This is a genomic window from Amycolatopsis lurida (assembly GCF_900105055.1).
Taxonomy (GTDB): Bacteria; Actinomycetota; Actinomycetes; order Mycobacteriales; family Pseudonocardiaceae; genus Amycolatopsis; species Amycolatopsis lurida.
Genome location: NZ_FNTA01000004.1, coordinates 3,895,661 through 4,004,948 on the forward strand (window position 1 = coordinate 3,895,661; position 109,288 = coordinate 4,004,948).

The 109,288-nt window shown below is 68.8% G+C and carries 126 protein-coding genes and 1 tRNA gene (2 of these 127 cut by a window edge); 35 read left to right on the forward strand and 92 right to left on the reverse strand.

Annotated elements, in window-relative coordinates; translation table 11 throughout:
* Positions 1-98: the beginning of a DUF952 domain-containing protein gene (locus BLW75_RS23460; RefSeq protein WP_034309602.1), read on the reverse strand. The gene continues 256 nt to the left of window position 1, outside the view; 98 of the gene's 354 nt are visible here — the first part of the coding sequence; it begins with the start codon at positions 96-98; its stop codon lies beyond the left edge, outside the window.
* 72 nt (positions 99-170) lie between these two features.
* Complete coding sequence (locus BLW75_RS23465) at positions 171-1,052, reverse strand: DUF5926 family protein (protein WP_034309600.1); 882 nt, start codon at positions 1,050-1,052, stop codon at positions 171-173.
* Between the two features lie 285 nt (positions 1,053-1,337).
* Between BLW75_RS23465 and BLW75_RS23470 the strand changes: the two genes are divergently transcribed.
* Positions 1,338-1,550 (forward strand): hypothetical protein, encoded by a 213-nt coding sequence (locus tag BLW75_RS23470; protein ID WP_034309894.1) that lies wholly within the window; start codon positions 1,338-1,340, stop codon positions 1,548-1,550.
* A gap of 72 nt (positions 1,551-1,622) precedes the next feature.
* Positions 1,623-2,792 (forward strand): cytochrome P450, encoded by a 1,170-nt coding sequence (locus tag BLW75_RS23475; RefSeq protein ID WP_034309597.1) that lies wholly within the window; start codon positions 1,623-1,625, stop codon positions 2,790-2,792.
* On the opposite strand, the gene BLW75_RS23480 is transcribed toward BLW75_RS23475, so the two are convergent.
* The 13 genes from BLW75_RS23480 to BLW75_RS23540 form a co-directional block, all read right to left on the reverse strand.
* On the reverse strand, positions 2,789-3,097 hold the full coding sequence (locus BLW75_RS23480) for an antibiotic biosynthesis monooxygenase family protein (RefSeq protein WP_034309593.1): 309 nt from the start codon (positions 3,095-3,097) through the stop codon (positions 2,789-2,791). The two genes, BLW75_RS23475 and BLW75_RS23480, sit on opposite strands and share 4 nt — an antisense overlap.
* Positions 3,098-3,200: 103 nt before the next feature.
* On the reverse strand, positions 3,201-3,638 hold the full coding sequence (locus tag BLW75_RS23485; RefSeq protein WP_034309590.1) for a type II toxin-antitoxin system VapC family toxin: 438 nt from the start codon (positions 3,636-3,638) through the stop codon (positions 3,201-3,203).
* Between the two features lie 18 nt (positions 3,639-3,656).
* Entirely contained in the window at positions 3,657-3,959 is a 303-nt protein-coding gene (locus BLW75_RS23490) for a hypothetical protein (protein ID WP_034309588.1), read from the reverse strand.
* 75 nt (positions 3,960-4,034) lie between these two features.
* The gene (locus BLW75_RS23495; RefSeq protein WP_091598186.1) at positions 4,035-4,961 is read right to left on the reverse strand and encodes a DUF4328 domain-containing protein; all 927 of its coding nucleotides are present in this window, start codon (positions 4,959-4,961) and stop codon (positions 4,035-4,037) included.
* 36 nt (positions 4,962-4,997) lie between these two features.
* Positions 4,998-5,348: a rhodanese-like domain-containing protein gene (locus tag BLW75_RS23500; protein ID WP_034309582.1), complete on the reverse strand. Its 351-nt coding sequence runs from the start codon at positions 5,346-5,348 to the stop codon at positions 4,998-5,000.
* A 47-nt stretch (positions 5,349-5,395) separates the two neighbouring features.
* Positions 5,396-7,027 (reverse strand): solute symporter family protein, encoded by a 1,632-nt coding sequence (locus BLW75_RS23505; protein ID WP_034309580.1) that lies wholly within the window; start codon positions 7,025-7,027, stop codon positions 5,396-5,398.
* Positions 7,024-7,368 (reverse strand): DUF485 domain-containing protein, encoded by a 345-nt coding sequence (locus BLW75_RS23510; protein WP_034309578.1) that lies wholly within the window; start codon positions 7,366-7,368, stop codon positions 7,024-7,026. The genes BLW75_RS23505 and BLW75_RS23510 overlap by 4 nt, the downstream gene beginning before the upstream one ends.
* A 138-nt stretch (positions 7,369-7,506) precedes the next feature.
* Positions 7,507-9,315, reverse strand: a complete 1,809-nt coding sequence (locus BLW75_RS23515; protein WP_034309575.1) for a sodium/solute symporter — start codon at positions 9,313-9,315, stop codon at positions 7,507-7,509.
* A gap of 31 nt (positions 9,316-9,346) precedes the next feature.
* On the reverse strand, positions 9,347-9,865 hold the full coding sequence (locus BLW75_RS23520; protein WP_034309573.1) for a DUF485 domain-containing protein: 519 nt from the start codon (positions 9,863-9,865) through the stop codon (positions 9,347-9,349).
* Positions 9,862-10,698: a LytR/AlgR family response regulator transcription factor gene (locus tag BLW75_RS23525; RefSeq protein ID WP_034309893.1), complete on the reverse strand. Its 837-nt coding sequence runs from the start codon at positions 10,696-10,698 to the stop codon at positions 9,862-9,864. The genes BLW75_RS23520 and BLW75_RS23525 overlap by 4 nt, the downstream gene beginning before the upstream one ends.
* A 143-nt stretch (positions 10,699-10,841) precedes the next feature.
* Positions 10,842-12,245: a glycoside hydrolase family 16 protein gene (locus BLW75_RS23530; RefSeq protein WP_034309571.1), complete on the reverse strand. Its 1,404-nt coding sequence runs from the start codon at positions 12,243-12,245 to the stop codon at positions 10,842-10,844.
* Positions 12,246-12,419: 174 nt separating this feature from the next.
* The gene (locus BLW75_RS23535) at positions 12,420-13,265 is read right to left on the reverse strand and encodes a S49 family peptidase (protein ID WP_034309569.1); all 846 of its coding nucleotides are present in this window, start codon (positions 13,263-13,265) and stop codon (positions 12,420-12,422) included.
* A gap of 19 nt (positions 13,266-13,284) precedes the next feature.
* The gene (locus BLW75_RS23540; RefSeq protein WP_034309567.1) at positions 13,285-14,580 is read right to left on the reverse strand and encodes a histidine kinase; all 1,296 of its coding nucleotides are present in this window, start codon (positions 14,578-14,580) and stop codon (positions 13,285-13,287) included.
* A gap of 169 nt (positions 14,581-14,749) precedes the next feature.
* Between BLW75_RS23540 and BLW75_RS23545 the strand changes: the two genes are divergently transcribed.
* Positions 14,750-15,865, forward strand: a complete 1,116-nt coding sequence (locus BLW75_RS23545) for a serine hydrolase domain-containing protein (protein WP_034309565.1) — start codon at positions 14,750-14,752, stop codon at positions 15,863-15,865.
* Between the two features lie 47 nt (positions 15,866-15,912).
* Here BLW75_RS23545 and BLW75_RS23550 read toward each other — a convergent pair whose 3' ends face one another.
* From BLW75_RS23550 to BLW75_RS23560, 3 genes are all read right to left on the reverse strand, one after another.
* Entirely contained in the window at positions 15,913-16,776 is an 864-nt protein-coding gene (locus BLW75_RS23550) for an Fpg/Nei family DNA glycosylase (RefSeq protein WP_034309562.1), read from the reverse strand.
* Between the two features lie 32 nt (positions 16,777-16,808).
* Entirely contained in the window at positions 16,809-17,249 is a 441-nt protein-coding gene (locus BLW75_RS23555) for a hypothetical protein (RefSeq protein WP_034309559.1), read from the reverse strand.
* Positions 17,250-17,354: 105 nt separating this feature from the next.
* Positions 17,355-18,917, reverse strand: coding sequence for a sigma-70 family RNA polymerase sigma factor (locus BLW75_RS23560; protein ID WP_034309556.1), 1,563 nt, complete (start codon positions 18,915-18,917; stop codon positions 17,355-17,357).
* A gap of 198 nt (positions 18,918-19,115) precedes the next feature.
* On the opposite strand from BLW75_RS23560, the gene BLW75_RS23565 reads away from it, so the two are divergent.
* Positions 19,116-19,188 (forward strand) — tRNA-Gly (locus BLW75_RS23565).
* Positions 19,189-19,426: 238 nt separating this feature from the next.
* Here BLW75_RS23565 and BLW75_RS23570 read toward each other — a convergent pair.
* The 5 genes from BLW75_RS23570 to BLW75_RS23590 all read right to left on the reverse strand — a co-directional run bounded on the left by BLW75_RS23570 (position 19,427) and on the right by BLW75_RS23590 (position 22,124).
* Entirely contained in the window at positions 19,427-19,720 is a 294-nt protein-coding gene (locus BLW75_RS23570) for a YiaA/YiaB family inner membrane protein (RefSeq protein WP_034309553.1), read from the reverse strand.
* A 65-nt stretch (positions 19,721-19,785) separates the two neighbouring features.
* Entirely contained in the window at positions 19,786-20,187 is a 402-nt protein-coding gene (locus BLW75_RS23575; protein ID WP_034309550.1) for an immunity 7 family protein, read from the reverse strand.
* Between the two features lie 10 nt (positions 20,188-20,197).
* A complete protein-coding gene (locus BLW75_RS23580; RefSeq protein WP_034309547.1) occupies positions 20,198-20,746 on the reverse strand; it encodes a DUF2716 domain-containing protein in 549 nt (182 codons plus the stop codon).
* A 187-nt stretch (positions 20,747-20,933) separates the two neighbouring features.
* Entirely contained in the window at positions 20,934-21,542 is a 609-nt protein-coding gene (locus BLW75_RS23585; RefSeq protein WP_034309544.1) for a class I SAM-dependent methyltransferase, read from the reverse strand.
* A gap of 75 nt (positions 21,543-21,617) precedes the next feature.
* Positions 21,618-22,124 (reverse strand): hypothetical protein, encoded by a 507-nt coding sequence (locus BLW75_RS23590; protein ID WP_034309542.1) that lies wholly within the window; start codon positions 22,122-22,124, stop codon positions 21,618-21,620.
* A 210-nt stretch (positions 22,125-22,334) separates the two neighbouring features.
* On the opposite strand from BLW75_RS23590, the gene BLW75_RS23595 reads away from it, so the two are divergent.
* Positions 22,335-23,438, forward strand: coding sequence for a hypothetical protein (locus BLW75_RS23595; RefSeq protein WP_034309539.1), 1,104 nt, complete (start codon positions 22,335-22,337; stop codon positions 23,436-23,438).
* On the opposite strand, the gene BLW75_RS23600 is transcribed toward BLW75_RS23595, so the two are convergent.
* Entirely contained in the window at positions 23,439-26,642 is a 3,204-nt protein-coding gene (locus BLW75_RS23600) for a glycosyltransferase (protein WP_034309537.1), read from the reverse strand. It abuts the gene before it with no gap.
* A gap of 79 nt (positions 26,643-26,721) precedes the next feature.
* Between BLW75_RS23600 and BLW75_RS23605 the strand changes: the two genes are divergently transcribed.
* The 3 genes from BLW75_RS23605 to BLW75_RS42375 all read left to right on the forward strand — a co-directional run bounded on the left by BLW75_RS23605 (position 26,722) and on the right by BLW75_RS42375 (position 29,874).
* On the forward strand, positions 26,722-28,020 hold the full coding sequence (locus tag BLW75_RS23605) for an alginate O-acetyltransferase AlgX-related protein (RefSeq protein WP_241783475.1): 1,299 nt from the start codon (positions 26,722-26,724) through the stop codon (positions 28,018-28,020).
* Between the two features lie 161 nt (positions 28,021-28,181).
* Positions 28,182-29,420, forward strand: coding sequence for a hypothetical protein (locus tag BLW75_RS23610; protein ID WP_034309534.1), 1,239 nt, complete (start codon positions 28,182-28,184; stop codon positions 29,418-29,420).
* Positions 29,421-29,604: 184 nt separating this feature from the next.
* Positions 29,605-29,874 carry a hypothetical protein gene (locus BLW75_RS42375; RefSeq protein ID WP_143055349.1) on the forward strand — a complete coding sequence of 90 codons (270 nt, stop codon included), beginning with the start codon at positions 29,605-29,607 and terminating at the stop codon, positions 29,872-29,874.
* A gap of 2 nt (positions 29,875-29,876) precedes the next feature.
* Here BLW75_RS42375 and BLW75_RS23615 read toward each other — a convergent pair whose 3' ends face one another.
* A complete protein-coding gene (locus tag BLW75_RS23615; protein WP_034309531.1) occupies positions 29,877-30,545 on the reverse strand; it encodes a response regulator in 669 nt (222 codons plus the stop codon).
* Entirely contained in the window at positions 30,542-31,666 is a 1,125-nt protein-coding gene (locus tag BLW75_RS23620) for a sensor histidine kinase (protein ID WP_091598195.1), read from the reverse strand. The genes BLW75_RS23615 and BLW75_RS23620 overlap by 4 nt, the downstream gene beginning before the upstream one ends.
* Positions 31,667-31,814: 148 nt before the next feature.
* Between BLW75_RS23620 and BLW75_RS23625 the strand changes: the two genes are divergently transcribed.
* Both BLW75_RS23625 and BLW75_RS23630 read left to right on the forward strand, forming a co-directional pair.
* Positions 31,815-32,300, forward strand: a complete 486-nt coding sequence (locus BLW75_RS23625; protein ID WP_034309529.1) for a helix-turn-helix domain-containing protein — start codon at positions 31,815-31,817, stop codon at positions 32,298-32,300.
* A gap of 2 nt (positions 32,301-32,302) precedes the next feature.
* A complete protein-coding gene (locus tag BLW75_RS23630; protein WP_034309526.1) occupies positions 32,303-32,860 on the forward strand; it encodes a VapC50 family PIN domain-containing toxin in 558 nt (185 codons plus the stop codon).
* Here BLW75_RS23630 and BLW75_RS23635 read toward each other — a convergent pair.
* Together BLW75_RS23635 and BLW75_RS44285 are read right to left on the reverse strand one after the other, a co-directional pair.
* Positions 32,834-33,691, reverse strand: coding sequence for a hypothetical protein (locus tag BLW75_RS23635; protein WP_241783473.1), 858 nt, complete (start codon positions 33,689-33,691; stop codon positions 32,834-32,836). The two genes, BLW75_RS23630 and BLW75_RS23635, sit on opposite strands and share 27 nt — an antisense overlap.
* 64 nt (positions 33,692-33,755) lie before the next feature.
* A complete protein-coding gene (locus BLW75_RS44285; protein ID WP_449500953.1) occupies positions 33,756-34,109 on the reverse strand; it encodes an MmyB family transcriptional regulator in 354 nt (117 codons plus the stop codon).
* Positions 34,110-34,429: 320 nt separating this feature from the next.
* Between BLW75_RS44285 and BLW75_RS23645 the strand changes: the two genes are divergently transcribed.
* From BLW75_RS23645 to BLW75_RS23675, 5 genes are all read left to right on the forward strand, one after another.
* Positions 34,430-35,620 (forward strand): integral membrane protein, encoded by a 1,191-nt coding sequence (locus tag BLW75_RS23645; protein WP_034309521.1) that lies wholly within the window; start codon positions 34,430-34,432, stop codon positions 35,618-35,620.
* A gap of 134 nt (positions 35,621-35,754) precedes the next feature.
* Positions 35,755-36,981: a helix-turn-helix domain-containing protein gene (locus BLW75_RS23650; protein ID WP_034309887.1), complete on the forward strand. Its 1,227-nt coding sequence runs from the start codon at positions 35,755-35,757 to the stop codon at positions 36,979-36,981.
* Between the two features lie 293 nt (positions 36,982-37,274).
* Positions 37,275-37,523 (forward strand): hypothetical protein, encoded by a 249-nt coding sequence (locus BLW75_RS23660; protein WP_034309515.1) that lies wholly within the window; start codon positions 37,275-37,277, stop codon positions 37,521-37,523.
* Between the two features lie 342 nt (positions 37,524-37,865).
* A complete protein-coding gene (locus BLW75_RS23670; protein ID WP_034309510.1) occupies positions 37,866-38,117 on the forward strand; it encodes a hypothetical protein in 252 nt (83 codons plus the stop codon).
* Positions 38,114-38,374 carry a hypothetical protein gene (locus BLW75_RS23675; RefSeq protein ID WP_034309507.1) on the forward strand — a complete coding sequence of 87 codons (261 nt, stop codon included), beginning with the start codon at positions 38,114-38,116 and terminating at the stop codon, positions 38,372-38,374. Before BLW75_RS23670 ends, BLW75_RS23675 begins: the two co-directional genes overlap by 4 nt.
* A 640-nt stretch (positions 38,375-39,014) precedes the next feature.
* Here the strand turns inward: BLW75_RS23675 and BLW75_RS23680 are convergent.
* From BLW75_RS23680 to BLW75_RS23880, 42 genes are all read right to left on the reverse strand, one after another.
* Entirely contained in the window at positions 39,015-39,350 is a 336-nt protein-coding gene (locus BLW75_RS23680; RefSeq protein ID WP_034309504.1) for a hypothetical protein, read from the reverse strand.
* Complete coding sequence (locus tag BLW75_RS23685; RefSeq protein ID WP_091598198.1) at positions 39,347-40,108, reverse strand: hypothetical protein; 762 nt, start codon at positions 40,106-40,108, stop codon at positions 39,347-39,349. The genes BLW75_RS23680 and BLW75_RS23685 overlap by 4 nt, the downstream gene beginning before the upstream one ends.
* Positions 40,109-40,115: 7 nt before the next feature.
* The gene (locus BLW75_RS23690; protein WP_034309499.1) at positions 40,116-40,427 is read right to left on the reverse strand and encodes a hypothetical protein; all 312 of its coding nucleotides are present in this window, start codon (positions 40,425-40,427) and stop codon (positions 40,116-40,118) included.
* Between the two features lie 12 nt (positions 40,428-40,439).
* Positions 40,440-41,198 (reverse strand): hypothetical protein, encoded by a 759-nt coding sequence (locus tag BLW75_RS23695; RefSeq protein ID WP_034309496.1) that lies wholly within the window; start codon positions 41,196-41,198, stop codon positions 40,440-40,442.
* Between the two features lie 19 nt (positions 41,199-41,217).
* Positions 41,218-42,354 (reverse strand): hypothetical protein, encoded by a 1,137-nt coding sequence (locus BLW75_RS23700; protein WP_034309493.1) that lies wholly within the window; start codon positions 42,352-42,354, stop codon positions 41,218-41,220.
* Positions 42,354-42,734, reverse strand: coding sequence for a hypothetical protein (locus tag BLW75_RS23705; RefSeq protein ID WP_143055350.1), 381 nt, complete (start codon positions 42,732-42,734; stop codon positions 42,354-42,356). The genes BLW75_RS23700 and BLW75_RS23705 overlap by 1 nt, the downstream gene beginning before the upstream one ends.
* A 120-nt stretch (positions 42,735-42,854) precedes the next feature.
* Positions 42,855-43,592 (reverse strand): hypothetical protein, encoded by a 738-nt coding sequence (locus BLW75_RS23710; protein ID WP_143055351.1) that lies wholly within the window; start codon positions 43,590-43,592, stop codon positions 42,855-42,857.
* Positions 43,593-43,607: 15 nt separating this feature from the next.
* Entirely contained in the window at positions 43,608-44,495 is an 888-nt protein-coding gene (locus BLW75_RS23715) for a phage tail family protein (RefSeq protein ID WP_034309489.1), read from the reverse strand.
* On the reverse strand, positions 44,495-46,597 hold the full coding sequence (locus BLW75_RS23720; protein ID WP_241783470.1) for a phage tail protein: 2,103 nt from the start codon (positions 46,595-46,597) through the stop codon (positions 44,495-44,497). Before BLW75_RS23720 ends, BLW75_RS23715 begins: the two co-directional genes overlap by 1 nt.
* 182 nt (positions 46,598-46,779) lie before the next feature.
* Positions 46,780-47,232 carry a hypothetical protein gene (locus BLW75_RS23725; RefSeq protein WP_034309484.1) on the reverse strand — a complete coding sequence of 151 codons (453 nt, stop codon included), beginning with the start codon at positions 47,230-47,232 and terminating at the stop codon, positions 46,780-46,782.
* A 5-nt stretch (positions 47,233-47,237) separates the two neighbouring features.
* On the reverse strand, positions 47,238-47,729 hold the full coding sequence (locus tag BLW75_RS23730; protein WP_034309482.1) for a hypothetical protein: 492 nt from the start codon (positions 47,727-47,729) through the stop codon (positions 47,238-47,240).
* The gene (locus BLW75_RS23735) at positions 47,730-48,140 is read right to left on the reverse strand and encodes a hypothetical protein (RefSeq protein ID WP_034309480.1); all 411 of its coding nucleotides are present in this window, start codon (positions 48,138-48,140) and stop codon (positions 47,730-47,732) included.
* 20 nt (positions 48,141-48,160) lie between these two features.
* Complete coding sequence (locus tag BLW75_RS23740) at positions 48,161-48,931, reverse strand: hypothetical protein (protein ID WP_241783468.1); 771 nt, start codon at positions 48,929-48,931, stop codon at positions 48,161-48,163.
* Positions 48,898-49,308 (reverse strand): hypothetical protein, encoded by a 411-nt coding sequence (locus tag BLW75_RS23745; protein ID WP_241783466.1) that lies wholly within the window; start codon positions 49,306-49,308, stop codon positions 48,898-48,900. The genes BLW75_RS23740 and BLW75_RS23745 overlap by 34 nt, the downstream gene beginning before the upstream one ends.
* A gap of 8 nt (positions 49,309-49,316) precedes the next feature.
* Entirely contained in the window at positions 49,317-49,916 is a 600-nt protein-coding gene (locus BLW75_RS23750) for a head-tail connector protein (protein ID WP_034309475.1), read from the reverse strand.
* Between the two features lie 6 nt (positions 49,917-49,922).
* Positions 49,923-50,345, reverse strand: coding sequence for a hypothetical protein (locus BLW75_RS23755; RefSeq protein WP_091598203.1), 423 nt, complete (start codon positions 50,343-50,345; stop codon positions 49,923-49,925).
* 88 nt (positions 50,346-50,433) lie between these two features.
* A complete protein-coding gene (locus tag BLW75_RS23760) occupies positions 50,434-51,927 on the reverse strand; it encodes a phage major capsid protein (protein ID WP_091598206.1) in 1,494 nt (497 codons plus the stop codon).
* Positions 51,924-52,718 carry an HK97 family phage prohead protease gene (locus BLW75_RS23765; protein WP_034309471.1) on the reverse strand — a complete coding sequence of 265 codons (795 nt, stop codon included), beginning with the start codon at positions 52,716-52,718 and terminating at the stop codon, positions 51,924-51,926. The genes BLW75_RS23760 and BLW75_RS23765 overlap by 4 nt, the downstream gene beginning before the upstream one ends.
* Positions 52,715-53,911 (reverse strand): phage portal protein, encoded by a 1,197-nt coding sequence (locus tag BLW75_RS23770; protein WP_034309468.1) that lies wholly within the window; start codon positions 53,909-53,911, stop codon positions 52,715-52,717. Before BLW75_RS23770 ends, BLW75_RS23765 begins: the two co-directional genes overlap by 4 nt.
* On the reverse strand, positions 53,908-54,099 hold the full coding sequence (locus tag BLW75_RS23775) for a hypothetical protein (protein WP_034309466.1): 192 nt from the start codon (positions 54,097-54,099) through the stop codon (positions 53,908-53,910). Before BLW75_RS23775 ends, BLW75_RS23770 begins: the two co-directional genes overlap by 4 nt.
* Before the next feature lie 13 nt (positions 54,100-54,112).
* Positions 54,113-55,633 carry a terminase large subunit domain-containing protein gene (locus BLW75_RS23780; protein WP_091598212.1) on the reverse strand — a complete coding sequence of 507 codons (1,521 nt, stop codon included), beginning with the start codon at positions 55,631-55,633 and terminating at the stop codon, positions 54,113-54,115.
* A gap of 21 nt (positions 55,634-55,654) precedes the next feature.
* On the reverse strand, positions 55,655-56,236 hold the full coding sequence (locus BLW75_RS43230) for a helix-turn-helix domain-containing protein (RefSeq protein ID WP_198935703.1): 582 nt from the start codon (positions 56,234-56,236) through the stop codon (positions 55,655-55,657).
* A gap of 136 nt (positions 56,237-56,372) precedes the next feature.
* Positions 56,373-56,828, reverse strand: coding sequence for an AAA family ATPase (locus BLW75_RS23790; protein ID WP_034309464.1), 456 nt, complete (start codon positions 56,826-56,828; stop codon positions 56,373-56,375).
* 160 nt (positions 56,829-56,988) lie between these two features.
* Positions 56,989-57,264, reverse strand: coding sequence for an HNH endonuclease signature motif containing protein (locus tag BLW75_RS23795; protein WP_034309461.1), 276 nt, complete (start codon positions 57,262-57,264; stop codon positions 56,989-56,991).
* A 143-nt stretch (positions 57,265-57,407) separates the two neighbouring features.
* Positions 57,408-57,986, reverse strand: a complete 579-nt coding sequence (locus BLW75_RS23800; RefSeq protein ID WP_034309459.1) for a hypothetical protein — start codon at positions 57,984-57,986, stop codon at positions 57,408-57,410.
* A gap of 286 nt (positions 57,987-58,272) precedes the next feature.
* The gene (locus tag BLW75_RS42925) at positions 58,273-58,437 is read right to left on the reverse strand and encodes a hypothetical protein (protein ID WP_158005372.1); all 165 of its coding nucleotides are present in this window, start codon (positions 58,435-58,437) and stop codon (positions 58,273-58,275) included.
* Positions 58,434-59,201: a DUF7340 domain-containing protein gene (locus BLW75_RS23805; protein ID WP_034309456.1), complete on the reverse strand. Its 768-nt coding sequence runs from the start codon at positions 59,199-59,201 to the stop codon at positions 58,434-58,436. The genes BLW75_RS42925 and BLW75_RS23805 overlap by 4 nt, the downstream gene beginning before the upstream one ends.
* The gene (locus BLW75_RS23810) at positions 59,198-59,587 is read right to left on the reverse strand and encodes a hypothetical protein (RefSeq protein WP_034309453.1); all 390 of its coding nucleotides are present in this window, start codon (positions 59,585-59,587) and stop codon (positions 59,198-59,200) included. The genes BLW75_RS23805 and BLW75_RS23810 overlap by 4 nt, the downstream gene beginning before the upstream one ends.
* A complete protein-coding gene (locus BLW75_RS23815; RefSeq protein ID WP_091598215.1) occupies positions 59,584-59,811 on the reverse strand; it encodes a zinc finger domain-containing protein in 228 nt (75 codons plus the stop codon). The genes BLW75_RS23810 and BLW75_RS23815 overlap by 4 nt, the downstream gene beginning before the upstream one ends.
* Positions 59,808-60,818 (reverse strand): HNH endonuclease, encoded by a 1,011-nt coding sequence (locus BLW75_RS23820; RefSeq protein ID WP_091598218.1) that lies wholly within the window; start codon positions 60,816-60,818, stop codon positions 59,808-59,810. Before BLW75_RS23820 ends, BLW75_RS23815 begins: the two co-directional genes overlap by 4 nt.
* Positions 60,819-61,072: 254 nt before the next feature.
* A complete protein-coding gene (locus BLW75_RS23825) occupies positions 61,073-61,507 on the reverse strand; it encodes a hypothetical protein (RefSeq protein WP_034309448.1) in 435 nt (144 codons plus the stop codon).
* Complete coding sequence (locus tag BLW75_RS23830) at positions 61,504-61,737, reverse strand: hypothetical protein (RefSeq protein WP_034309446.1); 234 nt, start codon at positions 61,735-61,737, stop codon at positions 61,504-61,506. Before BLW75_RS23830 ends, BLW75_RS23825 begins: the two co-directional genes overlap by 4 nt.
* Positions 61,737-62,117 carry a hypothetical protein gene (locus tag BLW75_RS23835; protein ID WP_143055352.1) on the reverse strand — a complete coding sequence of 127 codons (381 nt, stop codon included), beginning with the start codon at positions 62,115-62,117 and terminating at the stop codon, positions 61,737-61,739. Before BLW75_RS23835 ends, BLW75_RS23830 begins: the two co-directional genes overlap by 1 nt.
* Positions 62,117-62,554 (reverse strand): hypothetical protein, encoded by a 438-nt coding sequence (locus BLW75_RS23840; RefSeq protein WP_034309441.1) that lies wholly within the window; start codon positions 62,552-62,554, stop codon positions 62,117-62,119. The genes BLW75_RS23835 and BLW75_RS23840 overlap by 1 nt, the downstream gene beginning before the upstream one ends.
* Positions 62,551-62,880: a hypothetical protein gene (locus BLW75_RS23845; protein ID WP_034309440.1), complete on the reverse strand. Its 330-nt coding sequence runs from the start codon at positions 62,878-62,880 to the stop codon at positions 62,551-62,553. Before BLW75_RS23845 ends, BLW75_RS23840 begins: the two co-directional genes overlap by 4 nt.
* On the reverse strand, positions 62,877-63,539 hold the full coding sequence (locus tag BLW75_RS23850; RefSeq protein WP_103746167.1) for a DNA translocase FtsK: 663 nt from the start codon (positions 63,537-63,539) through the stop codon (positions 62,877-62,879). The genes BLW75_RS23845 and BLW75_RS23850 overlap by 4 nt, the downstream gene beginning before the upstream one ends.
* Positions 63,536-63,997 carry a hypothetical protein gene (locus tag BLW75_RS23855; RefSeq protein WP_034309435.1) on the reverse strand — a complete coding sequence of 154 codons (462 nt, stop codon included), beginning with the start codon at positions 63,995-63,997 and terminating at the stop codon, positions 63,536-63,538. Before BLW75_RS23855 ends, BLW75_RS23850 begins: the two co-directional genes overlap by 4 nt.
* Entirely contained in the window at positions 63,994-64,440 is a 447-nt protein-coding gene (locus tag BLW75_RS23860) for an SsgA family sporulation/cell division regulator (protein WP_091598221.1), read from the reverse strand. The genes BLW75_RS23855 and BLW75_RS23860 overlap by 4 nt, the downstream gene beginning before the upstream one ends.
* Complete coding sequence (locus tag BLW75_RS23865; protein ID WP_034309433.1) at positions 64,437-64,691, reverse strand: hypothetical protein; 255 nt, start codon at positions 64,689-64,691, stop codon at positions 64,437-64,439. Before BLW75_RS23865 ends, BLW75_RS23860 begins: the two co-directional genes overlap by 4 nt.
* Entirely contained in the window at positions 64,688-65,122 is a 435-nt protein-coding gene (locus tag BLW75_RS23870; protein WP_034309431.1) for a hypothetical protein, read from the reverse strand. Before BLW75_RS23870 ends, BLW75_RS23865 begins: the two co-directional genes overlap by 4 nt.
* Before the next feature lie 87 nt (positions 65,123-65,209).
* A complete protein-coding gene (locus tag BLW75_RS23875) occupies positions 65,210-65,446 on the reverse strand; it encodes a MerR family transcriptional regulator (protein WP_034309429.1) in 237 nt (78 codons plus the stop codon).
* Positions 65,443-65,844, reverse strand: coding sequence for a hypothetical protein (locus tag BLW75_RS23880; RefSeq protein ID WP_034309426.1), 402 nt, complete (start codon positions 65,842-65,844; stop codon positions 65,443-65,445). The genes BLW75_RS23875 and BLW75_RS23880 overlap by 4 nt, the downstream gene beginning before the upstream one ends.
* A gap of 192 nt (positions 65,845-66,036) precedes the next feature.
* On the opposite strand from BLW75_RS23880, the gene BLW75_RS23885 reads away from it, so the two are divergent.
* The 6 genes from BLW75_RS23885 (at position 66,037) to BLW75_RS23905 (ending at position 70,057) form a co-directional block, all read left to right on the forward strand.
* Positions 66,037-66,555, forward strand: coding sequence for a hypothetical protein (locus tag BLW75_RS23885; protein WP_143055353.1), 519 nt, complete (start codon positions 66,037-66,039; stop codon positions 66,553-66,555).
* 207 nt (positions 66,556-66,762) lie between these two features.
* Positions 66,763-67,074: a hypothetical protein gene (locus tag BLW75_RS23890; protein ID WP_034309422.1), complete on the forward strand. Its 312-nt coding sequence runs from the start codon at positions 66,763-66,765 to the stop codon at positions 67,072-67,074.
* A gap of 78 nt (positions 67,075-67,152) precedes the next feature.
* Positions 67,153-67,527, forward strand: coding sequence for a hypothetical protein (locus BLW75_RS42380; protein WP_143055354.1), 375 nt, complete (start codon positions 67,153-67,155; stop codon positions 67,525-67,527).
* A 19-nt stretch (positions 67,528-67,546) separates the two neighbouring features.
* Positions 67,547-68,416 (forward strand): tyrosine-type recombinase/integrase, encoded by an 870-nt coding sequence (locus tag BLW75_RS23895; protein ID WP_091598230.1) that lies wholly within the window; start codon positions 67,547-67,549, stop codon positions 68,414-68,416.
* A 257-nt stretch (positions 68,417-68,673) separates the two neighbouring features.
* The gene (locus BLW75_RS23900) at positions 68,674-69,192 is read left to right on the forward strand and encodes an RNA polymerase sigma factor (RefSeq protein WP_034309873.1); all 519 of its coding nucleotides are present in this window, start codon (positions 68,674-68,676) and stop codon (positions 69,190-69,192) included.
* Positions 69,185-70,057 (forward strand): VOC family protein, encoded by an 873-nt coding sequence (locus BLW75_RS23905; protein WP_034309416.1) that lies wholly within the window; start codon positions 69,185-69,187, stop codon positions 70,055-70,057. Before BLW75_RS23900 ends, BLW75_RS23905 begins: the two co-directional genes overlap by 8 nt.
* 59 nt (positions 70,058-70,116) lie before the next feature.
* Here the strand turns inward: BLW75_RS23905 and BLW75_RS23910 are convergent, their stop codons facing one another.
* The 3 genes from BLW75_RS23910 to BLW75_RS23920 are packed head-to-tail and all read right to left on the reverse strand — an operon-like array spanning position 70,117 to position 73,526.
* Positions 70,117-71,880, reverse strand: a complete 1,764-nt coding sequence (locus tag BLW75_RS23910; protein ID WP_034309413.1) for a gamma-glutamyltransferase family protein — start codon at positions 71,878-71,880, stop codon at positions 70,117-70,119.
* A 32-nt stretch (positions 71,881-71,912) separates the two neighbouring features.
* Positions 71,913-72,320: a hypothetical protein gene (locus BLW75_RS23915; RefSeq protein ID WP_241783493.1), complete on the reverse strand. Its 408-nt coding sequence runs from the start codon at positions 72,318-72,320 to the stop codon at positions 71,913-71,915.
* A 12-nt stretch (positions 72,321-72,332) separates the two neighbouring features.
* Positions 72,333-73,526 (reverse strand): FAD-dependent monooxygenase, encoded by a 1,194-nt coding sequence (locus BLW75_RS23920; protein WP_034309407.1) that lies wholly within the window; start codon positions 73,524-73,526, stop codon positions 72,333-72,335.
* A gap of 113 nt (positions 73,527-73,639) precedes the next feature.
* Here BLW75_RS23920 and BLW75_RS23925 point away from each other — a divergent pair, with 113 nt between their 5' ends.
* Positions 73,640-74,218 carry a TetR/AcrR family transcriptional regulator gene (locus BLW75_RS23925; RefSeq protein WP_034309404.1) on the forward strand — a complete coding sequence of 193 codons (579 nt, stop codon included), beginning with the start codon at positions 73,640-73,642 and terminating at the stop codon, positions 74,216-74,218.
* A gap of 35 nt (positions 74,219-74,253) precedes the next feature.
* Here BLW75_RS23925 and BLW75_RS23930 read toward each other — a convergent pair whose 3' ends face one another.
* A complete protein-coding gene (locus BLW75_RS23930; RefSeq protein WP_091598234.1) occupies positions 74,254-75,564 on the reverse strand; it encodes a UDP-glucose dehydrogenase family protein in 1,311 nt (436 codons plus the stop codon).
* Between the two features lie 158 nt (positions 75,565-75,722).
* Here BLW75_RS23930 and BLW75_RS23935 point away from each other — a divergent pair, with 158 nt between their 5' ends.
* Positions 75,723-76,481, forward strand: coding sequence for an SDR family NAD(P)-dependent oxidoreductase (locus tag BLW75_RS23935; protein WP_034309400.1), 759 nt, complete (start codon positions 75,723-75,725; stop codon positions 76,479-76,481).
* 68 nt (positions 76,482-76,549) lie between these two features.
* Here BLW75_RS23935 and BLW75_RS23940 read toward each other — a convergent pair whose 3' ends face one another.
* From BLW75_RS23940 to BLW75_RS23950, 3 genes are all read right to left on the reverse strand, one after another.
* Positions 76,550-77,224, reverse strand: coding sequence for a class I SAM-dependent methyltransferase (locus tag BLW75_RS23940; protein ID WP_034309871.1), 675 nt, complete (start codon positions 77,222-77,224; stop codon positions 76,550-76,552).
* Positions 77,225-77,345: 121 nt separating this feature from the next.
* Positions 77,346-77,951 carry a PadR family transcriptional regulator gene (locus BLW75_RS23945; protein WP_091598237.1) on the reverse strand — a complete coding sequence of 202 codons (606 nt, stop codon included), beginning with the start codon at positions 77,949-77,951 and terminating at the stop codon, positions 77,346-77,348.
* A gap of 81 nt (positions 77,952-78,032) precedes the next feature.
* Positions 78,033-79,679, reverse strand: a complete 1,647-nt coding sequence (locus BLW75_RS23950) for a TM0106 family RecB-like putative nuclease (RefSeq protein WP_198935702.1) — start codon at positions 79,677-79,679, stop codon at positions 78,033-78,035.
* Between the two features lie 90 nt (positions 79,680-79,769).
* On the opposite strand from BLW75_RS23950, the gene BLW75_RS23955 reads away from it, so the two are divergent.
* The gene (locus BLW75_RS23955; RefSeq protein WP_034309393.1) at positions 79,770-80,234 is read left to right on the forward strand and encodes a DUF6474 family protein; all 465 of its coding nucleotides are present in this window, start codon (positions 79,770-79,772) and stop codon (positions 80,232-80,234) included.
* Between the two features lie 89 nt (positions 80,235-80,323).
* On the opposite strand, the gene BLW75_RS23960 is transcribed toward BLW75_RS23955, so the two are convergent.
* From BLW75_RS23960 to BLW75_RS23975, 4 genes are read right to left on the reverse strand one after another with little or no spacing between them, the layout of a single operon-like run.
* Entirely contained in the window at positions 80,324-81,286 is a 963-nt protein-coding gene (locus BLW75_RS23960; RefSeq protein ID WP_034309390.1) for a glycine betaine ABC transporter substrate-binding protein, read from the reverse strand.
* A 1-nt stretch (position 81,287) separates the two neighbouring features.
* Positions 81,288-82,067, reverse strand: coding sequence for an ABC transporter permease (locus tag BLW75_RS23965; protein ID WP_034309388.1), 780 nt, complete (start codon positions 82,065-82,067; stop codon positions 81,288-81,290).
* Positions 82,064-83,245: an ABC transporter ATP-binding protein gene (locus BLW75_RS23970; RefSeq protein ID WP_395766713.1), complete on the reverse strand. Its 1,182-nt coding sequence runs from the start codon at positions 83,243-83,245 to the stop codon at positions 82,064-82,066. Before BLW75_RS23970 ends, BLW75_RS23965 begins: the two co-directional genes overlap by 4 nt.
* A complete protein-coding gene (locus BLW75_RS23975; protein ID WP_007030477.1) occupies positions 83,232-83,879 on the reverse strand; it encodes an ABC transporter permease in 648 nt (215 codons plus the stop codon). Before BLW75_RS23975 ends, BLW75_RS23970 begins: the two co-directional genes overlap by 14 nt.
* Positions 83,880-84,170: 291 nt before the next feature.
* Here BLW75_RS23975 and BLW75_RS23980 point away from each other — a divergent pair, with 291 nt between their 5' ends.
* The 4 genes from BLW75_RS23980 to BLW75_RS23995 all read left to right on the forward strand — a co-directional run bounded on the left by BLW75_RS23980 (position 84,171) and on the right by BLW75_RS23995 (position 87,086).
* A complete protein-coding gene (locus BLW75_RS23980) occupies positions 84,171-84,662 on the forward strand; it encodes a hypothetical protein (protein ID WP_091599903.1) in 492 nt (163 codons plus the stop codon).
* A gap of 70 nt (positions 84,663-84,732) precedes the next feature.
* Positions 84,733-85,494, forward strand: a complete 762-nt coding sequence (locus tag BLW75_RS23985) for a YcnI family copper-binding membrane protein (protein WP_034309380.1) — start codon at positions 84,733-84,735, stop codon at positions 85,492-85,494.
* Complete coding sequence (locus tag BLW75_RS23990) at positions 85,495-86,058, forward strand: copper resistance CopC family protein (RefSeq protein ID WP_034309378.1); 564 nt, start codon at positions 85,495-85,497, stop codon at positions 86,056-86,058.
* Positions 86,055-87,086: a copper resistance D family protein gene (locus tag BLW75_RS23995; protein WP_034309375.1), complete on the forward strand. Its 1,032-nt coding sequence runs from the start codon at positions 86,055-86,057 to the stop codon at positions 87,084-87,086. Before BLW75_RS23990 ends, BLW75_RS23995 begins: the two co-directional genes overlap by 4 nt.
* Here the strand turns inward: BLW75_RS23995 and BLW75_RS24000 are convergent.
* A complete protein-coding gene (locus tag BLW75_RS24000; protein ID WP_034309373.1) occupies positions 87,083-87,649 on the reverse strand; it encodes a dihydrofolate reductase family protein in 567 nt (188 codons plus the stop codon). The two genes, BLW75_RS23995 and BLW75_RS24000, sit on opposite strands and share 4 nt — an antisense overlap.
* A 280-nt stretch (positions 87,650-87,929) precedes the next feature.
* On the opposite strand from BLW75_RS24000, the gene BLW75_RS24005 reads away from it, so the two are divergent.
* Positions 87,930-89,939 carry a tetratricopeptide repeat protein gene (locus BLW75_RS24005; RefSeq protein WP_241783463.1) on the forward strand — a complete coding sequence of 670 codons (2,010 nt, stop codon included), beginning with the start codon at positions 87,930-87,932 and terminating at the stop codon, positions 89,937-89,939.
* Between the two features lie 212 nt (positions 89,940-90,151).
* Here BLW75_RS24005 and BLW75_RS24010 read toward each other — a convergent pair whose 3' ends face one another.
* Positions 90,152-91,090 carry an aminoglycoside phosphotransferase family protein gene (locus BLW75_RS24010; protein WP_395766714.1) on the reverse strand — a complete coding sequence of 313 codons (939 nt, stop codon included), beginning with the start codon at positions 91,088-91,090 and terminating at the stop codon, positions 90,152-90,154.
* Positions 91,050-92,462 carry a helix-turn-helix transcriptional regulator gene (locus BLW75_RS24015; protein ID WP_034309368.1) on the reverse strand — a complete coding sequence of 471 codons (1,413 nt, stop codon included), beginning with the start codon at positions 92,460-92,462 and terminating at the stop codon, positions 91,050-91,052. The genes BLW75_RS24010 and BLW75_RS24015 overlap by 41 nt, the downstream gene beginning before the upstream one ends.
* A 318-nt stretch (positions 92,463-92,780) precedes the next feature.
* Here BLW75_RS24015 and BLW75_RS24020 point away from each other — a divergent pair, with 318 nt between their 5' ends.
* A complete protein-coding gene (locus BLW75_RS24020) occupies positions 92,781-93,155 on the forward strand; it encodes a hypothetical protein (RefSeq protein ID WP_034309365.1) in 375 nt (124 codons plus the stop codon).
* 13 nt (positions 93,156-93,168) lie between these two features.
* Entirely contained in the window at positions 93,169-93,582 is a 414-nt protein-coding gene (locus BLW75_RS24025) for a hypothetical protein (protein WP_034309363.1), read from the forward strand.
* 311 nt (positions 93,583-93,893) lie between these two features.
* Here BLW75_RS24025 and BLW75_RS24030 read toward each other — a convergent pair whose 3' ends face one another.
* Positions 93,894-95,150, reverse strand: a complete 1,257-nt coding sequence (locus tag BLW75_RS24030) for an MFS transporter (protein WP_034309361.1) — start codon at positions 95,148-95,150, stop codon at positions 93,894-93,896.
* Entirely contained in the window at positions 95,143-96,465 is a 1,323-nt protein-coding gene (locus tag BLW75_RS24035; protein ID WP_034309863.1) for a GH1 family beta-glucosidase, read from the reverse strand. Before BLW75_RS24035 ends, BLW75_RS24030 begins: the two co-directional genes overlap by 8 nt.
* A gap of 126 nt (positions 96,466-96,591) precedes the next feature.
* Here BLW75_RS24035 and BLW75_RS24040 point away from each other — a divergent pair, with 126 nt between their 5' ends.
* Complete coding sequence (locus tag BLW75_RS24040; protein ID WP_016330531.1) at positions 96,592-97,236, forward strand: TetR/AcrR family transcriptional regulator; 645 nt, start codon at positions 96,592-96,594, stop codon at positions 97,234-97,236.
* A gap of 482 nt (positions 97,237-97,718) precedes the next feature.
* Here BLW75_RS24040 and BLW75_RS24045 read toward each other — a convergent pair whose 3' ends face one another.
* A complete protein-coding gene (locus tag BLW75_RS24045; protein ID WP_034309359.1) occupies positions 97,719-98,903 on the reverse strand; it encodes an amino acid deaminase/aldolase in 1,185 nt (394 codons plus the stop codon).
* Positions 98,904-98,992: 89 nt separating this feature from the next.
* Between BLW75_RS24045 and BLW75_RS24050 the strand changes: the two genes are divergently transcribed.
* The gene (locus BLW75_RS24050; protein ID WP_034309357.1) at positions 98,993-100,297 is read left to right on the forward strand and encodes a D-arabinono-1,4-lactone oxidase; all 1,305 of its coding nucleotides are present in this window, start codon (positions 98,993-98,995) and stop codon (positions 100,295-100,297) included.
* Here BLW75_RS24050 and BLW75_RS24055 read toward each other — a convergent pair.
* The 5 genes from BLW75_RS24055 to BLW75_RS24075 form a co-directional block, all read right to left on the reverse strand.
* On the reverse strand, positions 100,294-101,241 hold the full coding sequence (locus BLW75_RS24055; RefSeq protein ID WP_034309354.1) for a ribose-phosphate diphosphokinase: 948 nt from the start codon (positions 101,239-101,241) through the stop codon (positions 100,294-100,296). The genes BLW75_RS24050 and BLW75_RS24055 overlap by 4 nt on opposite strands.
* A 50-nt stretch (positions 101,242-101,291) precedes the next feature.
* Positions 101,292-101,942: an NAD(P)H-binding protein gene (locus tag BLW75_RS24060; protein WP_034309350.1), complete on the reverse strand. Its 651-nt coding sequence runs from the start codon at positions 101,940-101,942 to the stop codon at positions 101,292-101,294.
* A 19-nt stretch (positions 101,943-101,961) separates the two neighbouring features.
* Entirely contained in the window at positions 101,962-102,612 is a 651-nt protein-coding gene (locus tag BLW75_RS24065; RefSeq protein ID WP_034309347.1) for a hypothetical protein, read from the reverse strand.
* 316 nt (positions 102,613-102,928) lie between these two features.
* Positions 102,929-105,199: a serine/threonine-protein kinase gene (locus BLW75_RS24070; protein WP_091598241.1), complete on the reverse strand. Its 2,271-nt coding sequence runs from the start codon at positions 105,197-105,199 to the stop codon at positions 102,929-102,931.
* A complete protein-coding gene (locus BLW75_RS24075; protein ID WP_034324283.1) occupies positions 105,190-107,403 on the reverse strand; it encodes a serine/threonine-protein kinase in 2,214 nt (737 codons plus the stop codon). Before BLW75_RS24075 ends, BLW75_RS24070 begins: the two co-directional genes overlap by 10 nt.
* A gap of 118 nt (positions 107,404-107,521) precedes the next feature.
* Between BLW75_RS24075 and BLW75_RS24080 the strand changes: the two genes are divergently transcribed.
* Together BLW75_RS24080 and BLW75_RS24085 are read left to right on the forward strand one after the other, a co-directional pair.
* A complete protein-coding gene (locus BLW75_RS24080; RefSeq protein WP_034324281.1) occupies positions 107,522-108,592 on the forward strand; it encodes an HpcH/HpaI aldolase/citrate lyase family protein in 1,071 nt (356 codons plus the stop codon).
* Positions 108,589-109,288, forward strand: the 5' portion of a protein-coding gene (locus BLW75_RS24085) for an HpcH/HpaI aldolase/citrate lyase family protein (protein WP_034324279.1). It continues 155 nt past the right edge of the window; 700 of the gene's 855 nt are visible here — the first part of the coding sequence; it begins with the start codon at positions 108,589-108,591; its stop codon lies off the right edge, out of view. The genes BLW75_RS24080 and BLW75_RS24085 overlap by 4 nt, the downstream gene beginning before the upstream one ends.

Below are 109,288 nucleotides of genomic sequence, written 5' to 3' on the forward strand. Positions count from 1 at the left end.
CAGTGGATGAAGCCGTCGGAGGTGAGCGACGCGGCGGTGTAGACGCCGCCTTCGGGCACCGCGGCCCAGTCGGCCTCGGGGCAGATATGGAGGATCACTCGCCCATCCTCGCGCATTTCGTCCTCTGGATGCGGAACCCGCATTCGGAGGACGAAATGCGCGGGAGGAGGTCAGCGGATGGTGAGCTGGCGGCCGATCAGGCCGTCGCGCGAGCGCCGCTCGGCGGCATTGAGCGGCTCGGTGTCGAGCGACTTCAGCGCGGCCTCGAGGCGGACGCCGAGCTGGTCCTTCGCGTCGGCCCATTCGCGGGCGTGGGCCTCGGGGTCGAGGTCCCACACCGGAACGAGCAGCCCGTGCGCGCGGAACGAACCGGCGTAGCGGGAGCCGTCGCCGAGGCTCAGCTCGCCGGCCGCGGACAGCCGCGCAAGCGCTTGCAGCAGCAGGTTCTCCGGTTCCGGGCGGACCCAGCGCAGGTGCGCCTTCTCGCCGGCGAGCACCCAGTACGCGCCTGCGCCGAGGCGTTCGGTCGGCATGATCGCCGCGTTCGCCCGCTCGAGCGAGAGCGCGACGTCGCCGCTCGCGTCGGCGTCTTCGGGGAGCCACCAGGCGAAGTCGTTGTAGAGCGTGACGTCGAGTTCGGCGTTCACGTCGAGCAGGTCCTGGAGACGGGCCTTCTCGTCGGCGGTGGGCGGCGTCGTGGTGTCCGGCACGGACAGCACGTCACCCTCCTTGGCGTCCAGGACCCACTGCAGCGCGCGGCCGAGGTCGCGGCTGATGTCCGAGGAGCGGGTCTGCACCTGCATCCCGACGTAGCGCTCGCCGTCGGACCGGACGAACGCGGCCGCCGCCATCGGCAGCACCGTGCCGAGGGTGACCTTCTCGCCGGAGCCCAGCGTGAGCGCCGCCGTCGCCGACGGGACGAACTCGCGCAGCGCGATCAGCTCGGTCTCCGCCGCGAGCCCCTCGAAGGGCTGGCCGACGAAGACGTCGCGCACCTTCGGCTTGCGGTCCGAGGTCGTCTTGGGACCCTTCTTGCGCGAACCCTTGCCCACGTCAGCCTCCTCAAAGCTCGGTTCGGAACGCTATCGCGGGAGGGCACGCGTCTCGTAAGGCCCCCGGGGTTGGTGACGAAGACAGCGCGACGACACCCGGCAGACCACCGGGCCGACCGGATCGGTGGGTTTCAGCGGCCATCCGGGTACCACGGAAACGTGACAGCGGAAGGCCGCCGCAATTCGGATGATCTAACCGCGGGTGACGACCCTGCCCTTTCCCCGTATTTCGGCGAATACTTGATCTTGGCGCTGATCGCGCCGAACCACGAGAAGGGATCAAAGATGAGCAACTCCAAGCGTCGGGCCGCGCTGGCGGCCTTGCCCGTGGCACTCGGACTGCTGGTGGCGGGCCCCACGGTGGGCATGGCTTCGGCCGCCGCGCCCCAGGCCGAGAAGAGCGACGAGGCACGCTGCCTGCTGCTCTGTTTCGGCCACTACCACCACCATCATTATTTCCATCACCACCACGGCCACCCGGGCTGGTGGCTGTATTGATGAGTCTGTGACCGCGTCGGGGTGGGCTCCCGGCGCGACACGGTCGCGGCGAGGCCGGGTTAAAGTCGGCGAGTGTTCGACCTCGCCGACCCGGCCTTCCTCGCGAATCCGTACCCGTATTTCGCCGACCTCCGCGAGCGCGGCGAAGTCCACCGCCACGACGGCCTCGGCATCGCCGTGGCGGTGTCGCACGCGGCGTCGGCCGCCGTCCTGCGGCATCGCGGACTCGGCCGGATCTGGCAGGACGCGCTGCCGGTGGAGCGGTTCGCTTCGTTCAACCTGCTGCACCGCAACTCGCTGCTGGAGAACGAGCCGCCCGCCCACACTCGGCTGCGGCGGGTGATCGCGGGCGCGTTCGGTCGGGGGCACGTCCAGCGGCTGCGGCCGATGGTCGCCGAACTGGCCGACGGCATGGTCGCCCGCCTCGCCGCCGAGATCGCCGAAACCGGCTCGGCCGACCTGCTGACGCATCTCGCGCAGCCGCTGCCGGTCGCGGTCATCGCGGAACTCCTCGGCGTCCCGGTCGAGGACGGCCCGCGCATGGTGACCCTTTCGAACCACATCGTGAAGATGTACGAATACGGGCTCGCCGAAGAGAAGCGTGACGCCGCCGAAGCCGCGGCTGCGGAGTTCGTCGACTACCTGCGTGGCGTCGCGAAGCACCGCGCGAACTCCCCCGGCGACGACATCGTCAGCGATCTCCTGCGCAGTGAGCTCACCGAAGACGAACTGGTCGCGACCGCCGTCCTGCTTCTGATGGCCGGGCACGAGGCGACGGTGAACGTCATCGGGAACGGCGTCAACGCCCTGCTGACCCACCGCGACCAGTGGGAGCGACTGGTGGCCTCGCCGGAACTGCTGGACCCGTGCGTCGAGGAGCTGATCCGCTTCGACGCACCGCTCCAGCTCTTCGAGCGGACGGCGACCGCGGACGTCGAGATCGCCGGGTTCCGGGTGGCCGAGGGCGAGAAGGTCGGCGCGCTCCTCGGCGCCGCCGCACGGGACCCGAAGGTCTTCGACCGGCCAGACACCCTGGACATCGGCCGCACGCCGAACGCGCACCTCGGCTTCGGCATGGGCATCCACTACTGCGTCGGCGCCCCGCTCGCGCGCGTGGAGATCGCGGCCGCGCTGAGCTCCCTCGCCGCGAAGCTGCCGGGACTGGAACTCGCCGAGACCCCGGAGCGGCGACCCGAATTCGTGATCCGGGGGCTGCGCTCGCTCCGGGTCACCACGCGCTAGGGGTACTCGACGACCACTTCGTAGAGCGCGGCGTTGGGCGTCGCGACCTCCGCGGCACGTTCGGTCGACGCCTGGAACACCTGGTTCTTCCCGGCCGCCTCCCATGCTTCCTTGCTGTCGTAGTGCGTGACGTTGACGAGCTGGAAGCGTGAATCCGGCAGCAGGGCCCGGTGGAGATTGGTGTCGCGGAAACCGGGCGCGTCCCGCATCAGCTTCGCGCGCTCTCGCCACGTCTCGACGAACTCGTCCACGCGGTCCGCGGGGATCTCGAAGACATTGATGAAGGTGACGCCGTCGTCGCTCATGATCAGCAGTCTGGAACCTCCAGCGAGCTGGAGGTCAACGGTGACCTGGCTCACCCCGGGTGGCCTGGGTGGCAGCAAAGGTCCCTTGCTCTCTTTCCGCAGGTCAGCGTGCAGCTTCGGGGTAAAGCGTGAAGTGGGAAACGTGCACCGGCTTGATGTGCTCGAAATGCCGACGGTCGACCGTCGCCACCTCGACCGTCTTCAACCGTTCCGCCGTGGCCACGACCGCGGCATCGGCCAGGCCGAGCGGCCAATCAGAGTACTGGCGCATCAGCACGGCCATCCGCCGGAAATCGTCGTCCATGGGGTGGTAGACAGCGAACTGAGGCGAGCGCATGAGTCCTTCGATGAACGCCGCTTCGGCCTCACCGCCGAGGTACTTCTCTATGTAGTGACATACCTCGGTCAACACCAACGACGGCACCAGCAGATCACGCGTGGCCGCGGTCTCCAGCCAGGACACCACCGCCTGATGATGATCGTCTTTTCGGCTGACCATGGCGATGAGCGGGCCGGCATCCACCACTATCGGGCGCGCCATCGGATCACCCGGTGCGTCTCAGGCGACATCTTGGCCGCGCACCACGGCCTTCACGCTCTCGGACGCATCCGCGGGAAGATCGAACATCCCCAAGAAGGACGGCGGCGAATACGGCGTCGACGGTTCGTCCGTGGCCGAGTCAGGCCTGCGGATTCCATGAGCGGTGAGGCCAGTTTTCCCGGCCGGTGAAAATCGGCCCGTGACGGGCCTGGTGATCCTCTTCGTCCTGACGGCGGACGGTTTGTAAAGACCGAACACAGCAGACCTCGCCCGGCCGGTCTCCCCGGGGGGCAGATCACACTCCTGCTGCTCGCTGCTCATACCTCCATGTTACAGACCGATCCGCTCCCGGCGGAGTGCGGAGATCCGCATTCAAACGTTCAGTGGAAAGTTGCGTCAGCGCACTGAAGAAGCCGGACGCTCCCGCCGGTCCGGATCCGGAGCCCCATCCACCTTCAGCACGCGAAGCAGCCGAAGGCGCTTCTCCGCCACAGGCGCGAGCAAGCCGGACATGCGCTTCACGAGCAGCGCCGTCACCACCGCGAGCCCGGCCGCGGCCAGATCGGTCAGCGCGACCAGGACGACCCCGTCGGCCAGCGCCTGGACGCCGTCACGGAATCGCCAGACGATGACGAGCCCGAGCAGCACCCAGTTGAGCGCCCAGACACCCCACCAGATCAGCACGAGCCGCGAGGGCTTCGGCCGGGTTTCCCGCGTCCGGCGCAGGACGGCATGTTCGAGTTCTGCGACCACCGGCAGCACCATGATCAGGTTCACCACCGGCACCAGCACGAACGCCAGGACGTGCCACTGCCGCCTCGGCGGCACCTCGCCGCACCTGTCCGCGACGGCGTGCCTGGCCACGAGCAGCCACCACACGGTGAGGCCCGACGGCAGCAGCGAAAGGATCGTCGTGAGCAGGCCGGCGGTGATCACGAAACTGTCGGAGACCGAGACGACGGACGTCGACAACGCGGAGTCGCGGCTCTGCACGAGCAGGACGTAGCGCCAGATTTCGGCGGACGCGGCGACGACGGCGAGCGCGGCGAAGGTCCACAGCACCGGCAGGAGGCTGCGTGTGATCACCCGCAGCCGTTCCCCCGCGGTGACCTCGCCGGAGGCCGTCCCGGGGACCGCGGTCGGCCGCCGCCAGACCAGATTCGGGAAGCCCCAACGCGGCGGGACCGGATAGGACGGCGGACCGGAGTAGCGTTCGGCCACGGGTTCGCGCCGCTGCGGCAAGGCGCCGGGCGGCGGCGACGCGACCCAGCGGACGCGATGACGCACCGGCTGCCGCATCGGCGTGGGGCGCACCGGCGGCACCGGCACTCTCGGCGGGTAGTGGCCTGGCTGCACGGGTTACAGCACTTCGGGTTCGGCGCCGGGATGCTCGCCGACCATCGGGCGTCCCTCCTGCTTCCAGGAACCCATCCCGCCGGCGACGTTCACCGCGTCCCAGCCGCTCGCGTTGAGCCACGCGGCGGCGCGCGCGGATCGGCCGCCGCTGCGGCAGATCACGTAGACCGGCTGGTCGTCGGGCAGGTCGTCGAGTTCGCCGACGCGCGCGGGCAGCTCACCCATCGGGATGTGCTTGGCACCCGGGGCGTGCCCGGCGGCCCACTCGTCGTCCTCACGGACGTCGAGCAGCGCGACACCGTCCTTCGGCAGGTCACGGACGGCGACGGTCGGGATGTCAGCAGGGCTCACCACACTCCCATCCTCGCATCCCGTCCCGTTGCGCGCGCGTGAAGAGGCACTCAGTGCCGGACGGCCTTTTCCGCCCCGGCACCGGTGAGCGAGCGGACCTCCATCTCCGCGTACTTCTTCTGGTTGTGCTCCTTGGACAGCACGGTGCCGAGCCAGCCGAGCAAGAACGCGACCGGGATCGAGACGATGCCCGGGTTGTCCAGCGGGAACCAATGGAAGTCGACGCCCTGGATCATCGAGGCGCTCTTCCCGGTCTTCGGGTCGACGGGCTTGCCCGAGACCGCCGGTGAGAAGACGATCAGGACGACGCACACGCTCAGCCCGCCGTAGATGCTCCACAACGCGCCCTGGGTGTTGAACCGCTTCCAGAACAGCGAGTACAGGATCGTCGGAAGGTTCGCCGACGCCGCCACCGCGAACGCGAGCGCCACGAGAAACGCCACGTTCTGGTTCTTCGCGAGGATCCCGCCGACGATCGCGACCGCCCCGATCACCAGCGCGGTGATCCGCGCGACGCGGACCTCGCTGTCCGGGGCGGTCTTGCCCTTCTTGATCACGTTGGCGTAGACGTCGTGCGCGAACGACGCCGACGCCGTGATCGTCAGGCCCGCGACCACCGCGAGGATCGTCGCGAAAGCCACCGCCGCGATGAACCCGAGCAGGATCGGGCCGCCCAGTTCGAGCGCCAGCAGCGGAGCCGCCGAGTTGGTCGTCCCCGGCGCCTTCGCGATCACGTCCGGGCCGACGAGCGCACCCGCGCCGTAGCCGAGCACCAGCGTGAACAGGTAGAAGACGCCGATCAGCGCGATCGCCCAGACCACCGAACGGCGCGCGTCCTTCGCGGTCGGCACCGTGTAGAAGCGCATCAGGACGTGCGGCAGCCCTGCGGTACCGAGGACCAGCGCGATGCCCAGCGACAGGAAGTCGAGCTTCGTCGTGCCGGTCTTGCCGTACTGCTTGCCCGGCCCGAGCAGCGCTTCCCCGGTCTGCCCGCCCTTGTCGACGGCGGCCTGGAACAGGCTGGACAGGTTGAAGCCGTACTTCCCGAGCACCCACAGCGTCATGGCGAACGTGCCCGCGATGAGCAGGACGGCCTTGATGATCTGGACCCAGGTGGTGCCCTTCATCCCGCCGATCAGCACGTACAGGATCATGATCACGCCGACGACGGCGATCACCAGGTCCTGGCCGAGATTCCCTTCGATGCCGAGCAGCAGGTTCACCAGGCCGCCCGCCCCCGCCATCTGCGCGAGCAGATAGAAGAACGACACGGCGAGGGTGGAGATCGCGGCCGCCGCGCGGACCGGGCGCTGCTTCATCCGGAACGCCAGCACGTCGCCCATGGTGAACTTGCCGGTGTTGCGCAGCAGTTCCGCGACCAGCAGCAACGCCACCAGCCAGGCGACGAGGAAACCGATCGAGTAGAGGAAACCGTCGTAGCCGTTGATCGCGATCGCACCGGCGATACCCAGGAACGATGCCGCGGACAGGTAGTCGCCCGAGATCGCGACGCCGTTCTGCGGACCGGTGAACGCGCGGCCCGCCGCGTAGTAGTCGGACGCGGTCTTCGTATTCCGGCTCGCCCGGAAAACGATCACGAGCGTGATCGCGACGAAGATCGCGAAAATGGTGATGTTGAGTGCCGGATTGCTCCCCTGTACGCCCGCTGCCAGCGTATTCACCGTTCGACCCCTTCGACCTCGTGCCGGATCTTGTCGGCGAGCGGATCGAGTTTCCGGTTCGCGTACCGGACGTAGAGGCCGGTGATCACGAAGGTGGACACGAACTGTAGCAGGCCGAAGACCAGGCCGACGGTGATGTTGCCGAAGAGCTTGGTGCTCATGAACCCGGTCGCGTAGTCGGCGAGGAGCACGTAGAGCAGATACCAGAGGAGGAACAGGGCCGAAACCGGGAAAACGAATACCCGCAGCCGTCTCCGCAGCTCGACGAATTCCGGGCTCGCCTGCACCTTTTCCCAGTCGGATTCCGGATCGGACCCGAGACCTTGATCGGTATCGCTCACGGCGGACCTCCCGTCTACGCGACCATTCGATGACTTCGTTGTCACGAAAGATCATGCCCCTCTTGGGGCGTGAGAGGAGCAATCCATTTGAGTGAACGGTACGACTGTGCGTAGACGTTCGCGACTCGAAAGAGTGAATTACTTCCGGTGGCGGCCTTTACCGGTCGACCGTGGCTTCTCGGTCTTCTCCGTCTTTTCTTCGGCCTGCCCGAACCGGGCGACCGCACGATCACGCATGAACCCGAGCGGATCGGGCGCGTGCAACCGCAGCATCACACCGTGGACGTCGTCCGGCCGCCCGTATCCGGTCGCACGGCTCACCACGTAGGTGGTCAGGAACGCCGCCGGCACGGTGATCAGCGCGGGCTGGCTCGAGAACCACGGCGCCCAGCCGCCGGTGTACTTGCTGACGATGTTGACCACCAGCGCGGTCAGCACCAGCCCGCCGCCGACGAGCATCCCGGCCAGCGCACCGGGCCAGCTGAGCTTGCGCCACCAGACCCCGAGCAGCAGCAGCGGGCTGAACGTCGACGCGGCCAGCGCGAACGACATCCCGACCGAAAGCGAGAGGTCCTCCGACGGCAGCAGGACCGCCAGCGCGAACGGGACGATCGCCACGATCGCCGTCGCCACCCGGAAATCCCGGACGCGACCGGGCAGGACGTCGGTGGACACGACCCCGGCGACACTCACCAGCAGGCCGGACGAACTGGACAGGAACGCGGCGAACGCGCCCGCCGCCGTGACCGCGCCGAGGATCTGGCCCCACAGCCCGGGCAGGACCGCGGACGGCAACAGGAGGATGGCGGCGTCGGTCTTCCCGGTCACCAGCAGTTCCGGGACGTACATCCGGGACAGCGCGCCCAGCAGCGTCGGGAACAGGTAGAACAGCCCGAGCAACAGCAGGACGTGCACCGTCGTGCGGCGCGCGGCCTTGCCGTCGGGGTTGGTGTAGAAGCGGACCAGGACGTGCGGCAGGCCCATGGTGCCGAGGAAGGTCGCGAGGATCAGGGAATAGACCTGCAGCAGATCGGTGAGGCCGCCCGACCCCGGCCGGAGCCAGTCGCTGTTGGAGGCGGGCGCCTCACTGACCACCGGGACGGGCGTGCCCGCGGTGAACTTCAGCGTCGTGCCCTTGGCGACCTTGTGCGCGGCTTCCGGGGCCCACACCGCGAAACCGTTGGCCCGCGCGCCTTCCACCTGGCCGTACGCCTCCAGCACGGTCACCGTGGTGACCTTCAGCGTGACGTCGGTCTGCACCGTGACGGTGGTGTTCTCGGTGAACGTCGGCGGAGCGGGCTGTCCCAGCGGGCGCGCGCTGCCCGGCCCGCCGGAGCCGAGGAACACGATGCACAGGATGAACGCAGGCACCGCGATGGCGAACAGCTTCAGCCAGTACTGGAAGGCCTGGACGACGGTGATGGCGCGCATCCCGCCCGCGATCACGTTGAAGCCGACCACGAAGGTGACCAGGAGCGCTCCGGCCCACACCGGCACCGGCAGGATCGTCGTCAGTGTCAGCCCGGCGCCCTGCAATTGCGGGACCATGTAAAGGATCCCGATGAACACCACGAACGCCGTCGAGAACCGGCGCAGCATCGTCGACCCCAGCCGCATCTCGACGAAGTCCGGCAGCGTGTACGCGCCGGACCGCCGCAGCGGCGCGGCGACGAACAGCATCAGCGCGAGATAGCCCGCGGTGAAACCGATCGGGAACCACAGGGCGTCCGCGCCGTCCTTGAGCACGATGCCGGCGACGCCCATGAACGACGCGGCGGAAAGGTACTCGCCGGAGATCGCGGCCGCGTTGCGCCGCGACCGCACGGTGCGCCGGGCGACGAGGAAATCGTGCGTGCTGACGGCCGACCTCGAGGAGCGATGTCCGAGGTAGAAGGTCAGGACCGCCACCAGCACGATGCCGGCCATGGCCCACGGATTCAGCTGCACGGTGTGGATCCTCGCATGTGCAGCTCCGCGATCAGTTTTCGATCATGTCGACGAAGTCGCGTTCGTGCCGTTCGGCGAGCCGGTTGTACCAGAGTCCGATGCCGAACAGGAACGGGAAAGGCGCCACGCCGAGGATCAGCCAGGGCACCGGGATGCCCACGACGGTCACCCGGCCGAAGGACGGGATCAGATAGAAGAGCACCGGAAGCGAACACAGCGTGACCATCACCAGCAGCGCCAGCAGGGAAGCCGTCCGCAGCTGGATCTTCACCAGATCCCGGACGAGGAGCTTTCCCCAGCTGGTCTGTTCTTCGAGTTCGACCCTCGCCCGCAGGGTGCTGGTGGCCTGCCGCGGATCGGCGAGGATCACCCGCTGCCGCTTGGGTTTCGCGTGATGTTCGGGTTTGGCCTGCTCGTGTTTCGGACCGGAGGGCGCGCCGGGAACGGGTTCGACGGCGGCGCCCTCGGGTACCGCCGGTTTCCTGCTCTTGCCGAGTGTCGGGTCCGGTTCGCGGACGCCGTTGACGCGGCGGTAGAAGTCGTCGGTCACGTCGACCGGTTGGCGCCGACCAGCCTGTCCTTGAGGGCGCGCGTGTGGCGGCGGCTCACCGGCAGCACCTTCTCCTCGTTACCGATCACGACCTGATAGCCGCCCTGCCCCATGCGCAGTTCGGTGATCAGCGGCAGCGAGACCAGGAACGACCGGTGGATGCGGACGAAACCCGCCTTCTCCCAGCGTTCTTCGAGCTGGGCGAGCGGGATGCGGACCAGGTGGCTGCCGTCGGTGGTGAACAACCGGGCGTAGTCGCCCTGCGCTTCGACCCAACGGACCGAAGACCGCGGGATGAGCTTCGTGGTGCCCGCGAGCTCGACGGGGATGACCTCGTCGTCGTTCTTGACCGGTCCCAGTCCGCCTTCCTGGCCGTACTTCGGCGCGGCGTTGGCGGCGAGTTTGTCCATCACGCGCGTGACGGCGCGATCGAGACGATCCTGCTGGTACGGCTTGAGCACGTAGTCGAGCGCGCCGAGGTCGAAGGCGTTGACGGCCTCTTCCGCGTGCCCTGTCACGAACACCAGCGCCGGCGACGGGCGCAGCGCGGCGAACACCCGCGACATCTCCATGCCGGACAGACCGGGCATGTCGATGTCGGCGAACACCGCGTCCACGATCGGCAGCCCGCGAGCCTTGCGGTCGGCCAGCCGCGGGTCGTCCGCGGACAGCAGACGCAGCGCCTCCGAAGCGTCGATCGCCGGATAGACCAGGGCGACGTGCGGGCTGTTGCGGAGACAGTGGACGAGTTCGTCTAGCCCTTTGGGCTCATCGTCCACCGCCAGGACGATGAGCTTCCGGGTGTCATCGTGAGCACTCACAGTGAGACGCATCCTGCCCATTGCCGGGTTCCTTGTCCAGCCCGCTTCACGAAAGTCGAACGAAAGGACGGCACCGGCACCCCCGCGCCTGGGGTGACCGGTGCCGTCATCTTTTCCGGTGACACGAACCGCCTCGCCGTGCCACATCTATCCCTTCACGGCGTGAAGGTGAACCAGTTGACGCTCACGAAATCGGCGGGCTGGCCGCTCGTGAAAGTCAGGTAGACGTCGTGTTTTCCGGTGACACCGCTGATATTCGCCGGGATGGTCCGCCAGCTCTGCCAGCCGCCGGTGTTCGCGACGGCGAAGCTGCCGACAGGTGGGTTGGACCGGCTGTCGAGCCGGACTTCGACGAGACCGCTCACGCCACCCGCCGCTCCGGACGCGACGCGCGCCTGGAACTGCCTGCCCGTTCGCGTCCCGAAGTCGATGCCCGGATACAACGCCCAGTCACCGTTTCCCGCGGGCCCGATGTTCTGGCCACCGCCGGAATCGGAGGTGGCCTGTTTGGCGATCCCGGCGGCCTGGCCGTACGACTCGGCCTGGATCGTGCCGTACGCGCTGCCGCCGCCGGGACTTCCCGTGGTGGTCGTCGGCGTCGTGGATGTCGAGCCTCCGCCGCGGGTCAGGACGGTGACGTAGTCGACGAGCATCGGGTGTCCCGGCACGATTCCCGGCCCCGGCGTGGTGGTGCCGGAGTTGTTGTTCGGGAACGCGCCGCCGATGGCGACGTTCAGCAGGACGAAGTAGCCCGCGTGGTTCGTCATGTCGGCCCACGTCGTGGCGTCGACCTGGTTCTGGCTGACGGAATGGAACTGCTGGCCGTCCACCAGCCAGCGGAACACGTGGGGGCTGACGCTGGTGTCCCATTCGAAGGTGTAGGTGTGGAACGCGCTCTGACAGCTCGCGCCCGGGCAGGTGCGGCTGCCGACGAGGCCGGTCGTCTCGTTGCACGGGCCGCCGGGGTTGACGCCGCAGTGCAGCACACCCCAGACCGTGTTGATCCCGTTGACGTTCTCCATGATGTCGAACTCGCCGACGGCGGGCCAGTTCCAGTAGTTGCCGCGATACGGCGAGCCCAGCGCCCAGAACGCGGGCCAGTAGCCGAGCGCCGCGGCGCCGGTGACGTTCGGCATCTGGATGCGGCCTTCGATCCGCAGCGCGCCCCCGGCGGGCGGTTTGAAGTTCGTGCGCTGCGTTTCGATCCGGGCCGAGGTCCAGTTGCCCGCACCGTCACGCAGCGGCGTGATCCGCAGGTTCCCGGAGCCGTCCTGGGCGAGGTTCGCGGGGTTCGCGGTGTAGTTCTGGATCTCGCCGGTGCCCCAGTTGCCCGGGCCGCCGGGGTAGCCGTGGCCGGTGTCGATGATCCAGTTCGCGCTCGACGGGAGCGAGCCCGCGGCGCCGGTGAAGTCGTCGGTGAACACGGTGGTCCAGCCGGACGGCGGGGGCGGGACGGCCGCCGAGGCCGGCAGGGTGAGGGGGACGGTGATCAGAGCCGCGCCGGCGGTGGCGGCGAGCGCGATCTTCCAGCGGCTCGTTCGGGGAGAAGTAACGGACATCGGACCTCCTCGTCAACGCTGTCGAGGTTTGTTGCCGTTCACAACAAAGCGGTATGTCCGATATGAGACCTGGTCTGAACCACTTCCGCCTACCACCGTTCGGGTGAATCCGACCTGCCCCGAACGCGAAGAACGGCCCGATCCGCGAGGACCGGGCCGTTCATCGCACGCGGGTCAGAGGCCGAAGCGGCTCCAGGCGGCCTTGGACTGCACGGCGTCCAGCAGCGCGCTCGCCGCCGCGGGGGCGCCGATGCCCAGCCGCGCCAGCAGTGGCTTCTTCGGTTCGGCGATCGCGATCTCGGCGTCCGGGTACCGCTCGGTGATCACCTGGCGGAGGCTGCCGACGCCGTCGACGAGACCGAGCTCGACCGCGCGGGCGCCCAGCCAGACGTCCCCGGTGAACAGGTCTTCGGAGCCGGAAAGCCGGTCACCCCGGCGTTCGGTGACCCAGTCGACGAACAGTTCGTGGAGCTGGCCGTGCATCTTCTTCAGCCACTCGACGTCTTCCGGCTTCTCCGGGCTGAACGGGTCGAGCCGGGACTTGTTCGCCCCCGCGGTGTGCAGCCGCCGCTCGATGCCGAACCGCTCCAGGAGACCGGTGAACCCGAAGCCGCCGCTGATCACGCCGATGGAGCCGACCATCGACGTCCGATGCGCGTAGATCTCGTCGGCGGCGCAGGCCAGCCAGTACCCGCCCGACGCGGCGACGTCCTCGGCGAAGGCCAGGACCGGCACGTTCTTCTCGTCGGCGAGCTGGCGGATCCGCTCGGCGACCAGGCCCGACTGCGTCGGCGCGCCGCCCGGCGAGTTGATCTGCAACGCGACGGCCTTCAGCCGCTCGTGCCCGAACGCGCGCGTCAGCGCCGATTCGACGGCGGCGAGGTTGATCGATCCCCTGGCCAGCGGCGACGGGGTCGGCGTGATCACCCCGTGCAGCTTCACCACGGCGACGACGTCCTTGCGTTCACCCCGATCGCCGATCATCGGGAGACGGGAGGTCAGCTTGTCCGCAACGCTCATACCGCCAGGCTACCGACGTTCAGGACGGCAGCACGCCGCTGCGCGAACCGCTCACCCCGCTGGACTCGTTCGGGCCGCCCTGGGGCGGGACGGTCGTGCTGTCGGCGGAGAAGTCCGGCAGATTCGGCCGCACGCCGGGCATGAACTTCGGCACCCGCAGGGTCACCTTCATGCCGGCGCCGGGCGCCGTCTCGACCATGAGCGCGTAGTCGCGGCCGAACACCTGCTGCATCCGCTGGTTGATGTTACCGAGTCCGACGTGCGCGCCCGTGCGGTGCTGGCTGCGGAGATCCGCGAGCTTGGCGGGCTCCATGCCGATGCCGTCGTCCTCGACGCTGATCAGCGCTTCGGCGCCGTAGTCCTCGGCGATCACCGTGACGCAGCCGCCCGACGGCTTCGACGCGAGGCCGTGTTTGACGGCGTTCTCCACCAGCGGCTGGATGATCAAGAACGGGACGACCACCGAAAGCACCTCGGGCGCGATCTTCATCCGCACTTCGAGCCGCCCGCCGAAACGGGCGTTCTCGATGGTCAGGTACCGGTCGATGTTCCGCAGTTCCTCGGCGAGCGAGGTGAACATGCCCGACGTCCGGAACGAGTAGCGCGTGAAGTCCGCGAAGTCCTGAAGCAGCTCCCGCGCTTCCTCCGGGTCCGTCCGGATCAGCGACGAGATGGTGTTGAGCGCGTTGTAGACGAAGTGCGGCGAGATCTGCGCGCGCAGCGCCTTGATCTCCGCCTGCTGGAGCTGGTTCTTCGATTCGTCCAGGCGCGCCAGCTCGAACTGGGTGCAGACGAACTGCGCGACGGCGTCGGCCATCTGCACCAGCCGCCCGCGCGTGCGCCCGACGACCAGCAGCGCGGCCTCGGTCTCGCCCTCGACGATCAGCGGCACGATCACCGCGGTCCGCATCCGGCAGGTGCCGCGGTGGTTGCACGGCATCTTGTCGTGCGCGACGACCTCGCGCCGGTGTTTGCGGATCGCGTTGCCGATGGCGTCGACGAGGTCGACGTAGTGGTCGTTGGCCTCGCCGTCCCACGACAGCAGCGTGCCTTCGCTGTCGGTGATGCCGACCGCGACGCAGTCGAGCATCTCCAGCAGCTGACTGGTGATCTTGTCGGCGACCTGCTCGTCGAGCCCCTCGCGAAGATCCGGTGTCGCCTTCGACATCCGGTGGACGGCCTGCAACACCGCGTTCTCCACGATGCTCGCGGGACGTCTCAGCTTGATCAGGAGGACGACGACGAGGATCGCGAGCAGCAGCGCCACACCCCAAGGGATGATCTGCGCGATCTCGAGCCCGGACACGGCGTCCATGCTCTGCGCTCGACCAACCGGGTGCAAGGCCTGCTCCCCACTTTCCGTTGAGTTGTGACAACTGAGGGTGGGGCCGACCCTACCCAAGACCCGGGCGCGGTCCCCATGGTCACTCCCCGTCGCGCCGGGAAGACTGTACGCAGGCAATCGCTTCCGGGGGAGGAACACCATGCGCGGATCGGGGAAACTCGCGGCGGGGGTGCTGGCGGGGGTCCTGCTGGCGAGCGGGACGGCGGCCGCGGCCGGGGATCCGGTGCGCGCGGCCGTCGGCGATCTCGTCGGCGAAGGGGGATTCCCGGGAGCGGTCGTCCAGGTCCGGACCGGTGAGGCGGTCTCGCGTTTCGGCGCCGGCTACGCGAACCTGGCCACGCTTGAACCCGCGGGGCCGCGGCACCGGTTCCGGATCGCCAGCAACACCAAGGCGTTCGTCGCCACGGTGGTGCTGCAACTGGCGAGCGAAGGCTCGCTTTCGCTCGACGATCCAGTGGAGCGGAGGCTGCCCGGTGTCGTACGCGGACCGGGCTACGAGCCGGAGAAGATCACGCTGCGCATGCTGCTGAACCACACCTCGGGCGTGCACGACCCAATGGATCCGCATTTCTTCGACCCGTACCTCGTCGACGGGAACCGAGCGCACATCATCACGCCGTCGGAGGTGATCCGGCGGTCGCTCGCCGACCGGCCCACGTTCCCGCCGGGCAGCGGCGTGAAGTACTCGAACACCGGATATCTGGTGCTGGGCAAGGTGATCGAGAAGATCACCCGCAACGACGTCCGCGAGGAGATCCAGCGGCGGATCCTCGGTCCGCTCGGCCTCGGACGGACGTATTTCCCGCTGTGGTCGCCATTCCTGCGCGGCCCGCATCTGCACGGGTACGACATGCGCGGTGAGGACATGACGGTGTTCAGCCCGTCGTACGACTGGACCGCGGGCGCGATGGTGTCGACCGTCGACGATGTCGCGGCATTCCACCGCGCGTTGCTGGCGGGACGGCTCTTGGCACCCGCGCAGCAAGCCGAACTCAAGCGGCTCGTGCCGAACGAGGACGGCGGCGCCTACGGGGCGGGGATCGAGACGCTCGACGTGAAATGCGGGGACGTCACGAAGACGTTCTGGGGCAACACCGGTGCCGGGCCGGGATTCTTCAGCGTCTCGATGAGCACCGCGGACGGCTCGAAACAGATCGTGCTGGCGCTGAACGTGTACGACCTCGCCGCGGACGTGCACGGCGGGCGGCGGGTGCCGAAGATCCCGATGCCCGCGGTGATGGCCGCCCTGTGCTGACCTCGTGAGTGGTAAGGACGGTTAGAACCGTCCTTACCGCTCACGAGTCACTTGAGCAGGCGCGACATCCGCCGGTCCGCCAAGGGTTTCCCACCGGTCTGGCAGGTCGGGCAGTACTGGAAGGACTTGTCCGCGAACGAGATCTCGCGGATCGTGTCGCCGCAGACCGGGCACGGAAGTCCGGTCCTGGCGTGCACCTGCAGCCCGGACCGCTTCTCCCCTTTGAGCCGTGCCGCGGACTGGCCGACAGAGCGCGTCACCGCGCTGGTCAGCACTTCGCTGATGGCTTCGAAGAGTCCGTCGAGCGCGCCTTCGGACAGCTTTCCGGTGGTGGCGTAAGGAGAAAGCTTCGCCCTGTGCATGATCTCGTCGGAGTAGGCGTTGCCGATCCCGGCGATCAGCGACTGATCGGTGAGCGCCGTCTTCAGCCGTTCGGTGCGCCCGGCGAACAGCTTCTCGAGCCCCGTGCGGTCCAGCGAAAGCGCGTCCGGCCCGAGGCGCGCGATACTCGCGACCTCCTTCTCCGGATCACGCACGATCCAGACCGCCAGCCCCTTCTTGGTCCCGGCCTCCGTGAGATCGAAGCCCGGGCCGGCGGCGGCGTCGAGGTGGACGCGCAGCGAGATCGGTCCCTTGCCCGGTTTGAGCGGTGCGGGCGCCAACGCGTCGGACCAGCGCAGCCAGCCCGCCCGCGCCAGATGGACGACCAGGTGGAGATCACCGGCGACGAGATCGAGGTGCTTGCCGAACCGGCCGGCACCGGTGACCTCGCGGCCGTGCAGCTCCGTCCACGGCGGGGTCGCCGTCTTCAGCACGCTGAGAGACGCCACGTCGACACGGAAGACCGTCTTGCCCACCGCGTGTTCACGCAGGTGGTGAGCGAGCGCTTCGACCTCGGGTAACTCGGGCATGGCCCCAGTCTCGCGCGTTCAGGCCGCCGCGACTACTCCACCGGGTGCAAGGGGCCGTCGAAGTCCGGCAGCGAGTGCTTCTGGATGGTCTTCGAGATCTTCGAGACCTCGCCGCGCACGGTGAACATGCCGCGGATGGTGCCCACCCAGCGCTCCGAAGGCCGGTCGCCCGCCAGATCGCCCTCGGTCTCGGCGACCACGGTCCACGGGCGGCGCAGGATCCAGCGCAGCGGGAAGAACAACGCGACCAGCAGGAGCGCCAGCGGAACCCAGGACGGGATTCTCACGTCGGCGGGCGTCCACATGATGAGCACGATCGCGAGCAGCGCCGTCACGGCGACCATCGCGATACCCGGGCCGTAGCTGCCCGCCACATCGTGCTCGAAATCGTCCGCTGTCGCGGGAGCACGCCATTCCATCTGGGCTCGGACCACCCAGTCACGGCCGTCCTCGCCGTGCACCAGCCGGTTCATTCAGTCGCCTCCCGCGCGGCCGCTCGCTCGTCGTGAGCGAGCTCCACCGTACCGTGACGGGAGCCGGATTCGCGAGAGTTCGAAGGCGATATCCCCGCTCGGGCGTTATGGGCACGTCGGGTAGTCGACACCCGGTTCCGGATAGTGGGAAGTCGGTTCGACCGGGCTCGGCTCGTCTTCCGAAAGGTCGCCGGACGGTGTCCCGGTCTCGCCGCCGGGCGTGCTCGTCTCCGGCGAAGTGGACCCTTCCGGGTCAGTCGTCGACTCCGGCGTGTTCGACGGCTCCGTCTCGTCCCGGGGAGTCGTCGTGGACGTCGGGCTCAGCGACTCCCCCGGAGGGATGTCGTCCCGTTTCGTGGTGGTCTGGTTGGTGCCCGTTTCCGGTTCCGGGACCTCGTTCCGCGGCGCGGTCTCCTGCGCCGGGTTCCGCTCGTCCGGTGGCAGCACGCCCTTGTCGGCGCCGGCAGCACCGTCAGCACGACCGTCACCGCCGCCGAGATCCTTCCCCGCCGTGCCGGCACCCGGCAGGCTCGGCATGTCCGACACCCCGAGTTCCGCGCCGGGGCCGCGCCCGGTCACGGCGGGCCGATCGCCCTTGCCGTGCATCCGGTCCTCGGCGATCCGCTGCGGCGGCAGCTCCACCGGCCCGCCCTGTACGGGCGGCGCGACCTGCGCCGGCAGCAACGCCAGCTCCGGCTGGCCGCCCCCGGACAGGCCGACGGTATGCGTCACGTCGGTGCCGAACACGGCCGGACCGGCGACGATCCCGACCGCGCCCGCGGCGGCCGTCGACGCCACCGCCAAGCCGACCTTCACCTTCGATCCGAGCAGAAGCGCCTTGACCGACGCGGCGAGCCCGGACAACGCCCCGCTCGTGTGGGCACCGGCGGCCGCCGGCACCAGCAAGGCGACGACACCCGCGTGCGCGCGCAGCGAAGAACAGACGTCACGCAGCTCGTCGTGCGTCGCCCGGCAGGACTGGCACCCGATCAGGTGGCTCTTGATCCGGCGGGCCTCGGCGCCGGTGACACTGCCCGCGGTGAACCCGCCCAGCTTCTCCACCACGGCCCGGCACGAATCCGGCCCGCGGTTCACCGAAAGATGCGCTTGGAGGTACGCCGCCCGCAGCCCCTGCCGTGCCCGCCTGGCCAGCGCCGCCGTCGCGTTCGCGCTCAACCCGAAATGCGGCGCGACCATCGACGGCTGCTCGCCTTCGACCTCGGTCTGCCACAGCACCGAACGCCACCGCTCCGGCAGGCTCGTGAACGCCGTCGTGATCAGCGAATGTTCGGCCGTGCGGGCGTGCGTGTCCGCCCCCGCCCCGGCCCGGAAGGTCAGCTCGTCGTCGCTCACCGGCACGTCACGACGCGCGCCGTGCCACTCCCACGAGACCCGGCGAGCCACCGTCAGCAGATACGCCCGGACGTAGTCCCGCGGCCCGGCACCCCGGCGCAACGCCTGAAGCACCCGGAAGAAGGTCTCGGCCGTGATGTCCTCGGCCTCCGATCGGTCGGAGGCCAGACTGCGGGCCAGCCGCCGCACCGCGGCGGCGTGAAGCTCGAAAAGCTCCCCGAAGGCGGCGTCCTCCCCATCGCGGAGACGCTGGAGCAATGCCTGCTCGTCGGATTCCGAGGCCGCCTGAAGCGGCACCGTGCCCTGCTCGGTCATCCGGCCAGGCACCTCCTCCCCGAAGGACTCACCATTCGGTCGAATGGGGACACCATACGGAGGTATGCAGCCGTCGTCACCCCTTGTACGCCAGGTGTGACACCGGAGCACCTGTAGGGGTGGGTCGAAACCGCTACAGAGGGTCGGTGTATGGTTGTCCCACTGCTTCAAACGAGTACCGGAAGCAGAGCAAGACATGCGGATGTAGCGCAGCTGGTAGCGCATCACCTTGCCAAGGTGAGGGTCGCGGGTTCGAATCCCGTCATCCGCTCTCAAGCGGGCGCGGTGTGTCCAGGGAATGCCTGGACCGAGGCTTGCTCGCCATAATTCCCGGGGGCCCGAGCCCCCGGACCTCCGCGTTCCTTGTCGCTCGCGTTGGCGAGTCGGTTGTCGGGCGCGTTGATCTTCTTCCTTCACTCTTTTCGGTTACTAAGTGCTACAGGTTCGGTGAGTGGGTTCACACGACCGTAGTAATTCGGATTTGTGCATATGTCGGCCTCCGGCCGCGCTCAGAGCGCAGGCGTTTTGAAGGGGTCGTGCTCGGCGAGGAGTTTGTCGACGCGTGCCTGGTCGACCCTGCTGACGACGGTGTTCTCGTCCTGCCGGTCACGAATGCACTTGGCGAGGGTGAACGCCGAGGTCGTCAAGAACAGCATGCCGAGGGCGAGGAAGCCGCGGACCCAGCCGTCGACCGGCAGGTACCAGATGCCGATGACGACCGCGATCAGCGCCAGCCCGAAGGACAGGGCGGCCTGGACGAAGAACGCGACGGTGGTGGGAGGCGCTGCGGAGGTTTTCGTCATGCCTACCAAGGTCGCGCCGAGCCCCCCGCGATGTCTTGAGTACGGCTACTCAAGAAGGGTTGCGTTCAGATCTCGTAGCCGTCCATCACGGTCGGCGCGACCGGCGACAGGTGGTCGTCGCCGCGTTCGGTGACCAGGCCACGGGCCATCCGGTACACCTTGAACTCGTTGTCGTGGTCGGGATCCTGGTCGTCCCAGACATGGAGGAGACCGTAGGAACCGGGCGCGAGATCGCCCACGCGGGTGAACAGGTCCACCAGCTCGGGCGCGATCGCCGTGCCGTGCTTGTCCATGCCGCCCAGGTGCAGCACCGGCACCCCGGAGGCCCAGCGAAGGTCGAGCAGGTCGGCGTCGCCGAAGTCGCGGACGGCTCGGTGCACCCGCTCGACGATGCGCTCCAGAAGCGCGGCGTCGTCGTCACCGGAAGGGCTCGCTTGGATGGTCACCCACCCGTGGTATTCGAACACCCGCCTGAGTTTAGGCAGGTCCGCCCGCCAGCACGGCCGGCGCCCCGTCACGGCGCAGCACGTTCTTGAAAACCCGTTCGCCGTGCTTCTCGAAAGCGGGCACGAGCTTCTCGCCGTATACGCACAATGTCCGTTCCCACGGGTGCCCGAGCGTGCCGAAGCGGAAGTCGTTCGCCAGGAACATGTGGTAGTCGGTCCGCGGGAACACCGAGACCGGCCACGGGTCGAGCGCGGCGTGCCGATGCGGGTAGAAGCGATACGACTGGTGCTGCCAGTGCAGGACCCAGACCCACTCGTCCTCGGCGACGCAGTCCTTCAACGCCGCGAGCGCGACACGGGCGACGTCGTTCTGCTCTACGGCGTACGGGCCGAGCCGGAATTCCGGTGACGCCCGGTCGAGACCCCTTGGGGCGAGATCCCACGCGACTGACGGTGCGGGTTCACGGAAACCGGGCCAGGCGTGCGCGTAGGTGCTCGGCCAGAACGCGAGCTTGTCGTAGACCCAGTACCAGGCGGGCTCATCTGCGACCCTGGAGATGGCTTCCCAAGCGTTGTTCACGAGCGACCCTCGGTGGTTCGGCCGATTAAGACTGGGAAAGCTTCGTGTTCGGGGCCCAAGTTGTCCAGCTCGTGGGCATTCTCCGCGAAATTGTCACCTGATCAGGTGTCTTGCGCCGTCGCCGGAACCGTGAGAATGACGGTGTGTGAACGGCGAGCCCACCGAACGCGGGCTCGCCGTCGTTCGTTCACGCGGCCGCCTCCCAAAGACTCATGAAGGCCGAGGCCTCACTCCGCACCCATGGCCGCACCTTGTCGCGATCGCGCGGCGACAACGCGAACTCCTTCGAGCGCCGGACGTCGATCACCAGCGGCCGCCCGCCCGGCCGCAGTTCGTCCATGGTCTGTTCGAGCAGCCACAACACCATCTGCGCGGCGTCCCGGCTCAACGGCTCCTCCTTGAAATAGAGCCAGGTCACGTACACCGGGCCGTCGCCCTTGCGCAGGCCGAGATGGGGGTTGATGCCCACTTCGAGCGAGCCGAGCCGCCATCGCGACCGGCCGACCTCCGCCGGCCGCAGGTCGCGCCGCCCGAGGTAACGCAGCCAGCCGTTGGCGATCTCGGTGTAGTGCGGCCGCGTGCGCTCGTCCGCGTTCTCGACCAGCGCCCGCAGTACCTCGCGATCCCGCCCGGAGATCCGCCCGGCACGGATCGCGTTCGCGGCGCGGAGGTAGAAGTTGAACCCGCCCCGGGCCGGGTCCTCGTACTGACGGCGCCAGCGCCGGACGAACGAGGAACGCGAGGGACCCGAGCTCGTGCTGTACCCCACGAACGTGGGCAGGGTGATGTAGGCCATCCGTGTCTGCCTTTCGCCGCTGTTCCTGCTGTACAGCGCCCATTTTAGAACACATGTACGACAGAAACCGGGGCTTTACGGGTGACGCGGGGAAGGCGGCCAAGGTCCTTCGAGCAGCTCGGCCGACTCCTCGAGGATCGGCACTTCGCAAACGTCCCTCGGGGTGAGGTCGGTCGGGATCCAGCCGTCGAGCATCGCCGACCACCGCGCGATCCCGCGCAACGACGGCGGCGACCCGAGCAACTCGCCGACCTCGCTGACCAGTGCGCCGCCGGCCGTGGGCGAGAGGCGTCCTTCGACCATCGCGGTGAGCCAGCCGCGGACCAGCAGCCAGCGGGCGGCCGTCGGATCGGCGGGCAGGTCGAGCCCGAGTTCGTCCACGACCTGGCCGAACGCCTTGTCGACGGCGGCTTCGGCGGAGGATTCGAGCCCGGCGAGCAAGGCGAGGGACGGGGTGTCGAGTCCGGCGACGATCGCGTCCAGCCCGGCCTCGACCAGATGCGAGGTGCGGACGTCACGTCCGGCGAGCCTGCCGATGGCCAGCTCGCGCAGCGCGCCGCGACACTCGTCGATTTCCGTCACCCGGTACTTCCCACGTCCGCCACCGTACCGGCGGGACCGCTCGATCGCCGCTGACCAGCCGGAAGAGCATCACCCCGGCGGGTCCGCGCCGTCGCCTCCGGACGGTGCTGGACCTGCACCGAAACGGACGCAAGAATGGGAAAGACCAATATCAACCACCCGTCCGGGTCATGCGACACTGGCTGCCCACACCCGGCGGCAGGGGGCTAGATGAGCTGGCAAGACGAGCTTCGGCAGCTGGATGTCGAGCTGGCCTCGGGTCGTATCGGGCACGCGGAGCACCGCAAAAGACGGGACGAACTGCTCGCCGAAGCCTCCGGCGGGGCGATGCCGTCGCCGGTCGCGTCGCCGTTGAGCCGTCCAAGCGCGCCGTGGCACAGCGCCAACCCGGCCATGCGGCAGGTCGAGCTGCCCACCGTCACGCTTCCGCCCGTGCCACCGCCGACCGCCGAAGCCCCGAAGGCCAGGCACTCCGTGCCCCACCTCCCCGACCACAAGACCACCGCGCCGTCGCCCGCCGACATCAACCCGACGGTGTACCTGCGGGCCGAGCCGTCCCCGCCCCGGCGCGATCCGGGTACCCGGCAACTGCCCCGCGACCTGCCGCCGCTGGCCCCCGACGCCGCCGGTCCCCGGAACAGCGCTCCGGCCCCGGAGGACTACGCCGTCGTCGGCAAGAAGAAACCGACCTGGCTGTTCATCGCCGCCGCCGTGCTGGTCGTGCTCGGGCTGGTCATCGGCGGCACCCTGTGGCTCGGTACGGCGAGCGGTCCCGACCGGCAGTCGCCACCCGCCATCGCGCAGGCACCGGACGCCGTCGGCGGGCCGGGCACCGGCCAGCCCGCTCCGGAGCCCACGCTCGAGGACCGCGTTCCGGCGTTGCCCGGCTCGCCGCTCCCCGAGAACTCCACGGTTTCGCTCGACAAAGGGGTGGAGCTGAAGCTCTTCCCGAAGGAGTCCGCGCAGATCTTCGCCCAGCACGGTGTCACCAGCGTCGTCTTCCGTGGCTCCAGCGACGGCGACACCGGCTATCTCGCGTACGCCATCCCCACTCGATCGGACGAAGACGCGAAGGCCGTCGTCGCCTACCTGATGCAGGCTTCCCAGGCGGGCGGATTCGCACTGCGGGCCGACGACCCCGAGACCGTCACCGGACGCGATGGGGCACGCCGCATGGACGGCACGTGGTACACCTCGGGCGAGGTCGCCGTCGTGCTGTGGGCGTCGCAGCCGTTCGCCCTGGACAAGAACAAGCTCCGCACCAGCCTCGACAAGGCACGCGCCACCTTCAAGGAAGCGCTGCCGCCGAGCTGATCAGGCCTGACCGCCCAGCGCGAGGACGTCGGCGAGGGTCCGCCGGGCCAGTTCCGCGCCGAACCGGTTCTCCACCACGGTCTTGCCCTCCTCGGACAGGCGAATCCACAGCTTGTCGTCCTCGAGCAGGGTGACGATCCGGTCGGCCAGTTCCTCGGCCGTCTCCCCGAGCAGAACGTCCTGACCGTGCGTGAGGTGCATGCCCTCGGCGGCGAGTGAAGTCGCCACGACGGGCACGCCGTAGCCGAGGCTCTCGCCGAGCTTCCCCTTCACGCCCGCCCCGAACCGCAGCGGCGCGACGACCACCCGCGCGGTCTGGTAGACCTCGTCGAGGTCCGGCACCCATCCCCGTACGACGACGCCGTCGCGTTCGAGCTCGAGCACCGCGGAGGGCGGGTTGCTGCCGACGATCTGCACGACCGCGTCGGGCCTGCGCTCGCGTACGAGCGGCATGATCTCGGTGGCGAGCCAGTGTGCGGCGTCCTGATTCGGCACGTGATCGAAGCCGCCGACGAAGACGATCCCGTCGCGACCGTCGGGAACCGACGCGGCGCCGTCGGCGTAGTGCACGTTCGACAGCACCTCGACCCTGGCCGACGGGACGAGTTCCCGCAGGAGCTCCCGTTCGACGTCGGACACGACGAAGGTGACGTCGGCGAGCTTGGTCAGGCCGAGTTCCGACTCGCGCAGCACTTCCGCGCGCCGGCGCAAGGTCACCTCTTCGCTCGTGTCGCCGAGTTGCGCGACCAGATCGGCCTGCCGGGTGAGCCGGACGAAGTGGAGATCGACGGTGTCGTAGGCGATGAGGCAGTTCGGCGCGTGCTGGCGGACCTGCTCGATCCACTGCCAGGCGACATGTGGCCGCGACAGCACGGCCAGCCGCAGGTCGGGGCCGGCGTCGCGCAGGAACTCCTGCTGCTCGTCCAGGCCGTTGATCACGGTGACGCCCATGCGGTACAGCCGGCTCGCGTACGGCTCCGGCACCGCGTTGTTGAACGGCATGAAGACGACGCGATGTCCCAGCCCGACGAACAGCTCGAGGATCCTGGCCATCCGCACCGACCCGGAATCCTTGTCCGGCGTGGGGACCTGGTGGTCGATCACGAGCACGGTGCCACCGCGATGGCCGTCCTCGGTGCGCTGCCGTGCCGACCACAACGCGCGCGCACTGGCCGACGGGAGGTGGTCGCGCAGCTGGACGCTCCACTTGTCCACGAACACGCTGCGATTCAGTTCCTGGTGCCGCTTGACCCCGGCGGAGAGGTCCGTTCCGTTCGAGACGCCCTCGTGGTGGACGATCACGGACGACGGCTGCACCATCGTCCGGAACCCGGCCGCCCGCACGGCGAACGCGAGGTCGGTGTCCTCGTAATAGGCGGGTGAGAACCGCGTGTCGAACCCGCCGATCCGCTCGAACAGCTGACGGCGGACCAGCACCGCGGCCCCGGAGCAGTAATCGACGTCACGCAGTGCCTGGAACCAGGGCAGGTCGGGGTTCTGCAGCCTGCCGTAGTTCCAGCCGGAGCCGTCGGCCCAGATGATCCCGCCGCATTCCTGCAGCCTGCCGTCCGGGTAGACCAGCTTCGAGCCGACGAGCCCGACGTCCGGCCGGGTCTCGACGACGTCGACCAGTTCGTCCAGCCAGCCGGGCCGGACCTCGGTGTCGTTGTTGAGGAACATGACGAAGTCGCCGCGCGCGTGTCCGGCGCCGAGATTGCACGCGCCGACGAAGCCGAGGTTCCGTGGCGCCCGCACAAGCCGGATCCCGGCGCACTGGGCGACCCGGTCCGCGGAGTCGTCGCGCGACGCGTCGTCGACCACGATGACCTCGAACGGGGTGGTGGGCAGGTGACGCTGGATCGAGTCGAGGCAGGCACGCGTGTAGGACCAGTTGCCGTAGACCGGAATGACGACACTGACGATCGGCTCGTCGCTGGTGGTGACCGCGACCGGGCCGGGTACGGCCGCCACGCTCGGGTCCGCTCCCGTGGGACGGCCGAGCGCCGTCTCGTAGAAGTCACGCAGGCGGGTGCCCCGGGGAGCGAACTTCTCGATCGCGCCGCGGTACGTGCCGAGCACGCGCTGGACGAGCGCGGACTGCTCGGCGCGCAGCTGGGAGTTCTCGGCGGCGAGGCGGCCGACCGTCTCGCTCAGCTGGACGTTGTTCCGGCCGAGCCACTGCAGCCGGTCGCGGTCGTTGGCCGCCTTCCGCTGCAGCAGGGCGAGTTCGTTCGCGGCCCGGCGGTGTGCGGCGCGGGCGCTCTCGGCCCGGGCGGCCGCCTGGTCGCGTTCCTCCACCGCACGCCGTTCGGCGGCCGTGATCTCCGCGATTTCGCCCGCCTGCCGGGCGGCCTGTTCGCCTGCCCGGAGCAGCCCCTCCTCGGCACGGTCCAGTGCGACACGCGCCCGCTCTGCCTCGGCCGCGTGCGTCTCCGCTTCGGCGTTGGCCTTGGCGACCAGCTTCAGACGCGGGTCCACCAGCATGGAAGCGGTCGGCAGGGTGATCGGCGTCGAGGACGCGACCGCGATGAAGTACGTGTGCGGCGCACCGGCGGCGACCCGCCACTCGTCGCCGTCGCCCTGCTCGAGCCGGAACAGCTCGGCCGCCGAGGTTCCGCCGTCGTGGATCAGCGAACCGACCGCGACGTTCTGCCGCAACAGGGCGACGTGCTCGAAGCTCTTCTCCATCAACGTCCGGAACGCCGACTCGGTCAGCTCGTGGACGTGGAATGGGTTCTGGTTCCCGTGGTCGCCGCTGTACACGGCGATATCCGGGGTGCTGCACAGGAAGATCCCGCCCGGCGCGAGGCGGGCGCGGACGAGGGCCATCATCGCGTCCTGCGCCTCGACGTGCTCGATCGCCTCGAAACAGGTGATCAGTTCGAACGGCTCCGTGCCCGCGAGCGCCTCCGGGTCGGTGATCGAACCGACCTCGAAGGTGACCTCCGGATAGCGGGCGCGAGCGTGGTCCACGGTGACCGGGTCGATCTCCAGCCCGACCACCTCGGCCGCGGACCCGGCGAGCAGGGCGCTGCCGTAGCCTTCGCCGCTGGCGAGGTCGAGCACCCGTTTCCCGGCGGCGAACCGGGTGGCGAACGCGTAGCGGTGATAGTGCTCGTAGATCACCTGGACGTCGTCGGCCCACGGCACGCACCGCTCGCCGGTCCACTCGATCAACCGCTCGCCAGGAGTCCCCTTGCCCATGACGAGGAGACTATCCGCCAGGGAGACCGGTCTTCACGTTCGCCTCCGGAGGCGGGCACGCCCCGCTACGATCGCGGGTGTGTTCGTCACTCCCCCACCGACGTCGTCCGGGCCGACAGAGCTGCTCAAGACACCGGAATCGTGGTTGCCGAACGAGCACAGCCTTTACCGGCCACGGCACAGCAGCCGGCAGCGGACGGCGCTGACCTGCGCGCTCGCCTTCTTCTTCGTCCCTGTGTTCTTGCTCGTCGTCGGCGTCCGGACCGAGCCGTTCGAAAACCGCCCGCTGCGTGAATTCCCCGGTTTCGGGGACGGTTGGAGCTTCTTCACCGGGCTGTCCGGCTGGGCGACCGACCACCTCCCGTTACGCCAGGCCGGGGTGAACGCGGCGGACGGCATCAGTACCGGCGTCTTCGGCGACCCGCCCGGCGCCGCGGCCGGTGCGCAGGACAGCACGGCGGGGACCCCGAGCACGGGGCGCGTGCCGAAGGGACCGCAGGCCTACCCCCAGGTCATCGTCGGCAAGGACGGCTGGTTGTACTTCGGGGAGGACATGCACACCCGGTGCGAGCCGGTGATGGACCTCGACCGGGTGATCGCGTTGTTGAACCGGCTACGTCAAGCGGTCGAGGCGTCGGGACGCCGGTTCGAACTCGTCTTCGCGCCCGACAAGTCCACCATGAAGCCGGCGCAGCTGCCGGACCAGTACGCCGGTCATGACTGCGCGCCCCCGCGGACGGCCGAGTTCTGGGGCAAGGTGCCCGCCGCGACCAGGGCGATCGACCTGCGTGGCGCGCTCGCCGACACCGAGCGGCGCCTTGGCCGGTCGGTGTACGTCCCGAACGACACCCACTGGACGTTCGAAGCCGGGCTCACCATGACTTACGCGCTCGCGCAGGCGATCACGCCCGGGGTCACCGCGACCTGGGAGGCGAAGGAGAGCGGTATCCGGTCGTGGCCTGCCGACCTCGAGCGGCTGCTGGGGCGGCCGGTGGACCGCACCCTGCGGGCCTTCGCGCTGGCTCCGGACGGCGGTGCCGATCGGACGCGGTACCTCGCCAGCGACTTCAAGACCCCGCTGCGGCTGACCCAGCCCGACACTCCCCGCGGCACTCTCACGCCCAATATGGCGGTGGTCGCCGACTCGTTCAGCCAGTTCGCCAGCCCGTTCCTCGCCGCCACCTGCAGGGATCTGACGATCGTCCACACCGACACGGTGGCCGCGGGTGACGACGGGACGCTGAAGGGTCTGTTCGAGGACCGCGACGTCGTCGTGTTCGAGTTCGTGGAGCGCAATGTGGTCGGCGGGTCGTCGGGGCTCCTGCGCGATGAGGCCATCGACCGGCTCGCCAGGGTCCTCGCGCAAATACCGAGGTAAGCCGACGACGGGCGGGATCGGTCGCCCGAATATTACGACTGGGTGGTAGGCCGCGACGCCCGGCCGCCTCCCGTGCACAATGTGCCCGGTGCGGTCATGGAGGCCGCGACGACAAAGATCCTTCGTCGCTCGGGGACGACTGATCCATAAGGGGGTACGGGGTGACCTGGCAGGAAGAGCTGCGCAGGCTCGACGAGGAACTCGCGGCCGGGAAGCTCACGGCCGACGATTACCGCACTCGGCGTGACCAGGTGCTCTCGCAGGCCGTGTCCTTTGAGCACCCCCAGGCTCCCCAGGCACCTCAGGTGCCGGGAGCGAACCCCGCCGAGACGCAGATCATCCAGCCGGTCGCGCCGCCGGGGCAGCCCCCACAGCCCTCGGCCGACGCGACCCAGGTGGTGTCGCCGTCCGACACCGGCGCCGCCGAACGCACCCAGGTCGTCCCGCCATGGCAGCCCCAGCAACAGCCGCCGCAGCAGCACCCCGGTTCGCCCGCGGGCGGGTTCCAGCAGCCGTACCCGCAGCGCCCCGGTGAGCACTCGCCGAGCGGCGGGTTCGCCCAGCCCGCGCCGCCGCAGCCGCAGCAACAGCAACAGCATGGCGGCTGGAATACGCCGGAGGACCAGAGCCCGCCTTGGGGCGGTTCGGAGTTCCCGCCGCTGGCGCCGTCCGGCAACGACACGAGCTGGGTCAGCCAGGGACCGGAGTCGTTCCAGATCAAGCCGTCGTCCGGCGGCAAGCGCAAGATCGTCATCGCCGCGATCGCCGTCGTGGTGCTGGCCGGTGTCGGCGTCGGCGCGTGGGCACTTCTCTCGAGCACCGTCGGTGACAACCCCACCGCGCAGCAGACCTCGAGTCAGCAGCAGCCTCCGCCCGCGCCGAGCACGACGCCGCTCCCCGAACCACCGGTGGCCAAGCCCGAGCCGTCGGCCAACGACGCGGCGCTGACCAACCTCCCCGGCTCGCCTCGCGCCGGTGGCGGCACCTTCGACATCGCCAAGCTGAAGTCGGCCAAGTTCCTGCCGGAGCCGATGATCGCGCAGATCGAGCGCGCCAAAATGACCGAATGTCTGCTCAAGACCAACACCGACGGCGAGGTCACGCTCAGCCTGATCGCCCTCGACTTCCCGGACGCGCAAGGCACCTCGAAGGTCGCGCAGGAGTACGGGAACGCGCAGCTGGAGGGCGGTCTCACCGCCAAGCGCGACCTCGCGATGCGCGGGGTACCGGTCTTCGTCGGGAACTCACCCGACTCGACCGTCTATCGCGCCGTGTACGTCCTTTACACCCGGGTGATCGTCGTCGAGGCCTTCGGACCCGAGGCGCAGGCCGAGCAGGCGTTCCGGTCGTTGCTCAACTCGCAGGTCCAGAAGGCACCGCCGACCGAACGCAACAACTGACTGAGACGTCCGGGCAAAACCCGGTGCGCGCCTTCGTCAAGTGCTGGGCGGTGTCCCGGAAGTCGTATGACGACCTGAAAGCCGCCGTCAGCTGGAGGTGCGCACCGGGTCTTCGCGCGTCGCACGTGAGCGGCCACTTTCACCATGGCCTCTTCCAGCCCGGCGACGCTGGTTCCAGTACTTCATGTGGACGCAGCACCGGGATCTGCCGGAGGTGAAGATCCCGGTGCTGTGTCCACATCTGGCTGCGGAAGGTCTCGAGCGGTTAATCCATCCGAGTGAGACGGGCCGTGTCGGTGAACGTCCTCCACCTCTGATGCGCCTTAAGGGCAGAGCATCGGAGCGTTCGGATGCCGGACGAGGAGGAGCCGTCATGGCCTGGGAAATAGCCCTGGTCGCCGTGCTGGCCGTCGTGTTCGTCGTGCGGCTGGCGCTTCAGCTGAAGCGCGGCTGACCTCAGGAGCGGCGGGGACTGACCAGGCCTGATTCATAGGCGAGCACCACCAGCTGCGCCCGGTCCCGCGCCCCGATCTTGGTCATGATGCGGCTGACGTGCGTGCGCGCGGTCGCCGTCGAGATCACCAGATGCGCGGCGATCTCGTCGTTCGACATCCCGCCGGCGACCAGGCCGAGGACCTCGCGTTCGCGGTCGGTGATCTCGCGGACGGCGCTCACGTCGATCCGGCGGTTCTCCGGCCGGTCGACGAACTCCGCGATCAGCCGCCTGGTCACGGTCGGCGCCAGCAGGGCCTCGCCCGCGGCGACCACCTTCAGCGCCCGCAGCAGTTCCACCGGATCGGTGTCCTTCAGCAGGAACCCGCTCGCGCCGGCACGCAACGCCTCGTAAACGTACTCGTCGACGTCGAACGTGGTCAGGACCAGGACTTTCACCCCGGCCAGCTCGGGATTCGCGGTGATCCGCCGCGTCGCTTCGAGCCCGTCGACGCCGGGCATCCGGACGTCCATCACGACGATGTCCGGCCGGTGTTCGACGGCGGCCGCGACGGCCTGCTCGCCGTCACCCGCCTCGGCCAAGACCTCGAACCCGTCCTCGGTCTCCAGCAAGACCCGGAAACCGGCGCGGACCAGCACCTGGTCGTCGGCGAGAACCACCCGGATCGTCATTCTTCCCCCTTGATGGGCAGGTCCACCCGGACCTGGAAGCCGCCGTCCACCACGGACGTCGTGAGCGCGCCGCCCAGCGCGGCCGCCCGTTCGGACATTCCCCGCAGGCCGTGACCGGGCGCGGGATCGACGGCGCCACGGCCATCGTCGCGGACCAGCAGCGTCAGCGCACCGGTTTTCCGCTCGAAACTGACGTCGACACCCCGAGCCTGGTGCGCGTGGCGGACGACGTTCGTCAACGATTCCTGCAGGATCCGGTACGCGGCGCCGTCGACGGGCGCGGGCAGCTCCCCCGGCTCACCGTCGACGCGGACCTCCAACCCGGCGGCGCGAGCGTGCTCGAACAGCTCGTCGGCCTGCGCGAGACTCGGCGCGGGCGCCTTGTCCTCACCGGACCGCAGCACGGCCAAAGTGGCGCGAAGGTCCTTCAGCGCCGAAGCGCTCGCCTCCTTGATGTTCAGCAGCGCCTCTTTCGCCTGCTCGGGACGCCGGTCGGCGACGTGCGCGGCGACCCCGGCCTGGACGTTGATCATCGCGAGACTGTGCGCGACGACGTCGTGCACCTCGCGGGCGATGGTGAGCCGCTCCTGTTCGGCCATCCGGTGCCGATGCTCGTCGGCCTGCTCGCGACGGGCCCGCGCGGCCGCCATCCCGTTGCGCACAGCCGTGCCGATCCCGACGACCGCGATCACCCAGACCAGCCCGAGCCCGGCCCGCAGATCGAAACCCGCCAGCCCGTGCCGGGCGAACAACGCGATCCCCGCCGCCGCCAGGAGCGCTCCACCGGCGCCGCCGGCGACGATCGGGCCGCGGATCTTGGTGAGCAGGAACAGCGCGATGGTCGGCAGCACGATCGCCGGTCCACCCGGGTTGCCGGACGTGTAGTAGCCGAGCGTCAGCGCCGAGGTGAGCAGGAAGATCGTCATCGGGAAGCGGTGGACGATCAGCAGCGGTACCGCGATGGCGACCAGCCACAGCACCCCGGACGTGGTCAGCTGCGGTGAGTCCGGTTGCCAGCGTGAGGCGCCGCTCGTGGCACCGAGGACGAACCCCAGCGGCAGCACCACGCGCAGCACCCGGCCCACCCAGAGGCTCCACGGAAACCGTTCTTTCAGCAGCACAGGACGAAAGCTACCCGCGGCGGGGGCGCGTCGCGTCCGTTGAAAAGCGGCTTCCCGGTTACGCCGCCTGCGGTAGCCGCCACCCGGGGTGCGTCTTTCGTTTTTTTCGATTACCCTGGAGGTGCCCCGACCGGCCGAGGGAGGCGACATGGCATCGACGATCGAACAGCACACCGTGCTGCCGCCTTCCTCCACCGAGCCGGACGCCCGTCGGGAACTCCGGCGGCTCGACGAGTTCATGGTCGCGGCATCCCGGGCCCAGCAGGCGAAACTGGTGGGCCCGGACGGTAGCGAAGTGACCCTTCCCGAGCAGGTCTACGACGTTCTCAGGGACGTCGTCAAGGCCATGTCCCAGGGCTTCGCCATCAACATCGCGCCGTTGAACGCCGTCCTGACCACCCAGCAGGCGGCCGACCTGCTCAACGTCTCCCGGCCGACGCTGGTCAAACTGCTGGAATCCGGCGAGATCCCGTTCGAGAAACCGGCACGTCACCGGCGCGTCCTCCTCAGTGACCTGCTCGAATACCGGGCGCGCTCTCGTGCGGAACGGCAAGGATTACTCGATGAGCTGACAGCTTCGGCGAGCCGGGATGGCAGCGATGACATCGTCGACGGGTTCATCCAGACTCGCTAGCCGTGCCCTTTCCCGCCTTCCTCGATGCTTGCGTGCTCATTCCCATCCGATTGACGGATCTCTTGCTGCGCCTGGCCGAGGCCGGCACTTACCGCGTTCTGTGGTCGGGCGAAGTGCTCGATGAGGTCGAGCGGAATCTCGTCGGGCATTTCGGTCTTGAGCCGGCGCGGGTGAAGCGACGATTGACCGGCATGCGCTCGGCCTTCCCGGACTCCGAGGTCACCGGCTACAGGCCATTGATTCCCGCCATGACCGATCATCCGAAGGACAGACACGTGCTGGCCGCCGCGGTACATGCGAACGCGGCGGTGATCGTGACAGCGAATCTCAAGGACTTCCCGCCCTCAGCCCTCGAGCCCTACCGGATCGAGGCGATACACCCCGACGACTTCCTGCTCGACCAGCTCGATCTGTATCCGGCTGCCACTCTTCGCTGCTTACGCGAACAGGTCAGCGCCCTCGAACGGCCACCGGAAACGTTGAGTGAATTCCTCGAAAGATTCGAGAAAACGGTTCCCGGCTTCAGCAAGGAATCACGTCGCCTGCTCGACCGCCGGTAGCCGTCGCAGGACCGAGATCATCAGCAGCACCCCGCCGATCACCTGGACGGCCAGCACCGCCACATGTCCGGTGAATCCCATGGTGAACGCGGTGAACAACCCCCACGCCCCCGTGCCTGCCATCGCCCCGGCGCCGGTCCACACCAGCACCAGTCGCGGCCAGAACCGTCCTCGTGACACGTTCGCCAGCGCGATCGCGGCGAGCACACCGAGCACCGCGATCACGACGTCCTGACCGCGGGCCGCGATCCCGCCGGGTCCGAACGCCCAGATCGTGTGGCCGATCGCCGTGACGAGCGCGGCGGCGATGCCGAGCAGGCCCGCCACCCCGATCGTGCCCGGCTTCACGGTGCCGGTGACGACGAACCACCAACGATCGCGGGCGTAGAGCACGAACGCGGTCAGCAGCAGAATGCCCTGCCAGGCGAAGCCGCCGTAGACGACGGCCCAAACCCAGTTCTCCAGCGGCATTTCGGTCAGCTGCGCCCGGGACAGGTCGGCGATGATCACCGGGAGGTTCAGCACGATCGGCGCGAGCAGCCCGGTGCCGATCCAGATCGGGAACAGGACCAGCGGCGCGGGGATCCGGCGGCCCCAGGAGTAGGTGAAGGCCAGCGCGAGGAGCACCGCGACGACGTCCATCCCGCCGGTGACCAGGTTCGCGAACATCATCACGTCGGAGTCCACAAAGGACGGATCGCGCAGGCCGAGGCCGCCGCCGGTGACCCAGGACGCCTTGAGGGTCAGGTACGGGAGCGTGCCCAGGATCGCGGCGTAGCAGACGATCAGGCGGACGCTGGAGATCTTGGGCGGAGCCATCGCTACGGTCATGCTCCCCAGCGTCGGCGTCCGCGCCGCGGAAAGGCTCCCCCGCGAGCCTGGTCCGCCTCCCCCTTCAGAAGGAGCTGGGCAGTTTCGCCGCGGTTTCCTCGTCGGCCGGGGTCAGCGTCGCCAGGGAGATCTCGGAACGCCGTCCGAGGTACAGGTACGAGAATTCGAAGCGCAGCAGGCCGACGTCCGGGTGCAGGTACCGCTTGAGGACGATCCGCTCGCCGGAGACGTCGTGCTCCTTCCACATCCGCTCGAAGAGCTCGGACTCCTGCCGCAGCCGCTTGACCAGGTTCTTCCACGCCGGTTCGGCGATCAGGCGGGGGAGATCGACCTCCCAGTCCGGGAGCCTGCGGCGCCACTCGGGATTGGTCAGGCACTGGATCAGGGTGTTGCGGTCCTCGAACGGGATCGCGTCCAGGCATCAGCCAGGCGTAGGCGAGGATGTCGCATCGCGCGTTGCGCACGCAGACCGGGAACGGCTCCAGTTTGTCCATCATCCGGTGGACGTTCTGGCTGAGGAGCTTGCAGTCCTTCTCCAGTGGCGGCTCGGGCGCGCCGGCGAGGGTGAGCAGGTGGGTGTGCTCGTGCGGGTCGAGCCGCTGGGCGCGGGAGATCGCGTCCAGCACCTGCTCGGACGCGTTGATGTCGCGTCCTTATTCGAGCCACGTAGTTGTGGTGGACGCAGAACCGCGCTGACCAGCGCCGGGGCCCCGAATCTGGGGCAGATCTGGGGCAAACATGCTCGCGTTCGACCTCTACCGGCCGCGTGTTCGGCCGGCGTTGACCGTCGTCACCGACCCGCCGGTCGCCCGGTTCGCGCGGGCGCCGTACGTGCGCGCCGTCGCGGCCTATCTCGCCGTGCGCGTCCTCGGCGTGGCGATGCTCGCCGTGATGGCGGCGCCCCGCGACCTGCCGTTGCTCGAGCGGCTCGCCGCGTGGGATGGCTGGTGGTACCTGCAGATTGCCGAGCACAACTACACCGGCGTGCCCGAACCCCTCGACGCGGCGGGCGAGCTTTTCCCTGCTGCGCCAATGGGTTTCTTCCCGCTGTACCCCGGTGCCATGCGGGTACTCGGCGAGCTTGGCGTGCCGTTGCTGGCGGCCGGGCTGATCGTGTCGACGGTCGCCGGCGTCGTCGCGGCGTGCGGCCTGCAGCGCATCGGCGAACGGGTCGGCGGGCATCGCGTGGGCCTGGTCCTCGTCGTGTTGTGGGCGGGTGCGCCGATGTCGATCACGCAGTCGATGGTGTACACGGAAAGCCTGTTCGTCGCGCTCGCCGCGTGGGCGTTGGTCGGGGTGCTCGAGCGCCGGTTCGGCATGGCCGCGGTGTGCACGATGTTCGCCGGGCTGACCCGGTCGACCGCGGCTGTTCTAGTCGCCGTCGTCGTGGTCGCCGCTGCGATCGGTGCCGTGCGCGGTCGCGGCCGGGACCGGTGGCGGCTGCTGGGCTGGGCGGCGGTCGCGCCGCTTGGGTTGGCCGGCTACTGGGGATTCGTCGCGGCGCGGACGGGGAGCCTGACCGGGTGGCAGGACATCGAACTACGCGGGTGGGGTGTCCGGTGGGACTGGGGTCGCGAGGCGGCCGAGTACACGGTGCGGCTGCTCACCCGTGAGGGGTCGCGGTTCGAGACGCTCGTGTTGTTCGTGACGGTCGCCGCGGTGGTCCTCGGCGTGGTCATGATCGCGCAGCGGTTGCCGTGGCCACTGGTCGCGTACGGGGTCGGTGTCGCCGTCCTCGCGATCGGTACCGCTGGGTTCCCTCAAATGCGGGGGCGTTTCTTGCTGCCCGCATTCGTGCTGCTGCTGCCCATCGCCGTCGGCCTCGCGAAACGTCGCCCGTCGACCGCTGTCGCCGTCACCCTCGCATTCGTCCTGTTCGGCTGCTGGTACTCCGCGTACTCGCTCACCGCATGGAAGCACGGCATCTAACCGCAACCGTCCATCACACTCTGTAGCTGCGCCGTGCAGTATCGTGGTGCTGTACCTCTTCGCGGAGGGATAGCCCCCGGTTTGGCCACCGGGGGCACGCGAAGAGGTCGACTCCGCGAATGAGGGTGGTCGTGATGAACGACGTTCTGCCTGCCGACGCTCCGATCGGCGCACGCATCCGCTTCTACCGAAACCGGCGCGGCATGTCCCGCCCGGTACTTGGTGGCCGGGTCGGCAAGAGCGACGAATGGGTCAAGGCCGTCGAGAACGGCCGTCTGCAAACGCCTCGGCTACCGATGCTGCTCCGGATCGCGCAAGCGCTTGAGCTTGACGACCTCGCAACGCTCACCGGCGACGGGCACGCCGTGCCGGTCGCGCTGTACGCGGGTCCTCGGCACTCCGCCCTGTCCGCCGTGCAGGCTTCGCTCACCGAATACCGCGTGTCGCTGAAAATCGAGCCGGTATCTGTGCCGCACCTCGCCATCCGGCTGCGTCAAGCGTGGCTTGTACGCCACTCGTCGCCCGACCACCGAACGCAACTCGGCACACTGCTGCCTGGTCTCATCCGCGACGCGCAGGTCGCCGTGCGGGCGCTCCGCGGCGAGGAGCGACGCGAAGCGCGCCGGGTTCTCAGCGGCGTCTATCAGCTCGCCGATTTCTACGTCGCTTACCAACCGGCTCCCGAATTGGTCTGGATGGTCGCCGACCGCGCGCTGACCGAAGCGCAAGAGGCAGACGACCCGTACATGATCGCGGGCGGCGCGTGGGCGATGGTGCAGGCACTGCGCGAGGCCGGCCGCTGGGATGAGGCGGTAGACCTCGCGACCGATGCACGTGATTCGCTCGCCCGGCACCTCGACGGGGCGCCGGACGATTGGCGCGGGATGGTCGGCGCACTCGACGCAGAGGTCGCGTACGTGCACGCGCGCCGCGGTCGACACGGGTTGGCATGGGCACATTGGGAGAAAGCCGACCAGATCGCCCGGCGCCTCGGCGCCGACTACCGACACACACAATCCTCGTTCTCGCAAAGTGTCATGTCCGCGCACGCGGTCACCCTCGGCGTGGAGCTGCGCCGCACCGGCGAGGCAGTGCGCGCCGCGAACGGGTTCGACCCGGTGGCCATTCCGTCACTCGCGCGCCGCAGCCGCCACCTGATCGAGGTAGCCCGCGCGCACGCGCTCGAGGGCGACGGCGACGCGGTGCTGTCCCTGCTTGACCGGTCGCAGCGCGTCGCAAACGAGACGATCAGCTACAACGGATTTGCGCGTGACATGCTGCGCAATCTGCGAAAACACCCGCCCACCGGGCGCGAGACCGAAGTGCGCAATCTCTGTGATCGCGTCGGGTTGGCCGCTTAGCCCAACCGGGTGAAGGTACAAACTGTACCCCTCGACTAGTTGATCACTCCTAGCGTTCAAGGTGTGACTACACGAGGTTGGCGGATCGAGCGTCCGCAGCACATCAACGACGTGAACGACCGACCGACCGTGCTCACGGTCGGTGTCGTGCGGGATCACAGGGACCAGTACCGGGTTGCCCTCGCGGTCAGCAACGGGCCGACGCTGATCCTTGACCCAACGCAGCGGGACGTGCTGATAGCAAACCTCGATGCCGCTCGCGTAGCAGCGGAACGCCTCGAGCGGAACGACCGGTGAGCACCCCGACGCGCCCCACCATGTCCTCGGGGTGGCGGAACGTCCGGGAGTTGACCGGAGTGAGCCTCACGGGGCAGCCGGTCGACATCTTGACCGGGGTAGTGGAGACCCCGACGGGCCTGTCGCCCGCGCTGCTGGTCGGGGTGTGCGGGCTCGTTGTCGACGAGATGTTCGTCGCTGGAATGGTGACGGCGCTCGAGCAGGCGGCCGAGGACGCGCGCCGCGGGGATGAGCCGTTGTGGTGAGGCATTCCTTGATGGTGCGGCGCCGATTCGGCCGGCGGGGACACGGGCCACTGCATCGGCCGGTCGAGGTCTACAACGTCGCGGATGAGTACGAGTGGCGCTCATTCGCCGGTACGTCGCACCTGTACCCGCGGGCGCGGCTCGCCGACGAATGGGCAACGACGGTCATTGCGTGGTGCGAGCGACAGCGGGGGCCGTGGCCTGTCGGCCATGAACGGGGCGAGGTCGGCCGGGTGCGCCTCGACGCGCGGGCCCGGGCCGTGGTGGGTGCCTGCGAGCACTGCGAGCACCTGCAGCGGTTGGCGCACATGGACGTGCGGCGACGTACACGGGAGGCGCGCCGTGCACGAGCGTGATCGAAAGCTGCTCGCCGGGATGGCGCACATAAACGCGGAGCTGGGGAACGTCACCATCGCGCTTCTCTCGACGCAGCCGGATGACGCGGAGTACGCCGCGGCGCTGCGCCAGGTCGCTACGAACCTTATCCGGGTTGGCGTGTCGTTGCTGGACCGCGCAACCGAACTCGACGGTATGACGCTTGACCCCGGCTTCATCCTGCCCTACCCGGCGGCAACGCAAGGCGATCTGCCATGACCGCACCGTATGACGTGGGCAGCTATGAGCACTTCCTCGCCGAGGTCGGCGCTGGCCGCGTGTGGGTCATGGGGTTGGGCGCCGGCGCCGGGTCCGCCGAGATCCTCGTCGGCAAAGGCGGGACCAACGCGGTGGAATTCACCGACCGCGGCTACCTGTATCGCGCGCTCGAGGACGGCGACGTCCGGATACACGGCGTCCGCGTGACGCTCGCCCGACCGATGGCAGGCCGCGGCGGGATGCCGTCACCAGCCTGACCACCCCGAAGACTCCCGGCGTCGTCCACCCTCGAGCGGCGTCGGGCTCGCCCCGGTCAGTAAACCTCCCCTGGTAATCCGCTGACCGGGGTTCCAAACGCCCCGTCGTCTTTCGCGTGGAGGACGGGGAGCCGGGCCGGGCCGATGACACCCGGTCCCGGCAACTGCCCGCCGTTCTGGGGAATGTGCCCCCGCGCGCGGCGGGCGCCGGGGGCGGGGTAGTCGAATCCCCCGCCCCCGGCATCTCTTACCCGGAAACCCAGTGAGCGAAAGGGAGTTTGTCCTTGGCATACAACGAACTCTGGACTGAGGAACAGGTGCAACGACACGAAGAACGTGACGAGACACAGCGCGAGGCAAACGACGATGAAGGCTAACCCGGACGGCACATCACGAGACGGCAACTACACCGACGAAGACAAAGCGGCACACTACGCAAGCTACGGCGAAGAGTTGCCCGACCTGCCGTGCGAGTGCGGGGCCAAGAACTGCGATGGGAGTTGCCCGTGATCATTCATTGGTGGCGAGTCGGCTAAACCGCCGGCGGTCGACCCGGCGCGGGGCCGACGTCGCCGGACACGAAAGCGGCCGCCCCGCGCTGCCCGTCGGAACGGGTAGCGCGGGGCGGCCGCGTGGTGTGTCAGGTGCGCGGGGGCGGGTCGTCGAGGCTGTTCTGCAGCCGGTCGGGGTCGCCGCCCTGTGCGGCGACGTGGGCCTGCAGGTCGCCGAGCCACTCGGCGAGGTCGGTGGTGTTCCGCGGTGCCCGCCATGTTCCGATGGCGGCGAGGACCAGGGCGATACCGGCCGCGCCGGACGGGCTGACGTCGACCCCGGCGGCGTCGAGGACGGACGCGAACCCGACCCCGGTCGCGCCGCCCGCGACGGCGCCAAGCAGTTTCCAGAACCGGCGGGCGGTCGCGGCGAGCCGGGCGCCGAGGCCGGGTTCGTCGACCGGGCCGTGATGCTGCCCGGTCACGCGATCGCCTGAATGAACACGGAGACGGGCGAGGCGCACGAGTACTCGATGTGGACTTTCGACGTGCCGCGCGGGATGCGGATTTCCTCGCCTTCTTGTACCTCGGTACGCCACCGGCCGGGGTCGCCGCCGGTTCCCTTGCCGGGGACGGGCGTCCAGTTGTAGAGGTGACCGCCGTAGATCACCGTCTTGGCGGCGAAAATCAGACTCACTTGGGCGGCCGGAGGTACGGCAAGTACCTCGTAGGTGGTGTCCATGGATGCGGGCAGAGTGGCCACGTTGTCCTCCGTCATCAGGATTCGGCCGGTGGGCCGGGGTGGGTTGGGCGGGTTCGGGGCGCCGGCGGCGCCGAGGTTCCACAGCACGGTGGAGTCGGCGCGGGATCCGGCGACGACGGACACGTGCACGTGCGACGTGTGCGGGTTCGGCCCGCCGGTGTAGGGCTTCCACCCGATGCCGGGTGTCCAGATCCGGCGGTTCCAAATCAGATACTTGAGCCGCGGGTCGGCGTGCGTGGTGAGCCGGTCGGCGAGCCACTGCCCGTCGAGGTCGCCGGGATCGTGGGTGAAGTCCCGCGCGCACACCTGAAACCGTCCGTCGCCGCGACGGTAGTCGTTGGGGTTGTGGTCCGACAGCCGGGCCGAGTGGTCAGCGTCGCCGATCGAGCCGTCGGACACGCGCGAGCGGTCCGGCTCGAGCGCGTTGACCTGACCGAGCAGGATGTCGAGCGAGTGCGCTACGTACCAGGGTTTCCCCATGAGGTCCTCACTTTCCGATGAGGGTGAACACCCACGACAGGACAGCCACGAGCGCCATTGCCGCGAGGGAACCCCAGTACTTCCATGTGTCCTTTTTGGACGTCTGTATCTCAGTGATCGCCCGATCGTGTTCGTCGAGCCGACGTTTGATGACGGCTATCTCCGGGCCCTGCTCGAGCAGGTGCGCCCGGAGTTCGCGGGCGAGGTCGGCAATGTCGGTGCGCACACCGCCGAGTTCGCCGTGCAAGTCTGCGCGCAGGGCGGTTAGCTCCTCACGAACGTATTGCCAGCTAGCGGGATTTCCGGGTTCGGGGAGCATCGCGCGCCCTCCTTACTGTCGCATGTAGACGCTGGTGATCTGGCAGGCAGTCGACCCGGCGCCGCCGGTGTCAAGGCTGCATGTCAGCTGCACTGATACGTCGTTCTGGTCGAGCCACTGCGAGATGTCGTACGGTCCGCGCACCAAGTTCGATAGCCCCGTGTCGGTCCACTCGCCCACTGTGGTGCCGTTGAATTTCAGCCTGTACCGGGGAACATGGGCGCCGCCGATCGCGCGACCGGTCGTCGTTCGCAGCTCCACGAACTTGTGCAGGACAGACGCTCGGCCCTCCCACAGCGTCGTTTCCGACGCCAACCGAGAGTTGTCAATGAACATGTAGCCATAGGTGAAGCCGAGTTCCGGGTTAGGCGAAACGTCGCTTTCACACACAAACTTCGGATACATCGGAATGGGCAGCCACGGCCGTGCCATCCCGCCCGACCCGGCGGCGTTGTCCGAGAACAAGATCACGTCATTCTGGTCACGCATCGCGAAAAACGGTTCACCGGCGAAGTAGTCCGACTGCAGGACCAGGGAGCCGTTCTCCCGCCGGAGTGCGAAGACTTGCTTTCCCTCGCTGTTCGGTCCGATGTAGAGGATCCGGGTTCCCTGGTCGTCGACCATTTTGAGAAACGAGTCGTCGAGCAGGGTTATACCGCCTCGGCGGATGATCGCTGAGGTGAGGCCGGACAATTTCCGGAACGCCTCGAGCGCGCGTTCGAGCTTGCTCACACGGTCGACCAGGTTCGACGGTTGGTTGAGCTGCCCCACGTGGTGAGTCCTTTCGGTGTTAGGCGACGTCGTCGAGCAGCGGGCCGCAGGTGAGCCGCACGGTTTCGCGGTCCTCGCCGGGTTTGATGGTCATGCCGATGATTCGCAGGCTGGTGTCGATCCCGGTGGGCACGAAGTCGTCCTCGATGATCACGTGCGCGTCGTCGCCGAGTCCCCATTCGCCGACGATCGGTGACCGGTCGCCGCGGACCTCGAGTTCCGGCAGGACGACCGGGAGGCGGGAGGCGAACAGGTCTGCGTCTGCGTGCTGCTGCAGGGTGTCGGTGTTCGACACGGTGGTGTAGGCGGTCTCGGATTCGATGAGGGGGAAACCGCCGGCGTAGCGGCTGGTGTCCTCGGCGACGGCGATCAACGTTCCGTCGTCGGATCCCTCGCCGGTGGCGAACCCGCGGGAGGCGTAGCGGGTCGCGTCACTCGGCCACGTGTAGTCGACCAGGTTGGCGCCGAACTCGAACACCCACGGGCTGCCCTGTTGGCCGAGCCACGGTTCGCCCTGGCGGAACAGCCGGGTTGGCCGTCCGTTCTCGGGGCCGCCGGAGTCGAACATCATGTCGGCGCCGCCCTCGACCCCGGCGAGCTGCCGCAGCGCCTCCCCGACCCACGGCAGTTCATAGCCCGCGTATTGGCGGGTGCGGTTGATCAGCGATAGCGACGTGTCGGCGATGATGCCGAGATCGCCGCCGGTGTGCGCTTGCGCCGAGGTGATCAGCCCGCGGGCGATGGTGTTCTGATCGCCGCTGAACGTCAGCCTCATCTCGGCGATGTCGTAGGCGGGCGCTACCGGGAGCGTCAGCAGCGGCAGAACCTTGCGGTGATCGAAAAATGTCCACCAGTCACCACACCCGATCTCGACCGTGCGTGAGGTCGAGTTGTAACGGCGGGTCCAGATGATGCCGCCCCACATGACCTTGTCGTCGCGGTAGACGTAGAGGCACCGACGGCCGGGCATGGTCAGGTCGTAGGGATCCTTCACCTTGCGGAACGGGTTCGTTCGCGACTCGACCGAGAACGCTCCGCGGGCCGCCCCGGAATCGTTGAGACGCTTGGAATACTCCACATTGGACAACGGCAGTTCGGCGAGCGGGGCGTTGGTCAACAGGTCGTGCACCATGTAGGTGTAGATCGGCGCCGCCATCAGGGCCCCACGTCGTCGACGGTGAGCAACCACGAGTGGTTCGATGCGTCCGCCGGGATATTCACCGTGCCCGCCCCCGCGCGGCCAGTGAACGCAATGGTGTGGACACCGGTCGTGCTTGCGACGAATTCGCCCTCGATCGACACCGAGCTGTTGTCTCCTACGGATCCGCGGGACAGGTTCGGTGCTGCCTGCCCGCCCGGGATCAGGGTTCCGCCCGCACCGACCGTGGTCCCCACGACTTGCTCGAGCCGGAAAAATCCATTGGTGCCCACTGAGGTCGCATTGGCGACGCACGTCATGCGAGCCCGGTAGCGGCGGCCACTGACCAGCGAGGGCTGCAGCCACGCGCCCGCCGATTCGCTGGTACCGAAAGACATGGCCGATCCAGTTGCGCCGGACGCGGCCGAGGCAATCCGCCCCACCGGGCCGCGGTGGTAGGTCGTCCACGCGGAACCGGTCCACCTGTAGAGCATGGCGTCGGTGGTGAGGAACGCGAGTTATCCCGCGTAGGGGTCGGTGATGTCGGAGAGAGCACCGGTGGTCACGGTGCCTTGGCACTGCCATGTGCCCGACGTCGAGTTGTAGACCTCGGTCCAGCCCTTGTCGCGCCGGTAGATCGTGAGCCCCGGAACGGCCGGCAGTGCGGCACGTTCGGTCACCGATGCGACCGGGACGACACCTCCGAGCGCGACGATGCGAGGCGGCCGCAAGTCGTCGAGCATCGCGGCGGTGACCGTGGTTGCTCCGGCGGCGATCCGGATCCGCGCCAACGGCAGGTAGTCGGGGTAGAGCCCGCCGGCCGTCGGGTCGGGGTCGACCGGGCTGCCGCCCGGCGTTCCCTTGACCCGCAGCACCGTGAACGCGGTCGACCCGTCGGCGTAGTAGGTGTCGGTCTGCCGGGCGATGATCAGGTCACGCCTGGCGTTGGACGGGTCGGCCGGGTCGGTGCCGAGGACGTTGAGCATCTTGTCGGCGTCGAGCGTCGCGATGTACGGGCCCATGCCGCGGGTAGCCGGTACGGCTGCCTGAAACGCGGACACCCGGACGTTGACGTCGGGGGTCGGCGAGGTCGCGGCGACCAGCCCCGGCGAACCGGCGCCGTTGATGATCCCGATGCTTTTCGCGGTCGCGGTCGCGCCGGGCTGCAGGAGCGCGCCGATCGCCACGCGGGAATCCTCGGCGTCGAGGACGCGGGTAGCGCCGTTCATGGTCGCCCAGCTATCGCGTTCAGCCACGGGAAATCCTCCGTCTCATTGGTAGGCGTCGCGCCAGTAGGCGCGGAGTTCGGCGGCCGGGTCGTAGGCGGCGCCGGTGAACTGGATCCGGGTCGGCTCGCCGGGCTCGAGCGGTGTCCACTGCGCGACGAACAGTCGTTGCCGCACGCTCACGCCGTGGATCTCGACGGTGCGGGTACCGGGCGCGGTGTCGATCCGCAGTGTCTGCCCGGCGAGGACGGTCCACGCGGGATCGAACATCAGGACGCGGCCGCCGTAGATGATCTGTGGTCCGGGCGCCGGGCCGGTGATCTCGAACACGGGCCACGTGGGGACATGCCCGGCGTTGGTGGCGATCGCCTGCCCGCCGGTGGTGCCGAGGCCGAAGTCGAGCCCGCCCCCGCCGAAGTCCAGTCCGCCCCCGCCGAAGTCCAGTCCGCCCCCGGCAGGCACCGCTAGCCGGGTGCTGACCGTCTTCTCGGCCACGCTGTACAACCGCGGGTCGTTGGCCTCCCACGAGACCGCTCCGGCGACGTAGCCGACATTGGCATACATGAGGTCGGTCGGGATCGCCCGGCGCTTGACGCGCGCGTTCACGAGCACGCGCAGCCCGTCGAGCTGGATCACGAGCGGTTCGTTGTCCGGGTTCTCGCCCGGTGCGGTGATCCGGCGCAGCGTGTCCAGCGCGGCCGGCAGTCCGGGGTGGTCGCCGCGGTAGATCCATTCCCACACGACCTCGCGGTCGGTCGAGAGCAGCTGACCGAGGTAGCTCCCGTGGTAGCCGGGCAGCGCGGTGTTTCCGCCGCGCTGCCCTGGCAGGTCCCACACCCCGGCGATCCGGGTGGTGCCGAACACGGTGTCGCTGCCGAGCAGGGTGTCGCGCCACTCGACCTGTCCGTCGAGGGTCACCAGCTCGCCCGCCATCAGTAACCCCCGCTCTTGGAAAACCAGTCGAGATCTGCCGCGACCTCGCCGGGCGAGGCGTTCGCGGGCGGGTGGTAGTTCTCGATGTGGACCAGCGACCGGCCGCCGGATCCGCCGGCGGCCGCGGCCGCGCCGGGCGGCCCGCCACCGGCCGGGCCGTACCCGGCGCCGAGCGTTCCGCCGAGACCGCCCGCACTGGCGGCGATCGACGGGCCGATGCCGCGCACGAACCCCTGCACCAAACCGAAGTTTTCGACCAACGATTCGTGAAAGCCGCGCATGATCGCCTCCGCAGCGGGCTGCAGAAGTGTCCGGTCATACGACAACGGGCCCTTGTGTGCGGCGATCCAATCGGCGATGCCGCTCACGAAATCGGTGACACCGCCCCACGCGTTTTTGAGGCCACGTAGGAAACCGTCGATGATCGCGCGTCCGGCGCGGACCAGTAGCCCGCCGAGATCGCCGAGCGCGTCGAGGATCCGGCCGGGGATACCGGCCACAAAGGACACTGCTTCATCCCATCGGGTGCGGATCCAGCGTGTGACCTCGCCGAACCACCCCGCGATCTTGCCCGGCAGGCTGCCAAACCAGCCGATCGCCGCGGCGATCCCGTCGATGGCGCGGGCCGTCGCGTTCTTCACCCATTCCCAGGCACCGCCGAAGACGTCGACGATGAAGTTGATCACGGCGCCGAGCAGCTGGAAGGTGAACGTGTGGAACTGGATCAGGTGTGTCACCAGGAACGTGAACGCGGGCGCCAAGATGTTGACCAGGAAACCCGCGAGGTCGGCGACCAGCACGATGAGCGGCGTCAACGCGACCGCGAGTTCGACGATCGGCGGCAGAAGCCCCACCAGCGGCGGTAGCAGCTGGACGAACGCGCCGATGAGCGCGCCGAGCACGGGCGAGATCGCTTGCAGGATCTGAAGAATCGCGCCGCCGAGGGTGGACGCGAGCTGACCGAGGGTCGGCAGTAGCGGCACGATCGCGGCGGCGAGCTGCCGCAGCGTGTCGGCCGCGAACTGCGAGATCAGGGTCGCGATCTGCGAGACGATCGGGACCAGCTGCACCAGGATCGGCGCGAGCGCGGTAGCGAACTGCGCGGCGATCTCGGCGATGGCGGGGACCAGCGGCAGGACGGGCGACAGCAGCGACAGCAGCGCGGGCACCAGCGGGGTGACCGCCTGCAGAACCTGCGTGAGCGCCGGGATCAGCGATCCGGTGAGCAGCCCGCCGAGCTGCGAAAAGATCTCGGTCACGGCCGGTCCAGCCGCGGCGAACAGCCCGACCAGCGCGTCGGCGAGCGGCCCGAGGGCGGTCGCGACCTGCACGAAAATCGGGCCCATACTCTGGATCACCGGGATCAGCGCACCCGCTAGACCGTCCACAAGCGACGTGATCACGGGCAGCAGCGCGGCGAGGATCGGGCCTCCCGCTTGGGCGAGCGTGGCGAGAACCGTGCCGACCAGGCCGAGGATCTCGCCGAGCGCGGGCCCCAGTGCGGAGAACGCCTGACCGACCGCCGTAGCCGCCGGGGCGAGGTTGGCCGCGAACTGGCCCACACCAGCACCAAGCGAGGTGAGGAAGTTCGCCAATCCGTCGAACACCGGTCCGGCCGCGGTGATCGCGGTCAGCAGTCCCGGCATGGCCTGTGACGCGAAACCGGTGATTCCGTCAGTGAGGGTGGTCAGGTACGGGCCGACCGCCGAGAACGCCTGACCGATCGACGGCGCGAGTTCGTCGAACGTCGCTCGCAGCTGCCCAGCGATCTGCGCGAAGTACGGCACCAGCGGCGCCGCAAGGCTGGTCAGCTGTTCCTTGACGTGCGAGCCGAGCGAGCTGAACGCTTGCGCCACAACGGCGTTCTCTTTGAGCACCAGGGCGCCGAGACCGGCGAACGCGAGCGGTACCGCGGCGAGCGCGCCACCGGCCACCAGCGCACTCGCCGAGGCGACCGCCCCGAAAGTAACGAACGTCTTGGTGAGACCGAGGATGCTCTGCGCGTTGCTCTGCGCCATGCCCGCGGTGTATTCGCCCGCGGATCGCATCACCCCAGCCGTGACGAGTGCCTCGCGCCGGATTTCCCGGAACACGGACGACACGCCGTCACGGCCGAGGATGTCAAACAGTAGGGACGTATCGGAGGCCATGACACCCCCTCTTCACTATGAAGTTTTTTGTTGTGCCTCAATGATTTGATCGATGTACGCACATGCCGCGTGGAACTGCGAGACCGTCAGTAGCCCGAGTTCCCACGGGCGGATGTGCAGCACCTCGGCGAGTTTCAGGCAGTACTTGCGGGCTTTTTCTTCGATGGCGCTTTTCCCGCCGGGGCGGGCACCTCGTCGTCCTGGCCCTCGCCGTCGGCGCTGCTGCGCAGCTGCGCCTCGAGCGCGGCGACCGCGGCGCGCCGCTTGTCCTCCGGGACACCGGTCGCGGTCTGCGCGGCGGCGTGCAGCTTCTCCAGCAGCTCACGGCCGAGGATGACCTCGACCTCGCCCGCCCGGAAATCCACGTCGTCATAGCGCAGCTCCTTGTGCGCCTGCCGCAGCACATGCCACAGCGCTACCCGCTTCGCGCGGATGGATCCGGACATGAGCGCCTGCTGCAGTTCGTCGAGGGATCCCTCGAACTTGCGCTCGAGGTCCTCGGCCGCGGCGACCCGCAGGTCGTCCGGGTCGAAGTCGTACCGCTGTGCCTCGCCGCCATCGGGGCTGTAGGCGATGACAAAACGCATGGGGTTCACACCTTTCGGGAGAGGCGACGCGCGGTGGCTTCCATCGCGTCGACCACGCGGCGGCGGGCGTCCATCGCCGCGCCTTGCATGGCGTCGTCGAACCAGTCCGGTTTGCCGATCTGGTGGGATTCGGTGCCGTGGTTCCAGTTCGGATGCGACCAACCGGCCGCGGAGTTCGTGCGCCGGGGAGCATGGGTGAAGCCCCGGAGCTTGATGGTCTTGGTGACGGCGCGGGCGCCGGCTGCTTTGCCGGACATCTTCGCGACGACTTGGACTTTCGAGGCGATCGCCGACCGCAGCGATCGGCCGGGGTGTTTGGTCTGCGACGGCATCGACCGGATGGCGGCGCGGGCCTGCTGCCGGGCGGGTTGCAGCGCGGTGCGCAGGTTTCGCGCGAGATCCTTCCGTAGCTGCTTGCCGTCCTCTTCGGTGCGCAGGGCCCGCGCGATGTCGCGTAACCGCTTCTCCGGGCCCGACAGGTCGAGGTCGACCGGCATCTACGACACCGTGCGGGAGACCTGCCCGGACGTCGGCCACTCGACGTCGACCTCGGCGATGGATCCGACCTGACCGGCGATCGGCGCCCACTTTTTCATGAGCACGGTTCCGGTGTACTTCGGGTTGTTGGGCCCGACCGCGGCGTCGGACAGCCGCACCTCGAACGGCACGTTGTTGCCCAGCAGGGGCCACATGGTCGCGTCGAGTTCGCCGGCGGCGATGTCCTGTTTGAACGTCGCCGACAAGCTGCCTTCCTTGATTCCGCCGAGTACCTCTTTCCAGCCCAGCGACCGGAACGTCGTTGCGTCCTCGTCGGACACCTCGACACTGAGTTCGATTTTGCTCGAGTGTTCCGACACGTCGACCGCGTTGATGGACAGGTACGACGCGAGCAGCACCATGTGCGGCATGGGGTTTTCTCCTTACAGGGTCAGGCGGTGCCGAGGGCAACGACGAACAGGAACGACGGGCCGGTGCCGGTGATAGTCCACTTGGGACGGAACCATGTGTCGGTGACCGGGCCCGGTGCGCGGGTGATCTGCCCGCCGAGCGCATCGGCGGCCGCGAACGTGGCGACGTCGGTGGGCGAGGCGAACGTGTTGTCGACGTCAGACTCGATGCCGAGCGTGATGGACGGCGACCCGGTGCCCGCGATCGACAGGACGTGAGCCGAGGCGTAGAGATGCTTACCCGGCGGGACGGCGCCGAGCTGGATCCCGGAACCGGTGCCGGTCGCGGTGCGGGCGGTGCCGGGCGGGTGCGCGATCTGACCGCGGACCAGCGGCCACGATCCCTTGGCCTCGCCTTCCCACGGCGCGACCGCGCCGACCTGGTCGCCGAGCTTGTACTTGCCCGACATCGCCGCGGTGAACCAGGCGAGCGCGCCGAGGTCGGCCCGGTCCGGGCACGCCGTCCACGGGCCGAGTCCGCCGAGTTCGGTCCACCGGGCGTCGTCGACCCGTCCGGGGTCGCCCGCCTCCCACTGGCCCCCGCCGGACAGTTCGGTCTCGGCGAGCCCGCCGATGACCTCTTTCCAGCCCCCGCTACCGAAGTTCGTCCGTTCCTCGTCGGACACCTCGGCGGACAGCTCGAGCTTGTTCGAGGATCCGGTGAGGTCGGCGCCGCCGGTGAACAATCTGCAGTTGAGCAGCACGAAATGCGACACGGTCAGTTCCCCCGCCCGATGATCAACACGCGCCATTCGGCGCCGTAGTACTGGTTTCCGTTGTGCTCGTACAGCCCGTAGCCCGAACAGCGCTGTACCCGCACGGCATCGCACGTACCGCCGAGCGACTGGTCGGTCTCGAGCGCCGTCTTGACCGAGCGCGGTCCGATGCCCACGAGATACCCGTCGAGCTGTTCCTGCCCGGTGCGGTCGGTCGCATGCGACACCAACAGACGACACGTCAGGTAGACGGTGTCCATGCCGCGGCCGAACGTGGTGTCGTACTCGACCTCGACCTCGGCGACGAACCACGCGGGCGGGCTGATCGCGTCCGGGACGAACGGGAAACAGCGCAACCCCTCGATCGTGTCGACGGCGGCCGCGGCGGCGGCCTTCACTGCAGCGATATCCACCTGTCCCCCTACGCGATTCCGGGCCGGATGAACGGGGCGATGAGCGCGCCGACGTCCGGGTCGGTGCGGCTAACCCGGATCAGTCCCCACTCGGCAGACCCGGCGATCCCTTCCGGGGAGTCCTTGCGCCGGTGCAGCCGCGCGGCGAGCAGCAACGTGGCCTGCACGATGTCGTCGGGAACGTCGGGCCATCCCCACACCGCGGTGACCCGCACGCGCGCCATCGGGCCTTGCGGCCACATGCGGTCGCGCAGCAGCCCGTCGACCGGCCAACCGGGATCCGGGTCGAGCGGGTACGGCTCATAGCCGACCACCGACGTGTAGCCGCCCGCGGCCGTGCCCGCCTCGACGACCAGCCCGGCGGTGGTCGCGATGTCGTCGAGCATCAGCAGGAATCCCTCAGGGGCGAACAGCGCCCGCCCCTGCACGGGGAACACCTTCGCGGTGGCGGCGTCGTCGCGGTAGAAGCGGCGGCCGGTCGCCCGGTCGATACCGCGCGAGGCCGACACGAGAACCCGGTTCAACGCGTCGTCCTCGGCGGTATCGCTCTCCGGGATGTTGAGCGCGTGTTTGAGCGGCGCCAAGGTGGCGTAGTCGGTGACGGCCATCGCCGGTCAGTCCGCGGTCGCGGTGCCGTCGGCGGCCGCCTGGTCCTCGACGGCGGCCGCGCCGTCGCCCTGGTCCTCGGCGTTGCCCGCGCCGTCGCCATGCTCGTCGACGGCCGGCGGCGTGCCGGTGCCCTGCCGGTTCTCGGCCGGGGTTGTCTCGGCCTTGTCCGCGGCCTTGCGCGCTGCGCGGCGTGCCCGGCGCGAGGGGGGCGCGGCCGCCATCACGACGGTGTCGGGACGCTGCGCGTTGAGCCGCTGTTCGCCCGGTGCGCGGGTGAGCATCTCGACGGTGTCCTCGAGCGGCGCGAACAGTTCCTCGCGTCCCTTCACGACACGGTCGTCGGCGGCGACGGTCTGCCCCTTCTTCACGATCGTGTGGTCGGGTAGCAGGAAACCGGTGGTCGCTCGCAAGTACTTCTGTGGCGCCATGAAACGGCCTTCCCTTCCGGTGAAACGGCCGAGGGCACCCGGCGTCCACACGGGACAGCGGGCGCCCTCGGCGCGGGTGCGGGGTGGATCAGGTGACGTTGAGCATCCGGAACGCGCGGTCGAGCACGGAGTCGGAACCGTTGCGCCAGAATGCGAACACACCGCGCTGACCCGACGGCCGGTTGTTGCCGGTGTGGAACAGGTGCGGGATCAGTTCGATGGAGAACCCGACCCGGTCGACCACCCAGAAGAACCGGAAGTCGCCGAGCACGAGAACCCGGTTCTCCTGCGTGGCGTTGATGACGCCGTCCATCGCCGACGTGCGGTAGAGCGGGTGGTCGAGCAGCCGCGCCGGGAGACCTTCACGGGCGTTGGCCCAGAAGTCGTCGAGGTTCGCCCCGCCCGCCTGCCGGATCGCCGAAAAGATCTTCTTGTTGCCGATCCACGACGCGGTGTCGGCGAAGTTCTCCGGCAGGTCGTCGTCGACCTTGTATACGTCCGCCATCGCGAAGGTGTCCGCGGTAGTGGAGGTCAGCTCGAACGCGGTCCCGGTCAGCGCGGTCACGATGCCGCGCGGTTCCGTGGTGCCGTTGCCGAGCACGAACTTGTTGTTCTCGAGATCCCGCTTGGCGGTGGCGAGCAGGAACGCGACATCCTGTGTGAAGTTCGGGTAGTCCATCCCGATCTCGATGGAGTGCGGGATGAACGCCCGTGCCATGTGCATGTCGATGTCGCGGTTCGCCCACGTCGGGGTGTCGTCGGAAACCTCGGTCGCCTCGGCGTCGTAGGACGCGGTGACCGCGGTCGCGTTGACCGTGCGCAGCTTGTCCGTGACGATCGTGCGATTCGTCGCGATCTGCCGAATCGGGGACACCGTGCCGTCGCTGTTGAGGATCAGCGTGGGGTCGACCGGCAACGGGACGGCGTAACCGCCGGCGGCGTCGGTCAGCGACGCGGCGCGCTGCAGCACCCCGAGCGCCTCGACATCCGGGTGCCCGTTGCGCATGCCGGTCTTGAACGCCTTGGACCACGCACGCATGTACTCCGGCGAGGACGTGGCGATGATCTGCGCGGCGACCTTGCGCGCCGAGCGTCCCTCTTCCTCGTCGTCGGTGAAGTCCGACCCCTCGAGCAGCTGCGTGATTCGCTGCTTGGACGCGTCATTCACACCGCGGCAGTGCTCAACCGCGGCCATGGCACGGGCGGCGAGGTCGGCCCCGCCCCGCGCCGGGGTTTCCTGGTAGAGCGAGCGGTTGACGGCGTTGAGGTCCCACGGGTTGCCGCGGAAGCTGCCGCGCAGCGCGTCCGGCTCGCCGAGCGGATCCTCGGTGTTGCCCATCCGCGCGCCGTAGCGTGCGCGGGAGGCGGTCACCCGCGCCGCGCGGGTCTCGGCCTCGGCCTCGTCGCGGGCGGCGGTCTCGGCCGCCTGGACATCCGAGCGCAGCCCTGTCTCTTCGGTGTCGAGCGCATCCCATCGGGTCTGCTGCTCGTCGGTCAGCGCGTTCTCGCCCGCGCTGGTGTGCAGCTCACGCCGCTCAGTCTCGATCACCTCGAGCCGTGCGCGCATTTCCTCGAGCGTCACGACGGTTTCCTTTCCAAGTAGGGATAAAGGCGCGCACGCCGTGCGGCGTGCGTGAGCCCGCTCGAGTGGCGCGCGGCCGGCTCGTCGGTATCGGGTGCGGCTCCCGGTCGGCGGGCAGTGCCGTCGGCGGCTGCCCGGTCGGCGGGAGTGCGGTAGGTCTGGATCCGGCCGCGCAGTTCGTCGACCGCGTTCGGGTCGCGCGAGCGCAGCCGCTCGTAGTAGGTGTCGGTCAGTCCGCGGACACCGGCGGTGGCGTCCGGATTGGCCGGCCACGTGACGGGCCCGAACTCGAACAGCCGCACCTCTTTGATGGTGCGTTCCGGGATCCCGTCCGGGTTGTGCTCACTCCGGCCAGGATCGTCGTTCCACTCGTCCTTGATCACCCGCATGCGGAAACTCGAGCCGTAGGCGCCTGCCTCGATGCCCGGCAGGAGATCGCGGTTGTAGGACGTGTCGAACAGTGGAACCTCGCCGACCGGGGAGTCGGGATCCTCGCGCAGATCCTCGATCGTGCCGAGGACCTTATTCCCGATCTGGTAGTCGAACCCGTGGTCGTAGAGAACCTTGATGTTCGCGCGGTTCTCGCTGATCGTTTTGGTGAACGCGCCGCGGGCGGTCCGCTCGAGAAAGCGGCCTTCCCACCACGAGTCGATTTCGTACCAGCGATCGAACGCGGAGAACCGCACGACCATCGTGGGCATGGCGCCCGCCTCGGCCTCGGCCCGGTCGGCCCGGACACAGGTCGGCACCGCGCGCACGAGATCCAGGTCGGGCAGCGTCAGGGTGTTCACGGTGTGCCGTCCTCCTTATTGTCGGTGTCGTCGTCCGGATCGCCGCTCTTTCCCTGCGCGCCACCGGTTCCGGCCGTGTTCGGCTTGTTGCCCCACGACACCGGCTGCAGGTTCTCGCCTTGGCGGATCTCGTTCACGGTCTTCCACCGGTTGCGCAGCGCGGACTCATACGACCGGTACTTGTCCAATGTGGTCGCCTGCAGGATTCCCTCGCGCGGGATCACGACGTATTGCGGCGCGGGCAGCAGCGACGACAGCGCCCGCTCGAGGCGCCGCAACCACTTGTTGATGGTGAGCACCAACAGGTGCGACGCGCGCGATTCCACGTTCGCGTAGGTCAGCGACCCGCCGGATTCGTAGCCGAGCACCTCGGCGATGCCGGGCCCGAACATCCGCGCGCACTGCGCTTCGGTGTAGCCCTGCGTCGCGAGGAACTGCGATTCCTCCGGGCTGATCTGGATCGCCTGGTACTTCCAGCCCTTACCCATCACCACCGGTTCCCGGTTGCCACGCAGCGCGGCGAGGAACTTGTTTTTGACGTCGCGGGCCTGCTGTTCGTTGATCGCCGCTTCCTCGTTGGTCAGCAGCGCCGAGGGGTGCGCGCCGTCGCGGAACCACGATTCGCCGAACTTCACCGACGTGATCGACAGCCCGACCGTGGACGCGTGAAACTGGATCGGCGAGACACCGAGCACGCGCCCGGCGACCGGCATCACGCGCCGGTGCATCCACCGGGCGGCGTCGACCTGGCGACCGCGGACGTTCCACACCGGCGTGCCGTCCTCGATCCAGCCGGTGACGTCGTCGGGGTGCTGCAACAGCACCTGCCGTGGCTGCCGCACCGTGCCCTCGAGGATGTCGCCGAAAGCATTGCCGCGCAGCAGCCACGACAACACAAGCTGATATGACCAGTCCTCGAGCCCTTGCCCCTCGCCGGACGGATCCTTGAGGTTGCCCGGCGTCGCGCGGCTGCGCCGGTCCAAGCCCTCGCCGGAGTAGACCTCGACCGGAAGTTCGGAACACAGCGACGCGATCAGGTCGGCCGCACTGTGCACGGCGATCGACTGCAGCGCGCTCTCAGCCGAGGACAGATCCAGATCGGCATACGATCCCGGTGCGAGCACCGGATACGGCGCGGGCGAGTAGATCTGTGGCCGCTGTTCGGGTTTGGCGCTGCGAAACCAGAGGCTCACCGGATCCGCCAATCCGCCCACAGCAGGAACGCCCCGGCGATCGCGAGACCGAGCGGGACCGCGACCAGCCACCCGGCGAGCACGAAGCAGACCCCGGCGCCGATGCCGGGTCCTATGCGGACGGTGTGCCCGGCGAACGTCGCCACGGCACCGACGGCTGCGCGGTAGGCGTTGCGCAGTTTCGTCACGGGATGCCCCCTTTCACCAGATGTTCCCCACCGGGTCGTAGTCGTCGTCGATCAGGTGCGCGCGGCTCTCATGCGCCCAGCGGGCGACGGTTCCGCCCACCAGCGGCGCGATATTCGAGTCGCTCGTGCGGCGGGCCCATGCCCACGCCTCGCCGAGCGGACGCGTGCGGGCGCCGGCCAACGCCTCGTTGAGCCGACGTTGGTTGAGGTGACGCAGCCGGTCGTGCTCCACTGCGTCGGCGAACGCGCCGCACGATGCGGCGAACTCCCTTGCCGTCGGGATGGCGAGCTGCCCGCGTTCGGGTTTCATCGGGTCGTCAGGAACCTTGAACCCGGCTTTGTTGAGCGGGATCAGCAGCGACCCGGCGGGCCCGGCGATGTCGAGACCGACCGCGATGGGGTTGTGCCGGTCGCGTAGTTCCTCGAGCCGTTCGACCACGCCGTCGGTGCCGTCGCGCAGCTCGATGAGTTCGACGTGCCCGCGGCCGTCCGGGCGGTGCCCGTAGGCCATGATCGCGGTTTTCTGTCGGTCCGGTGTGACATCGACCGCGAACGTGACGTCGGCCGCGGTGGATCGCGCGTCGTGCCAGTCGGCCCACCACTTGGTGGGCACGTTCGGGTCGTCGGCGACGACCACCACTTTCGTGACGTTGAGGTAGGCGCGGTCGAACTCGGCCGCCTCCATCTTTTCCCGCTCGCTGCGCACGGCGGCCTCGGCGACGGTGTGGCCGAGCGCGGGCATGCACGACCACCAGGTCGCCGGGTCGTCCCGGTCGTAGTCGTCGCCGACGGTCCAGTCGAACACGGCGAACGTGGACGGCTCGCCCGCCTCGACGATCGCGCGTCCGCGCTTGCGCTTGCCGTTGAGGAAATGCGACTTCGCTTTCGTGCCCGCGGTGGACACCAGCCACTGTTGCGGTTGCGGGCGGGTGATCATCGCCGGAGAGAACGCCTGTTCTAACCGGGAATCCTCGAGCGCGAACGCCTCGTCGATCGTGCCGTCGTCGAGCGTCTCGCCGTGGCCGGCGGTCTCGGTGTTCGACGTGATGCCGTGCCGCGACCCGTTGCGCCACCGGATCGCCTCATTGCCGTTGACCTTGCGGACGGTGTAGCGGCCCCGGAAACGCTGCGCAGCGTCGAGCGCGGCGACGTGTTCCTCTTCCCACTTCTTGCGGGCCGAGAGGCGGTTCTGCGCCGAGTAGAGGATGTTCTGCCGCGGCCACGCGTTCGCCCGCCACACCATCTTGGCGAGCAACAGCGTGGTCTTGCCCGACTGCCGGGGCACCATGAGCAGGATGTCGCGATAGGCCAGACGTCCGGTGACGGGGTCGACCTCGAGCGCAACGTCGGCGACGTAGCGCTGCCACGGCATGAACGGAGTTCCGAACGCCTCGGCGATCCGCGCCACCTTGGGCCCGTACGTCTTGCGTGACAGGTCGCGCGGCGTCCCCCACCGGGGAACACATCGCAGCCCGTACAGGTCGAGCAGCTGCGCCCTGAGGGCTTCTGTTCGGTCCTCCTCGGACAGCGACACGCGGGGGCCTCCCCTCGTGGGCTACTCCGGGTCGCCGAGGTCGCCGAACTCGTCGTCGTCATCCGGGGCCGTGCGCACGTCTACGGCGTCGGTCAGCGTCTTGAGCGTCGCGCGCAACTCCTTCGCGAGCGGCGGTATCGGGTTCTCGTCGGCGCCGCGGTCGATCCCGGCGGCGAGCGCGAAAGCGAGTTCGGCGAGCGCAGGTTCGGTACCGGCGAGGTCGCCGAGTTCGGCGATGTCCGCGCGCACCTGCCGCTCGAGCGCGCCGGTTTCCGCGGCGCAACGCGGGCACTCCGGCGGCTCGTCGCCGCCGAGCAGCGCGGCGTGCTCGCCGAGCAGGCCGAGCGGCGTCGTACCTGCAGCCGCGGCAATGAACCGCAGTTCGTCGACCGTGACCTCGCGCCGCCGGCGGCCTTCCCGGTCCGGGCGGCCGGTCTCGATGTACCCGACCACGGCGGCCGAGAACGATTCCGGCGCGCCCTTCTCCCATGCGGCCGCGGCGAACTCGCCGCGCGTGAGCCCGGCGCGCTTGCGCGTCGCCCTGATCTCGTCGGCGATCACATCGCTAATCGTCGTGATCCGTTCGCCCGTCAATGTGATCACCCTCCGCCCTGTGTTTTTCTGCCGGGGAGAAATTCAGGGATGGTGGGCGCGGGGTCTCCCGTGCCCTCGCGCCGAAAAAACCCAGGTCAGCGCGGTGCACATCGATGAGCGCGACTGTGTCGCGTGTGGACGGTGGTCACCAGTCACGCGACGTTGCGAAGTGCTCGATCGGTTCCGGTTCCTCCGTGCCGGGCAGGTACCGCGCGTACCACCGGTGGATAGCGGGCACGCTGCCCGGTGGCCGGCGGTCTGCCCGCGCCCGGCGTATGCACTCGTCGCGTCCGGGATCCAACAGGATCAACTCGGCGCGCAGCCGGTCGACCAGCGCGGCGCGCTGCGCCGCCACCGGCAGGGAGCGCACCACGTACACGATGCCCTCGCGTGCCTTGGCGATCCGGTCAAGCTCGAGCCGCATCACGTGTTCGGCCTGTCGGCTGTATGCCCTGCTGTGCAACCACCGGCGAGGGCTGCCGAGGGATCGGGCGATCTCGTCGCGGTCGAGCACGCGGCCGTCGTTCTCGTCGGCGAGCTTGTGCGCAAGCGTGGTCTTGCCCGCGCAGATCGGGCCCGCGATCACGACTACCTGCCGCACCTGATCACCACCTCCGTGAAGTCGTGACGTCGGTAGCGGGTGGCCCTGAGTCGAACAGGACACTGAGCCGGGCATTCTCCCGGTACGCGATTCCACTCCGGACGTCCGTCCGGCGACGCGCTAGCCGCGTCCGCGCGGCCGCCACCCATAGCATGCACGGTCACCACCTACGGGAAGTCGGCATCGGCGCCTCGTGTGCCCGGTTGCCGCGGCTCGAGTTGCAGGTGCGATGCGCCGGGCGCGCGTTGTCGAGGGTGTCCGGGCCGCCCTTGCTGCGCGGCACGATGTGGTCGGCGGTGAACGACATCTTGTGTCTGGCAGGCAGGCCGAGGTCGATCCGATGCCCGCATAGCCAGCACGCGGCACCGGAGGCTGCCGCGAGTTCGCGCAGCTGCGCCGTGACCCGGCGCCACGGTCGGCCGTTCGCCGAGGCCATGCGATCACCCCCTGCGTGACCACTGGCCCCCGGCAAACGACGGAACCCCCGACCGTGAGGTCGGGGGTTCCGGTTGTGGGCACACTGCGCCTAAGTGCCCCCAGTATGCAGAACGATCACGCCGTCTGTCGAACAGGGTTCGGCTACCGCGTGTCGGCGGGCAGCGGCAGGTCGGCGCACGCGGCGGCGATCGCCTCGAGCGCGGCGAACGTGTCAGCCGAAGCAGCCATTGCCCGGTTGATCAGCGCTTGCACTCGCCGGTTCTCGACCGGGTCGTCGGCATACAGCCGCGCCACGGTGTAGCCGAGTTCATCGAGGCTGTTGGTCACGGTCTGCTGTTCGTCGTAGGGCGGGTCGAATACCGGGCCGACCGGCTGGTCGGGGTCGGCGATGAACTCGACGGCGAGCAGTTCGGGCAGCCGCATCTCGAGCGGGTGCGGCCGGTCACCCGTGTGGCGGTTGGCCGTCCACACCTCGAGCAGCTGCAGCAGTCCGTCGATCCGACGCACCTCGCGCGCGGCCAAGTGGCCGGGCAGCTGCTGCGCGGTCTCCTTGGATCCGATGAGGCGGGCGCGCACGAACTCGGCCACGTCGTCGGGCCGCCCGGTGTGCGGGTGGTGGCGCCGGCTGTTCGAGTTCGGGCATCCCGGCTCGAAGCAGTTGCCGTTGCTGTTGCGCGGGTGCTCGCAGTCGACGGTCGGCCGATCGTTGGCGGTCGTCATGGTCGTGTTCTCCGGGTGTCGAGGGACGGCCGGCTGTCCGGCGGCACGGGTTCGGTGCGGCAGTCCGGGCAGTGCCCGTCTCCCTTGCAGGTTCCGCACCGTGCGGCGAGGTTCGACCCGAACCCACGGCAGTCCGGGCACTTCCGGGAGGTCGCGCACGTGTGACACGGTTGCGGCATGGGCTCGCCGCTTGCCTCGGCCCCGTTCGTCATGCCGCCGATCATGACCGGCGAACACGGGGCCGCGCTGCCCTCGACCGTTTCTGTCCAGTAGTTGACCACTGCGCCTACCTCTCGATGCCCTTGTGCCGCTGGTCGCTGTTGTTCCAGCAGTCCGGCGTGGAGCAATTCTCCGTTGTGGGGTGCACCTGGTGTCCGCATTGGCCGGTCGTCGGTTTCGGCGGCTCCGGCGGCGGCGAGCCGATGTTCGGGCGCCATCGGTTCTTGCTCATCGGTTCCCCCCAAGCGTGTCGTGGTCGTCGGCTGCACATCGTGCGGCCGCCTGGTCGTCGTTACCGGCCGCGCCGATCGGGACTTCGGATCGGTGGCCGTTGCCCTCGGCGCTGCTGCGCAGCCGCGGCCGCCGGGCCTGGTCCGTGGTGAGCACGCCCTGTAGGAACTCGAGGTTTTCCGGGCCCCAGACCTGCCCGCAGCCGAGGCACCTGCAGCCGGTTCGGGCGTCGAGGGTGAGCGCCGGGGCCTGGACCAGTTCGCCGGTGCTGGGGTCGAGGCGCCACACCATGGCCTGCCCGCACGCGGGGCACGCGGCGGCGATGTGCAGCCGTCGCGGTGGGTCGAGCAGTTCCTCTATCCGTTCGACCATGTACCGGAGTTCGAGCACGGTGGCCGCGACTTTGTGGACCTCGGCCCATCGCCCGGCGATGCCGGCGGCCGCCCGGATCCGGGACACGGCGTCCGCGTCCTGCACCAGCACGTTGAAGTGCAAGGTTGCGGCCTCGCGGTCGAGGTTGCGCTGCAGGTCTGCCGCGGCGATCCGGATGGGGGCGCCGGGCGAGCTGCCCGATGCCTTGCCGGTCTCCCCACCGTGCGCGTGCGCCTGGCGCAGCTGCTCGAGCAATCCCGGTTTGGTGTGCGTCGTGGTCGTCATGTCGTCGCGGATCACCTTCAAGGTGATCGGGTCGGTGAGCTTGGCGGCGAGGGCGGCGAGTTCGGTCTGCCACTGCCGCAGGTTCTTCGGGTCGGTCGGGTTGGTCACGGGCGGGTTCCCCTCGCGTTGATCGTGCGCGGCGGCCGAGACTGCCGGGCGGGGCCGGTGTTGCGGTTACGGACGCGGTCAAGCGCGACCGCGAACCGGTCGGCGGCGTTGCGCGTGGCGATCTCGTCGAGGGCGGCGAGCGCGGGCACGGTGGCCTGCAGCGCCTCGGCGAGCGCGGCGAACGATCGGCCGATGCGGACGGCGGCGGCCGCGACTCCGGGCACGATCGCGGCGAGCGTCGTCCGCGCGATCTCGTCGACCACGTGCTCGTGGGCGAACTGCGTCTCGGCGAAACGGCGCTGCCACGGCTCGAGGTCGACCTCGAGCACGGTCTCGATGAACTCGACGGCGTCGGCCGGGTCGGGGCGTTCGGGTTCGGTGGTCATGCGGGGTGGCTCTCCTGTCGGTGGTGGTCGGCCGCCCGGATCCGTCGCCAGTGGGCGGGGGCGTGCAGTGGTCGGCCGTCGGGGGTGAGGCACGGGTGGTCGGTGGGCTGGTGGCATTCGGGGCAGTCGACGGCGAGGGCGAGTTCGCGTTCGCGTTCGAGGAGTTCGGCCGCGGCGAGGGCGTCGAGTTCCCGGTCGTTGAACTGGCCCCGGTAGCGGGTCACCGCGGGATGTCCGGTGGTTGCGGGGGCGGGGGTGGTGTGGCGGTGCGGGTGTAGGGGTTGGGGGCGAGTTGGTCGCGGGGTGTGTCGGCGGGGCCCACGGTGGGGCGGTGGCCGTTGGGTCCTGCATCGCCTATGCGGTCCCGGTAAGCGGTGGGGCCTGTCTGGGGAGCTACCCCGTCCCGTCCCCTACCCGTCCCGGTAGTCATCGGGCCGGTGATTCCGTCGGTGATCATGGGGTTTTGTGGCTGGTTTTGGGCAGGGTCGGGCCTGGTGTTGGTGGCGTTTTCCGCTGGTGGGGCTTGGTTTCCGGTCGGGATGGGGTTCTGTGCGGGATCCGGGTCGGTTTCTGGTCGATCCGGTGATCGGTGAGTGATCGGCGGTTGATCCGGGGTTGATTCGGCGTTGATCGCGCTGTTCGGCGGGGGCAGCAGGATGAGCCCGGCGGCCTCGGGGGTGCAGTCCTTCTTGCGGCCGTTGCAGCCGCGGCACGCGACGACCAGGTTGTCGGCACCGGCGGCGATCTTCGGGTCGACGTGGTCGAGCACGCCGCCGGCGGGGGTTTTGCGGTCGGCCCACTTCACGGTGATGCCGCAGTACCGGCAGGCCATGCCGTCGCGGTTCTTGACCGCGGCGCGCAGTTCCTTGTCCTTGAGTTCGCGGGTTTTCGCGCGGTGCACGTCGTTCTCGGCGCGTGAGGGGTTCTCGTCGAGGAAGGCGTGCACCCAGTAGCCGCCGAGATCGGCGTTCCACTTCTTTCCCTCGAGGCATCGGCACTCGTCGCCGGGCCGATGGATCATCGGCGGGCCGTCGCCGAGGCGGATGTCGAGCAGCGCCTTGAGTTCGCGCCGTGTGGCGATCTGGCGGGCCTTGAGGGTCGGCACCCACCCATCGGTGCGCTGCGCGCTCGCGTACTGCTTGAGGCGCGTCAGGGCCCCGTATGCCGAGTTGCCGACGGCGTGCACGTGCGGGTCGTCGTAGCCGACGTCATTCAGCCTCAGCCACGGCATGGGGCACCGCCCGATAGACGCGCGGAAACCCGGCGCCGCGCGGGCGCCGGGTCGGCGGGGTCGTGCCGGTGGATCACGGTTTCTCCTTGTGCCAGTTGGAAAGCGGGGCCGGGTCGCCGTAGCGACTCCGGCCCCGCCCGGTCAGCGACCGCCCGTGTCTGCAGGGCGGCCGCCGGGATCGGCGACGTCGTCGTCGGGATAGGGCTCGCTATCGATGTCCTCGAGCCACGCGCGCAGCAGCTCCACGGGGTCGGTCACGTCGCCGTCTCCGATCCCCAAATGGCGTTGAGCCGGTAGACGTCGAGGAACGCGCGCAGGAGGTCGACAAGACCCTCGAGCCCCTCGGCGGCCACGTGGCCGGTGACGACGTCCTGCGCGGCCTCGCCGTCGAGGTTCACCTGCGCGGTGATCGCCTTCATCGCGGTGAGTTCGGCCGGGTCGGGGGTGTCCTCGGCCTCGAGCGCGACCGGGCCGGGCGGGTTCATCAGCGCGCGCAGCGTCTCGCCGACCACCACCAACCCGACCGAGATCAGCGACCACAACCGGCCGTAGCGCTCGATCGGATCGCCGTCGCCGAGGTACTCGGCGACCACGGCGTCGGCCGTCTCCGGCGAGTCGGCGCCGGCGGCGCGCAGGAACACGGCGGCGGTGTCGACCACGTGGTCGCGTTCGTCGTTCTGGTCGCTCATGACGTCGGCACCTCGCCGGGCGGGGCGGTCTCGTCCGCGACGACCGCGAGGTCGGCCAGGCCGTCGAGCACCACGTTGGCGCGCGGCACGCGCAGCGTGACCTCGGCGGGCTGTTGCGGCTGCAGGGAGATCTCGACCCCGGACACGACTCCGGAGATGTCGACGCCGTCGACCAGCACGCGGGCGGCGCGGTCGAGCGCGACGATGCGGACGCGTTTCCGTGCGGCCATCACGCGCCCCCGTCGCGACGATAAGGGCCGTACACGGCGACGACGGCGCGCACCGCGACGGCCAACAACCGGTTGAACGCCTTGACCGGGTCGGGCGCGGCGGCCGCGGCAACGATGGCCTCGAGCGGCGCAGCGTCACAGGTCGCCACCCACGCGGGGTGTCGGGAGTCGTCGAGGCCGTACCGGTCGGCGGGGCGGGCGAAAGCCTCGCGCACGTGAGCGTCGGTGAGCCCGGCGTGCAGTCGTTTGGTGGCGCCGCGGGCGAGGTCCTGCATTGCCTCGAGTTCGCGGTCGGTCGGCGGCCGGTAGGCGGCCTGCAGGGCGATCACGTACCGGAGCACGACGTTGGCCGAGTTCGCCTCGGTGACGTTGAGTCCCATCAGGACACCGCCGAACCGGTCGGGGCCCACGACGCACGCCACGCGCGCAGCCGCTCGCCGAGTTCATCGATCCGGCGCTGCGAGATCCAGCCGGTACGGCGGGCGGCCTCGCCGACCAGTTGCCCGCGTTGGCCGTTGGCGAGGTAGCCGAACAGCGTCTCGAGCAGCCCGTCGGCGGCGAGCAACTGCGCGTTGCCGGTGTTGACGTTGTCGAGTGCCTCAACCAGGACGGCGAGGGTCGGGGCCATGTCGGCGTTGTAGACGTCGACCGCGGCCTCGGCGGCAATCGTGATCAACCCGACGTGTCGGTGCGTGTGGCCGTCGACGACGTCGGCCCAGTTCCCGCCGGGCACGGCGCGCTCGTACATGGTGCGGGCGAACCGCTCGCGCAGCTCGTGCGCGGCGTCCGCAATGGACGGCGCGGGATCGGTGGTCATGCTCGTTTCCTCTCGTCGAGTTCGGGGGTCTGGCGGGATTGCTCGAGTTCGGTGATGGCGCCCTCGGCGGCGAGGGTCTGCGCCTTGAGTGCCTCGCCGAGGCGGGCGGTTTCGTCGGCCAACACGGCGTTGTCGGCCTCGAGTTCGGCGATGTAGGTGCGGCAGTCGGCGAACGTCGGGGCGATCACCCGGTGCTGCACGTTGTCGGCGAGGTAGGCCGCGAAGTCGGGCAGCGGGGCCTCGGCGTTGTGGCGGCGGGCCCATTGCGCGGTGGCCTGCCGGATCACGGTCGTGAGGTCCTCGGCCGTGCGGGGCGCGCCGCTCACGACTGGTCCGGATCGGTCGCGTCGTCGTCGGCCTGGTCCTCGTCGGCGCGCGGGCCGCGGATCGCCTCGATGATCGCGGGCAGGTCGGCGGCCTCGGGGATCACCGGCGGTTCGTCGGTGCCCTCGGGCTCGCCGACCACGCCCCGGCGCCGGAGTTCGTCCATGAGCCGTTCGGCGGCCGCGTGCCCGATGCGCATCTTCCGGGCGAGCATCGTGGGCGAGGCGAGATTTGACGTGATCACCAGATCAGCCGCTTGGCAAATCAGGTCGACCTCTTCGGCGGTCTTGCTCTTGCCCGCACCGGGGAATGACACGACCACCCCGGCGCCGTCGCGCAGCAAGTCGCCGGCGTCGTTGGCCGGGGCGGTCTCGACCTTGTCGAACGGGATCGCCTGCTGCCCGGTGCGCTGCTCGTACGCCTCGCGCCACACCCGGCGCAGCTGCTTCGCGTCCGCGGTCGAACCGGGGAACGCCTCGACGGCGACAATGCGCGCGGTCGGGATCACCTCGCCGGTGTCCATGTTGGTCGTGACCGTCGCGCAGTTGACGACGGCGACGATCAGGTGCGTACTCGCCGAGTCCTCGACCAGCGTCGAGGAGATCATGCCGAGGCCGTTCTTGTCGTCCTTGGGCAGCCGCCCGGACAGGCTCACACTCATGTCGCTCCGTTCGTGGTGTCGTGGTGCAGCGCGGTGAACTCGGCTTCACGGGCCGAGGCGGGAGTGCCGCGCGGGTGGAGCGCGACCAGGTAGACCCACCCGACGGCCGTCCACTCGCGACGGGCGACGACGCAGCGCAGGGTGCCGCGCAGCAACAGCGGCTGGTCGACCTCGAACGCGGGTGGGCTGGTCGGGTAGTCCGTCGGATCCGGCGCCGCCTCGGCGGTGTGGCCGTAGTAGTCAGCCGCGGCCTGCCACGCGAGGTGATGCGGGCACGCCTCGAGCTTGAGCCACGCGCACGCGGGGCAGTTCGTGTTGTCCGGGCCCGGTGTGTACTGCAGCAGCGGGTTACGCGGGTAGTCGTAGCCCGACACGACCGTCGTGTCGGTCTTGCGGCGGCGGGCGGGACGGCGGTCGCCGTCGCCGCCCACCACCGACAGGTGCGAACGCGTGCTCACGCCACGCCGTACGCGATGCGGGCGAGTTCGGCGTCGACCGCGGCCTCGTCGAACTGGTCGGCCTCGGCGCCGAGCGGCACCAGCTGTTTGGTGGCGTCGAGCACGGTGTCGATCTCGGAGTGCTCGAACGACAACAACGCGACCTGCGAACAGCTGCCGCAAGCGCAGCGCACCGTGACCTCGATCCACTGCGACAACAGCGGCTGCACGAACACGTGCCCGTCGGCGCCGACCGGTTCGACGCGGCCGCGGTCGAGCAGCTCGCGCGCGAACCGGTACACGTGCTCGGTGCCGCTGATCCGCATCGTGATCGCCCACGGGTCGGCGCGGTCGTAGTGCCAGTCGATCCCGACCGGGCGAGCCATGGCGGGCCCACCCGCGCCGAACTTGCGCACGACCAGCTGCGCGCGGGACGCGTAGAAGATCTCGCGGGCCTCGATCATGGGGATGTTCCTTCCTGGACAAGGGGGACCCACGCGGCGACCTGGTCGTCGCGCAGGGCCTGCAGCACGTGAGCGAGGCGGAAACCGGGCGGTACGTAGACCACCGACCACGGACGGCGCAGACAGCCGCCCCGGTCGTTCCGGATCGCGACCACGCCGTCGAACGACTCGCGCACCTCGAGCCGCGGCGGGACCGGGACGGGCCGCGGCGCCGAGGGCGGGAGCGGGGGGATGTCGAGGCGGACCGTCACGGGCACACCTCGAGACGGATCGGGCGCGTCAGGTCAACGCGTTCGACCAGGGCCTGCCGCACCGGGCCGTAGGGGCGCATCGCGCACACGTGGCACACCTCGGCCACCTGCAGCGGCTCGTGCGGGTCGAGCGGATCCGGGGCGCCGTGCACCCGCACCGTGGTGATCCGGCGCGATTCGGGGCACCAACCGCACTCACGCGGCACGAACTCCGGGTCGTGCCTGACCTCGACGTCGCCGAGCGCGCGCAGCTGCATCGCCCGCACGTCGGGGTGGTCGATCAGGTCGCCCACGGCCGGAAGGATCCGGGTCGCCTCGACCGGCGCGACGAACGCGCGGCCGGTCACCCGGCGGAACCACGTCCGGAACGACGTCGCGCGGCACGAACGATGGCGACCGCCGGTGGCGGCGGTATTCTTCGCTGCGATCATGAGGGCACTTCCTCTTGGTCGGGGCCCCTCGGGGCCAATGCCCGTCTCGTGCCTGCACGCGCGAGGCGGGCTCTTTCTTGGGGGAAGTCAGGAAGCGACGGAGAAACGGCGGATGCCGCGCGAAGGCGGCTGCTTCTCCATCCAGCGGTTGGCGTCGTCGATGTGCACAAGCCGCTTACCGTCCGGGCCGGACGGCTGCATGTTCTTGAGCCCGCGCTTACCGTCCGAGCGGTCGTACTCGAGGGCTTTCTGCTGCACGGTTCGGACGTGCATGCGCAGGTAGTCCGCGGTTTCCTTGAGCGTCATCCACGGTGAGCCGGTCACGCTGCGACCTCGGCGTTGTTCCGGCGGGGCCCCTTGGTCTGTTCGGTCGTCTCGCGCCGGGTGGGCCCGGTGTTCGTCCGGGTCGGCTGCTTGGGCGGCGTGTCCGGTACGCCGTCGTTGTTACTGGCGCGGATCTCGGCGGCGACCGTGGGGTCGGCCACGATTTCGGCGGCGACCGTCACGGCGTCTTCGCCCGGCAGTGCCAAGGCGCGGCCGAGCGCGTAGATACGTGTGATCTTCATCGTCTGCGGGCGCACCGCGCGCGTGCTGTTCTGCACGGCTCGAACAGGGAGTTCGGCGGTCTCGGCGAGCTTGTGCAGGTCCCAGCCGCGCAGGGCTGCCCGGTGGCGGACCTTCTGTCCATTTAGGAACGGCATGCCGTCATCATGCGGGATCATGCGGTGCTTGGTCAAGCAGCATCCCGCATTAATGCGGATCCATGGGGTTGAATGATGCGCGATCATGCGGCATGATGCCTAACCATGCGCCCTTTGAAGACGGAGTTTCACGGCCGAAGACGCTGGAAGCACAACCCGAGAAGGAAGGCGGCATGCGGGGGAATGCGGCATGATGCACGGGTGGGAGCCCGGATGTTGCGCACAGCGAACTACTCGGCGACGGCAAGGCAGCGCCTTGGGGTCGCCGTGCGACAGGCACGGCAGGCGGCCGGCTTCAAGTTCCGCCCCAAGTTCGCGGACAAGTACGGCATCAACAAACGAAGCCTCGAGCTACTCGAGGGGGGCGAGCCCGGAGTCGGCGAGACGATCCTGTTCGCCGTCGGTCGCGCACTTCCCGGCTGGACCGAGGACACGCCCCGCGAGATTCTCGAGGGCGGCCCCATCCCCCCAATCCCGGCGCTGGACGGCCGGCCACCCGTCGAGCCGGGCACCACTCCGGCGAGCGAGCCTCACCGGACGCACGAATGGTCGGCGAGTTTCCGCGCGCGGGCCCTAGAGACCTCCGATGAGGACCACTTGACCGAAGCACGGCGCATCCGAATAGAGGACGGGCGGCTAGCGCAGCTGAACTACCTCAGGGCCGTTTTCGAGATTAAGGCCGAGGCCGCCGAGGCTGCCGCAGCCCTCGACGATGAGGACCGGCAACCCTAAAACGGCTGGTCATCCTAGGTTCTTCGACCAAGTTCGCAACCAAGTTGACCAACTTTTAACCTCGTTCGTCGCCCACATGGACGAAACCTGTAACGCTCCGCTACTCCGTTCAGGTTGCGTATTCGTCCGACGTCTAACACGTAGCGACCATGTAACGAAAAACCTTCTGCCAAACGGGTTACCCCCGTGGGCAGAAGGAGGCACACCATGTACAACCGCCCGTTACCAGAACCCACCACCGTGCCGCTTCATCGCATGTTGTTCTGGCTCTCCGGGTTTCTCACTGCCGAACTGACCGCACATGCAGTTGCCGCTCACCAACTGGGGTGGAGCGCGCCACTGCTGATCTTGAATTGCACGACGGTCGCCGTCGTTTGGGTCGCGGCGATCCTGACCCTGTGCACGCAAACCGTGATCGTTGCACTGCGACAGGACCAGATCGACCATGCCGACCAGACGGCCGGCGACGCGACCGACCTTGAGATAGCTCGGCTGGAACGACGTTTCCGCGGCGCTTAGCGCCGGGGGAGGGCGGCGCCACAGTCGGGCCGCTCTCCCCCGGCTTTTGCAACGCAGAACACATAGGAGGTCGAGAAAATGCCTTGGGCCGATCCGTACCCCGGAGGTGGTTTCCGTGGTGGTTACCGCGATAGCGCGGGCGCGAAGAAGTACGTAAAGGATCTCGACGGGAAAACTGTCCGTTACGAGACGAGAAAGAAAGCCAAGGCAGCCGCTAACGAGAAGGAAGTTGACGCGCGCCGCAAGGCTGCCGCACCTTCCGAGGTGCCGATGGAGGCCACCACGAAATGGGGCGTGTGGTGGGATCATCTCGCCAAGGGTCGGAATTCCACCGATACGGACACCGCAGCGACCGAGGGGTACATTGTCGAGGGCTACCTGCGCCCGAAATGGGGCGACGTTCCCCTGCGAAATCTCGTTCAAAGCGGTCAAACACTGGGTGCAAGAGGGTGAACTAAAGGTGCGCCCCGGCATGTCCCCCGGCTACGTACACCGCATTTACAGCGTGTTCAACGTGTCGATTAAGGCAGCGTTGGATGAGGAGGTGCTCACCGCCTCGCCGCTCGCCGGGGTCAAGCTCCCCAAGCGGCACAAGAAACCTAAGCCCTACCTGTCGACGAAGTCGAACGCAGCCATGAGCGAGCATCTGCGCGAGGACTACCGGGACGCATTGGCGTTCGGGCTCGAGACTGGCCTGCGCCCCGGCGAACTGTGCGGCCTGCACTCCGATCGAATCGACCTCGACCGCGGTTGGATGCTGGTCGCCGAGACGTTCGTCAAGCGGCGCCGGATCATCCGCCCGTACCCGAAGGACGGCGATGTGCGGTGGGTACCGCTGACCGACTTGGCGTGCGAGATCGCCGAGCGGCGCATAGGCGGACGAGATGAAAGCAAGGGGTGCGGGTTCGCCCACAGCGACGGCCTGCCCTGCAGCGGTGTCCTGACGTTCCTGACCGTGCGCGGTCGGATCATGCACCCCGACACGATGGGCTGGCACATGAACAACGCGGCCGAGACTGCGAAGGTGCCGCGCCGCAGCCCGTACACGATCCGGCGAGGATGGGCCACACGCGCCGCCGAGGGCGGCCTAGACGCGTTCCAGATTGCCGAGATCCTCGGACACGCCACCCTCGACCAGGCGCAGGAGTACGTGCAGCAGACCCCCGCCGCACGGATGAAGCTCGTCGCGGCGTTGTCGAAGTATCCGCAGCTCACCGTGCTTGAGGGCGGGTTGGGGCAGACGTCGGACGCCAAGGGCGGATCTGGGGCAAAATCTGGGGCAGACGTCGACTCGCAGACACTCGCACTAGATCGCGGACGGATCCGCCGTTCTGCCGGTTGACCTGCCGATATGTTCGCGTAGCCTGACACAGACTCGCAGACGCTCGTAAATGTAAATCCGCTGGTCGGCGCGGTGCTGCAACCTGTACCAGGTGACCCAGACCCCGGCCAGCTGCACGACCTCCTCGCGGCGGCGGCGCAGGAAGGCGGCCAGTGATCACGGTGGCGCCTGCCGGATCCCCGAAGCTGACGAACACGGAACTGAGAAAGTTCGGTTTCACCCGTCGGAGTTGTGGCTCCCCGAGCGACGATGGGGATGTGACGGAACCACGGGTGCACCGGGACCCGGCCTTCGCGCTGCTTTCGCTCTACGAGACGGCGTTGCCGGAGGTCTACGGGTACCTGCTGTCCCGGTGCGGTGATCGCACCCTCGCCGAGGAGCTGACGTCCGAGACGTTCCTCGGCGCGGTGAGGGCCTGTCGCAAGGAGTTCGCACCTCCAGTGAGCACCGGGTGGCTGATCGGCGTCGCCCGGCACAAGCTCGCCGATCACTGGCGGCGCAAAGCACGTGAGGAACGCGGGCTGCGGCTCGTCCACGAGGAGGACTACACCGATCCGTGGGACGAACGGCTGGACGCGCTTCTGGCGCGCGAGGTGCTCGCGTCGCTCGGGGCGCATCACCAGGCCGCGTTGACGCTTCGCTACGTCGACGGCCTCCCGGTACCGGAGGTCGCCGGCCATCTCGAGCGCACGGTGCACGCCACGGAGGCGTTGCTCGTGCGGGCCCGTGCCGCGTTCCGGCGTGCTTATCAGGAGAAGGAGGGTCGCGATGCCTGATCCGTTCGACGCGCTTCGCGCGCCCTCGCAGCCGGTGGAGCCTGACCCGCTCTTCGCCGCCGAACTGCGCGACAACCTTCGTCGCGCCGTCCTGAATGGAGCCGATATGACGGAAACAGCCGAAGTACGTTCCCTGACGCCCTATCTCGTGGTCACCGACGCGCGCGCCGCACTCGACTTCTATGTCGAGGTGTTCGGAGCGCGGCGGCGGTCCGATCCGATCGTGATGGAGGACGGCCGGGTCGGGCACGCGGAACTGGCCATCGGGGACAGCGTGCTGATGTTCGCGGAGGAATTCCCCGAACTGGGCATCGTCGTGGCCCCCGCCGGTGGCCCGTTGATCCGGGTCGAGGTCGCGGACGCGCACGCGTCGGCCGCGCGGGCCGTGGAGCTGGGCGGGGAACTTCGGCGTCCCGTCGCGGACGAAGGCCACGGGCTGAGCGGGGAGATCAAGGACCCGTACGGCCAGCGGTGGCTTGTCGCGCAGGCGACGCCTCGGCCCGCTTCGGGCGCTACGCCGATCCGGCACGGCGAAGCGGGCTACTTCACCTTCCAGGTCCCCGACGACGAACGCGCGAAGGCGTTCTACGGCGCCGTTCTGGGCTGGCAGTTCTCGCCAGGGCGGGTCGAAGGCGGCTGGGGTGTCGAAGGTTCCGGCCTGCAAGGCGGACTCTGGGGCGGCCCGGGGCGGCAGGTGGGCTGGAAACCCATGTACGCCGTCGACGACCTCGCCGCCGCTCTCGACCGTGTCCGCGCCCAAGGCGGCCAGGCAGGCGAAACCGAACAGCAGCCCTACGGCCTGAGCGCCGACTGTGTGGACAACCAGGGCATCGAATTCTGGCTCTGGGAACAGCCGCGCTCGTGACCTCGTGAGTGGTAAGGACGGTTCTAACCGTCCTTACCACTCACGAGGCTTAAAGAGCGTCAGCGGCCGGCGGCGTAGCCCTGCATGCCGCGCGCGTTGGCCGCGGCGCGGAGCACGCCGCCGGACCGCGACACGGCCGAAAGCCGCCCGAGCGCCCAAGGTCCCGCGTCGACGACGGCGTGCCCACGCGCGGCAAGAGCGTCCATTGTGGACTGACCGAGCCGCGATTCGACCACGATTTCCCGCGGCGTCCACGAACGCGGATAGAACGAACTCGGGAACGCGGTCGTATGCCACGCGGGCGAGTCGATCGACTCCTGCAGGTTCAGCCCGCCGAGCGTGTGCGCCAGCCAGAAACACAGCTGCCACTGGTCCTGCTGGTCGCCGCCCGGGGTCCCGAACGCGAGGACCGGCTCGCCGTCACGCAGGCCCATCGACGGCGAAAGCGTGATCCGCGGCCGTTTCCGAGGTGCCAGCGAGTTCGGCAACCCCTGTTCCAGCCAGAACATCTGCCCCCGTGAGTCGAGACAGAATCCCAGCTCCGGGATCGTCGGGCTCGACTGCAACCAACCACCCGACGGCGTCACCGAGATCATGTTCCCTGCCGCGTCGACGACGTCGATGTGCACGGTGTCGCCACGAGTCTCGCCCAGCGGCCCGACCGTCGGCTCCCCCGTCGCACCGGAACCGGCTTCCAGCCCGCGCAGCTTTTCGAGAATCGCGGGCAACCGCGGCGAGGGGCCTCCTGGGCGGAGTTCAGCGGACGCTTCTTCGGTGATCAACGCGCGGCGGGCGTCCGCGTACTCACGGGAGATCAGCAACTCGATCGGCACGTCGGGCGAATCCCCGTACCAAGCCTCACGATCCGCGAATGCCAGCTTCGTCGCCTCGACGGCCAGGTGCACCGTGCGTTCCGTCGGGATCCCGTCCACATAGGACAGTTCATCGCGCAGGCCGTCCAGCAACCGCGCCTGCTGCAGCAAGGCCGGGCCTTGCGTCCAGGCGCCCATCTTCACCAGGCCCCAGTCACCGAAGTCGACCTGTAGCGCGTCCTCGTACGTCGCTTCCCAGCCCGCGATGTCCTCACCGGTGAGGAGACCGGCGTGATCGCGCCCGGAATCGTCACGGAAGGCCTTGCGACTGAACGCCTCGATCGCCTCGGCGACGAAACCTTGCGACCACGCGCGACGTCCGGCGTCGATCTGCGCCTCCCGTCCGCTGACCGACTCGGCCTCGGCGACCAGCCGCTCCCAGGTGTCCGCGAGGGCCGGGTTGTGGTGCAATCCTTCGGCGGGCTTGCCGTCGGGCAACCAGAGCGCCGCCGACGTCGGCCAATGTTCGGTGAAGAGGTCCTGCACCGCGCGGATCGTGTCCCCGACCCGGCTGACCAGCGGAATGCCGTTACGCGCGTACGAGATCGCGTAACCGAGCACGTCGCGCAACGACTTCGTGCCGTGATCCCGCAGGAGCAGCAGCCAGCCGTCCCACGCGCCGGGGACGGTCGCGGGGAGCAAACCGCTGCCGGGAATCAGGTCGAGCCCGAGATCCGCGAAGTACTCCGGCGTCGCGGCCGCGGGCGAGACACCCTGACCGGCGAGAACTCGCGGAGTCCGATCCTCGGCGGTGACGAAGATGCCGGGGACCTGCCCCGCCGGGCCGCACAGATGCGGCTCGGCGACCTGCAGGACGAACCCGGCCGCCACCGCCGCGTCGAAGGCGTTGCCGCCGTTTTCGAGCACCGCCATACCGGTGGCCGAGGCCAGCCAGTGCGTCGATGCCACCATGCCGTGGGTGCCGGCCAGTTCCGGCCTGGTCGTGAACACGAGGCCGATACTACGCTTTGCTAACTACTTTTTCAGTCCCAGAAGTTGAAGAGGGCTTCGCCGAGGTTGCCGGGCCGGTGGGTCCTGACCTTTCGCTCGGAGATCCACGGCCACACGGCCAGGTCGAGCGGTCCCTCGAGCTCGGCCCGGGTGAACATCCGGGCACGGGGAAGAAGCTCGGCCAGCACGGCCAGCAACCCCGGCTCGTCCACGAAGCTGGGCGAGCCGAACCATGCAGGCGATTCGGCGAGAGCGATTCCGTCCCATTTCGCACCTTCGCGCCACTCCCGCGTCCACAGCACCGCGACGGTTCGGTGGCGATAGGCGATGCCGCACTGCTCGTAGTTCTGTCCTCGCTCCGACGGCAAGAACTCGGTGACCTGGCCATCGGTTCGCCGGGCAGCCTCGTAACAGGCCTTCCGGAACTCCTTCTGGTCCATCACCCACCGAAACTATCCCCGTGCGACCACCGGAGCGTCATAGCTTTCCAGCGTCGCCGCGTTCGCCGCCCGCGAGGTGATCCACGTGAACACCTTCGTCATCGGCCGCGAGCCCAGCACCCGGTACAGGAAGTTCCGATAGCCGACCATGAACCGGGTCTTCGGCGCGAGGAACGTGCCGATCCCGGCCGCCTGCTTCTGCGAGACCTTCACCGGACCGCGCAGCTTCTCTTCGTAGCGCGCGAAAGCGACTTCGTGGTCGCCCTGCGCGGCGGCGAGTTCCCCGGCCAGGACGTACGCGCCCATCATCGCGAGCCCGGTGCCCGAACCGCCCGGACCCGCGCACCAGGCCGCGTCACCGAGCAGCACGACCCGGCCTTGCGACCACTTGTCGAGATGGATCTGGCTGAGCGAATCAAAGTACAGCGCATCGACGTCGCCGAGGCCTTCCAGCAGCTTCGGTGCTTCCCAGCCGAAGTCGGCGTAGCGCTCGACAAGGATCTTCTTCTGCGCGTCGCCATCGCGGCGACGCACTTCCAGCGACTCCGACGCGAAGACGAGACTGACGTTGAGGGCCGAACTGTCGCGACCGCTGGCGACCATGACCGTGCGCCCGGGGACGCTGCAGATCTGGCCGAGATGATCCAGCCCGAGGTGGTTCGGCACGGTGAAACCCGCGGCGTGGAAGCCGAGGTCGGTGCGGAATCGCTCTTCCTCGCCGAACGTCAGCCGCCGCACGCCCGAGTGCAGCCCGTCCGCGCCGACGACCAGGTCGAATCTGCGTGACTCGCCGTGGGCGAAGCAGACGTCGACGCCGTCCGCGACCTCCTCCAGCCCGGTGATCCATTCGCCGAAGACGTACTCGACGTCGTCTTTCGTGTGGTCGTAGAGGATACGAGTCAGATCTCCGCGCTCGATCTCGACTTCGCCGCTGAAGAAAACCGACGGCATCTGGGCGACCTTCTTGCCCCGCACGTCGACGATGACCTGCGCGCCCATCGCGGTCTCCTTCGCCCGGATGTCCTCGAGGATCCCCATGCGCTCCAGCAGGGCCATCTGCTCGCCGCGAAAGTCGACCGCGCTGCCGCCTTCGCGCAGAGCCGGGGCGCGTTCGACGACGGTCGGCGCGAATCCGCGCTTGCGCAGCCAGAAGGCGAGGGCCGGGCCCGCGATGCCGGCGCCGGAGATCAGAACGGTGGTCGTCATGGCTGCTCCCTGGGGTTCGTGGTGATGGAAGCGACCGTACGGCAGATTTGCACGCTTGGTCAATCCATTTGGTTAAACCAAGTGGATAAACCGTGTGGTCTAGGATCTCGGGCATGGGTAACCGCGAGGACCTGATGGCGGGCGCCATCCAGTGCTTGAAGGAAAAGGGCTGGTCACGCACCACGGTGCGGGACATCGCGACGGCGGCCGGGGTCAGCCACGCGGCGATCGGCTACCACTTCGGATCGCGCGAAGCCCTCCTGCTGACGGCGTTCTCGCAGGCGATGGACGACTGGGGCCGGGAGATCCAGGTCGAGATGATGAGCGCCGTCGACCCCGACGCGTCACCCTCGGAGCAGTACGCGGCGTCCTGGCGCGCGATGATCGACTCCTACGGGCGCAACCGGCAGCTGTGGATCGCCTCGATCGAGGCGTTCGTGCAGTCCGAACATCACCCTGAGCTGCGGAAGCAGCTCGCCGCCGCCCAACGAGAGGGCCGCCGGGGAATGGCGGCGGGCATCCTCGGGATCGACGAGGACACCCTCACCGAGGCGGACGAGCGGCGGGTCGGCGCGGTGGCCACGGCCCTGAACTCGGGTGTGATGCTGCAGCACATGCTCGACCCGGAGAACGGCCCGACGGCCGAAGAGGTCGTGGAAGGGCTGATGAAGCTCGTCTCCCTGGTGTCCTGAAAGGGGTCGTTCAGCACACCAGGGAGGCAGGTGGGTCAGGAGACGGCGACCTTCCGCCGCAGCGCCGCACGCGGCCGCCCGACACCCTGCCACGACAGGCCGGCGTCCAGGATCCGTTGCGGGTCAAGGAGATTGCGCGTGTCGACGACCGAGTCGCCATCCATCTGCTCGGCCATATACGTCCAGTCGAGCCGTTTGAACTCGTCCCATTCCGTCAGCACGACGACGGCGTCGGCCGCCTTCGCGACCTGGTACGGGTCGTCGACCACGGTCATTCCGTCGATGTGGCCACCGACGGCGGGGTCGTAGGCGGTGAGTTCCGCGCCGAGCGCGCCCAGCACGGAAGCGACCGCGAGGGCGGGCGAGTCACGCAGATCGTTCGTCCCGGCCTTGAACGCCAGCCCGAGGACACCGATCCGCGAACCGGCCAGCGTGCCGCCGACCGCGCCGGCGATCTTCGCGACGATCCGGTCCCGTTGCGCGATGTTCTCCTCGATGGCCGACGTGAGCAGCGTGAAGTCGTACTGCACCGACTCGGCGACCCGGACCAGTGCGCTGGTGTCCTTCGGCAGGCACGAGCCGCCCCAGCCGGGGCCGGGCTTGAGGAACGAGCGGCCGATGCGCCGGTCGTAGCCCATGCCCTCGGTGACCAGGTCGATGTCCGCGCCGAGACGTTCGCACAGTTCGGCGATCGAGTTCACATAGGACAGTTTCATCGCGAGGAAGCAGTTCGCCGCGTACTTCACCAGTTCCGCGCTGGCCGCGTCGGCGACGACGACGGGGGCGGCGAGGTCGGCGTAGAGATCGCCGACCCAGCGGGCGGCCGCGACGTCGTCCGAGCCGACGACGATCCGGTCGGGGCCGAGGAAGTCCTCCACCGCGGTGCCCTCACGCAGGAACTCGGGGTTCGACACGACCGGCACGTCCGAGCGGCCGAGCATCGCCTGGATACGCTTCGACGTCCCCACCGGAACGGTCGATTTGGTGATCAGCGCGCACCCCGGCGGGATGACGTCGCCGATCTCGGTGGTCACGGCCTCGACCGCCCGCAGGTCCGCCGAGCCGCCCGCGCCCATCGGTGTCGGCACACAAAGGAAAACGGCCTCCGCGTCGCGAACGGCGTCGCGCGCGCCGACCACGAACTCGAGTCTTCCGCTGGTCAGCCCCCTCGACACCAGCTCGGACAATCCCGGCTCCAGGATGTCCACCCGTCCGGCGGAGAGCCTTGCGACCTTCGCCTGGTCGACATCGACGCAAGTGACTCGATGCCCCAGGCCGGCCAAGCAGGCTCCCGTGGTCAATCCGACGTAACCGGTCCCCACCACCACGATCCGAGCAGCGCTCATGCTGCTGAAGGTGACAGCCGGAGTTGACCTCCGAGCGAACGGAATGCTTCAGGTCCGAATACTCCTCACGACATGCTGCGCACCGGAGTGAGCCATCCCACCTGGGCCCGATGCGAACGAGCGTTAACCTATGAACGGTTGCCGACGAAAGGGAGAACATGCAGATCACCGATACCGCGGCGCTGGTCACGGGTGGCGCGTCCGGGCTCGGCGGCGCGACCGCGAAGGCGCTCGCCGCGAAGGGCGCGCGGGTCTTCGCGCTGGACCTCGCCGGTGCCATCGAGAACGCCGAGCAGGTCGAGAACGTCACCTACGTCGAAGCCGACGTGACCGACCCGGAGCAGGTGCGGACCGCGGTCGCGACCGCGGCCGAGTCCGGGGTGCCGCTGCGGACCGTGGTGAACTGCGCCGGCATCGGGCCGTCCGCGCGGATCCTTTCGAAGAAGGGCCCGCACGACCTCGCTCTGTACGCGAAGGTCGTCCAGATCAACCTGATCGGCTCCTTCAACGTGCTGACGCTGGCCGCCGAGGCCATCGCCAAGACCGAGCCGCTGGCCGACAACGCGCGCGGCGTCATCATCAACACCGCGTCGATCGCCGCCTTCGACGGCCAGATCGGGCAGGTCGCGTACTCCTCGTCCAAGGGCGGCATCGTCGGGATGACCCTGCCCGCCGCGCGCGACCTGGCGTCGCACGGGATCCGCGTGCTGACCATCGCGCCGGGCATCGTCGACACCCCCATGCTGGCGACGGTGAGCGAGGAGTTCCGCGCTTCGCTGGCCGAGGGCGTGCCGTTCCCGAAGCGGCTCGCGCGGCCGGACGAGTACGCGCAGCTCGCGCTGTCGCTGATCGACCACGACTACCTGAACGGCGAGGTCATCCGGATGGACGGCTCGCTGCGCATGGCCCCTCGCTGAGCCTGTCCTCGTGACATGAAGGAGTCCTTCATCGCGAATTTTGCGATGAAGGACTCCTTCATGTCAGATCAGGGACGGGTGAGGCGGACGTCCAGGCCGATTCCGGCCGTGGTGACCTCGCAGGTCCGGAACGCCGTTTCCGCGACCAGCCCGCTGAAATCGGCAGGCGTGTAAGCGCGCCGCCGCAGTTGGCCGAGCGTCTGCCGGGTCGTCAGCGCGGCCAGCCTGCCGAGCTTCATGCTCGCGACCTCACGCACGATGTCACCGTCGGTCGCCTCCCGGTTCATGTCCTGCACCACGGCCGTACCGCCGGGGCGCAGCACGCGGTACATCTCGTCGAGCGACTTCACCGGCCACACGAAGTTCTTGAACGCGGCCTGGCAGACGACGAGGCCGAACGTCTCGTCGTCGAACGGCATCGCCGCGACGTCGCCCTCGCGGAATTCGACGTCCACGCCTTCGGCCCGGGCGTACTCGCTCGCGATCTCCACGAACGTCGGCGCGACGTCCAGTCCGGTGACGGAGAACCCGAGCCGCGCCAGCTCGACGGCGAAGTAGCCGGGGCCGAAGGCGACCTCGAGGATCTTCGCGCCTTCCGGCAGGTTCGCGGTGAGTTCGCGGGCCTGCGTCCGCCAGAGTGCGATCTGCGGTTCGGTGCCGCGCTGCCGGGCGTAGTTTCGCGCCAGCGCACCGCCCATCTCCGGGATGAGCTTGAAGCGCTTCCTGTCCTTGATGTTCGTCATGGTCACTCCAGGTTGATTCCCGGAGCCCGGTTATCCTCGAAGTGCCGTCTCGTGGCCGGGTTCCGGTTGCGGGATCGTCGCCCCGGCGGGGTGCTGCAACACCTCGCCGGGGCTCTTTCGGCTAGCCGGTAGTCCCCCTTTCGGCCAACAGGGCCCGCCATTCGGCGAGACCGGGCATGGCACCGGAAGTCAGTTCTCCGAGGATCGAGCGGACCCATTCGGCTTCCGCCACTCGGATCGCCAGGTGGTATTCGAGTTCGAGCAGCACCAGCCGCGGGATCTCCTCGATGAGCCGCGCCAGTTCGGCCCGCGTCGCGGCGATGTCTTCGTCCAGTGCGGCCAGCCGGGTGCGGAAGAGGGCGATCACCTCGTCCGGCCCGAGCCAGCCCAGCACCGACAGGCCGGCGACGAACTTCGGCTCCTCCGGCGCGAGTTCGCCGAGCAGTTCGCGCAACCAGTCGAGCATTTCGTCACGGCCGGCGTCGGTGATCCGGTACACCGTGCGTTCGGGGCGGGCGCCCTCGCGGCCGCTCTGGACGGCCTCGATGAAGGCGTGTTTCCGCAGGTTGCCGACGACCGTGTAGAACGAGCCCCATTTGATCCCCATGTCGCGGTCCTTGCCGCGGCTCTTCAGGATCGAGGCCATTTCGTACGGATGCATCGGGCGCTCGTTCAGTGTCGACAGGATCGCCAACGCGAGCAGATTCCCGACCTTTCGCCGTTTCACCAGGCCTCCTCGTTGACGAGTATTCGTCTACGAGTATCCGCAGGGACGAGGGTGATCGCAAGGCGCCCGGCGATCGGGTGGTCAGAGGTCGTTCATGTACGGCACGGAGGTCTGCGCGTGGTCGGTCATCCAGTTCCGCAGCGCGTGCGTCGCCAGGACGTCGTCCTCGTTGTAGCGCAGCAGGCGGTCCCGCTGGGCGGCGTCCGGCACTCCGCCGTCCATGCCGACGGCGTCGCGATACCACCGCATCGACGCCTCGCCGCCCGCTTCCGGGTCGCGCCAGGCGAATCCGGCGACCGGCGCGATCACCTTGAGCCCCTTGCCGTGCGAGCAGAGGAACTGGTCGGTGACGCTGCGGAAGAGGTCGATCCACTCCTCGGAGTCCACAAAGGACGCGATCTCGGCCTTCTTCGGCACGCCGGGGTACTCGCCGAACCGGTCGGCGGAACCGAAGAGCCAGCGGTTCTCGGCGAGCGCGTTGTAGCAGTAGGCGCGGAAGGTCAGGCCCGCGGCGAGCGTGCGCTCGCGGACTTCGGTGAACCAGGCCCAGAACTCGGCGAACGACCGGGCCTCGTCCGCGGTCGGCAGCGGCTCCCACGTCGCGAACGCGCGATAACCCTGCTCCATCCCGATGTCGGCGCCCGTCAACAGCGAACCCCACAGGTACGCGCCGGAATCGCCGAAGCTCTCCATGTCGACGTCGACCTCGACGTCGCCGCGTGAGACCTCGACGCGGTCGACCTTGCGCACCATCGTGAGGTCGGCGAGCCAGGCGCGCGCGAGGATGATCGCGTCGGCGAACGTGCCGCCGGTCCAGTTCATCGGCGGCGGCTCGTCGGCCGGATCGAGCGCGGCCAGCTTGTCCACAGTGGACACTCCGGCGCGGCGCAGCTCCATCGCGTCCTCGCCGCGGACGACCAGGCTGACGTCGCGGGTTTCGGTGAGCACGACCTCGCACGTCGGCCACCACGGGCAACGACGGCATTCGAGGACGCGGGACGGCTCGGCGAGCGGCTCCTCGCCTTCGGCGGCGGCGGTCGCGATGGCGAGCCTGTCGGCGAAGCGGCTCTGGTACTCCGTCAGCGCGCTTCGGCCGCCCGGCCAGGTGGCCGCGGACAGGTCGTGCCAGACGACGACGTCCGCGTCGAGCCCGATGACGCCGCCGATCGCGCGGTGTCCTTCGTGCTTCCCGAGCGCTTCGAGCATCCGGTAGAGGTGCGCGAGCCGCATCTGGTCCCGCGGCTGCGAGCGGACCTTTCGCGCCGGATCGGGTACCCGGTTCGCCGGGTCGAGGTCGGTCATCACCGTGGTCGGCGCGCCCGCGCCGCGATCGGTGATGCGGTGCCGTACGACCAGCACCGGCACGTATCCGTCGCCGCTGTGGACCAGGAGTTCGGAGCCACCACGCCGGTGACCGGCGCGATCCACCGGGAGCAGCGCGCCCCAGATGTAGCGCGCTTCGGCGGCGAAGGCCTCTTCGGTGAGCTGCACGCGCTCGGCGGCCGGGAGGTCGCGGGGGATCTTGACCCAGGTCGCGTCGGGTCCCGTCGCGTCCATGAGGCGCTGCACGATCGCCTCGCGATGCGCCGACGCGTCGGCGATCCGCTGCTGCGCGGCGGGGTCGGGCGGAGCGAGCGGGACCTCGCGCATCGCCGGATCGTGTTCCAGGTGCACGCGACGCCGGCAGCGGCTCACCGCTCCCGCGTCCAGTAGCACCTCGTTACTCACAGACAACACTCTAGAAGGCGTCCGGCAAGCCGACATGCCCGCCACATCGGGGACCAGTAAGTTCGTCTGTGACACAGCGTGGGAGGTGCCATGGCGCGCAAGGCCAAAGCCATCGAGGGCGAAGGCAAGTTCACCCCGAAGAAGGCGAAGAACGCCGTCGCGGTGGCCAAAGTGCTCGGCCCGGCCGTACTGCCGGTGATCGCGCCGTACGCCGTCCGGGCGGCGGGTGCCGCACGGGAGCTGTACGACCGTTATCAAGCGAAGAAGCTCGGTGTGGCCGTCGACCAGCTCGGCGAGTACAGCGGGCGCGGTGCCGCGTTGCACGCGCGGATCGCGGGGCTGACGCAGGGGCTCGCGGAGCTGAAGAGGTCTGCGAAGGCGACCGACGCCGACGCGGCCTTCGCGAAGGACACCCAGGGGACGCTGGAGCAGCTTTCGGCGACCGTTCGCGCTTCGGAGCGGATGCCGGCCGCGCGGCGGAAGGCGGCGCACCGCGCCGTGGCCGGGGAGCTGGACCAGCTGGAGGGGAAGCTGCTGCACCGGCTGGGGATCTGAGCGAGCTGAAGGGAGCTTTCCCCGCATGAGATGCGAGGAAAGCTCCCTTCGTCGCGTGTGATGCGGGGAAAGTCCCCTTCAGCCCCCGGCTAGGAGATGAAGCCCTTTTTCTTCATCCACTCGTAGGCGACCTCGCCCTGGTCTCGACCGTCGACGTCGACCTGCTTGCACAGCTCGATCATCTGCTTGTTGTCGAGGGCCGCGGCGACGGCTTCGAGCGGTCCGCGGATTTCCGGGTGCTGCTTCAGGAATTCCGTCCGCAGCGTCGGCACGGCGTTGTACTGCGGGAACGCCTTCTTGTCGTCTTCGAGGACACGAAGGTTGAGCCCGGCGATCCGGCCGTCGGTCGTGAAGATCTCACCGATCGGGCAGGTCCCGCTCGCCACGGCCGAGTAGATCGTGCCGATGCCGAAGTTCTTGATCACCGGGTTCTGGAACCCGTACGCGCGCACGGCGGCGGGGAAACCGTCCTGGCGGCTGGTGAATTCGGTCTCCAGGCAGAACACGTTCTGGTCGGGCTTCCGCTTCAGGAACGCCGCCAGGTCCGACGTCGTCTTCAGGTTGTTCGCCGCGCCGTAGGCTTCGGTGACCGCGAAGGCGTACTGGTCGTTGAGCGGCGAGTAGTTCAGCCAGGTGACGCCGAACTTCGCCTCGTCCGCCGCCTTCGTGGCTTCGTACTGGGCTTGCTCCCCACCGGGGACGGGGAGTTCGTTGCCCTGGTAGTTGATCCAGCCGGTGCCGGTGTACTCCCAGGTGACGTCGGTCTGTCCGGCGAGCAGAGCCTGCCGCGACGAGTTCGAGCCCTTGATGTCGGTCAGGTCGACGACGTCCGCGCCCGCCGCGGAAAGCGCCATCTCGGCCATGTAGCCCAGGATGATGTTCTCGGTGAAGTCCTTCGACCCCACCGTCACCGTGACCCCCTTGAGCGACTCGATGGGCTGGATGGAACCGGGTTCGATCTTGTACGGGAGCGCGGTGTTGACCTCGAGCCCGCACGCGGAAAGCGTGCCGCACAACAGAACCGCGCCGAACAGTGCTTTCAGACGTCGCATGTCAGCGCAGTCCCTTCGGTCCGAAGAACTGTTCCGCCACCGCGCCGAGCCAGTCCACCAGCAGCGCCAGTGCGACGGCGAGCACCGAGCCGGTGATCAGCACCTTCGTCAGGTTGAGCTTGTAGCCGGTGTCGATGAGCAGGCCGAAACCACCGGCGTTCACGAACATGCCGAAGGTCGCCGTGCCGACGGCCAGCACCAGCGAGGTCCGCAGACCGGCCAGGATCAGCGGGATGGCCAGCGGGAACTCCACTCGCCACAGCACGCCGGAGGCCGACATGCCGATCCCGCGGCCGGCGTCGATCAGTGCGGGCTCGACCTGCTGCAGGCCGACCATCGTGTTCCGCAGCACCGGAAGCAGCGAGTAGAACGCCAGCGGCAGCGCCGCGACCCACAGCCCGCCGGTGGCGCCGGTGACGATGAACCACAGCACCAGCACACCGAGCGCGGGCGCGGCCTGCCCGATGTTCGCGATCGCCAGGAACACCGGAGCCGCCCATTTCGCCCAGGGCCGCGTGACGAGCACGCCGAGCGGCACCGCCACCGCGACCACGATCGCGGTGACCACGACGGTCATCGCCAGGTGGTCGCGCAGCGCGGCCAGCAGCCCGGCGGCGTTGAGGGTTTCCTTTTCCGTCGCGGTGAGGTCACTGGCGAAGACCCAGATCAGCACGCCGGCGACGATCAGCAGCACCGCGGCGGGCTGGGCGAACAGCCGGACCCGTTCGGCGCTTCTGGACGAGGATTCGGTGGAGAAGCCGGTATCGACGGCGGCCGTCATGCGGTCACACCTTCCGCCGGGCTGTCGTCGGAGTGCTCCTCGCGCAGCTGCTGGATCGTCGAGATGACGGTGTCGAGCTCGATCGTCCCCGCGTACTCGCCGCGCGCGCCGGTCACCGGGACGCTGCCGCCCTCGGCGAGCATGGCTTCGAGTGCGTCCTGCAGGGTCGACTGAAGGCTGACCGAGTCGCGAAGCGGTTTGCCCGCGGTGGCCAGCGACGACGCCGCGGTCAGCTCACGGACGTGCACCCACCGCATCGGACGACGGCGCTGGTCGAGCACCAGCACGAAATGCTTCCGCTGCTGGGTGAGCTTCTCGCGCACCGAGGACGGCGACTCGCTCACCGTCGCCGTCAGCGCGTCCTGCTTCAGCTCGACGTCGCGGACCCGCAGCAGCGTCAACTGCTTCAGCGAGGCACCGGCGCCGACGAAACCGGCGACGGTGTCGTCGGCCGGGTTCGCGAGGATGGCGTCCGGGGTGTCGTACTGGAGGATCTTCGACTGGTTGCCGAGCACCGCGATCTTGTCGCCGAGCTTCACGGCCTCGTCGAAGTCGTGGGTGACGAAGACGATCGTCTTCTTCAGCTCGGTCTGGAGCCGCAGCAGTTCGTCCTGCAGGTTGCCGCGAGTGATCGGGTCGACCGCGCCGAACGGTTCGTCCATCAGCAGCACCGGCGGGTCCGCCGCGAGCGCCCGCGCGACGCCGACGCGCTGCTGCTGTCCACCGGACAGCTGACGCGGGTACCGGTCGCGGAAATCGGCCGGGTCCAGCCCGACGAGGTCCATCATCTCCTCGACCCGGTCGTTGACCTTCTTCTTGTCCCAGCCGAGCAGCCCCGGCACCACGGCGATGTTCTGCGCGACGGTGAAGTGCGGGAACAGCCCGGCCTGCTGGATCGCGTAGCCGATGCGACGGCGCAGGGTGTCGACGTCGAGTTTCAGCGCGTCGTCGCCGCCGATGGTGATGCGGCCCGACGTCGGCTCGATCAGCCGGTTGATCATCCGCATGGTCGTGGTCTTGCCGCAGCCGGACGGGCCGACGAAGACCACGATCTTGCCCGCGGGCACCACCATCGAGAAGTCGTCGACCGCGGGCTCCCGGGTGCCGGGGTAGCGCTTCGTGACGTTCTCCAGCTCGATTTCGACGCCGGATACGGTTTGAGACTCAGCCACGGACACCCCTAGAGACGGTCAAACGGTTGATCAGGACGTAAACGGCGTCGAGGACCAGCGCGAGGACGACCACCCCGAGCGTCCCGGTCAGTGCCTGGTTGAGGGAGTTCGTGCTCCCCGCGTTGGTGAGGCCGGAGAAGACCTCCGAGCCGAGGCCCGGTCCCTTCGCGTAGGCCGCGATGACCGCGATGCCCATGAGCATCTGCGTCGCGACCCGCATGCCGGCGAGGATCGCGGGCCAGGCGAGCCGCAGCTCCACCCTGGTCAGCACGCCGAACCGGCTCATGCCGATCCCGCGCGCCGCGTCGCTGACCGCCGGATCCACGCCGCTCAGCCCGACGATCGTGTTCCGCACGATCGGCAGCAGCGCGTAGAGCACGAGGGCGATGACCGTGGTGTTCGCGCCGAGGCCGAACACGGGGATGAGCAGCCCCAGGAGAGCGAAGGAGGGGACGGTGAGAATCGTGCTCGCCAGCGCCGTGGCCACGGCCGACCCGATCGGGCTGCGGTAGACGGCGACACCGATCACCACGCCGAGGACGGCGGCCAGGATCGTGCACTGCACGACCGCGCTGACATGGAGGAGCCCTTGGAGGGCGAGTCTGTCCCACCGATCCGAGATGTACTCGAAGAGATTCATCGCGTGCTGGTTCTCCCGCCGCCTCTGAGTGAGACTCCTCACCCATTCGGAGTAGCTGTATCGGGAGCCTGACTACCCAAAAGCCGCGCGGTCAAACCCCTGTTTACCGCCTTTTATCCCGTCAACCTGCCCCATCCGGCCTGATCGGGCAAACGCACACGCCGTCTTTCCCCCTGCTCATCAGCCGGGAGGAGATCGACCACGCGGATGTCCGTCGAATACCCTTCACCCGTGAGTAAAGGCCGCCATCACCGAAGCGCGTTACGCGCTGTACGTGGCGGCTTGCTCGGTGTGAGTTCTGCAGCGCTGGCCGTGACCGCTCACATGATCGGGGACGGCGATCTCCCCGATACGGCGATGACGTTGTTGCTCACCGTGCTGATCGGCTGGAACGCCGCCGCGCTCGCCGCGAAGGCGCGCGGGCCGCTGGCCACCATCGTCGACCTCGGCGCCGGTCAGGTCGTGATGCACCTCGTGCTCAGTTCGCTGAGCACGCACGAACTCGTGCACGACGAGCCCGCCCCGATCTCGGGCGGCCTCGCGATGACCGTCGCGCACGTCGTCGCCACGCTGATCACCGCGCTGCTGCTGGCCAAGGCCGACGGACTGCTGCTCGGCGTCCTCTCCTGCCTGCGCGCGCTGGTCCCCTTCATCCTCAACGCGCTCCCGGTGCCCGCCGCGGTGGCGTCCCCGGTGCTCGCCCGTCCGGCCGGACCCGGGCATCTCGTCGGCGTCGACCTCCGCCGCGTCCACGGCAGGCGCGGTCCGCCGCTGTTCTCCTGAACCCCAGCTCATCCCCCGTAATCGGCGAGGTCCCCGAACCCGCCGTCTCGATCACGTTCAGGAGTTCTTCGTGTCCAAGCACGTCTTCAAGCGCGCCGGTTTCCTGGCCGCCACCGTCGGTATCGCCGGCCTGCTGTCCGCCGGGGTCGCCTCGGCCCACGTCACCGCCAACGTCTACGGCCCCCAGCCGTCGAAGGGCGGCTACGGATCGATCTTCTTCCGCGTCCCCAACGAGGAGAAGGACGCCGGCACGGTCAAGGTCGAGATCACCGTCAAGCCCGAGTACGCGCTCAGCTCCGTGCGCGCCAAGCCGCTTCCCGGCTGGAAGGCCGAGGTCGTCAAGTCCAAGCTGCCCGCCCCGGTGACCACCGACTCCGGCACGCAGATCACCGAGGCCGTCACCAAGGTCTCCTGGACCGCGGAGCCCGGCACGAAGATCGCCGCCGGGTCGACCGAGTTCCAGGAGTTCCAGATCAGCGCGGGCAAGTTCCCGGCCAACGTCGACACGATCGAGTTCCCCGCCACCCAGACCTACGAGAACGGCAAGGTCGTCGAGTGGAACCAGCCGACCCCGGCCTCCGGTGAGGAACCCGAGCACCCCGCGCCGACGGTGAAGCTCGCCGAGAAGAGCGCCGACGGACACGGCGGCGGCCACGGCACCGACACGAAGGCCACGTCCGAGGAGTCGCACGCCGCGTCGTCCTCCGACAACACCGCCCGCTGGCTCGGCGGCGCGGGCCTGGTCGTCGGCGCGCTCGGCCTCGGCGTCGGCGCCGGTGCCACCCTGCGCGCCCGCCGCGCCACCGCCAGCAACACCGAGGGAACCAAGTAGATGCGTAAAGCGATCGTCGCGCTGGCGATCACCGGGGTGGCGTGGCTCGCCACCGCCACCCCGGCGCTGGCGCACAACGTCCTGATCTCCTCGGACCCGGCGAAGGGCGCTTCGATCGCCGCCGGCCCCGCGAAGATCACGCTCACGTTCGACCAGTACGTCCAGAACGCGAACGTCAACCAGATCGCGGTCATCGGACCGGGCGGCGGCCAGTGGGCCGAAGGCCAGGTCGAGGTCCGCGACAGCGTCGTGACCGTGCCGCTGCGGCCGCTCGGCCCGGCGGGCGAGTACAAGATCGGCTACCGGATCCTGTCCGCGGACGGGCACGCCGTGACCGGTGAGGTGCCGTTCACCCTGACCGCCGCGGGCACCGGGACCCCGGCGAGCGCCGACGCCGCGCGCAGCAACGCGGGCCAGGCCGAGACGACCCCGGCGTCCGGCGGCGAAGGCTCGTCCGGCGTGCCGATCTGGGTGTGGATCGCGGGCGCCGTCGTGCTGCTCGCCGTCGGACTGACCGTCGCGCTGCGCACCGGCGCGGGTGACAAGGAGAAGAGCGGCTCATGACCCAGGCCGAGACCACCTCGCGTGCCCGCGTCGCCGTCCTGTTCTGCGTGGTGACGGCGGGCATCGTCGGTGCCCTGATCGGTGTCGCGCTGACGGCCACCGCCCCGGTCCCCGGGGTCGCGCAGGTCAGCGAGGTGGTCTCGGTCTCGATCCCGATCGTGCGGGTGCTGCTGGACATCTCGGCGGTCGCCACGATCGGGCTGGCGCTGCTTTCGGTGCTGGTCGGCTACGACCGGCCGAAGCTCTCCGAGCCGATCATGCGGATCGCGCGGCCCGCGAGCGTCGCGGCCGCGCTGGTCTGGGCGACCACCGCGCTCGTCGCGCTGATCCTGCAGACCGCCGAATACCGCCCGGGTTCCAGCACGCTGTCCATGTCCGACGTCGGCAGCTACATCGCCGACGTCGGCGCCGGGAAGGCGCTGCTGATCGTGGCGGTGCTGGCCCTGCTGCACGCGGGGCTCGGCGTCCTCGCCCTGAAGCACGGCGAGAAGGTGCCCGCCGAGGTCCGCGTCGGGCTGGGCCTGTTCGCGCTGCTGCCGCTGCCGGTCACCGGGCACGCGTCGAACTGGAACTACCACGACTACACGATGATCTCGATGGAACTACACGTGATGAGCGCCGTGGCCTGGACCGGCGGGCTCGGCGCGATGGCGGTGCTGCTCGTCGGGAACCGGACCCTGCTGGCGCACGCCCTGCCGCGGTTCTCCAAACTCGCGACGCTGTGCCTGATCCTCGGCGCGGCGACCGGGCTGTTCAACGGGCTGATCGAGATCTCGCTCAACCCGTCGCTCGGTTTCTGGGAAGGCGTCTTCACCACGCCGTACGGGCAACTGGTGCTGCTGAAGCTGTTGTGCACCGGCGTGATCGCGGGCCTCGGCGCGTACACGCGCTGGAAGCTGATGCCGCGGATCATCCGGCACAACCGGACGGCGCTGGCCGCGTGGGCGACGCTGGAGCTGACCGTGATGGGGCTCGCGTTCGGCTTCGCCGTCGTCCTCACGCGAGCCCCGGTCGTGCCGACGACCTAGTTCTCCACCGCGTACCGCAGGATCACGACGCCGTTCTCGAACGCGGTGGCTTCGATCGGCTTGAGGTTCCGCCGATCCTCGAAGACGCGCGTCCCCTTGCCGAGCGACACCGGGCAGACCATCATCCGGACCTCGTCGACGAGGCCGGCGTCCAGCAGCGACCGCATCAGGGTCAGGCTCCCCCCCAGCCACAGGTTCTTGCCACTCTGTTCCTTGAGCTCGCGGACGGTGGCGGCCGGGTCGCGTGTCACGGTCGCGGCGTGGAAGCCACCCCAAGGGGCGTCCTCCAGCTTGGCCGAGGCGACGAACTTGGTGAGGTTGTTGACCTTCTCGCCGTACTCGCCCTGCTCTTCGGCGTGGGGCCAGTAGTCCTTGGCCATGGCGTAGGTGTTCGCGCCGAGGATCATCGTGTCGACCGAATCGACGAGCCCCATCACGCTCGCCTTGTACGCCGGCTCAGTCTTCTCGGAGAAGGGCTCCCCCGGCACGAAGCTCAGGCCGCCGTCTTCCTCCGCGGCGATGTTGTCGACGGTGACCCACTGCTGAACGATGAGCTTGCGCATGTCCGTCCTCCGGTTCGCGCGCGGCCACTCCGGCCGCGTCCGCCCCGGGGACGAAGCCACCGGGCCGGTCTCGACATCATCGGCACGACTTTTTCGCGAGCTGTTACACGCCTTGCTCCATCCGGCCGCATTTGACCGATTTCGCTGTCCTCATCGGACCTGCGCCGGGATGCTCTACGCGTTCGCTGGGGTTAACCCGAAGAGGGGATGGTAGATGGGCGGCCCGTTGCCGGGTGAAAGTGAAGTCAGCACGCCACAGGTACCGCGCCAGCGATCGGCGGTGAAACTCACCAGGCAGGTCAGTTCGGGGCCGCGTCAGCTCCCACCCGCGCCCGCGCATTTCACCAACCGCACGGCCGAGCTCGCGCTGCTCGACAAGCTCCTGTCCCAGGACGACACCGACAGGCCGTCGGTGCACCTGATCAGCGGTCAGGGCGGGATCGGGAAGACGGCGCTGGCCACCGCGTGGGCCCGGCACCTCGGCGACCGGTTCCCGGCCGGGCACCTCTGGGCGGATCTCGGCGGCTTCAGCGCCAACGGCCCGCTCACCGCGAGCGAAGCGCTCGGCCGGTTCCTCCGGGCCTTGGGTGTTCCGCCGGAAGGGCTGCCCGCGGACGTCGAAGAGCTCACCGCCCTCTACCGCACGACGACCACCGAACAACCGTTGCTCGTGCTGCTCGACAACGCCGGTTCGACCGAACAGGTGCTGCCGCTGTTGCCCATCGGCGGCGGAAGCCTCGTGATCGTGACGTCGAGGCGCCGCCTCGGCAGGCTCCAGACCGAACATGGCGCGCGGCTGGTCGAGCTGGCGCCCTTCGGTTCCGCGCACAGCGCCGAACTGCTGGGCCGCGCGGTCGGCGAGGAACGGGTCAGTGCCGAAGCCGCCCAGGCGCGGGCCATCGCCGACCTGTGCGGCGGCCTGCCGATCGCCCTCACCACGGTCAGCGCCAAGCTCGCGGGGCGGCCGAAGATGTCGCTGGAGAAGATCGCCACCGAGCTGGGGAAGGAATATCGTCGACTGGCCACGCTCTCGACGAAAGAGGCGCAATCGGTGGAAGCCAGCTTCAACCTCTCCTACGACGAACTCCCCTCGGACGCGGCCGCGCTGTACGCGGCGCTCGGCCTGCATCCAGGGCCCGACTTCGGCGTCGGCGTGGCCGCCGCGTCGATCGCCGTCCGCGAAGAGGTCGCCGAAGACCTGCTGGACCAGCTCGTCGACGTCGGCCTGCTGATCGACCGCGGCGACGACCGGTACACCTTCCACGACCTCGCGCGGCTGCACGCCAAGGAGAAGACGGCGGGCAACGAGTACGACCGCGACATCGCGGTGCGCCGCATGCTCGAGTGGTACCTGTTCACGGCCTCCAAGACCACCGCGATGACGGTCCCCGACCAGGACCCGATCCCGTACCGGTACGAATACCGGCCGCCGACCCCGGTCTCGTTCGAGTCCGCCGAAGAAGAACTCGCCTGGCTCGAACGGGAACGCGAGAACCTCATCGCCGCCGTCGAGACCGCCGAAACGTGGCAGCTGCCGGAACTCGGTTGGCAGCTCGCCGCCGCGATGTGGCCGCTCTTCCTGCTGCGCAAGCACTATCCGGACTTCCTGAAGGTGAGCCAGGCCGGTGTGCGGTGCGCGCGGGCGTGGGGCAACGCCTCCGCCGAGGCCCTGATGCACAACCGCAGTGGGGCCGCCTGCCGCGGCACCGGCCGGTACGACGAAGCCGTCGCGCATTACGAGGCGGGCCGCGAAGCCGCGCGGAAGGCCGGGAACGAGGTCGTCGAGATCCGGTCGGTGGAAGGGCTCGGCCTGGTCGCGCTGGCGCAGGGCAGGCTCGAAGACGCGGTGAACTGGTTCACCGAGGACCACCGGCTGAGCGAGCGCCAGAACCGGACGCACGACCTCGGGCTCGCGCTGATCAACCTCGGCTCGACCCAGCTCCGGGCCGGGCGGCCGGAAGCCGCGATCGAGCACCTCACCCGCGCTCGCGAAGTGCTGGCCGCCGATCCCTACAACGTGGCCCGCGCCCGGACCGAACTCGGCCGTGCCCTCACCGCGACCGGGGATCTCGCGGCCGCGCGGACCGAACTCGAAGCGTCGCTCGCCACCATGGAGGCGAGCGGGTCGCGGTTCGAGGTCGCCAGGGCGCTGTCCGCCTTCGGCGAGGTCGCCGAGGCGGAGGGAAATCCCGAGGAGGCCAGGCGGTTCTACGACCGGGCGTTGCCCATCCTCGTCGGCCTCGGCCGTCCGGAGGCTGACGCTCTGCGCACGCGACTGGAGCGACTCTGATCCGAGGGCACCGATCGGTACCCGACGACCGGGTGAACTCGCCGCACCGAATGACTCAGCGTAGCTGCAAGTTGCACATTCGGGGGAGCATTGGGCCGGGAGAAGTGATTAGCCCGGGCGAATTCGTCACCGATTGATCGGCGAATTCGGACAAGCGACGAACGGTCATTCGCCGTCGGCGAATGCACGTGCAGATGCCTTTCCCGGGTGCGTCACCGATACCGGTTCCAGCGTGCCCCCGTGCGTCCGTGCCGGAGATCGTTCAACCGTTTCCGCAGTTCATCCCGCACGCTGGGATGGCTGCGGAGAATCGGGAGAACACTCGTCGTGAGCTTCAGTTCACGGATGGCGCGCAGTACCGAGAACCCGGACCAAGTGGTCACGTCGAATCCGTATCGCAGCGCGAACACCCGATAGCGGGCGGGTGGATCACCGAACCGTTCACGGCCGACGGCGAGCGGCGTCAGATCCCATTCCGGCGGCCCGACACAGGACGAATCGAAATCGCACAGCACCGGCCCGTCCGGTCCCGGGATCACATTCCCGGTGTGCGCGTCCCCGTGGACGAGGCCACGGGGCAAGGGGAAGTCGAGGTTCGCGAGCGCGGCTTCGACCTCGGCACAGCGTTCCAGCAGGAACCGCCGATCGCCGTCGTCCAGCTCCTCCGCGTCCGAAACCCGGGCGCGGATCGCGGCGAACGGCGCCCATTCGGCGAGCCCCTCCGGCGGTTCGAGCGCGTGGACCCGGCGCAGCAACGCGGCGAGATCGGCCGCCTTGGCCTTCCGGCCGGTCCCCGGCACCTTCCACCAGACCGTCACGAGATGTTCGCCGACCGGCAACGGCTGGTCGAAGCCGGGAACGAGGCGGATGGCGGGCACGTCGTGCCGTTCGAAATGCCGCGCGACCCGCACGACCGTGCCGACGCGGTGCCGCAGCTGGGTCGATCCGACGATCCGGACGACGAACGGCGCGCTCGCCAGCTCGTAGACGGCGTTGTTGGTGAACCTCAGCAGGCGGGCGCCTTCGGGGTCCACACCCAGCAGATCGCACGTCCGCCCGAGGGCGTCGCGCAGGATGGCGGGCGTGAACCGGCCGCCCGGACCGATCGGCTCAGGCTGCGTAGAAGGAGTTGAGGCGGTCGGCGAGGTCACGGGCGTCCGCGTTGTTCCGGCGGCGTTCCGCCTCGACCTGTAAGGGCCGCATCCGGTCCTTCACCCGCTCCGACTTGATGCCCTCGGCGCAGTCGATGGCCTTCGAACCCACCTTGGCGCCATGATCGAGGTCGCCTTCGAGCAGGTGATTCGTGGCCAGCGCGCTGAGCATGAACGTCTTGCTGCGGGCCATGTCGTCGGTGTAGGACTCGACGGCCTTGGTGAGCGCCGGGATGGCGTACTTGGTGTGCTCGGCGTTCTTCTCGGCGAGCACGGTGTGGACCGTGCCGATCATGGCGTAGACGTCGGTCTCGGTGAAGAACTTGACCCAGGACTCGGCCTCGGCCAGATCGGCGCGGGCGAACTCGTCCTTGCTCCGGCCGAGCAGCTTCGTGGCCTGCTCCTCGTTGCCCATCATCGCGTAGGCCCAGGCCTCGTTGGCGCAGAGCACGGCGACCGCCAGCTCCGAGCCCGATTCCTGGGCGGCGATCTGGCCGAGCTGGAACAGTTTCAACGCGTCGTTGGGGGCGTCGTTGTGCAGGTAGACCCGGCCCATCCGGTACAGCACGTTGGCCACCAGCGGATGACTGTCGCCCTGTTTGGCCAGGTCCAGCGCGTTCGCGAAGTGACCGCGGGCGGAATCCATGAGGCCGGTGTCGAAGGAGGTCCAGCCGGCCAGGCTGTGCAGGTCGGCGAGCGCGACGTACAGCCTGCTCTTGACCATCTCGGTGCCGTTGGACTCGAGCATCTGCTGTCCCCAGGACAGCTGGGCGACCACGGCGTCGCGGCAGAAACCGCCGCCGTACTGGTAGTCGAGGGATCGGAGCGCTCTGGTCGCGGCTTCCACCTGGCGGACGTCGGTCATGCCGATCCGCCCGGGGGCGGGCGTCTTCGCGGGTCCCGCCGACCACGTACCCGATTCCGGACCGAACACCGCCGCGCCCATCGTGACCTGGGCGGCGTGCGCGAGGAACCTCCGTCGCTTCACGGACTCGTCCTCCTCCGCCTGCTGGCCGTCGGCAGCGCCGACGACCTTTATCGCTGTCGCCTCGTCATAGGCGAGACCCATGTATCCCCGGGGGACACCAAGGCCGTCAGCGATGCGGGTGAGCACGTCGTACGCCATCACCTGGCGACCCTTGAGGATCTCGGACACCTCGGACTGCGACTGGCCGGTCATCGCGGCGATCTGACGCTGCGAAACACCGTGCTTGCGCAACAGCCGGTACACCGACGAGATCTCCCGTGTGGCCAGTGCGGCTCGCATCTCCGGCTGCTCCCAGGCATCCGGCGGCACGGGGTGACTCTGGCGACCCGAACCGCTTGCAGCGTCCGAGCCGGCGACAGCGCCGCCACCGATACTGGCGTCCATTGCGCCCCCTCACAGTTCCGTTGGGGTCGAGAAACAGCGTAGGCACACCTATTCAACCGTGCGAAACACCGGATCGCCCGTCGTGATCGGCCCGGCAGAAGTCGTTTGACCGCTTACCGTGAAACCTCGTCCGGTCACCGCTATGACGGCGGTTCGACCTTCTATCGCACTCGGTTTCACATCACTGTAGTTGTCAGATCTCCGTGACCGACCGGCCACCGGCAGCGATCACAGAGAGCTACCAAGTCTCCGAACCCCCTAAAGGTGCGGACACGCGGAAACGAAGACGACGTGGAACGAGAGAGCGGAGAAGAGCCAGTGGAGTTCGTGGACTCGATCGCAACAGGCTCCATCACCGCGGGACGGCCCGGTATGGCCACGCGCCACCTGCGTGCGGCCGGCCCCGCCGGTCAGCAGGCGGTCGCCGTCGCCCCCGGCGCCAACCGTCCGGTCTCCCCTTCCGCCCCGGTCGACCCTCGTACCGCGAGTGTGCGCCGTTACGAAGGCGGACAGCTGGTCTGGCGGGTGCAGTGCGGCGATCTCATCAGCCGTGAACGCGCCGTCACCGTGTTCGTCGAAGACAACCAGGTGGTTCTCGTCTCGCCGCCGGGAGAGACCGCGCGCCTGACGTCCGGCCAGCTCGGCCAGCTCAGGGCAGCGCTCAACGAAGCCGCCAAGATGGCGGAAAGGTAACGGTGAGTTCTCCGTGGATCAGGTCCTAGGGCAAGTTCTCCGCAACGCGGTTTGGGAACGCCTCGACATGCTCTCCGATCTCGCGACCCGGGCCGACGCGCAGTCGCTCGTCTCGGTCGCCCGCTCGGAGCTCCCCCGCCTGACCGAAGGCTGGCGCGCGATGCTCCAGGCTCACGAGCCCGACGAGCGCGGGGATTGCCCCACGTGCTCGACCCGGTGGCACAGGTGCAAGGCCCCCTGCTCGGTATGGCAGGTCGCGCACGAGCACCTGGTCGCCGGTGGCCTCGCCCCCCAGCAGACCGCCGCCACCCAGGACCACCGGCGCGAAAGCCGCCGTCGCGTCCCCGGGCAGAGCAGGGTGAGCGCGGCCGAAACCACCGGCAGGCACGCGCTGGTCAACCCGCGTCGTCCCGCCATCACAGCTTGAAAGACCGGCGAGTGAACGGCGGTCCGAGCGCCCCCTCGGCAACCACGCCACGATCTCGCCTTCGCCGGCGGCGGTTCGCGCGTACCCCCGAACGTCACGAGCCGCTCTCGGTAATCACTCCGGTCCCCACCGCGATTAATCGAAAATTATCGGCAGAACACCTAGCGGAGCCACTAATCGGTCGCTAGGTTGATGATCACAAACGCAGCGCGATACCTGCCCTGGAGCGCGCTGCCATCCCCCGAACCCCGCGGGCCGGTGCCGTTGCACTCCCCTCCCCCGACCGGCACCGGTCCGCGGTCTCCAAAGGCTCAGCCGACGCCCTTCACCCGCGTGACCAGTACCGCGGCGATGACGGTGGACAGCGCCGAAGCCGCGAAGAGGCTCGGATATCCGCCCAGGTAGGCCAAAATCGGCGCGGTCAGCATCGGCGCCACCACCTGCGGCAGCGAGTTCGCGATGTTGATGACCCCGAGATCCTTCGCCCGGTCCTGCGCGGCGGGCAGCACCTGGGTGAGCATCGCCAGCGCGACGGCCATGTACGCGCCGAAACCGATACCCAGCAACGGTGACGCCGCGAGCGCGGCCGTCCAGTTCTGCCAGACGACGAGCAGCGACGCCGCGATCGCCATCACCGCGGCCGCCGCGAGGACGTACGGCTTGCGGCGTCCCGATTTGTCGGAGAAATGCCCGGCGACGAGCGCGCCGACGACGAGCGCGGCGCCGTACAGCCCCATCATGATCAGCAGGCCGGTGTCCGGATCTTCGTGGTGCACCGCGTCCTTCAGGAAGAACAGCAGATAGAGCGTCCCGAAGGCGTTGCCGAGCCCGATCATGAAGTGACAGCCCCACGCCCAGGCGAAGTCCGGATGTCTGCGCGGGGAGATCCACAGGTTCGCGAGCACGTCACGGGTCCGGGCGGACGGCCGGTACGCGACCGGCAGCCGCGCGTCCGGCGTGCGCAGGACGAACGCCGCCGCGCCCGCCAGCACGATGGCCGCGCACGCCGCGTATCCCAGCGGGAGACCGGCGAGGTCGAGCAGCACCACGACCACCACCGCACCGAGCACGGTCCCGAGCATCTGGGCGATGCCGACGAGCCCGCCGACCTGCGCGCGCTGCGGCACGGGCACCCGGTCCGCGATGGCCGAAACCAGCATCGCGAGCATCCCGTTCAGCCCCGCCTGGACCAGGCACCAGCCGAGCACCATGATCGCGACGTTCGGCGCGAACGCGAGGACGAGCAGCCCGGCCGCGGCGACCGCCGCCCCGGCCGCCGTCCACGGATGACGGCGGCCGCGGGCCGAACAGGTACGGTCCGACAGCAGGCCGACGGCCGGGTTGGCGATCAGCGCGACGACCGCGCCGATCCCGGTGACCAGGCTGAACACCGCCTCCTTGTTGGCGGCGTCCAGCAGCTCGGCCTGTTTCGGCAGGAGGACCTGGATGGGTGCGTAGACCCCGAGCCAAAGCGCGATGTTCGCGAAGAACAGCAGGCTCATCCAGCCCGGGCGGACCCTGGCGACCGGTTCGGCGAGCGCCTCGGGCAGCTCCCGGACCTCACTCATGGCGGATCAGGTCCCGGTACCAGCCGAAGGAATCCTTCGGCGTGCGCTTCAGCGTCTCGTAGTCGATGTGCACCAGGCCGAAACGCGGCTGGTAGCCCTTCGACCATTCGAAGTTGTCCATCAGCGACCAGACGAAATACCCGCGGATGTCGACGCCGGCGTCCATCGCCTCGCGCACCGCGACGAGGTGGCTGTCGAGGAAGTCGATGCGCTCCTGGTCGTGGACGTGCCCGTCTTCGGCGACGACGTCGTCGAAACTGCACCCGTTTTCGGTGATGTAGACGGGCGGGAGGTGCTCGCGGTAGCGCTCGTGGAAACCGACGAGCAGATCGCGCAGCCCGTGCGGGACGATCGGGGAATCGTTGGTGGTCATGGGATATCCCTCGATCGCGCGAAGCTCGAAGGGCAGCGGGTTGCCTTCGCCGGGCGCGGCGACGCCCTGCGGCTCGTAGTAGTTCACCCCGTAGAAGTCGATCGGCTGCGCGATGGTGGGCAGATCGTCGGCGAAGCCCTCGGGCAGATGCTCGACGACTTGTTCGGGATATCGGCCGAGGAGCACCGGATCCGCGTAGGTGCGATTGATGAGGGCGTCGATCCATTCGCCCGCGGCCTTGTCCTCCGGCGAATCGGAGGCGGGCCAGATCGGCGAATGGTTGTTGGCCGTGCCGACGCTGCGGGCACCGGCGGCTCGGAGGGCCTGGACGGCGAGACCGTGCGCGAGATTCTGGTAGTGCGCGGTGGGCAAGGCGTCGAGCAGGAGCGTCTTGCCGGGCGCGTATTCGCCGATCGCGTAGCCGAAGATCGACATGACCATGGGCTCGTTGAGCGGGATCCACATTTTCACCCGATCGGAGAACCGTTCGCCCACGATGGCGGCGTACTCGCCGAAGCGTTCGGCGGTATCACGGGAGAGCCAGCCACCCTTGTCTTCGAGCGCCTGCGGGAGGTCCCAGTGGAAGAGCGTCCCGGTGGGGGCGATGCCGGCGGCGCAGACTTCGTCGAGCAATTTGTCATAGAAGGCAAGGCCTTCGGCGTTGGGCTTGCCGCTGCCGCCGGGCTGGATCCTGGGCCAGGCGAAGGACATCCGGTAGGCGCCGACGCCGAGTTCGGCCATCAGCGCGATGTCCTCGGAGTAGCGGTGGAAGTGATCGGCGGCTACTTTGGCGTGCTCAGCCCGCGCGATCTTTCCCTCCGTTTCGGTGAAAGTGTCCCAAATGGACTGTCCTCGGCCGCCTTCCCCGGTCGCCCCCTCGATCTGGAAGGCGGAGGTCGAAACACCCCACAGGAATTCGGACGGGAAGGTCGGATTCTCCACCGGCGGCACACCTTTCCTCTTCAGACTCGGCCGAACATGAAAAGTTCTCAGATACTATGCCTTCACTCGACCGGGGGGAACCCTGTCGGCACGATAAAGTCGCAGATCAGCGAAGGAGGAGCCCGAGTGTCCGACATCCAGGCCGCGAAACCGCAAGCGGAGACCACTCCGCTCCGGCGGCAGCCCGTCCAGCAGCGCAGCGCCAAGCGGGTGGAGCAGATGCTCGACGCCAGCGCCCAGCTGATCGACGAACTCGGTTACGACGCATTGACGACCACGCTGATCGCGAAGCGCGCCGGCGTGGCCGTCGGTTCGCTGTACCAGTTCTTCCCCGACAAGCGGGCCGTGGTGCAGGCGCTGACGCAACGGAACCTCGAACGGTTCGTCGCTTCGGTGTCGGAAACACTGAACGAGCTCGCGCCCGAACACTGGTGGGACGTCGTGGACTCGATCCTCGACATCTACCTCGCGATGCACCGCGAGGTACCCGGCTTTTCGAAGGTCCACTTCGGTGACGTCGTGGACCGGCAGCTCCTGGACGAGACCCGCGACAACAACGCCGTCATCGTCGACGCGCTCACCGACGTGCTTTCAGCGCGAATCCAGTCACCGCCCGACGACATCCGGTTCGCGCTGACGATCGCGAACGAGACTGCGGACGCCCTGCTGAAGCTGGCCTTCCGCCGGGACCCGCGAGGGGACGAGCGGATCGTGGCGGAGGCGAAGTCGGTGGTGAAGGGGTACTTGGCGAGCAAGTTCGGCGAGGCCTGAGGGTCTTTCGGCGGGCTCGCCGGGCTCTTGCCGGGGCTCACTGGCGCTCGCTGGCGCTCGCTGGCGTTCGCCTAAGTGCTGAAGGACGCTTTCCCCGCGTCCGATGCGGCGAAGGACGCCTTCAGCCCACGTCAGTCCACTGTGGACTCACGAAGGTCTGCCTGGACGCCACGAAGGCCCCCTTTGAGACGCTCGACGTCCGCAAGGGGGCCTTCGCGTCACCGGTGGATCCCCCTTTGCTCCATTCGTGTCCACCGATGCCCGGATCCCCAGCCCCACCAGTCACACAACCCCCAGGAACCCCGTCGACACAGCCTCTGACCTGGCCTTATTCAGTTATCCACACAAGCTGTCCACACCCACCCACAGTTGTGGACAACCTCGCCCCTCACTCCTCGGAACCGCCATCCCCGACACCCCCTCCCGATACGCTGGTGCGGGGCGCGCCCCCCAGGGATGGGTGGGGGGTGGGGTCGCGCGGGTCAGCCGAAATTTTGGGATTCGCCTCGGTAGGTGGGGACGGTCCGGTCGACGCGGTCGCCGACGACGACGTGGTAGTGCGTGAAGCGTTCGGCGAGTTCGCCCGCCTTCGCGTGGCGCAGCCAGACGCGGTCGCCGAGCCGCAGGTGCCGGGCGGCTTCGCCGGAAACGGGGGTCTGGACTTCGCCGGCGCCCTCGAACCCGAGCAGCGAGAGGCCTTCGGGCAGGTAGGGCGTCGGGAGTCGCGAAGACTCGGCGGGGCCCGAAGCGATGTAGCCGCCGGAGAACAGTGTCGCGACCTTCGGTGCCGGGCGGCGGACGACGGGCAGCGCGAACATCGCGGCCGGGCGCGGCGAGAAGTGCGCGTAGCCGTCGAAGAGCGTCGGCCCGATCAGGCCCGAGCCCGCCGCGATTTCGGTGACGGCCGCTTCGGCGCCGGTCGATTCGACGCTGCCGCTGCCACCGCCGTTGACGAACTCCAGGTCTGCCAAGGCCCGCACCGCGCGGACCGCGGCCGCGCGGCGTTTCGCGATTTCCACAATGGACTTCCGCTGCATCCAGCCGACGACCGAGTTCTTGACGCCGCCACCGGCCGCATCGCCGAGCCCGGCGATCTGACCTTCGTACGCCATCATCCCGACGAGCCGGAAACCCTTGCGGGACAAGATGGTCCGTGCCAGGTCCGCGGCCTGTCGCGGGCTGAACACCGGCGAGCGCCGGGTGCCGACGTGCACCCCTGGCAGCGGCCGCCACGAAGCGTCGAGCTCCAGGCAGACGCGGATTTCGGGATGCCCCTGCCCCAGCGCGGCGTCGACCAGGTCGAGATGTTCGGGCGAGTCGACCATGATCGAGATCGCCGCCCGCGCCCGGTCGTTCGCCGCCAGCCGGCGCAGCGCGCCGTGATCGGCGGTCGGGTACGCCACCACGATGTCCTCGGACGTCCCCTGCTCGACATGCCAGACGGCTTCGGCGAGCGAGTAGCACATGAGGCCTTCGAAACCGGGCCGCGCGAGGACCCGTTCGAGCAGATAGCGGCAGCGCACGGATTTGCTGACCACGCGGATCGGTTTGCCGTTCGCCCGCCGTAGCAGGTCGGCGCCGTTCGCATCGAACGCATCCAAGTCGACAACCGCGAACGGAGGATCCAGGTCCTTCGTCGCCAAGTCGTACACCGTCGCACTGGTCACCCGAACTAAGGTACGACAGAAGGGCTTGAAACGCGAATACTATTCACTTACTGTTTCGGCACTCACAGCCTCTCGGAATAGGTGGGCGCATGACACGGTGGAGCAACTGGGCAGGCACCGCGACGGCCTCGCCGCTGCGCGTGCATCGGCCGCGGGACACGGCCGCGATCGCCGAAGCGATCGGCCGGTCCGCCGCGGACGGAAGGCGCCTGCGCCCGCTGGGCAGCGGCCACTCCTTCACGGCGATCGCCGCGGCGGATTCCGACGCCATGGACCTGACCGGCTGGACCGGGATCGCGTCGGCCGACGTCGCGAAAGGCCTGGTCACGGTCCGCTCGGGCACCACGCTCAAGCAGCTCAACGCCGAACTCGACGCGCTGGGCCTGGCGATGACCAACCTCGGCGACATCGACGCGCAGACCGTCGCGGGCGCGATCTCCACCGGCACCCACGGCACCGGCGCCCGGCTCGGCGGGCTCGCCACCCAGATCGCCGCACTCGAACTCGTGCTCGCCGACGGCACCGTGGTCACCTGTTCGGCGGACGAACGCCCCGATCTCTTCGCGGCGGCGAGGGTCGGGCTCGGCGCGCTCGGTGTCATCAGCACGGTCACCCTGCAGTGTGAACCTTCGTTCCTGCTCTCCGCCCAGGAGCGACCGGAACCACTCGAACAGGTCCTCGAAGGTTTCGACCAGTTCGCCGACGAGAACGACCACTTCGAGTTCTATTGGTTCCCCTACGGCAAGAACGCCCTGGTCAAACGCAACAACCGGCTTCCGGCAGGCAGCGAACGCCGTCCGCTGACCAAGCTGAAGGAATTCGTCGACTACGAGGTCACGGAGAACATCGCGTTCGGCGGGCTGTGCCGTCTCGGCCGCGCGGTGCCGAAGCTTGTCCAGCCGCTCGGCCGGTTCGCCTCGAACATCCTCTCCGCCCGCGAGTACAGCGACACGTCGCATCGCGTTTTCGTCACTCATCGCGGTGTGCGGTTCGTCGAGTCGGAGTTCGCGATCCCCCGCGAAGCACTGCACGACGTCTTCTCCGAACTCCGCGCGTTCGTCCCGAAGCTGGAGAACCCGGTCGCGTTCCCGGTCGAGGTGCGGGTCGCCGCCGCGGACGACATCTGGCTTTCGACCGCGAACGGCCGCGACTCCGCCTACATCGCGATCCACCAGTTCGTCGGCATGCCCTACCGCGAGTACTTCGCCGGATTCGCGTCGATCGTCGGCGAGGTCGGCGGCCGCCCGCATTGGGGCAAGATGCACGACCTCGACGCCGCGACGCTGCGCTCGCGGTACCCGCGGTTCGACGACTTCCTGCGCGTCCGCAAGGAGGTGGACCCGGCCGGGGTCTTCACGAACACCTACCTCGACCGAGTCCTCGGCACCGCTTAAGCCGTTTCGAACAAGGCGCTGACCGACTCGCCGTTGTGGATCCGGCGCATCGCCTCCGCCAGCGCGGGCGCGATGGACAGGACCCGCAGCTTCGGGCTCTGCTCCTCCGGCGGGATCGGCACCGTGTTCGTGCAGACGACCTCCAGCACATCCGGCTGGCTGCCGATCCGCTCGAGCGCGCCGCTGGAAAAGAGGCCGTGCGTGCAGGCGACGCGGATCGACCGCGGTTTCAGCTCGCGCAGCTTGGTCAACAGCTCGATCACCGTGCTGCCCTTGGCGATCTCATCGTCGAGGACGATCACGTCGCGGCCGGTGATCTCACCGATCACCGAGCTGATCTCGACCCTGTCGTCGGCGAAGCGCTGCTTCGCGCCGGCGGCGACCTGAACGCCGAGCAGCCGGGCGAAATGCGCGGCCTCCTTGGCGTTGCCGAGGTCCGGCGAAACGACGGTGGTCGCGGAGAGGTCGTACTGGCGGAAGTGCTTCGCCAGCTCCTGCAACGCGTGCAGGTGATCGACCGGCACGCTGAAGAAGCCGTGCACCTGCGGCGAATGCAGTGTCATCGCGAGCACCCGGTCGGCGCCGGCGGTCGCCATCAGGTCGGCGACCAGACGGCCGCCGATCGAGATCCGCGGCGCGTCCTTCTTGTCCGAGCGGGCGTACGAGTAGTGCGGCATGACGACGGTGATCCGCTTGGCCGACGCGCCCCGTGCGGCGTCCAGCATCAGCAGCAGCTCGACGAGATGCTCCTGCACCGGCCGAACCAGTGGCTGGATCAGGAAGACGTCGCGCTCGCGGCAGTTCGCTTCGAGCTGGACTTCGAGACAGTCGTTGGCGAACCGCTGCACCTTCACGGGGTGCAGGGGAACGCCGAGATGGGCACAGATCTCTTCGGCCAGCTCGGGATGTGCGCTGCCACTGAAGACCGCGATGTCCTCGCGCAAGGACCTACTCCGTTCAGTCAAAAGACGGATTACGTCCACACACTACGATTTCACAGAGCGGAAAAGGCCTGAGAGATAGCAGTATCACCCGAGATCGCTTCGAGGACACGGCCCGCCGTCGACGGGGTGTCGAGCAGCGCGACGAGGATCGCGGCGACGTCCTGCCGGGGAATGGGCCCGCGTCCGGTGGCTTCGACGATCAGGATCTTGCCGGTGCCCTCGTCGTCGGTGAGCTGTCCCGGCCGGAGGATCGTCCAGTCGAGATCGCGGGCGCGCAGATCGTCTTCGGCCGCTTTCTTGGCCTTGAGATAGATCCGGAAATCGTCCGGGACGTCCGCGGTCTCCCATTTGTCCGCCCCCATGGAGCCGACCTGGATGTGCCGCCGGACGCCCGCCCGCTCGGAGGCCGCCGCGAACAGTGCCGCGGCCGCTCTGTCCACAGTGTCCTTGCGGGCGGTGCCGCTGCCCGGCCCGGCGCCCGCCGCGAAGACGGCGGCGTCGGCACCGTCGAGCACCTTGGCGACGGCGTCCACATCGGACTTTTCCAGATCGAGGACGACCGCTTCGGCACCGGCAGCCTGGAGATCGGCGACGTGATCGGGGTTGCGCACGATCCCGACCGCCTGATCACCGCGTGCGGAGAGGAGTTTCTCCAGTTTCAGCGCGATCTGTCCGTGTCCACCCGCAATGACTACTCGCATGGACCCGACCGTAGCGCGTTCAGTCCACTTGGGCAGGGAGCTCAGTGTCGCGCAGCAGCTGGTCGTAGACGATCTCGTTGACCAGGCGCGAGACCGGGTCCTCGTCGAGGATCATGCGCTCGCCATGGCCTTCGAGGTCGAGGTCGGTGACCGCGTTGGGGTCGGCGGTGACGATGCCGAGCCCGTAGGCGCGGGCACGCGGCAGGCAGTTGCCGACGTAGTCTTCCGTCAGTACGGCAGGCGATGGGAGAACCATCGCGGCCTCGCCGTAACGTGCGAACGGAACCGCGGAGGCCATCGCGGTGCGCCAGTGCCGGGCGACCGCGAGGACGCCGATGATCTCGGCGGCCGGCGCGGGTGCGGTCGCGGCCAGCTCTGGCCATGTCCAGGTGTCGACGGTGGCGCGATCGACGACGGGACCCATGCCCATCGCGATGCGCTCGGCGTGCACGTCGGTACGGAGCCGGGCGACCACGCAGATCTTGCGGCCGAGCACGGTGGTCTCCGGCAAGACGATGCCGTTCCAGCCGAGCAGGGCCGCCGCCTTGCGCGAAAGCTCCCCGACGCTCGCGGGCAGTTCGATCGGCGGCACCACCCGGCTCGGCAGTGACCGGCTGCGCTTCGCGCCACCGGCGACCGTCGAGCTCTCCATGTTCGGTGTAGCCGCCACGTTCCGCCTCCTTCGAACCTGGTTTCCCTGGGCTCTTCATCCCGTGCCACCTCGGTGGAAGCGGCACATGAACTGTCTAACAGTGCCGGGAGGCGACGGCGCCGGACAACGGGAGTGGCTGCGATCGGCGGCGCCTTGTCATCGGTGACCGGTCGGTAGGCGGTCATCGGACTTCAGTCCGACGTGCCGCCAACCGAGTGAGGGAGAGGTAAATGGTGTTACCCGGCGTCTCCGAACGGTCACGGACGACAACGCGGGACGTTAGGCCATTCAGCCCAACGAATACTCATTCCACTGTGGACCTTCGCAGGTCAGGTCAGGAGATCGTCGCGGTGCGCAGGAGTTCTTCGACGCCGGGTGTCCGCCATTCGTCCATCACCACGATTTGCCTGTCCGCAACGAACCAGATCCGCTGGGTCACCTGTGTCTCGCCGCTTCCGCCCGTCTGTCCACGAGGAACACACTGGATCGTCCACTCCTCGTAGGTCGCCGAAGCCCCGCTGACCGGTGCGACGGTGGAAACCGTGCGGACGGCGTCACCCTCTTGGCGGAGGTCCTTCCGCCCGGCGGCGTTGCAGGCCCGGCCGCCCGCGCTGCGCCGGTAGAACTCACCGGGCCGGTACGGCGGCTGCTCGGCGGACTGCAGGCTGTTGTCCGTGAGGAGGACGTACTTGCAGTTGAAGTACTTCTTGGGATCCGGGCAGCCGGGGGCGACGAGTACTTTCTCCAGCCCCTGCGACACCACGGACCAGTCCTGCGGCAGATGCAGAGTGAGCGCGCCGGCCGAGACGTCGGTGAATCCTGGGGCGGGCGGAGCGGACGAAGTTCCCTTCAGCGGCTTTCCACCGGTCACGCCCTCGACGAGCTCCGGGTTCAGGAGACCGGCCAGCTTGTCGTACGGCAGCGTGTAGTCCTGGACTCCGCAGGCGGTGGCGAAGCCGAGCAAGTTGAGGTCGACGGTGACCTCGACGGCCGACGGGGTGAACGCGAGCCACACTTTCGGCTCTTCGGCGAGGTCGGCCGTCTTGAGGGGCTGGTACGGGAAGGTGCTGCTGAGGGCACCGCACTGCTGCTTGTCGGGCCAGAGCAGTTCGGCGAGGGTCCGCAGCCCGTCGTCGGTGAACTTTCCGGGGGCGAACAGCTCGGCGGGCGTGAGCGCCTTGCCCTCCTTCAGGTCGATGGTCACCGCGGCACGACCATTCCCCCAGGTCGAATGCGGTTTGTTCTCGAGGTCGTGCGTGTAGCGCACCGAGAGGTACCGCTCGTTCTGCGAGCGCACTTCGGCCTTCGTGAGGAGCTTGTACGGGCCGCGTTCCGGCTCCAGCTTGGCCGCGCCCGGGCCGGTCTTGCGGTTCCACTCGTCGATCGGCGCCGTCAGGGCGTCGTTGACGCGCTTCAGCCAGGCTTGATCGGTGGACCCGGTCACCTCGGGGTGGTCCCCGCTGTAGGGGAGGGTCGTGCCGGGCACGGTCCCGGACCGGGTCTTCATGGCGACCTTGAGCGCGACGGCCTGCTGCGTGGTCGGCGGTGACGGCGGCGGCGGTGTGCTCGCGTCGGAGAAGACGACCACCGAGCCGACCACGGCGGCCGTCGCCGCGACGACACCGATGGCGACCTTCAGGCCGGCCGCGATCCCGCCGGTCGACGCGGCCACCGCGCCCGTCCCGGCGGCGGCGACCCCGGGAGCGGCCGCCGTACCGGCGCTGAGCAGGACCAACGGCGTCGCCGCGGCGAGCACGCCCGCCGCCTTCGCGAGCCGTGACCAGCCCTTGCGTTCCCATTCGTCGCCGTAACCGGCGCGGGCGACGCGTTCCAGTTCACTGACGAACATGAGCGCGTCGACCGGTCGTTTCGAGGGATCCTTCGCCATCCCCAGCGCGACGATCTCGTGCACCGGCTGGGGAACTTCGCCGAACGGGATGGGCGCGTGTTCGTGCAGCGTGCGGAGCACTTCGGTGTCGTCGGCCTGATAGGGCCGGTGCCCGGCGACGCACTGGAAGAACACGCAGGTCGCGGCGTAGACGTCGGTCGCGGGCGTGGCCTGTCCGCCCGACCACTGCTCAGGCGCCATGTACGCGGGCGTGCCGACGGACGGGCCCCGTTCCCCCGCCAGGACGGCCGTGCCGAAGTCGACCAGCTTGCTCTCGCCGGTGTCGGCGACGAGGACGTTGGCCGGTTTGTAGTCCCGGTGGACGACAGCCGCGGAATGCGCCGCGGCCAGCCCGAGCAGCGAACCCTTCAGTACCGCGAGTGCGGCCTCGGGTTCGAGAGCGCCTTCGGCCTGGAGCACCGAGCGCAGGGAGACGCCGTTGATCGCCTCCATGACGATCGCCGCGCCCTGCGGCGTCTCGAAGAACTCGTGCAGTTTCACGACGTGCGGGCTCGACACCCGGTGCAGCGCCAGCGCTTCCTGCCGGAACGCGGCGAGATGCGCGGGGTCCGCCGCGAAGCGGGAGAAGAGGTACTTGATCGCGACGACGTGTCCGGTGTTGTCCTGGCGTGCGAGCACCACGCGGCCGAAGGTGCCCGTGCCCAGCTGCTCCAGCTCGGTGAAGCCGGGCAGTCTCCACTCGTCGGTCAGTTCCATCGGGCCTCTTCCAGAATCTTGTCGAGGCCTGGAGTGTTCCATTCGTCGACGATGACGAGCTGCGTTTTCGGCAGGAACCAGACCCGCTGGGTGACGCTACCGCCGCCAGAACACGTGAGCCGCCACTCTTCGTAGGCGGCCCGCTTCGTCCCGACCGGGCGAAGTTCCTTCAGCTGGAGGGTAGGCGCCCCCTGGGTCTCCCCGGGTGCGCCGATGGAGTGACACGGACGCGGACCGGTCGAGCGGTTGTAGGGCTTGCCCGGTTCATACGGCGGGGTGGCCGGGTCGGACCGCGAGTTGTCGCTGAAGACGACGCTCGCGCACTGGACGGGCTGCATCCCGCCCGCGCACTGGTCGGCCGTCACCAGGTTGCGCTCGATGGGGGCGCCGGAGAGCAGCGACCACTTTTCCGGGGTGGTGATGGTGAAGGCGCCGACGTCGACCTCTTTGGTGCGTTGCGCCTGTGGGCCGCCGAGCAGGTTCATGACCGCTGGGCTCATCAGGTGGAGGAGGTGGCGGTATTCGACGGTGACCTGCGTCGGATCGCAGACCCGGGGGTAGCCGAGCACGGATCCGTAGACGTAGAACGTCATCCCGTTCGCGGTCGGTGCCGCCTGCAGCACGGCGTCGCCGGTGACGGACCACGGATCCGACATCGCGCCGACCGGCAGATGCTCGGGTTCGCTCGGCGCGTCGGCGAGGCAGTCACCCGGCCTCGCGGCGTCGAAGAGCATGTCTTCGAGCATGCGCATCCGGTCGGCGGTGCCGTCGACGTTGTCGAAGAGGTGCGCGTTGGGGATCTGTTCGCCCTTCGTCAGATCGATGACGATCGGGCGGATGCTGAAGCCGCCGTGGTTGCCGAACTGGACGGAGTCGATCGAGCGTTTGTAGACGACCGTGAGCAGCTTGTCGTCCTGGCGCAGGATCTCGGCTTCGGTCTTCATGTGCGGGATGTCGCCGTCGGGTTCGCGCTGTGGCGGGTAGCCGTTGGGCCAGACGCCCGCGAGCCAGCCGTCGATCGGCGCCATCAGCGCCTTGTTGACCCGCTCTTCGGCGGCCTTGTCCGGCAAACCGCTGATCCGGACGTACTTGCCGTTGTAGTCGAAGCCGTCGAGTTTCTCGGTGCGGGTGAGGAGGTCGACCTTCATCGCGGCGACGGTCGTCGTCCGGGGCGGCGCTTCGTCACCGTCGGCGTTGACCACGACGACCGTGCCGACGGCGGCCGCGGTGACGGCCGCGATCGCGGCGGTCACCTTGAGCCCGATCGCGATCCCGCCGCCGGTGGCCGCCGCTCCGCCCGCGACGACCGGTGCCGCGGCCGTGCCGGCGCCGAGCAGGGCCAGCGGGGAGAGGGCGACCAGAGCACCGGCGCCTTTGGCGAGCCAGTGCCAGCCGTTGCGCTCCCAGTCCTCGCCGTACGCCTTCCTGGCGGACGCCTCCAGTTCGGTGACGAACTCGGCCGCGCCCGACGGCCGCTGGGCGGCGTCCTTCGCCATGCCGCGCGCGATGAGGTCGCGGACCGGTTCGGGGACCTCGCCGAACGGGATCGGGGCGTATTCGTGCAGCGTGCGCAGCACTTCGGTCTGTTCGGCCTCGTACGGCCGGTGCCCGGCGACGCACTGGAAGAACACGCAGGTCGCGGCGTAGACGTCGGTCGCGGGCGTGGCGATGCCACCCGCCCACTGCTCCGGCGCCATGTACGCGGGTGTGCCCGCGGCGACCCCGGCCTGCCCGGCGAGCACGGCGATGCCGAAGTCAACGAGCTTGCTCTGCCCCTCCCGGGTGACCAGGACGTTGGCCGGTTTGTAGTCGCGGTGGACGGTGCCCGCGGCGTGCGCGCCGGCGAGCCCGAGCAGCGAGCCCTTGAGGATGGCGAGCGCGGCTTCGGGTTCGAGCTTCTCCTGGCGGCCGAGGATCTCTTTCAGAGAGATTCCGTGAACGGCTTCCATGATGATCGCGGCCCCTTGCGGGGTCTCGACGAACTGGTGCAGACGGGCGATGTGCGGCCCCGAAACGCGGCTCAGGATCTGCGCCTCATGGCGGAACTCGGCCAGGCGCCGAGGGTCGGCGGCGAACCTCGCGTACAGGTATTTGATGGCCACGACCTGCGCGGATTCGTCGTGCCGGGCCAGCACGACCCGGCCGAATCCGCCTTCGCCCAGCGACCCCATCTCGGTGAAACCCGGCAAGGCCCAGTCGTCCACAGAATCCTCCGCGATTCCCGATCGTGTCCCCTTGGAGGTGAGCTGCGCCGCAGCGGTTCCCCGGCTTCCGGGTTTAGGGTTACTCGTCGGTCACTTGGCCCGTTGCGATGGAGGAACGATGCGTTCGCCGAAGGATTTCTTCGCCCCGCTCGCGGTGGGGGCGCCGGAACCGCTCCGCCAGATCCCCGTGCCTCCTTCGCGGATGATCCACTTCTTCGACCCCAGCAACGAGAAGATGGCCGCCAAGGTCCCGGACATCGCCAAGAAGGTCGACGTCCTGCTCGGGAACCTCGAAGACGCCGTGCGCGCCGACCGCAAGGAGGCCGCGCGGAACGGGCTCGTCTCCATCGCGAAGTCGACCGACTTCGGCAAGACGCAGCTGTGGACCCGCGTCAACAGCCTCGACTCGCCGTGGGTGCTCGACGATCTGATCACGCTGGTCACCGAGATCGGCGACAGACTCGACGTGATCATGGTGCCGAAGGTCGAAGGCGCGCAGGACATCCACTACGTCGACAGGCTGCTCGCGCAGCTCGAAGCGCGGGCCGGGCTCACGAAACCGCTGCTGGTGCACGCGATCCTGGAGACCGCCAGCGGCGTCGCGAACGTCGAGGAGATCGCGGGCGCGAGCCCCCGGATGCAGGGCATCTCGCTCGGCCCGGCCGACCTCGCCGCCAGCCGCCGGATGAAGACCACCCGGGTGGGTGGCGGGCACCCCGGTTACCTGGTGCGCACGGACCCGACCGGTGAGGACCTGAACGAGGGACGCACGACGTACCAGCAGGATCTGTGGCACTACACCGTCGCGCGGATGGTCGACGCCTGCGCGGCGAACGGGATCCTGCCGTACTACGGGCCGTTCGGCGACATCCGCGATGTCGTGGCCTGCGAGGACCAGTTCCGCAACGCGTTCCTGCTCGGCTGTGTGGGCGCCTGGAGCCTGCACCCGGTGCAGATCGACATCGCCAAGAAGGTGTTCTCGCCCTCGCCCGAGGACGTCGCCTGGGCGCGGCGCGTGATCGCCGCCATGGGTGACGGCACCGGTGCGGTGATGATCGACGGGAAGATGCAGGACGACGCCTCGGTGAAGCAGTGCCGGGTGGTCGCCGAACTCGCGGACGCCCTCGCCGCCGACGATCCTGAACTCGCCGCCGCGTACGACGCGGCCACGAAGGAGGCTTCCGAATGAACCCCCGGCGTTCCGTCCTCTACATGCCCGGCGCGAACGAAAGAGCGCTGGAAAAGGCCAAGACGCTGGACGCGGACGGACTCATCCTCGACCTCGAAGACGCCGTCGCGCCCGACGCGAAGGAAGCCGCACGTGAACGCGTTTGCGCGGCCGCGTCGTCGAAGGAGTACGGCAAACGCGAAGTGACCATTCGCGTCAACGGCCTCGACACCGAATGGCACGATGCCGATCTCCGTGCCGCCGCGCAGGCGGGCCCGGCCGCGATCGTGGTGCCGAAGGTGAACTCCGCCGCCGAAGTGCACAACATCGAGCGCGCACTGGAGCTCGGCGGCGCGCCGGACCACACGAAGATCTGGGCGATGGTGGAGACGCCGGTCGCGATGCTGCACGCCGAGGAGATCGCCTCGGCGTCCGAACGGCTGACCGTGCTGGTCATGGGCACGAACGACCTGGCGAAGGAACTGCACGCCGAGTTCGTCCCCGGCCGGGCGCCGCTGCTGGGCGGGCTTTCGCTCGCGCTGCTGGCCGCGCGGGCGACCGGCAAGGCGATCCTCGACGGCGTCTACAACGACGTGAAGGACCTCGAAGGCTTCGAAGCGGAATGCGTTCAGGGACGTCAGTTCGGCTTCGACGGCAAGACGCTGATCCACCCGGCGCAACTGGAGCCGTGCAACCGGATCTTCGCGCCGTCCGAGG

Excerpts from the sequence above, each read along its gene's own strand:
- BLW75_RS23470 (WP_034309894.1), top strand. The coding sequence starts at position 1,338 with ATGAGCAACTCCAAGCGTCGGGCCGCGCTGGCGGCCTTGCCCGTGGCA.
- BLW75_RS23480 (WP_034309593.1), bottom strand. The coding sequence starts at position 3,097 with ATGAGCGACGACGGCGTCACCTTCATCAATGTCTTCGAGATCCCCGCG.
- BLW75_RS23485 (WP_034309590.1), bottom strand. The coding sequence starts at position 3,638 with ATGGCGCGCCCGATAGTGGTGGATGCCGGCCCGCTCATCGCCATGGTC.
- BLW75_RS23490 (WP_034309588.1), bottom strand. The coding sequence starts at position 3,959 with ATGAGCAGCGAGCAGCAGGAGTGTGATCTGCCCCCCGGGGAGACCGGC.
- BLW75_RS23525 (WP_034309893.1), bottom strand. The coding sequence starts at position 10,698 with ATGCGTCTCACTGTGAGTGCTCACGATGACACCCGGAAGCTCATCGTC.
- BLW75_RS23530 (WP_034309571.1), bottom strand. The coding sequence starts at position 12,245 with ATGTCCGTTACTTCTCCCCGAACGAGCCGCTGGAAGATCGCGCTCGCC.
- BLW75_RS23535 (WP_034309569.1), bottom strand. The coding sequence starts at position 13,265 with ATGAGCGTTGCGGACAAGCTGACCTCCCGTCTCCCGATGATCGGCGAT.
- BLW75_RS23540 (WP_034309567.1), bottom strand. The coding sequence starts at position 14,580 with ATGGACGCCGTGTCCGGGCTCGAGATCGCGCAGATCATCCCTTGGGGT.
- BLW75_RS23545 (WP_034309565.1), top strand. The coding sequence starts at position 14,750 with ATGCGCGGATCGGGGAAACTCGCGGCGGGGGTGCTGGCGGGGGTCCTG.
- BLW75_RS23550 (WP_034309562.1), bottom strand. The coding sequence starts at position 16,776 with ATGCCCGAGTTACCCGAGGTCGAAGCGCTCGCTCACCACCTGCGTGAA.
- BLW75_RS23555 (WP_034309559.1), bottom strand. The coding sequence starts at position 17,249 with ATGAACCGGCTGGTGCACGGCGAGGACGGCCGTGACTGGGTGGTCCGA.
- BLW75_RS23560 (WP_034309556.1), bottom strand. The coding sequence starts at position 18,917 with ATGACCGAGCAGGGCACGGTGCCGCTTCAGGCGGCCTCGGAATCCGAC.
- BLW75_RS23570 (WP_034309553.1), bottom strand. The coding sequence starts at position 19,720 with ATGACGAAAACCTCCGCAGCGCCTCCCACCACCGTCGCGTTCTTCGTC.
- BLW75_RS23585 (WP_034309544.1), bottom strand. The coding sequence starts at position 21,542 with ATGGCCTACATCACCCTGCCCACGTTCGTGGGGTACAGCACGAGCTCG.
- BLW75_RS23595 (WP_034309539.1), top strand. The coding sequence starts at position 22,335 with ATGAGCTGGCAAGACGAGCTTCGGCAGCTGGATGTCGAGCTGGCCTCG.
- BLW75_RS23600 (WP_034309537.1), bottom strand. The coding sequence starts at position 26,642 with ATGGGCAAGGGGACTCCTGGCGAGCGGTTGATCGAGTGGACCGGCGAG.
- BLW75_RS42375 (WP_143055349.1), top strand. The coding sequence starts at position 29,605 with ATGTGGACGCAGCACCGGGATCTGCCGGAGGTGAAGATCCCGGTGCTG.
- BLW75_RS23615 (WP_034309531.1), bottom strand. The coding sequence starts at position 30,545 with ATGACGATCCGGGTGGTTCTCGCCGACGACCAGGTGCTGGTCCGCGCC.
- BLW75_RS23625 (WP_034309529.1), top strand. The coding sequence starts at position 31,815 with ATGGCATCGACGATCGAACAGCACACCGTGCTGCCGCCTTCCTCCACC.
- BLW75_RS23635 (WP_241783473.1), bottom strand. The coding sequence starts at position 33,691 with ATGACCGTAGCGATGGCTCCGCCCAAGATCTCCAGCGTCCGCCTGATC.
- BLW75_RS23645 (WP_034309521.1), top strand. The coding sequence starts at position 34,430 with ATGCTCGCGTTCGACCTCTACCGGCCGCGTGTTCGGCCGGCGTTGACC.
- BLW75_RS23650 (WP_034309887.1), top strand. The coding sequence starts at position 35,755 with ATGAACGACGTTCTGCCTGCCGACGCTCCGATCGGCGCACGCATCCGC.
- BLW75_RS23675 (WP_034309507.1), top strand. The coding sequence starts at position 38,114 with ATGACCGCACCGTATGACGTGGGCAGCTATGAGCACTTCCTCGCCGAG.
- BLW75_RS23685 (WP_091598198.1), bottom strand. The coding sequence starts at position 40,108 with ATGGGGAAACCCTGGTACGTAGCGCACTCGCTCGACATCCTGCTCGGT.
- BLW75_RS23690 (WP_034309499.1), bottom strand. The coding sequence starts at position 40,427 with ATGCTCCCCGAACCCGGAAATCCCGCTAGCTGGCAATACGTTCGTGAG.
- BLW75_RS23700 (WP_034309493.1), bottom strand. The coding sequence starts at position 42,354 with ATGGCGGCGCCGATCTACACCTACATGGTGCACGACCTGTTGACCAAC.
- BLW75_RS23705 (WP_143055350.1), bottom strand. The coding sequence starts at position 42,734 with ATGTCTTTCGGTACCAGCGAATCGGCGGGCGCGTGGCTGCAGCCCTCG.
- BLW75_RS23715 (WP_034309489.1), bottom strand. The coding sequence starts at position 44,495 with ATGGCGGGCGAGCTGGTGACCCTCGACGGACAGGTCGAGTGGCGCGAC.
- BLW75_RS23725 (WP_034309484.1), bottom strand. The coding sequence starts at position 47,232 with ATGCGTTTTGTCATCGCCTACAGCCCCGATGGCGGCGAGGCACAGCGG.
- BLW75_RS23730 (WP_034309482.1), bottom strand. The coding sequence starts at position 47,729 with ATGCCGGTCGACCTCGACCTGTCGGGCCCGGAGAAGCGGTTACGCGAC.
- BLW75_RS23735 (WP_034309480.1), bottom strand. The coding sequence starts at position 48,140 with ATGCCGCACATGGTGCTGCTCGCGTCGTACCTGTCCATCAACGCGGTC.
- BLW75_RS23740 (WP_241783468.1), bottom strand. The coding sequence starts at position 48,931 with ATGGCGCGTGTTGATCATCGGGCGGGGGAACTGACCGTGTCGCATTTC.
- BLW75_RS23750 (WP_034309475.1), bottom strand. The coding sequence starts at position 49,916 with ATGGCCGTCACCGACTACGCCACCTTGGCGCCGCTCAAACACGCGCTC.
- BLW75_RS23755 (WP_091598203.1), bottom strand. The coding sequence starts at position 50,345 with ATGGCGCCACAGAAGTACTTGCGAGCGACCACCGGTTTCCTGCTACCC.
- BLW75_RS23795 (WP_034309461.1), bottom strand. The coding sequence starts at position 57,264 with ATGGCCTCGGCGAACGGCCGACCGTGGCGCCGGGTCACGGCGCAGCTG.
- BLW75_RS23800 (WP_034309459.1), bottom strand. The coding sequence starts at position 57,986 with ATGACGACCGCCAACGATCGGCCGACCGTCGACTGCGAGCACCCGCGC.
- BLW75_RS42925 (WP_158005372.1), bottom strand. The coding sequence starts at position 58,437 with ATGAGCAAGAACCGATGGCGCCCGAACATCGGCTCGCCGCCGCCGGAG.
- BLW75_RS23810 (WP_034309453.1), bottom strand. The coding sequence starts at position 59,587 with ATGACCACCGAACCCGAACGCCCCGACCCGGCCGACGCCGTCGAGTTC.
- BLW75_RS23820 (WP_091598218.1), bottom strand. The coding sequence starts at position 60,818 with ATGCCGTGGCTGAGGCTGAATGACGTCGGCTACGACGACCCGCACGTG.
- BLW75_RS23825 (WP_034309448.1), bottom strand. The coding sequence starts at position 61,507 with ATGAGCGACCAGAACGACGAACGCGACCACGTGGTCGACACCGCCGCC.
- BLW75_RS23830 (WP_034309446.1), bottom strand. The coding sequence starts at position 61,737 with ATGGCCGCACGGAAACGCGTCCGCATCGTCGCGCTCGACCGCGCCGCC.
- BLW75_RS23835 (WP_143055352.1), bottom strand. The coding sequence starts at position 62,117 with ATGGGACTCAACGTCACCGAGGCGAACTCGGCCAACGTCGTGCTCCGG.
- BLW75_RS23840 (WP_034309441.1), bottom strand. The coding sequence starts at position 62,554 with ATGACCACCGATCCCGCGCCGTCCATTGCGGACGCCGCGCACGAGCTG.
- BLW75_RS23850 (WP_103746167.1), bottom strand. The coding sequence starts at position 63,539 with ATGAGTGTGAGCCTGTCCGGGCGGCTGCCCAAGGACGACAAGAACGGC.
- BLW75_RS23860 (WP_091598221.1), bottom strand. The coding sequence starts at position 64,440 with ATGATCGAGGCCCGCGAGATCTTCTACGCGTCCCGCGCGCAGCTGGTC.
- BLW75_RS23870 (WP_034309431.1), bottom strand. The coding sequence starts at position 65,122 with ATGATCGCAGCGAAGAATACCGCCGCCACCGGCGGTCGCCATCGTTCG.
- BLW75_RS23880 (WP_034309426.1), bottom strand. The coding sequence starts at position 65,844 with ATGATCCCGCATGATGACGGCATGCCGTTCCTAAATGGACAGAAGGTC.
- BLW75_RS23885 (WP_143055353.1), top strand. The coding sequence starts at position 66,037 with ATGTTGCGCACAGCGAACTACTCGGCGACGGCAAGGCAGCGCCTTGGG.
- BLW75_RS23890 (WP_034309422.1), top strand. The coding sequence starts at position 66,763 with ATGTACAACCGCCCGTTACCAGAACCCACCACCGTGCCGCTTCATCGC.
- BLW75_RS42380 (WP_143055354.1), top strand. The coding sequence starts at position 67,153 with ATGCCTTGGGCCGATCCGTACCCCGGAGGTGGTTTCCGTGGTGGTTAC.
- BLW75_RS23895 (WP_091598230.1), top strand. The coding sequence starts at position 67,547 with ATGTCCCCCGGCTACGTACACCGCATTTACAGCGTGTTCAACGTGTCG.
- BLW75_RS23905 (WP_034309416.1), top strand. The coding sequence starts at position 69,185 with ATGCCTGATCCGTTCGACGCGCTTCGCGCGCCCTCGCAGCCGGTGGAG.
- BLW75_RS23915 (WP_241783493.1), bottom strand. The coding sequence starts at position 72,320 with ATGGACCAGAAGGAGTTCCGGAAGGCCTGTTACGAGGCTGCCCGGCGA.
- BLW75_RS23920 (WP_034309407.1), bottom strand. The coding sequence starts at position 73,526 with ATGACGACCACCGTTCTGATCTCCGGCGCCGGCATCGCGGGCCCGGCC.
- BLW75_RS23925 (WP_034309404.1), top strand. The coding sequence starts at position 73,640 with ATGGGTAACCGCGAGGACCTGATGGCGGGCGCCATCCAGTGCTTGAAG.
- BLW75_RS23930 (WP_091598234.1), bottom strand. The coding sequence starts at position 75,564 with ATGAGCGCTGCTCGGATCGTGGTGGTGGGGACCGGTTACGTCGGATTG.
- BLW75_RS23935 (WP_034309400.1), top strand. The coding sequence starts at position 75,723 with ATGCAGATCACCGATACCGCGGCGCTGGTCACGGGTGGCGCGTCCGGG.
- BLW75_RS23940 (WP_034309871.1), bottom strand. The coding sequence starts at position 77,224 with ATGACGAACATCAAGGACAGGAAGCGCTTCAAGCTCATCCCGGAGATG.
- BLW75_RS23955 (WP_034309393.1), top strand. The coding sequence starts at position 79,770 with ATGGCGCGCAAGGCCAAAGCCATCGAGGGCGAAGGCAAGTTCACCCCG.
- BLW75_RS23960 (WP_034309390.1), bottom strand. The coding sequence starts at position 81,286 with ATGCGACGTCTGAAAGCACTGTTCGGCGCGGTTCTGTTGTGCGGCACG.
- BLW75_RS23965 (WP_034309388.1), bottom strand. The coding sequence starts at position 82,067 with ATGACGGCCGCCGTCGATACCGGCTTCTCCACCGAATCCTCGTCCAGA.
- BLW75_RS23975 (WP_007030477.1), bottom strand. The coding sequence starts at position 83,879 with ATGAATCTCTTCGAGTACATCTCGGATCGGTGGGACAGACTCGCCCTC.
- BLW75_RS23990 (WP_034309378.1), top strand. The coding sequence starts at position 85,495 with ATGCGTAAAGCGATCGTCGCGCTGGCGATCACCGGGGTGGCGTGGCTC.
- BLW75_RS23995 (WP_034309375.1), top strand. The coding sequence starts at position 86,055 with ATGACCCAGGCCGAGACCACCTCGCGTGCCCGCGTCGCCGTCCTGTTC.
- BLW75_RS24000 (WP_034309373.1), bottom strand. The coding sequence starts at position 87,649 with ATGCGCAAGCTCATCGTTCAGCAGTGGGTCACCGTCGACAACATCGCC.
- BLW75_RS24015 (WP_034309368.1), bottom strand. The coding sequence starts at position 92,462 with ATGGACGCCAGTATCGGTGGCGGCGCTGTCGCCGGCTCGGACGCTGCA.
- BLW75_RS24030 (WP_034309361.1), bottom strand. The coding sequence starts at position 95,150 with ATGAGTGAGGTCCGGGAGCTGCCCGAGGCGCTCGCCGAACCGGTCGCC.
- BLW75_RS24050 (WP_034309357.1), top strand. The coding sequence starts at position 98,993 with ATGACACGGTGGAGCAACTGGGCAGGCACCGCGACGGCCTCGCCGCTG.
- BLW75_RS24060 (WP_034309350.1), bottom strand. The coding sequence starts at position 101,942 with ATGCGAGTAGTCATTGCGGGTGGACACGGACAGATCGCGCTGAAACTG.
- BLW75_RS24070 (WP_091598241.1), bottom strand. The coding sequence starts at position 105,199 with ATGGAACTGACCGACGAGTGGAGACTGCCCGGCTTCACCGAGCTGGAG.
- BLW75_RS24080 (WP_034324281.1), top strand. The coding sequence starts at position 107,522 with ATGCGTTCGCCGAAGGATTTCTTCGCCCCGCTCGCGGTGGGGGCGCCG.